Raw genomic sequence first — 85,732 nt, 5'->3', positions numbered from 1 at the left:
GCGGGGATAAGTTCAAAAGCAATGGGGAAAATGGAGAATAAATACAAGTTCAATAAAGGTTCAGAGTTACAGTCAAAAGAGTTCTCTAATGGTGTAGGCTTAGATTGGTATAGTACTCAGTACAGGATGTATGATCCTCAAATCGGAAGATGGCATGTAATTGATCCCAAGCCTACTATGTCTGAAAGTCCGTATTCTGCGATGGGAAGTAATCCGATTTCATTTAATGATCCTTTGGGTGATACTATTCGTGTGGATAATTCCATTACTGGAAATAAACTTTTAAATTCTTCATTTAATGCTTTTACAAGAACAAAAGAGGGGAGAAAGTATTTATCTAAATATGCATCTAAAAATCAAACTATAGGCGGCCAGACTTTTAAAAAAGATGGCAAATACAGCAAAAAGGGAATTGACTTGAATTATAACGCCAAGTCTTTCGATAAAGACAAAGGCGGTGAAACCACCAAGTCTATTGATGCAGGTGGCAGGGGACAGATTACTATTTCTGTAAATTCAAATTTTTACGAGAAAACAACGGATGGCTTAGTCAATGAAGCAGTAAGTAAAATTGGTACTTTATTCCATGAGTCATTTATTCATGGAAGCTTACATACAGCAGACTTTTTAGACAACAAAAAGTTTGATTACAGCAACATTAATTCGGATGTGAAAAATGCAGTTGGTGACTCGCGACATTATCATCATTATAAGGTATTAAAGGACTATGTTAATAAAGGGTATAATAGCGGCAATTTGTGGCCACTTAATGCATTTAACGGGATGAAAGAAATAAATGACAAACTCAAAGTATTTCCATCAGACCAAGCATTGTTAATTGATATGTGGAATTATGATGGTGGTATTGAATTGGATGAAAATGGCAATAAAAAAAAATAGTAATGAAGCAGTCAATTATTGCATTTATTTTATTTTGTTCCTGTAATACGAGCGAAAAAGTTTATGCACCTAATTTTGAACAGATTGACTTTACCTATGACAGTGGGTGGAAGGTGGCGTACTCAATGAAAATTTACAAGGACGGTTCAGTTTACATTGGAGACGGCAGATGGAATAAAAAATATTTTTCGGCAACATTGCCTATAGAGAGAGTGAAATCTATGGATAGTCTTTTTACGAAAATTCCTTTTAGCCAGTACGACTCTAATTATAAAGAGGAAATTGAAGATCAATCATCATATAAGGTTATTATAATAAAACCAGATAATGATACTGTATCGGTTTTTGTATACGGGAAAAATGCTCCTTTGTTATTGGAAAACTTTTTTCACGAATTAAAGAATATACGGGAAACACTACAATTAGAGGCAAAGGATACAACTATTTCTTTTTTAAGTTTGCGAAACTTTTACCTACCCCCAATAAAATAGTGAATGTGCCCAACATATGTTGACAGTTGTTTAATATTTCTCAGTTGCCTCCAGAGCCGGGATTTTTGTTCTAAATACATCATTTAGTGTTTTATTTGTAAAGTTGAAGAGGTGTAAATTTCCCCAAAGTTTGGTTCCCTTTGACGATTACTTTTGAATAACGATGATGGACAATCTAATTATTTATCAGGTAACTTTATCCCAACCAACCTATACTGCTTTTACGATGCGAGCCTTTGACCGGTTAAAAAATAGGAGTTATGGCAGGTAAAGCTGGGGACAATAATGGAGTTGGTAAAGCAGTACTTGTTTTTATGTATAGGAGCATTGGTTTTGCTGGAAATGGGCAACCGAAGGTCTAAAAGGGAATTTGCAAGAGTGCCGCGAAAAAGTAAAAAAGCTGGTTACAATGTCTGTCTATTACCACACTAATATATTATACAATGTATAAGGCGTATCATATTTATTCTTCAAATTATATTCTTGGAATAAGATTTTTAGCAATAAATCTGAGAACCCTATATTAAATGCATTCCTCGCAGTTAGTTTATTGTGTTACATCAACCTTGTAAGTTTTTCATTGTTAATAGAAGCGTTATTCAGGATTACCATTTTGAATTTTGAAAATTATCATGGCTGGTATTGGATTGGAATTATCTTGGGTGTTATGCTAATAAATTACTTTTTATTAATCTTTAATGGTAAGCATAATAAAATCATTCAATATTTTAAAAATAATAAATCTATAAAAAAAGATTATGCAGTAATTAGTTATATCATATGCACAGCCGTTCTTCTACTTGCCATCTTTGTTTTGGTTTGATTCCCAAAGATGAAGATTAGTATAGGATGTCCTCTTACTTCTTACATTTCATAGCTCCATTTGATCCAAGTAGAGCTTGCAAGCTTTTTAGGCTTCCCCAAAGTTCGGTCGGCAAAGTTTGAACAGACAACAAATTTGATGTCCTGTTTTTATTAATTTAAAGTTGAGTGAAAGACCACTATGCCCGTTCGTGCGTATTGGTTCGACAATCCTTCGAGGGTCCTTCGAGCATCCTTCGAGCAGGGTTCGGAAAGCCTTAGAAACGGCTGGCATGCCGGTATATTTTTATCCGAATACTAATTGAGTTTCCATGGCCCATGATAGACAATAATACATTCATGAGGCAGGGGTTTCCAAATCAAACTGGACAAACAGGCATATGGTATACACAAACGCCATATTTGATGCACGAAGGTGATTCAAGTACTTACTGAACGCAATTCCCAAATCTTACCTCTTACCTCTTACCTCTTACATCTTACATGTCATAGTTCCACTTGATCCAAGTGGCTCCCCATGTGAACCCTCCCCCAAATGCAGCAAGCACCAAATTATCTCCCTTCTTTAATTCTTTTTCCCATTCCCATAAGCATAGCGGAATGGTGCCAGCAGTGGTATTACCATAGCGCTGGATGTTCACCATCACTTTTTCTTTGGGAAGGTTCATCCTTTCTGCCGTGGCATCAATGATCCGCAGATTGGCCTGGTGGGGTACCAGCCACGCGATATCATCTCCCGTCAGGTTATTCCTTTCCAGTAACTCCGCACTTACATCGGCCATCCCCTTCACCGCAAACTTGAAAACGGTCTTACCTTCCTGGTAGGCAAAATGTTCTTTATTGGTAACGGTCTCTATTGTTGCCGGACGCGCAGAGCCTCCCGCCTTCATATTTAAATAATGCCTTCCGCTGCCGTCTGTCCGCAAAATACTATCCAGCACCCCGCTTCCATCAGTAGCCGGCTCCAGCAACACGGCCCCGGCACCATCACCAAAAATCACACAGGTGTTCCGGTCCGAATAATCTATTATGGCACTCATCTTATCGGCTCCCACTACTACCACTTTTTTATATCGCCCGCTCTCAATATAGGCAGCGCCGGAAGTGAGTGCAAAAAGAAATCCCGAGCAGGCCGCACTAAGATCATATCCCCATGCATTTACCGCCCCGATCTTATCACATACAATATTCGCAGTGGCCGGAAAAACCATATCGGGTGTAACGGTTGCCACTATCATACAGTCTATCTCAACAGGATCAATCCCCCTTTTTTTACAGAGCTCTAAAACCGCTGGAACAGCCATGTCAGAAGTGGCCTTGCCTTCCCCTTTTAGTATTCGCCTTTCAGAGATACCGGTACGGGTGCGGATCCATTCATCATTGGTGTCAACCATCTTTTCAAGATCAAAGTTGGTAAGCTTGTCTTCTGGAACATATCCGCCAACTGCAGTGATGGCGGCAGTGATTTTATTAGTCATGCGTTTAATTTCGAAAGCGCAGCGAAATTACGGCTAATAGTTTATTTTGCAGCCATGATCGCTTATCTGAGGGGGAAATTCACACTTATAACCCCAACAACTGTACATATTGATGTGCAGGGTGTGGGATATGAAGTTTTTATTACATTAAATACATTTGCGGCTATAGAGGCACTTGAATCCGGACAATTGTTTACGTATCTTCATATCAGGGAAGATGCGCATATTGTTTACGGTTTTCACACAGTGGCAGAAAAAGAGATGTTTCTCCAACTGCTGGGAGTAAATGGTGTAGGTGCAGCAACAGCCCGGATGATGTTGTCATCCATGCAACCCGAAGAGATCATTCGCGCCATCACCCAGGGCAATGCCCGGCAACTTGAATCGGTGAAAGGTATAGGGCGAAAAACCGCGGAAAGGATAGTGCTTGAATTGCGTGATAAGGTAACCCGGCAATCGCTTGAAGCAAATATTTCAAATGCAGCAGGCAATACTGCCGAACAGGATGCGTTAATTGCCTTGGTAGCATTGGGGATCGCGAGACCCGCAGCAGAAATGGCATTGAAAAAAGCGATCAACTCCGGATCTGGTTCTGATAAAGTAGAAGAAATAATTAAATCAGCACTTAAAAACCTCTAAGCCTATAGCTGCACGTTTACCTAACTAATTACCTGGGAAAAAAGACTGTGGGCAATTTATTTCATCAACTTTTCAGGTTGGCATTCCTTATCCTGCTGGCTGCTGGTGGTGCTGTGCTGCCATCTGAGGCTGTTGCCTGGCAACAACCCGATACCGCCCGCAAAGCAATTGCCGATACTTCCAAAAAACCTTTGGCCGATTCCGCCATCCTTCCCCTGCGTGATACTATCCGCGGGGTCGATACCCTAAAATATCCTCTCCGCGACAGAAGAAGCGAAGACCTCTCTTCTCCCAACAGAAACCCGTTTGACCTTAAGGATCCCTCTAATATAAAACGCAGCGTTGAATATGATCCGGTAACCCGTCAGTATTATTTTGTTGAAAAGATCGGCGATAAATATTACCGCTCACCTACCTACATGAGCTTCGAGGAATACCTCCGCTTCCGCGCCCGCGAACAGGAAGAGGAATATTTCCGCGACCGTGCCGATGTGCTGAGCCAGCTTAACCGTAAACGAATCAAGCCAAAACTTACCGCCCACGAAACTTTCTTTAACAGGATCTTCGGTACCGGTAAAGTGGATATCCGTCCACAGGGTAATGTGGATATCATCGCCGGCTACCAGGGACAGAATATCAAAAACCCAACGCTTCCCGAACGCGCCCGCCGCAACGGGGGATTTGATTTTGATATGAATGCCAATCTTAGTGTGTTGGGTAACGTTGGTAGCAAACTTAAACTGCCCATCACCTATAATACCCTCGCCAACTTCGACTTCGAAAACCAGCTTAAACTAGATTATACCGGCGATGCCGATGAAATCATCAAACGTATTGAAGCGGGTAATATCTCCTTCTCCACCAAGGGATCTTTGATTCCCGGCGCTCAATCGCTGTTCGGTATCAAAACCCAGTTGCAGTTTGGTAAACTTTTCATCACCACGGCACTGGCTAACCAGCGGGCACAACGCCAGTCGATGGGACTGCTGGGCGGCGCTGCCACCACAAACTTTGAATTCCGTGCCAACGACTATGAAGAGAACAGGCACTTCCTGCTTTCACAGTTCTTCCGCAAAAATTATAATAAGGCCATGGGTAGCCTTCCCGCGGTTAATTCACTGGTGAACATTCTTCGTATAGAGGTGTGGGTTACCAACCGCACCGGCGTTACCACCGAAACCCGTGATATCGTTGCGCTGGCCGACCTCGGTGAAAGAAATCCTTATAACTTCCCCGACCCCGGCGGTGTTGATAGTCTGCCTTCCAACACGGTGAATGGCCTCTACCGCACCATCACCAGCGACCCCACCAGCAGGTTCTCGGCCCAGATAACCAATAAACTTCAAAGTCTTGGTTTAAGACCCGTGCAGGATTTTGAAAAGACCTTTGCCCGCAAGCTGGGTCCCAATGATTATTACTATAACCCACAGGTGGGTTTCATCTCCCTCAACCAGCCCCTGCAACCCGATGAAGTTCTCGGCGTCGCTTTCCAATACAACTATAATGGAAGGATACTCCAGGTGGGTGAGTTTTCTCAGGATGTTCCGCCTGATACTACCGCCATCATCGCAGGTAACCCCAAGGTGCTCTTCCTGAAATTACTGAAGGCCACTTCGCAGCGTACCACATTGCCGATCTGGGACCTGATGATGAAAAACGTTTATGCCCTGCGTACCCGCGAGGGTGGCTATATCTCCAGCGTGCAGCCCACCGATTTCAAGCTGAACGTCTTGTATGAAGAGCCGAGCCTGGGTACCAAACGCTATATTCCCGAAGGTCCAAAAACAGGTATCCCGCTTATCACCATCCTCAATCTCGACCGGCTTAATAATAACCGCGACCCACAACCCGATGGGGTATTCGATTATATTGAAGGCTATACCATGATCTCCAACCAGGCCAGGGTGATTTTTCCCCTGCTGGAGCCTTTCGGCCGCGACCTCGACAGTATTGCTTTCCAGGGTGTAACGCAGGACATCCGCGACAAATATGTATTTACCCCGCTCTACGATACCATTAAGGAAATCGCCAAAACCTTCGCCAACCTCGACCGCTTTATCATCAGCGGTACAGCCAAAGGACAGGCAAGTTCAGATATATCACTCGGGGCTTTCAATGTGCCGCAGGGATCGGTACAGGTGTCGGCAGGCGGAAGAATGCTGGTGGAGGGGATTGATTTCCTTGTAGATTATAATCTTGGCTCCGTCAAGATCATCAACCAGGCCATCCTCAATTCTGGCATCCCGGTGAATGTGCAATATGAGAACAGTGCCACTTTTGGAATACAACAGCGAAACTACCTCGGTCTCCGATGGGATTATATGGCTAAAAATACCGCCAAGGAATCGTTGACCTTTGGCGGACAGATGGTGCGATTGGGAGAGAGGCCCTATTTCACCAAGATGAACTATAATGAGGATCCCATACGCAACACCATGTATGGACTCGATTTCAGTTATCGTTCCGATTTCCCCAAACTTACCCGACTACTTGATAAACTGCCGTTCTATTCCACCAAGGAAATGAGTAGTATCATGGCCTATGGTGAAGGCGCTATCCTGAAACCGGGGCACCCGCCACAGATCGGAAAGGGAGATGAGGGACTTATATACATTGATGACTTTGAGGGAACAAGAAATAGTATCGACCTACGTTTTCCGTTGATCAGTTGGTCGCTGGCTTCCACGCCCCAGGGCAATGGACTCTTCCCCGAAGGCTCCTATAATGATTCACTTCCTTATGGATACAATCGCGCCAAGCTGGCCTGGTATAATATTGAACCCAATCTGCAGGACCGTCGCGCTCCCAATAACCCGGTTGCCGGCTACCAGGATTATAAAGACCCTCGTATTCAGGCCATCCTCCAGCAGAAACTATTTCCTGCCAAAACACCCGACTATGGACTTGCGCAGCTGATCACTTTTGATATGGCCTATTACCCAACAGAAAGAGGCCCCTATAATTTCGATGCCCGGGCAGGAAGTGTTGCGGCCAATGGCAAACTCCTGAATCCCAGCCAGCGTTGGGGTGGTATCATGCGCGGCCTCGACCAGGTTGACTTTGAAACCGGCAACGTGGAATTCATTGAGTTCTGGATGCAGGATCCCTTCCTGGTGCAGCCCAATAGTACCGGCGGACAGCTTTATTTCAACCTCGGAAATATTTCAGAAGATGTTCTCCGCGATGGCCGTCGCTTCTTTGAAAATGGACTTCCCACGCCCAATATACAGGCAGCGGTAGATTCCTCTTCGCGATGGGGTAATGTTCCCAATAACCCGATACAGGTTACTACTGCTTTCAGTAATGATCCCGCCGACCGTCCCTTTCAGGATGTTGGTTTTGATGGGTTGAATGATGATTCGGAAAGAAGAAAATTCAGCGCATACCTGTCGCAGTTAGCAGCAGTTGCAGGCACCGGCTCACCGGCTTACCAATCTGCACTTACTGACCCATCGAGTGATAACTTCCGCAACTACCGCGATGCAGAATATGACCGCACCCGCGCGGATATCCTCACCCGTTATAAGAACATCAATAACTCGCACGGTAACTCACCCATTGCCGATAATAATTCAACCACTACAACGGCCTTCACGCTATACCCCGACCAGGAAGACCTTAACCGCGATAACACCCTCAACGAACTGGAAGAATACTTCCAATACAAGGTTGACCTCACGCCTGAAAGAATGACCATCGGGCAGAATTATATCACTGATATGAGAGCCTTCGATATTGATGGCGTCAATCATAAATGGTTTCTTTTTCGCATACCCGTAGCCGAGTATGAGCAGAAAGTGGGTAATATCCCCGACTTTAAATCGATCCGTTTCCTTCGTATGTTCATGACCGGTTTCCAGGATTCTGTTATTACACGTTTTGCCAAGCTGGAACTAGTTCGTAACCAATGGCGCCGCTTCTCCTTTGAGCTCGATACAACCGGTATCTACAAGCCTTTGGCAACAAGCAATCCAACTTCGTTTAATGTGCTGGCGGTGAATGTGGAAGAGAACAGCGGACGTGCGCCGGTGAATTACCTGATACCTCCCGGCATTGAAAGGGTTCAGCAGCTCAGTAATAACAACGTCAATATCCTGCAGAACGAGCAGGCCATGAGTATGCAGATCTGCAACCTGGCTGGTGGTGATGGCAGGGGCGTATTCAAAACCCTTAACCTCGACCTTCGCCAGTATGGTGAACTGAAAATGTTTGCGCATACCGAAAGCGTTGAAGGCTACCCCGAGATCCGCGATGGTGATCTCTCTGCCGTTATCAGGATCGGAAATGATTTTGTAGGCAACTATTATGAAGTGCGCATACCCCTGAAGGTTACTCCATTTGGAAGATATACCGATCAGCAGAATGATATCGTGTGGCCCCTCGATAATGAATTGAGATTATCACTGCAGCGGCTTATCGACCTCAAAATAAGGCGTAACAATGTATCACAGCCAAACCTTTACTATAAGGAAACAGACGATGATGGAAAGAGCTATGCCATCTTCGGAAACCCCAACCTCGGTGAGGTAAGAGGTATGTTTGTGGGCGTTGTGAACAATACTACCGGTGATGCCTGTACGGAAGTTTGGTTCAATGAACTCCGCCTTTCTTCAATTGATGAAAAAGGCGGCTGGGCTGCCACTGGAAGGGTGGATGTTAAACTCGCCGACCTTGGTACACTTTCTCTTTCCGGTGCTGCAAGAAGTATAGGTTTCGGAAACCTCGAGATGCGGGCCAATGAAAGGGCAAGGGAAAACTTCACACAGTTTGATGTTGCCACCAACCTCGAGCTGGGTAAACTCCTTCCCGCCAAAGCAGGTATTTCTATTCCGGTGTATGCAGGCTATTCACAAACCATTCTTACTCCGGAATACGATCCCTATGATCTCGATGTAAAACTTAAAGCAAAACTGGATGCGGCAACTTCTTCAGAGCGTGATTCTATCCGCGCTGAGTCAGTTGATATCACCACCACCAAAACGGTGAACTTCACCAACGTCCGTAAGATCAATACCAGTGGTAAAAAGCAAAAGATCTACAGCATCGAAAATTTTGATGTCAGCTACTCGTATACCAAGATGGAGCGCAATAATCCGCTCATCGAATCAGAAGAGCTGACAAGGCATAGGGGAGGACTCGGTTATAATTTCGTTGCTACGCCTAAGTATTGGGAGCCTTTCAAGAAAGGCATGAAGGCTACCACCAAATGGCTCGACCTGGTAAAGGATTTCAACCTTAACTATGCGCCATCCCTGTTGAGTTTCCGGGCCGATGTAAACCGTCAGTTCGGTGCCATCAGGCCTCGTAACGTTGGTGGTCCCAAAGGCATCATCCCCGAAACCTATGACAAGTACTTTACATTCGATCGATATTATAATCTGCGCTGGGATCTGTCGCGATCACTCAACATTGACTTCACGGCAGTGAACAGGGCAAGGGTAGACGAAGATTCGGGTCGCCTCGACCAGGCCGAGAGGCGAAGGATGTGGCGTTTGTTCTGGCAGGGGGGAAGGAATGTGATGTATGACCAGAGCGCTAATATCACTTATACACTTCCAACCACCAAGCTGCCGCTGGTAGACTGGACCACCATCCGGCTAGGATATGTGGCGCGCTATAACTGGCTGGCTTCCTCACTTGATCCGTTTGCCAAGAGCCTCGGAAATTTTGTTGGCAATGCACAGGAGAAAAATGTGACGGGAGAGTTTGACTTTACCCGGCTCTATGCCAAGAGCAGGTTCTTAAGGGCGCTCGATTGGGATGCACCACCGCCGCCTCCAAAAGCGCCGGAACAACCCAAGGCACCTGGTGATACTACATCAACCGGTAAAAGGGAAAGGGTGAAACGTGATCCCAACCAATTACCGCAACTGAATGGTTTTGTAAAAGTGATCGGAAGAATTATCACCTCCGTTAAAAGAGTGAGCGTGCAATATGGTGAGGTGGGAACTACCTCTATTGCCGGCTATACCGACAGTACCAAAATACTTGGAATGAATCCGGGCTCCAATGCGCCGGGATGGGGATTTGTTTTCGGCAAACAACCTGATACCTCTTTTATCAATGATTTTGCCCGAAGGGGATTAATCACCCGAAACCCATTGCTCAACAACCTTAACCGGCAGGATTTCAACCAGCGACTCAGCATCACGGCCCAGTTGATCCCATTGCGTGATCTCACCATTGATATCAGCCTCGATAAAACTTTCGGAAAGAATTATTCCGAGCTCTATAAGGATACCGTGGGCAATGGAAACTTCGTTCGCCTGAGTCCATATGTTTCAGGAACCTTCAGCGTTTCCTTTATTTCTTTCCAGACCCTGTTCGGAAAGTTTGAGCCCAACGAGATCACCAATACCTTCAGGACCTTCCAGGAAAACCGGATCATTCTCTCCAGGCGCAATGCTGAAAGAAACCCATACTGGAAAGACCTTCCGGATAACGAAAAGTTTTTGTCCGATGGTTATTACACTGGCTATAGCAGGTATGCCCAGGATGTGCTGATCCCGGCATTCATTGCTGCCTATACCAAAAAGGATCCGCTCGATGTTGCCCTGATTGACCAGGAGAATGGTGACATCCGCTCCAACCCATTCAGGAAGATCATCCCGAAACCAAACTGGCGATTGACTTATACCGGACTCACCAAAATTCCGGCCCTCGAGAAACGATTCTCGAGCGTAACCATCACACATGCCTATAGCAGTACCCTGGGGATGAACAGCTTCAACAACAACCTGCTTTTCCAGGATCCCCTGAGTTATAATATGCCTGGCTTTATAGATACGGCCACCGGAAACTTCTTCCCTTATTTCCTGGTTCCGAATATCTCTATCCAGGAGGCGTTTGCTCCATTTATAGATATCGACCTGCAGTTCACCAACCAGCTGACCGCCCGTTTTGAATACAAGAAGAGCCGTCAGTTGAGTCTTAGCCTGGTCGATTTCCAGTTGAGTGAGGCGAGATCGGAGGAGTTTACAATCGGGGTGGGATGGCGTAAACGCGGACTTAACCTGCCCTTCAAAGTGAAACTGCCTGGCATGAAAGAGTCCTCCAAGGAGTTGTCGAATGACCTTAACCTCCGCCTTGACCTGAGTTTGCGTGATGATGCAACTGCCAATAGCCGGCTCGACCAGGAGGCTGCCCTGCCCACGGCGGGACAGAAAGTAATAACTATTTCTCCCTCAATAGATTATGTGCTGAATAATAGGATCAATCTGAGGCTCTTCTTTGACCAGCGACGCACCGAGCCCAAGGTCTCAACCTCCGCGCCCATTACGACCACCCGCGCCGGATTGCAGATTCGGGTTTCCCTTGCTCAATAGTATGAGCCAATTAGTATTAATGGTTTGATAGGGAAGTAGGCCTTGATGCCTTCCCGGTGCCTTCCCGGTTAAACCTAAGTGCCTTTTATGTCGGAGGATGGCCGGAGGATCCGCGGATGATGTTGGGTGGATGATCTCTACCCATCTGCCGCTTGTCAGGACAGGCGTCTGATGGGTTTATTTCTTAACTCGCTATAAATGAGACGATTACTTTAGAAAATCCGCCGATAATTTCTAGAATTGTTGCTTTTTCAGGGTACCTGTCTGACGTCTTTCCTGACATATGTCAGACGGGTAAAAGGCTCATTTGATTCCATTAATTGGCTCAAAGCATGTAATAATGGGCTCATTGGTTCATCGATTGGCTCATCGTTTTCCGACCACCTGTGGATCGCCGGGAGCGCTGGTTCGCTTGAAGAGCATTACATATCCACAGAGATCCTTTTTGGTTTTGTGGACCTGCACCGGCTTGATCATATGGAACTCGGAAGTGCCGGGAACATAAGTGAAGTTGATAATATTTCCATCTACATCGCCCCATAAGTTCTTCCTGTAGATGACTTGTTTCTCAGTATAATCATACATCCTCACCTCGTAGAGGCGGGCGCCAGGATCACCAATAAATACAAAACTGTACCATTCCCTGGAGTTGAGTGGAACGATAATGGGCATTTCAAATGCACTTTCCATCTGCATCGATGCTTCCCTTAAAAGGCTGAAGCCATGCGACTTATAATATTCTTTGAGACTATCGATCTGGTGGGTGTAATTATTGGTGGCACAGGAACGCTGCCGGATAATATTATCCTCTTTCTGTGCAAGTGCCGGCGCAGCAAACAGACTTGTTGCAAGTGCCAGCACTGAAAAAAGGATATGGGATGATTTCATAACAATTTTATAGTCACAAGAATTGTTCCAGTAACTGTATTCTAAACGCAAAAGGAGAAACTTTATGTTTGCCCCTCTACTATTAAAGCCGATTTAGTTATTTTTTAAAAGTGAGGTATGAATTTGCCTGGGCTGTTGCCATGATCACCAGGTCATTAATACATACATGGGGTGGGAGACTGGCGCAATACCATGCCGTGTCCGCTATGTCCTCCGCCCTTAATGGTTCATAACCAGTATAAACGGCGGCAGCTTTTTCGGTATCACCTTTAAAGCGGACAATAGAGAATTCGGTGTCGGCTGCACCCGGATGAATGGCGGTAACTTTAATTCCCAGCCTCAGCAGATCAATCCGCATGGCTTTAGAAATGGCATCCACAGCATGCTTGGATGCGCAGTAAACATTTCCCTTTTCATATACTTCCTTCCCTGCAATGGATCCGATATTAATGATATGGGCATTAGCCGACTGTTTCAGATGCGGTAAAACTGCCCGGCTCACATAGAGCAATCCCTTCAGGTTGGTATCGATCATGGTTTCCCAGTCATCCATATCGGCCTCATCAAAATAATCGCGGCCCAATGCCAGTCCCGCATTATTGATGAGTAAATCAATCTTCGCAAATTCACCTGGGATACTATCCACAGCCTGCTTTACTTCATTTTTATTCCGCACATCAAAAACAAGTGGCAGGCATTTTACAGAATAGGTATCCCTGATCTGCTGGCAGAGGAAATCAAGTTTTTCTGCTCTTCTTCCCGTTACTATGAGATCATATCCACCTGCTGCAAACTTCTCGGCACAGGCCTTACCAAAGCCGGCAGTGGCGCCGGTTATCATCGCGATTTTTGACATACGCAATATTAAGCAGCATTCATGATTGAACAATAATCCGATGGAAGTTCGCTAGCGGATCAACACCATCGTACCCTTTTTGAAGATTGTTTTACCGGTAAAATCCGTACCCTGAACCATCCACACATAGGTGCCGGTTCCCTGAGCATTTCCATTGATATTTCCATCCCAGCCCCGGTTGGCTTCCCGGGTAGAGAATACCAGTTGCCCCCAGCGATTATACACCCGGAAATAATCAAACCTTGCTATACCCACCGGGCGTGGACGAAAGACAGTATTTGAACTGCCACCGGGAGTAAACGCATTCGGAACAAAAATATCAGGGTTGGTCCGGAACAAGGTTATATTAATGGTGTCATAAGAAAAGCAATCCTCCGGCGTGGAAACCCTGAGTACATAGGTCTGGTTCTGCGAAAGGTTTGCTATGGGATTGGGTATATTGGTGAAGTTGAGTCCCGTTGATGGTTCCCATACATAAATATCTGCACCGGTACCCTGCAACTGCAGCGGCTGCCCCACCACTATAGCTGTATCATTGCCCGCAAATGCCTGCACCAGCGGCCTTACGCCCACCACCACAGTATCGATTCCGGGTTTGGGGCATCCCTTGTTATCGGTTACCGTCAGCACATAGGATGTTGTAGTTAAAGGGAAGGCTATGGGACTTAAAGTTTCAGGTGCTATCAATGTATTTTGGGGGCTCCAGCTAAATGATGATCCATTGATGGTGGCATTCAACTGGATAGAATCTTCATAACAGATGATGATATCTTCTCCGGCAAATGCCCCCGGATAGGGCACGGTGCGGATATTGATATTCCCTGTTTTAGTACACTTTCCTATACTGGCTGTAACAGCATAGGTTGTTGTAGCGGTGGGTGTTGCAATAGGATTGGAAACAGTGGGATCATTCAGCGATTCTGCCGGAGTCCACTGGTATTTTAATCCATCCCCAAAAGCTTGTAGCGGTATTGGATCGGTGAGACAAATAGTTGTGTCGGCTGAAGCAGACAAGGTAACCTCATTCACTACCCGAACCCTTATTGAATCACGGGTGATACATCCATTGTCTTCCAGGTCAACAATATAAGTTGTTGTAGTTTTCGGGTATACCAATGGGTTAGCAATATTCCGGTTGGAAATATTTGTGGCGGGGCTCCAGGTAAACCGGGGAGCAAGGCTTCCGGGCGAATTGGCCTGCAGTTGTAAACTATCGATACTACAGATGAGCGTATCGCGGAAGGGAAGTTCAAGAGCGGGCTTGTCGAGCACATCCACCGTTCCGGTGAAGATCTTCTGGCATCCCTTATTGGTTTCAACCGTCAGCCTTACAGTTTTAACTCCAAGGGAATTATAAAGATAGCTGGGGTTCTGCAGGGTGGAAACATCGAGTGGAGTGGTTTCATCACCAAACTCCCATGACCATTTATTCACTGTTCCGTAGCGCGTATTTGATGTATCGCGGAAATTAAAAGGCGTAAAAAGACAGGCTCCCGTATAAGTGAATCCGGGGAAGAAACCCGGGTAAACTTTCGCGAGGGTAAATGCAGAATCAAGGCATTGCCCCCCTGGCAGCATCACCATCAGCTTAACCCTATAGGTTCCTGTATCAGCATAAAGGTGCCGAACATTTCCGAGGGCAGCTGTGGATGTGTCTGTCTTGGTTCCATCACCGAAATCCCATACATGGATGGATCCGGACGGATTTACCTGGCCATTCTGAAAGCTGACATTGAAATCATCGCAGAATTTATAATCGGGATTAAGTACGGCTTTCAGGGGATTACAATCCGATACTTTAAGGTGAATATCCTTACGATGTACATTAATGAGTTTTCCCCTCCTGTATTCACTGATACAAACCGTTACCACATACTGTCCAACTACATCGGGGGCAAGACCTGTAATGATTCCGGTAAACCGGTTAATACTTACCGATGATCCAAGTGGACTGGTGCCGGGATAATTAACCTGGTAGGGTAATCCCCGGTAAGGCGGAGGCGCTGCAGGGTTAGGGGCGGGACAAGTATAGCAATCTTCAGCCTGAGTTCTTCCCCCCCCATCATAAGCTGAGCATAACTGGTAGGTTAGTGAATCGCCGTCATTGACGTCCCTTGCAGAAAAATCAAATTCAAATCCGGAGCCAGCGCAGATGGCTACAGCATCATTTCCCGAGATCTCCGGACTGCTATTATGCTCATTGGCGGCAAGTGTATTGGTACCGGGAATTTCAGCAAGATAAGTTGCTCCTGTTGCGGCACTGTTTCCGGAGATATTTTCAATACCTGCGATTCTGCAGCATCGCTGGAAAGAAATTATATATCCATCCGGGTCATCCTGCAGATCGATGGTAGTGCGATAAAACCGAAGGTTATAACAGATATCGGTGGGTGGATTGGTAATACAGGGATTTGAATTGGGATCATAGCCAATCCTGCTTTCAGAAATAAAGGGTGCAATAAATGCTGCCCGTAGTTGTGAGTTATTGCTTTTGCGGAAAACAGTGAAAGGAGCCGACCCATCAAACTGTCCCTGGCTGTTCTGGAAGCAGTCGATAAATAATTTTAGCGTAACCTCATACCGGGAACTGTTAGGCGTGCTACCTGCACCGAGGTATTTATAGGTAAGTTCGCCGCCCCTGATATGGTTGGCTTGGGATACAGTACCCGCGGACAGTAAGATTATAAGTAGCAGCCAGAATGTTTTCATTAGATGCGATTATGCCCGCCCATATGCAAATCATTCATGAATTTTTGAATGGCAGCAGTGAACTTTTCGGTTTCCTCCAGCATACCCATATGGCCAGAATGCTGAAGTATATAAATATAAGACAATTCAGGAAGATGAACCTGTTGCATGGTATCGGCAAAAGGTACTGCCTGGTCCTCTTTCCCAACGATAAAAAGGACAGGAATAGTTGCCTTTTTCAATATTTCTGTTCTATCGGGTCTTGCTTTCATCGCTTCTAAAAACGCTGCCAGGCTCTCCGGAAGTATATAAGTGTTATCATTTATGATCTTATCTATGGTTTTTACCATAGTTTCCCTGTTAGCCGGGGCAAAGAGATTGACAGTAGCCGTTTGAAGAAAGGCTGCTGATCCATTTTCCCGGATAAAGTTGATGCTCTTGGTTCTTGCCTCCTTTTTGGCCTCAGGATCTGCAAAACCTGTTGAATGGAGCAGTCCAAATCCCATGAGCCGTTCCGGGTATTTTTCTGCAAAGGCAAGGGTAACATAACCACCCATAGAATGACCCAGCATTACGATAGACTCTATTTTTTCCTTCTCCAGAATTTCCAGGATCTCATCAGCCATTGATTCCATTGTCAAAGAAGATTGCATGGGCGACTGGCCGGTACCCGGAAGCTCAGGTATTATAAGCTGGTAATTATCTTTTAATGCTGTTATCTGCTTTTCCCAAATGCGACTGTCTTCACCAAAGCCATGTATAAGCATTAGCGGTTGTCCCTCGCCGGTAATAGTATAATGCATCATAGTGCTGGTTTTTTTCTTTTTTTCTTCAGGCTCATTAAGATCAACACAAGTACGCCTGCAACCATGAATTTTGAAATAAGATCACCAGTGCGCGAAAAAAAGCTCATCTCCCTCCGCAGGGTCACCACTTCCTTAATGGCAATGGCCTTATCCCAGGGTTGTTGTTGTAATATACGGCCATATGGATCAATAAAGGCACTGATTCCTGTATTTGCACTTCTTGCTATCCATCGCCGGTTTTCTATTGCCCGAAGTCTTGCATAGAGGAGGTGTTGCTTATGTCCGGATGTATTTCCCCACCAGCCATCATTGGTGATGATGCCAATTATATTGGCACCATTACGCATGAAGCCAGTCATGAAATCACCATAGATGCTTTCATAACAAATGGCAGGTGCAATGGCATATCCATTACCCACATGGCGGAGCACGGTTCTTTCTTCCTGCCTTGCATAGCCACCTGTTGTTCCACCAAATTGTTCCAGCAGTGGGCCAAGGAAATTCAGGAAGGGGGGAAGCAGTTCAACACCAGGTACCAGTTTTGATTTATGGTATCGGGATAGAATGCCGGATGAGTCGAGCAGCATGGCGCTATTGTAGGAATCATACCATAGTTCGGTATCGCGGATATGCCTTGAATATTTTGATTGCTCTCCGCTTCGATAAATCTTATATCCTTCCAATCCGCTTAATAAAACAAGCTTTGGATTTTTTCCCAGGAAATCCCATAGTGGTTTCAGTAAATAATTGTTTCGGATACTATCTTCTTCAATTCCATTGGGCAGGTTGATGGCGGTTTCGGGCCAGACAAGTAACCGGGTATTACTGTCAATTTGTGAAGCTGAAAGTTGCAGGAGTGTGGCCAGTTGTTCGTCCTGCGTGCCTGCCGTAAATTTTTTATAGGGATCGATATTCGGTTGAACCACTACAACATTATGGAGGGGTTCATTATGTTTACGTGCATCATCAGCCAGCCTTGCATCCTTTTTTTGACTGGATGTGCTCACCAGCACCGAAATGAGTATGGGTAAACCTATGCCCGCCAACAGCGTAATAGAAATTGCCCGGCGATTAATTATTTGCAGACTACCGGTTCTGTATAGCTGCTTAAACAAAAGCACATTTAACGATAATATCCAGAGTGAGCCACCGCTGGTTCCGGTGAATTCATACCATTGGATCCAGGAGGGTTGGGCAGCAAATACATTACCCAGTGTGAGCCAGGGCCAGCTAAGATCCCAGTTCAGGTGTACGTATTCAAAGGTCATCCAACAGGCTATAAAAGCCCAGTGGCCGTAGCGGCTACCAAATCTTTTATCTGCCCAGTAAAATGCCAGCCATGGAATACTCATGAGTACCGTATTCACAATAATGGCAGCTATAGAACCCGGACCGGTAGAATTCCAGATCCACCAGGTGGTGAGTGCATTCCAGGTCATCATTGATAATGCACACCAACCAACAAAAGCCCATTTTCGTGGCTGTTGATCAGCCAGCATGAACAGGGGTATGAACGCAATGAAAATTAAAAAAGTAGTTGGTAGGGGAGGCCATGCTGCAGCCAGTAATATTCCGGATGCCAATGATAAAATGAGGGGATGTATTTTTTTCAAGATCTATTAAAATGAATTGGAGAAATGTACGGAAAGGTTCTCAAAAATAACCCATCTGTTCATTTCTCCAAATCTCTCTCCATCCCTCCATCTCTCCAATTCCCTCCATCCCTCCATCCCTCCATCCCTCCATCCCTCCAAATCATTTCCTCGTATAGTTCGGCGCCTCCTTCGTAATATCTACATCATGCGCATGGCTTTCTTTCATTCCCGCATTGGTGATCTTGGTAAACTTCGCCTCAGCTTTGAGTGTTTCAATATCTTTTGCTCCGCAATAGCCCATTCCAGCCCTGAGTCCACCAACAAACTGCGCTACTACCTCGCGAAGGTTGCCCTTGAAAGCAACCCTTCCCTCAATACCTTCCGGTACCAGCTTTTTGATATCATCTTCCACATCCTGGAAATAACGGTCGCTTGATCCCTGCGACATGGCACCTATCGATCCCATTCCACGGTATTCCTTGAACTTGCGGCCTTCATAAATAATGGTATCACCCGGACTCTCTTCCACGCCTGCGAATACGCTTCCCATCATTACACAATCGGCCCCTGCGGCAAGTGCTTTAACCATGTCACCGGTATAACGTATACCGCCATCCGCAATTATGGGAATACCCAATGGCTTGAGTGCACTATAGGCTTCCATGATAGCCGTGAGCTGGGGAACGCCGGCGCCAGCCACAATACGTGTTGTACAAATAGAACCTGGTCCAATCCCGATCTTAACACAGTCAGCCCCAGCTTCTACCAACGCTCTTGCACCATCAGCGGTACCCACGTTTCCTGCTATAACCTGGAGACCCTTAAAATTCTTTTTTACATTCTTCACTGCTTCCATCACGCCCTTTGAATGACCATGCGCGCTGTCGAGTGTTACGATATCTACACCAACATGTTGAAGGGCAGCAACACGATCAAGCATGTCTTTTGTTATACCAATAGCAGCTCCGGCAAGTAACCTGCCGAATTCATCTTTATTGGCATTCGGAAAACTGGTGAGTTGAAGAATATCACGATAGGTGATGAGTCCGGCGAGTGTACCATCCTTTCGTACCACCGGAAGTTTTTCGATCTTATATTGTTGCAGAATTTTCTCTGCCTTCTTCATTGTAGTGCCTTCGGGAGCGGTTATCAGCTTTTCGCTGGTCATCACTTCACTTACCTTCTTCGATTTGGTATTCTCAAAACGGAGATCACGGTTGGTGAGGATACCAACCAGTTTATTGTTCTTATCTACTATGGGTATACCACCGATCTTGTTCTCTTTCATAAGGCGAAGGGCATCGCCAATGGTTGATTCGGCAAGTAATGTAACGGGGTCGAGGATCATTCCGCTCTCACTGCGTTTTACCTTACGAACCTGCTCCGCCTGCCTTTCAATGCTCATGTTTTTATGCAACATTCCAATACCGCCTTCGCGGGCCAGGGCAATTGCCAGGTTGGCTTCGGTAACGGTATCCATGGCTGCACTTAACATCGGGATGTTAAGACTTATGGTTTTTGTAAGTCGGCTTTGGATATTTACTTCACGGGGTAACACCTGCGAAAATGCAGGAACCAGTAACACATCATCGAAGGTGAGGCCTTCTCCAAAAAATTTATGGGATAAATCTATCTTACGGGTGGTGCTCTTTCTTGTTGCCATGTGCAAAGATATGGCAGCAGGTAAATTAGTGCCAAATTTTTGTATAACCTCCTCTAAACCATCCTGTATTGCTTACCCGGAAGGCTTTTGATGATGTTCCTGATTTCAAGATTAAGGATAGCACTTGCAGCTGCACCTGAATTCAGTCCACTCCGGAGATATAGTTCATCAATAGCAAGTTGTCCATGGATACCCAGCAGATTTACAATAGTTGCTTCAGCTGTATTTAATTCGCCAAAGAAGGAAAGCTGGTTGTTTTTCCGGTTAGGATCCTTTGGTATTTCCCATTGCATTTCTTCCAGCAGGTTATCTGCATCAAGAACGATGGTGGCACTTTTCCTGCGAAGCAACATATTGCAGCCTACATTTTTATGATCAGTTGTGCGGCCGGGAAATACAAACACCGGATGGTTATAACTTGCTGCAATGGATGCTGTGATCATACTACCTCCTTTAAGACCTGTTTCAACCACAACAATGGCATCGCATATACCTGCCACGATGCGGTTGCGGATAGGGAAGTTATGACGGTCGGGTTTGGTGCCAATTATGAATTCCGTTACCAGCGCGCCCTTACCTCTCAACATTTCCCTCGCCATGGAAGTATGCTCGCTGGGATAGATGGTATTCAGTCCATGTGCCAGCACACCAATGGTAGGAATATCATATTTAATGGCATTCCGATGTGCCAGTCCATCTATTCCATAGGCCATGCCGCTTACAATGGTGATATCCTTATCACGAAGATCTCGGATCAGTTTCTCCGTCACCTGCCTTCCATATTCACTATGGCTCCGGGTTCCGATAACCGCCACTTTTTTTGGAGCATTGAGAGAGATATTCCCCTTATAAAATAGCAGGGTAGGAGGATCATAGCAGTCTAAAAGTCTTTTCGGGTAGGCCTCATCGTTTAAGAAGATCATCGACAGCTTATACTGTTCCACATCATTCAGTATCTTCTCGCATGTCCTGAAATCGCGGAATCTACTCAACGATCTCGCAATGCCAGTTCCAACACCTTCTACCAATTCAAGGTCGGCAGCACTTGCTTTGAATACTTCAGTAGCTGATTTGAACTTTTCGATCAGCGCTTTAGCGATTACACAACCAACATGCGGCACCCGTGTAAGTGCCACCTGGTACAACCTCTCATCGTCCATTTCTTCTTTTCAATGAAAATAGACTTTGCGTGGGAGCTATACCAGCGTGAAATAACGGTATTTACATTACTGGGAAATTACCTTCAGTTCTGTTCGGCGGTTAAGTGCGCGTCCCTCTTCGGTATTGTTATCCGCTACAGGTACCGTTGCGCCAAAACCTTTGTGGGTAAGTCGTTTTGCATCTACTCCATTTTTTACCAGGAAATTCACCACAGAATGAGCCCTGTCATTCGACAGCTTCAAATTGTCCGCGGCCTTCCCAACATTGTCGGTATGTCCATTGAGCTGGATACTTAATGACGGATTTTCTTTTAACAACTGAACGATCCGTTCAAGCTCAACCTCGGAGTTGCTGCCCAGTGATGCACTATTGGTTTCAAAGAAAATATTCTTCAATACGATGGTTGCATTTGCAGTGATGGGTTTTAGTAGAATATCGATATTATAGGTGGAGTCGGGCGACTTCTGGCTTAATGAGAAATTCTCCGAATAGAATAAGTATCCCTTACGGTTAACATTAAACGCATAGTCGCGGCCAATAGGAAGGGTAATAAGATAATTGCCCGTTTCATCGGTTTGTACCTTGCTGATCATCTGTCGGGTAAGGATATCTGTTAGTTCAACAGCAGATGGCAGTCCATCTTTAGTTTTTTCATCCATAACCCTGCCTTTGATCCAGAGCGTTTTCACGGGCCGCACATCATTGCGCATGGTGAAAGTGTAGAGGTCGAGCCCCCCTTTGCTATCCGCACGGTCGCTTGCATAATAAGCCGTGCTACCATCGGCAGTAATTACAAGGCTGCCTTCGTTTTCTATGGTATTAATAGGGTAGCCAAGGTTGCGGGGAAGACTGAAACTTCCTTTCGGACCTTTACGCGCCATGAAAAGATCATCTCCACCATAGCCCTGCAATCCATTGGAGGTGAAATAAAGACTTTGATTATCGGCGTGGATAAAGGGGCAGCTCTCATCACCACTGGTGTTGATCTCTGGTCCAAGATTTTCGGGTTCACTCCACTTACCGTCAGTGCCGAGATGGGTCACCCAGATATCATTTCCCCCAAATCCACCCTGGCGCCTGCTGGCGAAGTAGAGATCCCTTTTATCGGGCGAGAGGCTGGGCGCTGAGTCCCAGAATTCTGAATTCACTTTACTTCCGAGGTTAAGGGGTTCACTCCATCCCTGGGGAGTTAGATAGGAAATATAGAGATCGCAACTTCCCAGTCCATCCGGAAAATTACATCCTGTAAACACCAGCCACTGGCCATCCTGCGAAATAGATTGTGCGCCTTCATTGAGGTTGGAATTGATCATACCGGTTAGTCCGCTACTCCGGTTCCATTTCCCACCTTCGATGCGGGTTTCATAGAAATCCTCATTATAATTATTAACGCGGCGGGTGAAGATCAGCTGGCTGTTATCGATGGTGAGGGTGGGATAATATTCTGACACGGCACTGTTCACACTATCGCCGAGGTTAATGGGAGTGAAATTGTAATTCGCTATATCCGGATTCTTTGCCTGTTCCAATGCAAAAAGGTAACAGCGCCGGCGGTAGGAGGAGGCCCGCTGACTACTTTCATTCAGATCGTTAACCATCATGAAGCTGTTCACGGCTTTCAGGGCATCTTTAAAGCGGCCCTTTCCGGCAAGATTGATGGAGTAGGGAAGGTTATAATCGCGGAAGTAGTTTGAATCAATTGATTTTGCCCTTTCATAATGCAGGATAGCATTATCATAGTCTTTCATTTCACCGTACATGCCGGCAATAGAAAGCCAGGCATCCGCAAATGATGGATCTATCTTAACGGCATCTTTAAGGAGTCTTATACCTTCCGGAAAATTATCATTCTCGGCCTGTTGCATCGCCTGCTGGTAAAGTTTAGCAGCCTTAGCATTTATCTTATCGGGATTGTATTGTTGTGCATTAAGCGGGAGGGTGCAGGTTATAGCAATGGCTATTGTAATAAAAATGGCTATTCGTTTCAGCATAGATTTTAAACTGGTGATACTACAACGAAAGTTAGGCCATTATATTAGAGGAAAATGTGAAAAAACTGCCTTCTCAGGGCACATTGATGTACTTATGGCTCTGGATGCTGAGTTCCCAACGGGGGTGCGCTTTGATATAATCAATGATCAGGGGCAGCATTTGTTCCTTTTTTCCCCATTCGGGCTGGAGGTAAAGTTTGCAGGCAGGCTTTACGTCGGCTGCCCATTTTTCTGCCCAATCAAAATCCGTTTTATTAAATACAACTACTTTAAGTTCATCGGCAGTCTGTACCACTTCAGGTAGGGGAAATTTAAATTTTTTGGGTGAAAGGCATATCCAGTCCCAGTTTCCACTGAGATCGCTACTTCCCGACGTTTCAATATTGGTCTCAAATCCAGCCTCCTGCAACGCACTTGTAAGGTTGTTCAGATTGTGTAATAATGGCTCACCACCGGTGATCACTGCAAGCCTGCCTGGGTAGGCCTTTGCATTTTCCACGATCTCTTCAACAGATTGTTTGGGATGAAGAGATTCATCCCAGCTTTCTTTCACATCGCACCAGCTGCAACCAACATCACAGCCACCGAGCCTGATAAAATAGGCTGCCCGGCCCTGGTGAAAACCTTCCCCCTGGAGGGTATAAAATGATTCCATTACCGGCAAACGCAACATCACTCAATTTTTAAATTTCTACTTCCTCAAATCTTACCTCTTACCTCTTAAATCTTACCTGTATTCAGTTTTTATCAACACAGGCCTTAAAAGTGTTCTTCATCAGGGCCGCAATGGTCATGGGACCAACCCCTCCCGGAACAGGCGTAATATAACTGCATTTTGGAGCTACCGTCGCAAATTCAACATCGCCTTTCAGGGCGAAGCCTGATTTCTTGGAGGCATCCGCCACACGGGTAATACCAACATCAATTACGATAGCACCTTCTTTCACCATATCGGCTTTTACAAATTCTGGTATGCCAAGGGCAGCTATAATTATATCGGCGCTTCTGCAAAGCTCAGCAAGATTCTTTGTATGCGAATGTGTAATAGTGACGGTGCAATTACCCGGATCAGCACTTTGGCTCAAAAGAATACTCATCGGCCGGCCAACTATATTGCTGCGACCAATAACTACGGCGTGCATGCCTTTGGTATTGATCTTATAATGTTGCATCATCAATATGATACCATACGGTGTAGCGGGAATGAATGTATCGAGCCCCTGTACCATCCGGCCAACATTCACCGGGTGAAATCCATCCACATCTTTCGAAGGAAGTATTGTATTGATCACTTTTTCGTCAGAAATATGCTTGGGAAGTGGTAATTGAACAAGTATCCCATCAATATCGGGGTCTTCGTTAAGTTCTTCAATAACGGATAAGAGCTTGTTCTCACTGATCTCGTCTTCCAGCCTGATAAGCGTTGATTTGTAGCCAATCTCCTGGCAGGCCTTCACTTTGGCGGCCACGTAGGTTTCGCTGGCACCATTGGATCCAACCAAAACAGCGGCCAGGTGGGGTATCTTTTTTCCTTCTGTTACCAGCTGTGCCACCTTGATTTTTAATTCGTCTTTGGTCGCTTTTGAAACCAGTTGTCCATCTAAAATTTGCATGGCGCAAAGGTAATGTGCGGTTTATTCAGGGAAAAATGGATTTTTTTTAATGTTGAAGACAGCATTCTGTTAAATTTATTGTCTAATAAATGGTACTATCAGCTCCACAAGCAAGGATTAGAACATTTCCCCTGAGTAAAGACAAATGGCCAATTCGTTTTACCACACTTCCTGAATCTCTTACCGTAGATACTTTTCTTATTGGGTTAATGTGACCCGCCACTTAAAAAATGATATATATGAGAAAAACATCCCTGATGTTTACACTATTGCTATTGGTGGCATTGGTGTATGGACAGGTCCGGCAAATTACCGGGCAAGTGAAAGATGCAAGCGGTAATCCCATACCATTTGCTTCGGTCAAGATAAAAGGTACTAACACAGGTATTGCGGCCGACCAGAATGGAAATTTTACAATTAGTGCGGAAAAAGGTAATGTATTGGAGATCACAGCTGCCAGTTACGAGCGTTTTGAGGTTACTGTAGCTGACCAGGATATTATATCGGTAACACTTGTATCGCAGGATAACCTGAGTGAAGTAGTTGTTACTGCGCTGGGAGTTCGGCGAGCCAAAAACACCCTTCCCTATGCGGCACAACAAATAAAAGGGGATGAAGTAAATAATACTCGTATCGCCAATGTTGCTGCTGCATTATCCGGCAAAGTTTCCGGGGTAGAGATCCGCCAGGGTAACGGTATAGGTGGTTCTACTAATGTTGTGATCCGTGGAACAAAATCACTTACCAATACCAACCAGGCACTTTTTGTAGTGGATGGTGTGCCTATTAATAACGCCACCGGTAACTCAACCAACCAGATGACTGGTAGGGGGGGCGTGGATTATGGAAATGCTGCAGCCGATATAAATCCGGATGATATTGAATCTATCAACATCCTGAAAGGGGCTGCCGCCTCAGCACTTTATGGCTCACGTGCAGCCAATGGCGTGATCATGATCACAACCAAAAAAAGCAGAAGAGGATTAGGAATAACCATTAACTCAGGGGTCACTTTCGGTTCAATAGATAAAGAGACATTTGCCAAGTACCAGAATCAATATGGAGCTGGTTATTCGGCAGCTTATGGCTCACCGGCCGAGAACCCGGGCTTCTTTTATTTTGATGTGGATGGGGATGGCCAGGATGACCTGGTTGTTCCTACCAGTGAAGATGCTTCCTACGGCGACAAATTTAATCCAGACCTGATGGTATTCCATTGGGATGCTTTCGACCCTACCTCCCCCTATTATAAAAAGCCCAAACCCTGGGTAGCAGCGCAAAACACACCTGAAACTTTCTTCGAGAAACCCATTTCCAACAACAACAGCATCATGCTTGATGGTGCCAATGATAAAGGAAATTTTAAGGTTGGTTATACAAGGAGCCAGGAGAAGGGTATACTGCCAAATAGTGAAGTAATAAAGAATATAATAAACTTCGGTGCAGGTTATGAAATAGCAAAGGGCCTGACTGCCACAACAAATGTGAACGTCTCAAAAGTTGAGGGCCTGGGAAGATATGGTACCGGTTATTCAGGAAAGAATGTAAACCAGAACTTCCGGCAGTGGTACCAAACGAATGTTGACAATATAGAACAAAAAGAAGCTTACTTCCGTACCCGAAAAAATATCACCTGGAACTGGCAGGATCCTTCAACTGCTGCAGGAACACGTCCCATTTATACTGACAACTTTTACTTCATGCGGTATGAAAGCTTTAATAATGACGAGCGTAACCGCGTATTCGGAAATATTTCGCTGAATTACCAGGCCACGGAATGGTTGAGTTTTCTGGGAAGAATCTCTACTGACATTTATGATGAGCTGAGGGAAGACAGAACAGCAGTGGGTAGTGTAGATGTACCAGGATACACTCGTGCTAACAGGCATTTCCAGGAAACCAATTATGATCTGATGGCAAATTTTAATAAGGATCTTAATGATGATTTTAACTTGCAGGCATTGCTTGGCACGAATATGAGGCGGTCGAGGTTTGAATCAATTATTGCATCAACAAATGGAGGGTTGGCGGTACCGGGATTATATTCCATCAGCAACTCATTAAATCCTGTGAATGCACCTACCGAATCATATCAGCCCGTTGCAGTAGACGGTTATTTTGGTGGGATCACTATCGGTTATCGGAATTTTCTGACACTTGATGGAACATATCGTTATGATCGCTCTTCTACTCTGCCTATCGGCAATAATGAATATGGATATTTCTCTGTTTCCGGAAGTTGGTTGTTTTCCGAAAATCTGAAAGATGTAAGCTGGCTATCTTATGGAAAACTTCGTGCAAACTATGCGGAAGTAGGTAATGATGCCCCATGGGGTGCTGTAGCCGATGTGTATAGTAAGCCAAACCCATTCGGAAATACAATCCTGTTTACACTGCCTGATTCAAAGAATAATAATGAACTGCTTCCTGAGAGAACCAATAGTAAGGAAATAGGACTTGAAATGGCTTTCTTCGGTAACCGCCTTGGCTTTGATGCGAGCTATTATATCACCAATACTATTAACCAGCTTATTCCGGTTGCTGTTTCCAATGCAAGTGGATATAGCAGCAAATGGCAGAATGCCGGTGATGTACAGAACAAGGGAATTGAATTATCTCTTTTTGGCACGCCTGTTAAAACAAGGGATTTCAGTTGGACTACAAATATTAACTGGACCAGAAACAGGAATGAAGTGACTGCCCTGTTTGGTGAAAGTAAAAACCTGCAGATAGCTACATTCCAGGGAGGTGTTTCAATAAATGCAACATTGAATGAGCCATATGGTGCAATCATGGGCCGAACATGGGTGTACCATGAAAATGGCGGAAAGCTTGTAAGGGATAATGGTCGTTATGCTCTTTCTTCATCAACCAATAATGTTATCGGTAATATGAACCCCGATTGGATAGGAGGAATTTACAACACTTTCAAATATAAAGATCTCTCGCTTGGATTTTTGATCGATGTTCGTCATGGTGGAGATCTTTTCTCACTTGATCTTTATTATGGACTTGCAACGGGTATCTATCCGGAAACAGTTGGTCTTAATGACTTAGGCAATCCATCCCGAAATTCTTTAGAAGATGGTGGTGGTATTATTGTTCCTGGAGTTACTGCCGATGGCAAAGCGAACACGCTCCGCGTACCGAATGATTATGGAACCTACGGATATGCATACAATCCGGCAGCAGCATTTATCTATGATGCCAGCTATGTTAAGTTAAGGGAGTTAAATCTAACATATTCACTACCACCTTCGCTGCTCGACAGGCTGGATCCTTTTAAGGGTATAGAGTTTTCCCTGATTGGAAGGAATCTCTGGATCATCCACAAGAATCTGCCTTATGCAGATCCCGAGGAAAATCTTTCTGCAGGAAATGCACAAGGATACCAGAGTGGAGCCTATCCAACCACAAGGCAAATTGGACTAAACCTTAAACTGAAATTCTAAAAGATGAATGTTATGAAAAATTATCTGATAATAACCGCAATAACATTAATGACGATGATCTCCTGTACAAAGGATATCTCCAGATTTAATGAAGAAAAGAAATTGCCGGCAGTAGTGCCCGCAGAAACCTTGTTTTCCAATGGTTTGGTAAACCTTACCACGGCACTCGCAACTCCGAATGTGAACCTGAATGTTTTCAGGTTTACTGTACAACATTGGGCTGCAACTACTTACCAGGACGAGCCTAATTACGACTTCTTTACAAGGAATATTCCCCAAGCGTGGTGGACAAGAATGTATCGTGATGTTCTGTCAGACCTTAAGGAGTCAAAGAAGATAATTACTGCTACTGAACCCGGTGTGGTTTCAGAAGCAACTCTAAAGAACCAGGCTGCTATTGTTGACCTGATGGAAGTTTATGTTTACTCCATACTGGTAAATACATTTGGTGACGTTCCATATTCTGAGTCAAATGATTTTAATAATCTTTTTCCGGCATATGATGATGCGAAGGAGATCTATGATGATCTATTTGTTAGGATAGATAATAGTATAGCATCCTTAAGTACGGAGGGTGAAGGTTTTAGTGCAAAAGCCGACCTCATCTATAAAGGAGATGTAAGCAGCTGGATCAAATTTGCCAACACCCTTAAAATGCGGCTGGCCATGACTGTTGCAGATGTTGATGATACTGCAAAACAAAAATTTGAAGAGGCTGAAGAGAATGGATTTACCAGTTCGGCAGATAATGCAGCCTTCCAGTTTCTGTCTGCATCTCCCAATACAAACCCCATTTGGGTTGACCTTGTACAAAGTGGGAGAGCAGATATGGTTGCCGGAAAACCTTTGCTCGATAAAATGGTTGAATTGAATGATCCAAGGTTAGAGGCTTTCTTTGATCCAAATAATGATGGAAAATATGTTGGCGGAATTATTGGGGAAAACAATGCTTATGCAACCGTTGCCCGGCCAAGTGAGTTAATAAAAGATCCTGCACTTCCTCATTTGTTGCTTGATTATGTTGAGGCTGAGTTTCTTAGGGCAGAAGCTGCTGCAAGAGGATGGGATGTTGCGGGTACTGCAGCTGAGCATTATGCAAATGCTATACGTGCTTCTATTATTTATTGGGGAGGTACTGAAGCGGAAGCCACAGCATACCTGGCACAACCATCAGTTGCGTATGCATCTGCACCAGGTGAGTGGAAAGCCAAAATTGGTTTGCAAAAATGGATAGCCCTTCACAACCGTCCATACATTGGTTGGGTGGAATTACGCAGGCTGGATTTCCCGCTTCTAAGTCCTCCTGCAGAACCTGAATCTGGTTTCCCGAACAGACTAACCTATCCAATCAATGAACAGACACTCAATCCCGATAGCTATGCTTCCGCTTCTTCAGCCATTGGAGGTGATGAAGTAGAGACAAAACTTTTCTGGGATATTTATTAATGTTTACCACCCTATTTTAAAGACCCCGCTTATTTACTGGCCTCGCATCTGCGGGGCCAGAATTGTTTTTATAACGGTCATGATTACCGTTAAAACACGCTTGACTACATAACTGAATCTTTGGATCTTGCCCTTGTATGAAGTGTGCGTGTGTGTGTATGTTGTTATGGCTGCTGTGTGCCGGTTTACAAGCCCAGGACCTTTTTGATAGATCCTCCGCTGCGGCTGGTGCATGGAGCCATAACTTTTTAAACCCGGAAGCCGCGTTGATAAATCCTGCCGCCTTAGCGGCTGAAGCGGATTTGGTTCTAAGGATTGTGACAACAAAACCCTATATGATACCCGGCTTGTCGGCCAGCAGGATCAGTGCACTTAGCAGTATAATGAAGAATATTTCAATTGCAGCAGGCATTAGCAATTTGGCAAATCCTGATTTCAGGGAGATGAAATTTTATTTGGCAAGCGGCAGGAAATTAGGTGAAGATTATTGTGTCGGTATTTCTTTAGATGTTTTAAACAGCAAAGCAAGAGGCTATGCCGGGTTGAAGAACTACCGGGCCTTGGCTTCAGTAGCCAGGAATGTGAATGCACTGCAAACAGCTATATCTGTTTTCTTTGAAAGCGATGAAACAAAAAGCAGCAACTTTTATCCTGGAGTTATTGCGGGTATAGGAAAAGAATGGGCCCCCTCATTTTATACTGACCTGGCACTAATTATATCAGAAAGAACACCTGTTGTAAATACTTCTCTGCAGTATATGGCCATGTCAAAACTACTGCTGGCAATCAGGGTGATCAGCAGTCCTATGCGTCTTGATTTTGAATCAGGTTGGATCTATCAAAAGCTTAGGCTGAGCGTGTTGGGAGCCTGGCACCCACAACTTGGCTGGTCACCCGGATTTGCACTTCAGTATTCACCCGCTATAAAGGAATTAAGATGATAAGGTTGATACTAAGTTGCATGCTCATATTATTTTCAACTATATCATTTACGCAAGAGGGAAGCGAGGCTGATCCACTTGCCCTTGAAGCAATGGCAGAGCTAACTGAATCGGATATAGAGAATAATGATTTGCAATTAGATCTTCAGCATCTGGTGGCGCATCCACTTTCCATAAACAGAATAGATGGACCATTACTTGCCGGGATATTTCGGTTAACCCCTCTCCAGGTAGCCTCTTTCCTCAATTACCGGGAGGTTTTTGGTTCTATCCGAAGTAAATATGAATTGCAGGCAATTCCCCACTGGTCGCCGGACCTTATCAGGCAAATTGGGAAATTCTTTCGTTTTTCGGATGAGGATGCAGGTGATGGGAACATTATTAATTTACTTAAACGTGGCGATCACCAGCTGCTTATGAGAACAAGTGGACTGGTAGAAAGGCTAAAGGGGACAACCCCAGACAGTATGGGTGTAAAAGTATACCCTGGTAGTCCGCAACGTATTTTCTTCAGGCACACATACCAATATAAGCAACACTTATGGTATGGCTTTACAGGTGATAAAGATGCCGGCGAAACCCTGATAACAAAAGGTTCTTCTCTTCCCGATTTTACCAGTTTCCATTTTTTTGTTCGCAGGAAAGGTTTAATTAAAACAATAGCAGTGGGAGATTACACCGTAAATATTGGGCAGGGATTGGTTCAGTGGCAAGGCCTTGCTTTTGGTAAAACAAGTGAGGCTATGGCTGTTTACCGGCAGGGGAATACACTACAGCCTTACCGATCAGGAGGCGAGTTTAATTTTCACAGAGGCAGTGCTCTTCAATTGCAAAAGAATCGATATGAGCTTACGGTTTTCGGTTCATTAAGAAAGCTTTCGGGAAGTCTCCTGGCTGATTCTGGTAACATAATTGGTTTTAGTAGCATCAATGAATCCGGATATCATCGCACCCCCGGAGAAAGGACAGGGAGAAAACAGATTTCGCAAATGACTTATGGAGCGCTCATCCAATACCTGGGAGCACGATTTCGGGGAGGCATCAGCATGATAAGATATAATTTTTCTTTCCCATTAATTCCCAGAGATGCGCCTTATAACCTATTCAAAATGAGGGGAACAAACTGGTGGAATGCAGGCATGCATTACAGCCTCAGCATCCGAAACTTATTTGTTTTCGGGGAAGCGGCAACCTGTAAAACCGGGCTTGCAATGATCCAGGGATTGGTAATAAACCTGAATCAAAAAGCTGATATGGCTATTGTTTACCGTAACCTTCATCCGGGCTATCAAAGCTTGTATGCGCGTACGTTTTCAGAAAATACAAATGTCAGCAATGAAGTAGGTACATATATGGGTCTAACCCTTCTGCCACACCCTTCCTGGAAGGTGCAGGCATATGTTGACTTTTACCGGTTTCCATGGCTTCGGTTCCGGGCCGATGCTCCGGGCAATGGTTCAGAATGGCTACTGCAGTTTACTTATACCAAAAGAAAAAAATGGGAGGGAATACTTCGGTTGCGGAGTAGTTCAAAGCAGGAAAATGAAACAGGCCGGGTCATCAATCAAATTGTGCCGAAGGTGAATAAAAATGCAAGGATACATTTTGAAAAGATAGTCAACACTCAATGGGTATTTGCCGCCAGGTTAGACAAGGTTTGGTTTGAAAAATCATCAAAACAGAACCAGGGCTTTGCCTTTTACGGGGATGCGCGATTTCAGCCTAAACCAAGTTCTCATGTTATTTCCGCAAGATTACATTATTTCAATACCGATGGTTATGATGCCCGTATTTATGCCTACGAGCGTGATCTGCTATATTCATTTTCTATTCCGGCCTTTTATGATAAGGGCTGGAGATATTACTTTCAGCTCCAGGGGAAGCTTCGCAGGGATATGATTCTGAAAGGTCTCAAAATTCAATGGTGGGTGCGTTGGGCTCAAACAATTTACAATAACAGGGAAACAGTGGGCTCAGGCTATGACGAGATCATAGGTAACCGGCGTTCTGAATGGAAATGCCAGTTAATGCTCAGTCGTTAACCAAACAAGAATGCTTTTTATTAGCTTTGGACATTAAATCGATTATATGGAGAACAGCAATAATAATCCTGCCAACCAACTGAACATTGAAATATCCGAAGAAGTAGCAGAAGGGGAATATGCAAATCTTGCCATCATTACACATTCTCACGCAGAATTTGTTATCGACTTTGTAAATGTAATGCCCGGTACTCCCAAGAGCAGGGTTAAATCCAGGATCATTCTCACTCCGCAGCATGCCAAAAGATTCATGAAGGCCCTTATAGAAAATATTGACCGTTTTGAAGATGTGAATGGTGAGATCAAAGACCTTGAAGAGGTTCAGATCCCAATGAATTTCGGGGGTCCAGCTGCACAGGCTTAGTGGTCATAAAAGACCCTCATCCGCAAAACTGAAATAGCCTTCAGTACTCACTATAATATGGTCCATGACCTTGATATCAAGGAGTTTTGCGGCTTCCCGAATTTTGTAGGTAAGTTCTTCATCGGCTTTGCTGGGCTTCAGGTTGCCCGAGGGATGGTTATGACTTAATATCAGTGCTACGGCTTCCTGTTCAATTGCTTTTTTCATAATTATCCGCGGGTCGGCCACTGTTCCGGTAATTCCCCCGGAGCTTATAATTTCTGAATGACGGATCTTATTGGCACGGTTGAGAAATAGTACCACAAAAACTTCATGTCGGTAGTCCTGGAATAGCTGTTGCAGGTAAAGCGCAACATCCCTGCTGCTGGTTATGATGGGGCAGTCGAGTGCCAGTGCAGCCTGCCTTCGCCGGCCAAGTTCCATGGCTGCAGTGATGATCACTGCCTTTGCTTCCCCGATTCCCTTTACTTTCATCAGGTCAAAAACAGATAATTTGCCCAGTTCCTGGAGGTTGTTTCTACACAACTGCATCAGGTCGCGGGCCAGGTCAAGGGCAGAACGATCGCGATTGCCATTATTCAGGAGAATGGCAAGCAATTCTGCATCGCTGAGTGATATGGGACTTTTACTAAGTAGTTTTTCCCTTGGTCTATCGTCTTTTGCCCATGATTTAATTGAGTAGTTCCGCTCTTGCATGAGGTAAGATTAATCAATAATTTTATGCCAGAAAACAGGGTTTTAACCCAATATCCAAACTGATCCTTTTGAAAAACTTTTAAAATCAATGTCCATGAACGCCCGTACATTCAACCTCTTAGGAGGCTTCCAATCGATGTTATTCTGCATTGGGATTTATGTGGTTGCGCTTTTCTTTTCCATCTTTATCTGTTCTGCTATTTTTAAGGCTGTAAGTAGCCGTAAAGTTGCTGATATTGGTGCTGTGAAAGGGATTCAGCCATCTGCCACTGCCCATGCCCTGGTAGCATCCAGGTAAAGCAGAAGATTAAAATAGTAGAAGGTTGTACCATTGGTATGACCTTTTTTGTTTTAAGGGACTTTCTTTTTCTGCCAATGTTTATCTTCGCCGCACCAACTCTACATCTATGACCGCAAAAATCTTCTCCGGTACCGGCTCCCAATACCTGGCAGAAAAGATCGCCAACAGCTATGGAATTCCGATGGGTAAGATCAATATCCAGAAATTCAGCGATGGAGAGATCCAGCCTGTATACCAGGAAAGTATCAGGGGAGATGTAGTATTCCTGGTGCAGAGCACATTTTCGCCCTCAGACAACCTCATGGAGTTATTGCTAATGATAGACGCTGCCCGCAGGGCATCGGCTTATAAGGTGATAGCTGTTATTCCATATTATGGTTATGCTCGGCAGGATAGAAAGGATAAACCCCGTGTTGCAATTGGTAGTAAGTTGATTGCCAATATGTTAACTGCTGCAGGCGCCGATAGGGTAATTACTATGGATCTACACGCCCCGCAGATCCAGGGATATTTCGACATACCTGTGGATCACCTCGACAGTTCTGTAATTTTTATACCATATATAGAGCAACTAAAACTGGAAAACCTTACCTTTGCGGCCCCTGACGTAGGAAGTGCCAATAGAATCAGGGAAATAGCAAGTTACTTCAATGCCGAAATGGTGATCTGTGACAAGCACAGAAAGCGGGCAAATGAGATAGCAAGCATGGTGGTGATAGGAGATGTTACTGATCGGAATGTGATATTGATAGATGATATCTGTGATACGGGGGGTACGCTCGCAAAAAGTGCCGGTTTGCTTATGGAGAAGGGCGCTACCACGGTAAGGGCAATGTGTACGCATCCAGTTCTGAGTGGTAAGGCGTATGAAAATATTGCCAACAGCGTGCTCGAAGAACTAGTGGTTTGTGATACCATTCCGTTGAAACAGGATGTAGAGAAGATAAAGGTGTTATCAGTGGCAGATCTTTTTGGAAAGGCATTGAGAAATGCATTTGAGCAGAGAAGTATTACCAGTCTTTTCATTCATTCGCAAAGGCGCGAGCAGGAAAAGATCAAGGAAGAACAATGAAATAAGCTTTTTTAAAAACAAACAATAATGAAAACAATTACAATCGAAGGACAACTCAGGACCGAAACCGGGAAAAAAGCCACCCGCCAACTTCGCTCTGAGGAGAAAGTGCCAGGTGTAATTTACGGCGGTGAGAAAGAAATTAATTTCGTAGCACCAGCAAAGGCCTTCAAGGCACTGGTATATACTGCAGAATTTCTACTTGCAGAAGTAAAGATCGATGGCAAGTCTTACAAATGTATCCTGAAGGATATGCAGTTTGACAAGGTTTCTGATCTGCTTACACATGTTGATCTTCAGGAGCTGGTTGAAGACAAAAAAGTTGTTGCCTCACTTCCCCTTCACCTAACAGGTTCCCCTGCTGGTGTAAAAGCTGGTGGTAAGCTGGTAACAAAGATCAAGGCATTGAAAGTGAAAACCCTTCCGAAATACCTGAAGGAAAGTATTGAACTCGATATCACCAACCTCGAACTGAATCAAAACATTCGTGTTGAAGATGTAAAAGCAGATAATATGGAGATCATGATATCTCCACGTATTCCCATTGCATCAATAGTTATGACACGTCAGCTTAAGCAGGAAGAAGCTGATAAAGAAAAAACTGCTAAGAAATAAACTGGCGATCAGTACAGAAAAATGAAAAAGTGAAAGTATTACCTTTCACTTTTTCATTTTTACAACTTTTGCAATCACCGTAGATTTGATTCCTGATGAACAAATACCTTATTGTAGGTCTTGGGAATATCGGAGATGAATATGCCCAGACCCGGCATAATATCGGTTATGACATTGTAGAATCCCTTGTGCAAAAGCATGGGGGCCAATTCAGGGCCGACCGACTTGCCGATGTTGCTGAAATAAAAATAAAGGGAAAACAGTTGCTGGTTATAAAGCCTACTACTTATATGAACCTGAGTGGTAAAGCTGTGAAATACTGGCGCGATAAGGAAAAGATCCCAAATGAAAATATCCTTGTACTGGTTGATGACCTGGCATTGCCACTTGACCGGCTGCGAATAAGGGGGAGTGGGAGCGATGGCGGTCATAACGGATTAAAGAGCATACAGGAATCTCTGGAAACAGTAGATTATCCGAAGCTTCGTTTTGGTATTGGAAGCAATTACCCCAAAGGGCGGCAGGCTGATTTTGTACTTGGCAAATGGAAAGGTGATGAATGGCCGCTGGTATTACTTAAGATCACAAAAAGTGTTGAACTGATAGAGCAGTTTGTAATGGCCGGACTTTCAACTGCAATGAATCAGTTTAACAATGTGCTATTCAAGTTATGATTATTGATTATGAATGGTTATTTTCGCAATCCACGGATACCCCGCAAGCAGTTCAATAGCCCTATGTAATGCCAGGACCATATGGTCATTATAATTCTATGATTGTTCAATCATTAAACCCTCTTGAATATGAAAATATTCTGCATAGGCCGTAACTATGTGGCACACGCCAAAGAACTGGGCAACGATGTGCCAGATGAGCCCGTAATTTTTATGAAACCTAAAAGTGCCCTGCTCCAGGCACATACCCCTTTTTATTATCCCGAATTTACCAATGAACTCCATTATGAAGCTGAACTGGTGCTTCGCATCAGTAAGAACGGTAAGTATATACAAGACCGTTATGCCAGCAAATATTACGATGCGGTTACCGTAGGTATAGATTTCACCGCACGTGATATCCAGAATGAGCTCAAAGAAAAGGGCCTCCCCTGGGAAAAGGCAAAAGCCTGGGATAATTCAGCAGTGATCGGTAAATGGGTTCCACTAACAGAAATTAAGGGTAAAAAAGAGATTCACTTTAGTCTTCAGAAAAATAAGGAAGTGGTTCAGGAAGGAAACTCATCCCTTATGATCTTTAATTTTGATACTATTGTAGCACAGATCTCTAATTATTTCTCGGTTAACATCGGTGACCTTATTTTTACCGGAACCCCTGCCGGCGTAGGCGAATGCGTGGTAGGAGATGAACTGGAAGGTTTTTTGGAAGGGAAGTCTATGTTCAATATAGAGATAAAATAAATTCAGGTACAAATATTATAAAACTGCCTCGGGGCAGTTTTATTTTTGCCCTCCCGGTAATACTAACGGTTGTTCGTTTATATTTGCCACCGATTGTTACAGTTATGAATGGAATTGAACTCGACCTGTTGAAGAAGACCTTTCGGCATATGAGTCTGGCCTATTATATGACTGAGACCTATGAACAGAACCGGTCAGTTTGTAAGTATGTGCATTCTACCTCCCGCGGGCATGAGGCCATTCAACTTGCCATGGCAGGTTTTCTGAAGAAAGGCGACTATGTGAGTCCATATTACCGCGATGAAAGCATGCTGCTGGGTTTAGGCTTTACACCTTACGAACTGATGCTTCAATTACTCGCCAGGGCCGATGATCCATTCACGGGAGGGAGGGAATACTATTCACATCCCAACTACCGCGATGGTCAAAAGCCAACTATCATTCATCAGAGCAGTGCCACCGGCATGCAGGTGATACCCACCACCGGTATAGCACAAGGGATTAAATACCTTGAGGAACATCTTCCCACGAAACTGATCCGAACTCCCGAAGGAAGTTTACCCATAGTGGTTTGTTCTCTTGGAGACGCCAGCATTACAGAAGGTGAAGTAAGTGAGGCCTTCCAGTTTGCCATTCTCAAACAACTTCCCATCATCTATCTGGTTCAGGACAATAGCTGGGGCATAAGTGCCACAGCAGAGGAAACCAGGGGAATGGATGCATATGACTATGCCGCTGGTTTTCCAGGGCTTGATCGCATAAGGGTTGATGGTAGTGATTTTGAGGAAAGCTATAATTCGCTGGCAGCTGTTGTAGAAACTGTACGTCAGGAAAGGAGACCCTTCCTGGTTCAGGCACTTGTTCCTCTTTTGGGCCATCATACAAGTGGTGTAAGAAAGGAGTTTTACCGCCAGCCGGCGGAGTTGGCTGGTCAGGCCATGCGTGATCCTTATCTGAAACTCCGTTCTTCACTGCTCGACAAAGGATTGGCAGAGGAGGAACTTAATAGTATCGCGGCAGAGGCGGAGCAGCAGGTAAGAATTGATTTTCAAAAGGCAGTGCAGGCTTCAGAACCTGATGCTGATACGGTTTCTGACCATGTATTTGTACCTGCAACGGTAACGGTTGAATCAGGAACCCGCGAACCAAAAGGCCGTGACCGTATCATGATGGTAGATGCAGCACTTTTCGCTATCCGGGAAATAATGGAGGATGATCCGACGGCCATTTTATATGGACAGGACGTAGGCAGGCGACTGGGTGGGGTCTTTCGTGAAGCAGCTACACTGGCGGAGCAGTTTGGCGATCACAGGGTTTTTAACACTGCGATCCAGGAAGCATATATTATTGGATCAACTGTAGGACTGAGTGCAGTGGGATTGAAGCCAATTGTGGAAGTTCAATTCGCAGATTATATTTATCCAGCCCTTAATCAATTGGTGACGGAGATCTCAAAATCATGCTATCTGAGTTGTGGCAAATTTCCTGTACAGGCCCTGATACGAGTGCCAGTAGGTGCATACGGTGGGGGAGGCCCATATCACAGCGGAAGTATTGAATCAACCCTTCTCACAATTAAAGGAATTAAGATTGTATATCCCTCCAATGCTGCGGATATGAAGGGATTGATGAAAGCTGCATTCCTTGATCCTAATCCTGTTATAATGCTGGAACATAAAGGCTTGTATTGGAGCAAGGTGCCTGGCACAGACGGTGCCCGCTGCATTGAGCCATCCGAAGACTATCTGCTTCCGCTTGGAAAAGCGGCAGTTGCATTAGAAGCATTCCGGACAAGAGTTGAAGAGGGTGATTCGGTTTGTATCATTACCTATGGCATGGGTGTACACTGGGCCAAAGCCGCTGCTGCTATATTCCCCGGACAGGTTGAAGTGGTAGACCTCCGCACACTGTTTCCACTTGATGAGGAATTGGTTTATGAAACAGTCCGAAAGCATGGAAAATGTATTGTGCTTACCGAAGAACAACAAAACAATTCCTTTGCCGAAGCCCTTGCAGGCCGGATCTCATTTAATTGTTTTCAGTGGCTGGATGCCCCTGTTGAAGTAATGGGTGCATTAAACCTGCCTGCCGTACCTATGAATACAATACTTGAAGCAGCTATGTTGCCCAGTGCCCCCAAACTCTCCCAGCGGATACGGATTATGCTTGAAAATTAGCCAGCTCCTAACCCTCCATCATTTATTAAATCCATTCCTCCTCACACATTACCCGGTTGGTGTATATTATGTTTTTGCTGCAAGTATTTGGTTGGAAATTTACCTCCGAAGTTTTTCGTAATTAAACCAAAACCAAACCTTATCGGATGAAAAACAAAATGCTTAAAGGCGCCCACCTTTCAGAACGAAAGTCGAGGGAGATCGTTAACCTGTTTTGTGAAGACCTGACCGCAACCCAGATTGCAGAGATCACAGGCGTTAGTCGCGTTACAATAAACGCATACCTCAAAATGATCCGGACGAAATTGGCGCACCACTGCGACAGTACATTTCCATCGCATCAATTACCGGAGAATTACCTTCTCTCTGGTCAGCAACCGGGAGATTTTCCTAAAACAACTTATTACGGGTTTACAAGATGGAATGGTCAGGTATATTCTGCAGGTCTGTCTGATCTTGACAGAGACAGTCTTATACAGTGGCAACAACCCGCCCATGCGGAGGCAGGACCCATGGCCACTATTCATGCAGTTGCTGATTTTTCAAACTGGCGGCTATACCGGCGGGATGCCGGTAATAATGGCAGGCATTTCAGCGATGAGATATCCGGCTTCTGGGGACTTACCCGAAACCGTCTGCTGAAATTTCGCGGACTTAACAGGAATACCCTTTACCTCCATATTAAGGAGTGTGAATACAGATATAACAACAGGCATGGCAATATAGAAATGAGTCTTTTACAAATGATCAACAAGACGCCACTGCAAACTTTGCAATTGCAATCCTGAACTTTTTATTTTCTCATGTGTGTGTAACGCGGGTAGTGTCTACTACCTGCTTTTTTTATGACAAAAATCATAGGAACATCATAGCAGGAATCATAATGTATGTGTGACATGCGCAATATTTTCGGGTAATTATTCAACCCCCAAAATAACAATAGTATGAAATTGACAAACTGGTGCATCGCTTCCTGTGCGATGCTGTTTTTCTTAACTGCCTGCAATAATAATGCAACAGAAACCAAGGCAACAGAATCCGCTGTTGAATCAGGTGCTATTATAGCCGGACAATCTGCCGTACAGGATGATGTATCACAAAAGGATATTGTCAAAGTTGCTATCGGAAGTGCAGATCATACCACGCTGGTTAAAGCTGTTCAAGCTGCTGGCCTGGTAGATGTTCTCTCCAATGCTGGCCCTTTTACAGTGTTTGCTCCAACTAATGCTGCTTTTGATAAACTTCCTGCTGGTACCGTTGAGGGATTGTTGAAAGCTGATAAGAAAGCTGACCTGGAAAATATTCTGCAGTATCATGTTTATGTTGGCGTAATCAAAACAGATTATATGTCTGATGGCCAGGTACTTGGTCAGGCCAATGGAGGTAAGATCAATATCAGTGTTAAAGATGGTAAGATAATGGTGAATGGAAAAGCAACAATTCTGGCATCAGTTCCTGCAAGTAATGGCATCATCCATGTGATTGATGAGGTTTTATTACCTCAATAAAAATCCTTTAAAAGGTTTGAAGTTTTCTTCAAACCTTTTTTATTTAATCGATATTGGCGGGATGGAGAATTTTTAATTCCATTACCGTTGCAATTGACTGCGCCCTCTGAATAATCAAATCTGTATTCGGGCCACTGAATAAGCTGTTTGCCGTATTGCTGAATATCATTAACCATTGCTCAAAATGTTCTTTTTTCAGTGGTGAAAGGTGATGCAGGTTTTTATGAATGGCCATAGGATTACCATTGTAAACACCGGTATAAAAAAGTATGTTCTCCCAGAAGTCATACATGGTAGGGAGGTGTTTCTCCCAGTTCACCTTTACTACATCATTAAAGAAATAATCAATCACAGGATCTTCCTTCACTATTTTATAAAAGCTGTTAATCAACAGTTCAATGTCTTTCCTGCCGGTGATATCTTTTTTCATAAGCTACTAAAGATCTTTGTTCTTGAATTTTCTGATGGCAATAAATGAAGGTATAACCATCCAGACCACCATAACCAGGGATGCAAATAATAACCCAAGATTGCTCCCGAAGAAATCTCTGAAAAGTGCTCCGGTAAAGCCCATCATTGCTGATATATCAAGTTGCAATAACAATAGAATTCGCCCCAGATCGATGGGATTGAGTGCACTGAGAGCAATCATTGCCGTCTCCATTGGATAGTCGGCAAACTGGAAGAGTATTAGTAATACCAGGCCATCATAGATAAAGGAAAAATAAAACCATAGCAGCAGTGCCAAACCAATGCCTTTTGCTTTATCACGGGTAATAACAGCCGATAATAATGCGAGTGAAGCAAATACAATACTAAGAGCCCCTGCGGTCATCAGTAATGTCATGCCCGTTGGTCCCGGGTCGTATAACAAGACAGGTATACCTAAACCCACAGTGGTGGCCAGGAGTAATGATCCGATTAGTCCAAGATATATCCCGAATAATAGTTTGGTTCTTTTTATGGGTTGAGCTACTAATAATTCAATGAATTCGCTTGAATTATACAGGTAAATGGTACAGAAAATAATGCTGATCAGGGGTACAATGATGAGGGTGATATTGAGAAGCCCCAACACTGCCTTGGAAGGATTATCTTCCAGCATGAAAAGGCTCAGTGATACGATGAAAAGCAGCGCCGTATATGCAATGATGATCCTGTTCTTGAGGATATCGATCAATATATATTTAATGATTTTTTTCATAGAATTATTTTACCTGTTCTCTCATGATCTTTGCAATCACCTTATTCAATTTTTCTTCTCCTGTGTCTTTTCGCAGATTTGCAACGGAACTATGCAGTTTTAGTGATCCATCCTGGAGGTAAATGATCTCCGTTACAAGATCATCAAGATCACTCAATACATGAGATGTAACCAGTGTGAGTTTTCCTCTTGACTTTTCTTTCATTATCTTTTCCTTTAGCACTTCGCTTGATATAGGATCAAGGCCAGCTGTTGGTTCATCAAGTATAAGAATGGCGGGATCGAAAATAAAAGCCAGGCATGCACTTACTTTCTGCCGGGTGCCGCCGGAAAGGGTCCTCATTTTCTTCTTATAAAGAGCGGGTAATCCGAATGCCTCAACCAACTCCATATCAAGCCCAGACTTCTTACCGCGGATATCCTTTACCATATCAATTACCTGCTCAATGGTCATATTATCAGGAAACCTGCTGATCTGGGGCATATAACCAATATGTTCGCGATATTGGCAATCGCGTGCAATGTTTTTTTCATTAACGGTTATAAATCCACTATCCGGAATAACCATTCCCAGCAGGCATTTAATGAAAGTAGTTTTCCCGGAACCATTAGGACCGATAAGGGCAATGGTTTGTGATTTATTGCAATTAACGGAAATGTCATTCAATACCCGAAGCTTTCCAAATTGCTTATTTACGTTTGTAGCGATAATCATAACGGTAATGGTTTCATCAATGGATATTCATCCTTAAGATTTTCGGGTGTGAGACCAGGCATTACTTTTTCTGCTTTTTCCAGCAGGCCAACCACCGGACTCCTGAACAGCATCATAGCCGTTGCATTTCTTTCCACGATCATGGCATATACACTTAAGGGCCTATAGGGAACATCGCCGATCTTATTGCGATTGAGATCGTACCCTTCATACTTGTCCCAGAAATTGCCATTAAAAGTATTCAGCACCAACGAACCATTGGTTGCTATATCAAAACTATTGCCGGAGAAATTATTCTTTTCAATGGTGTTATCATCACAACTTGCCTGGATCCTTATGGCATAGCCATTGTTGCTAAATCTGTTTCTTCTTATGAGTGTCCGGCTGCTTCCTTCCATATAAATGGCAACGGTATTTTTATAGTAGAGGTTGCCTTCTGCATGGCTATCAGAAATGTCTTTCAGTAGGATACCAAAAGAAGCACTTCCCCAGTTTTCACGGAATTCATTATTAAGCATAATGACGCGACGGCTGTGCATTACTGCTACTCCTGATCCATTATTGTTGAAGATATTATCCAGATAGGTGTCGTCATTGGAAAACATAAAGTGCAGCCCATATCTTATATTCTTATGGCTGTTATTTTTCATGATCAGCGTGTGCGTTACAAACTCAAAATAAATACCATCCCTGTGCCCGCTTATATTGTTATTGTAAATAACGAGGCTGTCGCTTTTCCAGCCATGGATTCCATTACCGCTTTCCAGTTCACTTATGCCATTACTACTGATTGTATTATTGGCTATATAAGCTTTTGATGCATGCTGGCAGTAGATTCCAAAAAAATTATTCAGCAGTTTGTTGTTACGGATACCTACACCACTTGCATTTATAATTCGAATAGCGGCAAGTTCATTCATGCTTGAGTAGCCTGAATTAATGATAGTAAATCCTTCTATTACCACATTGTGAGCTGTGATGGATATTACTTCATATTTCTTCTCGCCATCAAGTACTGGATTTCCAATGCCCATCAATACGATGGATTTGTCGATAACTATGCCCTTCTCTTTATATGTGCCGGCTAATACGCGAATCAGATCGCCGTCATGAGCCTGTTCAATGATAGCCTTGATAGATTGACCCGGTTGCACAGTAAAAGTTCTTGCATATGCTGATGGACAATTTAACAGCAGCATATAACCTATCGTGATGATAAGAAATTTAAACATTATGGTACAATTGTTTTCCATTCCACAGCCATAGATTTATTGTCTTTGATAAATGCATCTCTGTCCGCCACAGAGGCAAAAGCTGCAACATCCCCACCCATCGGACCACGTAGATTCCCGCCTTTTGCAAATGCAGCGGATGCAGGTGATAGTAATTTTCCTGATCCTGTAAAATCGCTGATATAAATTGATCCCTCATTAATCTCTGTACCGGGATTTGCTTTTTTATACTCCAGAAGGCAGGTAAGGTCATCAAAGAAAAATACCTTTCCTTTTGTAGTTACCAGTTCTGTTCCATATTTATTATCCATGATAGTCATCCTGCAATGATCGCAAGCTGCTTAACCAAATGGGATCTCTTTGGGGCCGGTTTGGCATGAGGACAATAGGAGCATGGGCAGAATCAATAATGCCGTGAATGCTCTCGGGGGAGATTTTTTTATAATATGACGAAGTTCGAGCCACATTCCAAAAATCAATGCGAGTCCTACGCCCACAAAAATCCATCCACCTGTATCCGGCATACTGTAGGCACCAAAGTTGAGCAGTTGTTTATATCCTATCAACGGAGGCTGGTAGCTTTGTCCGGGTACTTTTATTGCTGCTGTAGGATCCAGGTTATGACCGTAATTATGAAGCCAGATATAGAAGTCAGCCATTGCAACAACTCCAAAAGCAAGTATGAAACCAAACCAGGTATAAAAGAACCATTTGCGGTTTATGACGGCAGCCAGTATTCCGAAGAATGCAAGTGATCCTATTAGCCAGGGTAAAACAGTAAATTCAATGAAATCTTTTTCAGCGATATGTTTCATCCCTATATAATGATTCAATCCATTTATTATATCAATATCTCCGCCTAATTTGTTAGGGTAAATCTGAAGAAAAAGTCCCTCCGGATATTGCGGCGCCATCAGGTCAATACGCCACATTGGAAGGAAGATTACCGCCCCCAGGGCAATAGCCGCAACCACGCAGATTATTCGGGTTACTGGGTTTAGCTTATTGATCATGATCATACTATTAGTGAGATAAAAAAAGAGGTCTGCCGGTGGCGGCAGACCTTTGAGCTATGGCTTTATTTTTTGGTGCTGTCGCTGTTACTGTTGTTCCCTGGCGCTTTTGGGTCAGAGCTATTCTTACCTAAACTAAATGTTAGAGGAACATTACTTCCTTTTGGACTCACTCTCACATATCCCTGCATTTCCTGGTGCAATGCACTACAGAAATCTGTACAGTATATAGGCCAGATTCCAACTTTTTCAGGAACCCATTTCAAGGTTTGTGTTTCGCCCGGCATAATGAGTAGTTCTGCATTTTTTGCACCTTTCACAGCAAAACCATGTGGAACATCCCAGTCCTGCTCCAGGTTGGTAACGTGGAAATAAACCTCGTCGCCCACATATATTCCTTCAATATTATCGGGGGAGAAATGTGACCTTATAGCAGTTAGATAAATATGAACTTTATTGCCCTCCCGCACTACCTTAGATTCTTTCTCTCCTTTAGCTGCATAAGGGTGTTTGTTTTCTTCGATCTTAAAGATTTTAATTGAATTAGGTCGGATAACATCAGCATGGGCCGATTGCGCATAGTGAGGTTCACCAATAGTTGGGAAGTCATTGATAAGCTGCATCTTATCTCCGCTTATATCATATATCTGTGCTGCCTGTGCAAGTTCAGGGCCTGTTGGCAGGTAGCGGTCTTTGGTGATCTTATTGTAGGCTACTACATATTTTCCATTTGGCTTACGGGTGTCACCACCAGGAACGCTAAGGTGTCCGATTGAATAATAAGTTGGAACGCGATCCAATACTTTAAGATCTTTTACATTCCATTTCACTATCTCTGAAGAAACAAAGAATGAAGTATAGGCATTACCCCTTTCGTCAAACTCTGTATGCAATGGTCCAAGTCCGGGTTTCTGAACTTCACCATGCAGGGCAGATTCATACTTGATTACAGGTATACCATCGTATTCACCTTCGAAATCTTTTGCAGCAATTGCTTTCTGCATTTTACTAAATGAGAATACAGGAATCAGGGCAGCAAGTTTACCGCTTCCCACAATGTATTCACCAGTTGGATCAACGTCGCAACCATGGGGTGATTTAGGGCAGGGAATCATATAAACGATGTCCTTAAGCGCAACTGCATCAAGTGTCATCACTTCTGTAAGCATTTCATGTTTGCCACTATGTGTACTCTCATCCCATGTATTGCGGCTATAGCTAGCTTTCTGCTTAACGCCTTTGCCTGCTTTCAGATATTCTTCTGCTTTTTTCCAGTTCACTGCCATGATAAAATCTTTATCGCGCTGAGAAGCATTCACTTCTAGTAGTGTATTTGCCTGCTCACTGTTATAGCAGCTGAAGAAGAACCATCCATGGCTTGGTCCTTTACCCGCATGGCTTAGGTCAAAGTTTACACCTGGCAGAATTAACTGGAAGGCGATATCCATTTTACCACTTGTTTTATCAACACTGATGAAGGATACAGTACCCTTAAAATTCTGTTTGTAAGAACTGATGGGTACATCACCATTTGAATTGTCGAGTGGAACACTGAACCTCGTGCCAGCAATAACGTACTCAGTATTTTCAGTAATAAAAGGGGAGGAGTGGTTACCAGCACTGTTTGGAATCTCGATGATTTCTGCAGTACGGAATGTTTTCAGGTCGATGCGGGCAATACGTGGTGTATTGTTGGCATTACCGAAAACCCAGCGTCCATCTATCTCTCCATTGGTCTGGGAGAGTTCAGTATGGTGGAGGTCATCCCATGGAACGAAACCATGTGAGGTTGTAAGCATCGCTTTTGTTTCTTCACTATAACCCCATCCTTTTTCAGGATCAACAGAAAAAACGGGGATTACACGGAACAGACGGCCCGAAGGAAGACCATAAACACTAAGTTGACCACTGAAACCACCGGAAACGAAATTGTAAAATTCATCATACTTTCCAGGTGCTACAAAAGCTTTGGCGGCTGCATCACCACTAACAGCACTACCTGTGTTCTTCGGTTTACAAGCATTGAAACTAAAGGCTGCAAAACAGACCAGTAGTCCGATGCCTAATTTTGAAAGATTGTTCATTGTTGGGTTGTTTTTAGGCTTTATTATTTTATTCCATCATTCTGCCTCATGAATTCATATACATGACGGGCATCATCATCGCTTAAATTTTGATTGGGCATACGTACCAGACAAATCTCTAATTGTGCCTGAGCCTTAGGATCTGTATTCAGCATCTCATCAACGTTAGTGGTGAAATTCATGATCCAGGCTGCTGTATTTCTTTTTGTAACATCTTTCCAGCCCGGACCTACAAGCCTTTCATCTGTTAGCTTATGGCAGGAAGAACATTTAACTTCATAAACAGATTTCCCTTTCTCTGCCATGGCAGCATCTAATGTAGCTGGAATCTGTACGTCTTTGAATTTACCTACACCATCCGGAGACGCGGCTGCTTCCGGTTTTGAGTCTGTTGTTTCGGAATTTTCTGACTGCTGGTCTTCTTGCTGTGCACCACCGCAGGCAAATAAAAGCGCGGAAAATGCAGCGAGGAGGAGGAGCTTTTTCATAATTGCAATTTTTTTGTGAATGTTACAGACACAAGATTAGCACGAAGCGGAGAGCGTAAATATGATTAAGGTCATATTCTTTCAATAAAGGGTGCCAGTTGATGAAACTCATTGAGCATAATGATACAGGTCATCCGGACTGTTTACCTGAGTCATGTTCATTAGTATTGATTATCAATATTATTGCTTAAATTATAGTTGAATTTGTCACAAAAAAAACCTTATATGACGATTGCAAAACCAACCGTTGAAGAAGATATTCTTCTCAGCTGGGGCGCAGCTTATAAAAAAGTCAATAAAGGCGATATCATCTTTATGGAAGGTGGACAGTCCTGTTTTTATTACCAACTCGTAAAAGGGAGAGTTCGGTGGGTAAACATTAATGAAGATGGTCGGGAGTTTATCCAGGTTATGATAGAAGAAGGTGAAAGTTTTGGGGAGTTACCACTGTTTGATGAGATGCCATATGCGGCTACTGCAATTGCTGATGAAGACTCAATTGTCCTTCGTTTGTGCAAATCTCATTTTCACCAGATGGTCCGCTCCAGCTATGATATTCATTTTAATTTTACCCGCCTTTTAGTAGAAAGATTAAGATTTAAATTCCTTACGCTGAAAGAAATCGCTTATAATAATCCTGAACAACGCATTTCAAACCTTCTCAGATATTACAAACGTAATACTAGTATAGGCGATAAACTGGTTAAACTTCAATATACTCGTCAGCAGATAGCTGATATGACTGGTTTAAGGGTGGAAACAGTTATCCGAACCATCCGTAACCTCCATGAGAGGGGTGCCCTTAAAATTCAAAGGGGCAAAGTTTTCTTTTAAAAATGATTCAAATCATCTTCTGCAGTGGTGCGAATGTTTTGTTTTGTAAAAAAATAAGGAATGAATCCAATCGGCAAGAAATGGTGCAGGATAGCTTTGTTCAATCTTTTATTGGTAGCCACAGCAGGGGTGCTGCTTCGGCTTAAAATATTAACCCCTCTTACCTGGCTGAACCATAAATATATGCTTCATGCTCATTCCCATTTTGCATTTGCCGGATGGGTGAGTCTGTTTTTAATGGCAGCCATGATCGGTAATCTCCCGGAAAAATATTCTAAAGGTTATGAACGCATTCTCATAGCCTATACCATTACAGCCTATGGTATGCTCTTCAGTTTTCCTTTCCAGGGATATGGGGCAGTATCAATATTCTTTTCCACCCTGTCCGTATTAGTAAGCTGGTGGTTTGCCATAAGGCTATGGAAAAGTATATCTGATGAAAATATATGTCCGGTAATTGTGTCCAATACAAAATGGTCACTTGCTTTCCTTATTCTTTCGGCAGTCGGAACATTTTACCTGGCCTGGTTAATGGCCAATAAAGTGGATAATCCTTCCCTTTACTTTGGAGCAGTTTATTTTTATCTGCATTTTCAATATAACGGGTGGTTTTTCTTTTCCATTACTGCACTTTTTCTCAGCAGGGTTTCTCCAGCTTACAGGCAAAAGCTTAAAAGACCCCTACAGATTCTAGCCTTAGCCTGCATTCCGGCGTTTTTTCTTTCTGCTTTATGGATGCGTCTCCCTTCCTGGATGTATTATACAGCTGGAGCAGCTGCCATTGTTCAACTATTTGCATTTGGGCAACTTCTCCTTCTTTTAGTTCGCGATGCACGCAATCATATTGCTGATAAGGTAGTTCAAACCATCTGGGGATTGTCTTTGTTAGCTCTGGCTATAAAATTCCTGTTGCAATCACTTTCAGTATTTCCATCACTCAGTAAATATGCTTTCGCTTACCGTCCTGTGGTTATCGGATATCTCCATCTTGTATTACTTGGTTTTGTGTCGCTTTTTCAAATTGGATGGCTCATAAAACAGGGTTGCCTGCCTTCAGGTAATCAGAAAATACCTGCCTCAGTATGGGCATTCATTACAGGCTTTATACTTACGGAAGGTACACTGATGGCACAGGGAATCAGTTCAATGTTTTTTGTTGCCATCCCACACACCAATGAAATGTTACTGGTTGCTGCTCTCTTTCTGTTTGCAGGCATAGCGTGGATGAACCGGCAGGTATGGTGGAGAACAAATAATTCTTTATAAACCATGCGCCCTTTTTAGTTTACTCTCACCAAATCTTAATTTAATGCTGTCAATAGCCTGGTAAAGTCGGATCATTTCCTGTGTATCATCAAAAAGGCTTATCTGGTAATTTCCCGGTATCAGGTGTGTGAAACGGATGCCCAGAAGGCGCACCAGTAAACGCCTGTCATAGAGTTGCTCAAAAAGGGTTTTTGCAGTTTGAAGCAGAAGATGATCTGCACCTGTATAGGGGATACTGCTTTGTTTTGTTACCGTGTCGAAATTAGCATACCGCAATTTAACAGTAACAGATCCAGTCAATTTGCCCTGCTTTCTTAGTTCAAATGCTATACTCTCAGTCATGCGTACTAGTTGCGCATGAAGGAAATGAATATCTATAGTATCTGCCTGGAATGTCTGTTCTGTGGAAATGGATTTTTGCTCGCGGTAAGGCATAACCGGTGAATCATCTATGCCATTTGCCCTCCGCCATAGTTCGGTCCCGTTTTTTCCTAAAAGATTATGCATCATCAGGGAAGGGATCTCACTTAATGTTTTTACTGTTTCAACCCCCATCCCTTCCAGTAAAAGTGCTGTCTCCTTACCGATACCCGGAATCTTATTGATGGAAAGGGGGGCAAGGAAAAGTTTCTCATTCCCAAAAGGTATTTCCAGTTGACCATTTGGTTTTACTTCATTGGTAGCAACCTTGCTCACCAGTTTATTACTGGCCAGCGCATAAGAGATGGGTAAGCCACTGTCTTTTGCTATTGACTTTTTCAGATCGGCAGTGAATAAACTGCAGCTATGATATTTATCCATGCCACTCATATCAATATAAAATTCATCGATAGATGATTTCTCGAATACCGGTACTTTTTCAGCAATAATCTCCGTTACAAGCTTTGAATAACGGCTATAGTCTTCCATATCACCACTAATGATCATTGCTTGTGGACAGAGGCGCCTGGCAAGCTTCATCGGCATGGCACTATGAATCCCAAATCGCCTTGCCTCGTAACTGCAGGCTGCAACAACTCCACGATCACTGGAACCGCCAACAATTAGCGGTTTGCCTTTCAGTACCGGATTTTTCAGACATTCAACAGATACAAAAAAAGAATCAAGATCCAGATGGGCAATATGTCTTTCACTCTTGATCAGCATTTGATTTTCTTTTTCTGAGTCCCAGTTTCTGCATATGGTTTACTTCCAGATTAAAGACACCGAAATCCTCCACCACTTTTCCGGTGAGTTCATAGAATCCATGTCCCACTAAAGGGAATCGCTGCAGGCAATCAGGGAAATGTATCGTATCAATCCAATCCAGTTTCGAATCAATGAATGTTCCAAAACACATCGTCTCCCCTTTGATTGTACGGACGGGTTTATAGGTGATCAGGTATCCCAGCATACTTACCTGTTTGCCTTTATGCAAATGGATAATGCCGGCTGCTGTATACTGAGCAGGATCAGCATCTGCCATTGGAAAAGGATTGAGTAAAGGGAAATCCATTAATTCCATCTGGTCATACAATGTTTCAAGTGGGTAAGTAGGCAGGTGTGGTAAACTGAATTGGAGCGGAGCTTCCTGGAATAGTTTTGTTCCGGCAATTTGTTTTTGTTTCTGATGGCCCCGGAGCATGTTGGCTTCCCATAATAATTGTTTTTTTGTTTTACCGGTAAAGCGGAAGGCATCGATCCGAATAAGAATATTAAGGCTTTCTTTTCCGATACTTGTTCTGTCAATCAGGTCCTGCAAATGCAGATAGGGGCCATTCGTATTCCGTTCATGTATCAATTGTTCGGCTATGGATTGTTCCAGCGATTTGAGATGTATAAATCCCGTATATACATCATTGCCCCTGATATGGGTAAGCCAGTTGCTATTATTTATGCAGGGAGCATGAATATGGGCGCCTGTTTTATGCAGTTCATAGAAATATAGTTCCCTGCTGTAAAATCCTCCGAAATTATTGATCACCGCTACCATGAATTCTTTAGGATACCAAGTTTTCAAATAAAGGCTTTGGTAACTTTCAACAGCAAAGGATGCAGAGTGAGCCTTTGAAAAACTATATCCTCCAAAGCTTTCTATCTGCCGCCATACTTCTTTGCTGATAGTATCCGGATAGCCACGCTCAGTACAGTTTTCAAAGAACTTCTCACGGATCCGCATCATTTCTTTATTACCCCTGTACTTCCCACTCATGGCCCGTCGCAGGATATCAGCCTCTCCCATATCCAATCCGGCAAAATGATGGGCCACCTTTATAACGTCTTCCTGGAAAACCATTACACCATAGGTCTCCTCCAGTAATTCTTTCATGATGGGATGTATGTATTCAAAGCAATCTGGATTATGATACCTTTCAATATAGGCCTTCATCATACCGCTGCTCGATACACCAGGTCTTATGATTGAACTGGCGGCTACAAGGGTTATATAATCATCGCATTCCAGTTTCCTGAGTAACTGGCGCATGGCCGGACTCTCTATATAAAAGCATCCGATAGTATCTACGTTTCTTATCTGGCTTTTTACCTTAGGATCCTTTTTGAATTTTTCTATCTCATGGATATTAATACTTACCTGTTGGTTTTCCTGAACCAGCCGGAGGGTCTCTTTGATATGACCGAGCCCACGCTGACTAAGGATATCTAATTTGTATAATCCAACCTTTTCTGCAATGAACATGTCAATTTGTGTTGTAGGAAAACCCTTTGGAGGCATATACACAGCAGTGTACCGGTAAACAGATGCTTCGCTTATCAGCATGCCGCCGGGGTGTATACTCAGGTGGTTGGGAAAATTTACCAGGAGCTGCCCATAGAAAAGAATCAGTTGCTGTATAGAATCATCTGCCTTTCGGTTTGAAAAAGAATGCGACCTCGCGTAACCTTTCACTGCCAGTTGGTCTATCTCAGTTTTAGGAAGACCAAACACTTTTCCCAATTCCCTTACCAGTGCATTGTATTGAAAAGTTGTTACCATACCCAGCAGGGCAACTTGTTTTTTTCCGTAACGCTTAAATACATAATCGATCACATCATCTCTGTCGAGCCACGAAAAATCAATATCAAAATCGGGTGGAGAGGTTCGGTATGGATTAAGAAATCTTTCAAAATAAAGGTCCAGTTCAATTGGATCCACATCCGTTATCTGAAGGCAATATGCAACAATAGAATTGGCGCCACTGCCCCGACCAACATAATAATATCCCTTGCTCTGTGCGTAACGTATTATATCCCATGTAATAATGAAATATGCATTGAACCCCAGCTGGTCAATAATAGCAAGTTCTTTTTCTACTCTTTCCCTTGCTTTTTTATTACGCGTGCCATATCGACTAATACATCCGTCATAGGCAAGCTTAGCCAGGAAAATGCGATCATCATCTGCTGTTGCACTGAATGTTTTTTTGTTCTTGTCAGTATGCAATTCCATTTCAATATTACAGGCGTCACAGAGACGAAGGGTATTGCTAATGATAAAAGGATATTTTGAAAAAGCCGACATAAGATCTGCTGTGCTGATAAACATCTCCTGTATGCTGCCTTGTTGATGCACCTGCAATTTTGATAGCAGTACATTATTGTCAATTGCCCTTAATAAACGGTGAGCATTAAAATGCTTCTTACTCTGAAAACTTACCGGGTGCAGAACAACCAGCTTATGACTGAAAACTTTAAGAGGGAAACTAAATAATTTAGTAATATGATGCGGACTAATCCCAATATATTCATGAAGGCATAATTTTTCAGGTGGTTTTTGAGCAAGGGGGTAGATGATGAATAAGCCGGAGCTAACCCCCAGAAAAGGAGAATCTTCTGCGTCTTCCGGAAAGGGGAGACCTGTCTGAAGGTAATAGGACAGAAAGGCGTTTATGTTTTCAACCCCTTGGATATTGGATGCCAGTAATATATAACAGACCTTATTTTGATTTCTGATTTCTGCGCCCAGTATGGGTTTTATGTTATTGTTGATGCAAAAGTTATAGAAATCCCATGCATCAGCGCTGTTATTTATATTGGTGATAGCCATAGTGGTAATTCCCATTTCCACAGCGGTGTTTACTAATTCTTCCGTGGAAAATGTGCCATAACGAAGGCTGAAATATGTTTTGCAGTTGAGATACATCTGGCCCGTTTAGTTGGGCTGTAAAGGTACACTATATGCTAAATATATTAGTAAATAAACTTGGTATTATAAAGCAATATGACTTATGACCTCCATTGCTGGTATCTCCTGATGGCCGCCTCAACAGTGGGCAGAATATTTGCTTTCCCAATAAGAAAAACCAACCTTGATTGCCTTAATTCCTTCATAACCTGTTCACTGTGAACTTCCGCAAGAATCAGTTTTGTTCCCCTGCTGCTGGCCGACTTGTGAACATCTTTAAGAATATTAATACCTGTGGCATCTATGATAGGAACGTTTCGCATCCTGATGATCAATGCAAGGGGAGGATTCTCAATAACCCTGATTGCGTCTTTGAATTTATAGGCAGCACCAAAAAAAAGAGGACCGTTGATCTCAAATAATTCCACTCCCTTAGGCAACTGAAACGCGTCGGTTTTTGCCGTTTCATCACCATGGTTCAATTGAACAAAATCATTGGTAATAGATGCCACTGAACTGAACTGTGTCATTTTCCGCATGAATAGAAATGCTGCCAGTACCATTCCGATTTCTATTGCTACTGTTAGGTCAACCAACACCGTGAGCAGAAAGGTTGTGATCAATACAATCGCATCGCTTTTGGATCCCCGCGCAATTGATAAAAAGTTTTTCCATTCACTCATATTGTAAGCTACCGTTACAAGTATACCCGCAAGTGTAGCCATGGGTATCAATGCAGCCCACCTGCCAACGAAAAGAACAATGATCAATAGTGTAAGGGAGTGTATCATGCCGGCAACCGGAGTACGGCCGCCATTCTTGACATTTGTTGCTGTGCGTGCAATTGCTCCTGTGGCCGGTATCCCCCCGAAGAGTGCGGAAAGGATATTACCACCTCCCTGGGCAATGAGTTCAGTATTACTGCGATGGTTGCCACCCGTCATACCATCAGCAACAACCGCAGAAAGCAATGACTCAATTGCCCCCAGCAATGCAATGGTGAAAGCAGGACGTATCAGATTTTGAATAGTTGCCCACTCAATAAGAGGCAACCCCGGTGCAGGCAATGAAAATGAAATATTTCCAAAACGACTGCCAATTGTATCAGTCGGAAATGATAAAAAAGAAGTGGCTGCTGTTGTGATAATGATGGCTACGAGTGATCCGGGAATCTTGTAGGTTATCTTAGGCCAGTAAATTATTATAAGGATGGTGAGCATTGAAATAACAACAGCATAAATATTAATGGCTGAGAATGCTTTTGAGTAGGTCATCCATTTTGTAAGAAAATCTGCCGGCACAGCTCCCATCTCTAAACCGAAAAAGTCTTTGATCACTGATGAGAAAATAATAAGTGCTATACCTGTTGTGAAACCTGTGATCAGCGGATAGGGAATATATTTAATGAGGGTTCCCATTTTGGCGAAACCCATTATCAGTAAAATTAATCCAGCTATAAAAGTGGCAATGATTAGGCCGTTCACTCCATATTGTGCAACGATTCCATATACCACTACAATGAATGCTCCTGTGGGTCCGCCAATCTGTACCCTGCTTCCGCCGAGCAGCGAAATAATAAATCCGGCAACAATGGCCGTGATAATACCTTTTTCCGGTGATACTCCCGACGCAATGGCGAAGGCGATGGCCAGTGGAAGGGCAACTATGCCTACAATGATGCCTGCTGTTAGGTCTTTGCTGAATTGCTGCCTGTCGTATTGCTGCAATGTGTCCAGCAATTTCGGTCTGAACATAAAGTATAGATTATAATCGGAGATATTACCCGCGGGTTATTGTACCGGCAGAAGGGTCATCTTCATCAGGTTCACATATTCGCCAGCGGATCTTATATTACTGCATTCCTGTGGGTCAAGTGCTCTTTCATGTGTTTTGTCAAGTTCCTGCAAAAGCTTTTCTATGAATCGCATGGTAATATGACCATGTACGTTATGATATTGCAGGCTTTTTAGAGCTGCATCAATATATCTTCTGATTTCTTCCTCAGATCGGCTAAGAAGGATCTTGTTTATCAGGTTGCACCTGTACTCATTAAGATTCCTCGGCTTTGGCATTGTCAGGTTTTAAATTTTGATCCAACATTTCAGGTAGTCATTCACATCCGTATTCACTACATGAAAGTCGGGTGGTATTTCAGTTTCCAGACTGTGGTAGGTAACAAGCCTTGTTCCTTTGGGAACATTATACAATTGCTTGCAGAGGTAATGACTATAATATTCAAACAGTTCAACAGAGTGCTCTACATCCTTATCGATCTTCTCGGTACATGCAAGATTCTCATAGAACGAATTATAAAAATAAAAATGGTCATACTGCCGGAAGTTGATCTGGGTAAAATTAGCATTTATGAAACTTACATTATCCTGTCCGGTTTGCTTCAGGGCAGCATTGGCATAATCTACAAGATATGCTCTTTGTTCCACACCTGTAAACTGGAGTTTGGGTTGATAAAAAGCGGCGGCCAGGCAGAACTTTCCTGCACCGCTTCCGATATCAAGTATTTTTGCCCCGGGTTCTGTTGCCAGGAAACCACTTGCTTTCTTAGCGACCAGTAATGGTGTCCAATGTCTTCTTGCCATATCCCGGATAGCCTGGGGATAAAGTTCATGACAGGTGGCGTCTGACTGGAACCATTTATCTATTTCCCGATCTGTGGAAGATTGCAGGTACATTTGATAAAGTTAAGGCCTGCATTTTTTGCGAGGATTGATAATTATCACTTTTGAAATTAGTCAATGAGTATCAGGCATTTATTTCCGGTTCAAAGCTGGGATTTCCAGTCCGGATCTATCATTTCGAACCTTCCCCCAAAGGAATGGTCACTTCTCTCTGCACATATGGTTGAGGCTCAATACAATAAGGGGGATATTCTTTTCAGGGAGGGATTTTATCCCACTGGTATCTTCTTTATCCGTAAAGGGATGGCTAAGAAATACCGGATCAATAAGGAGGGGCAGGAACAAATCATTTATGTTGCCAGCCAGGGTGAACTGTTGGGATATCATGCTGTTTTGGCGGAGGATCGTTATCCTGATTCCTGTGCGCTTCTTGAAGATAGTGTAGTGGGATTTATTCCAAGGGAAGATTTCCTGAAAACGATTGATTATTCTCCCTTACTTAGCAAGCGTTTACTCAAAACTTTGAGTCATGAATTTGCTGTTCTTGCCAATAACATTACTTTCTTCAGTCAAAGTTCCGTTCGTGAAAGAACTGCCCTCCAACTTGTGGTATTGAGGGAAAAGTATAAAACAATGAATAATAAGAACGGACCGGTGGAAATATCTATGTCAAGGGAAAATCTTTCTAACCTGGTTGGTAGTGCCCGTGAAAATGTTGTGAGGGTATTGTCTGAATTTAAGGAAGCAGAACTTATTACCACCAATGGCAGAAAAATTGTTATCCTGGATGTTGCGGGATTAATTAAAATAGCAAATTTCCGTTGAGATCAAAAATTGGTTTAAAGTATTAAATATTGGGTAAATGGTTCCAGTCTTTGGAATAGGGTTTGATTAATTCTGTTGCAGCACGCGGTCCCCAACTGCTTTGTTCATAAAATTTGAGATCTTTTCCCTGTTGTTTTTTCCAGGTATCAAGAATAGGCATCACCAGTTTCCAGGCTGCTTCCACCTGGTCGCCCCGCATGAACAGGGTTGCATCTCCTTTTAATACATCAAGAATCAATGCCTCATAAGCCTCAGGTATTGCTTCTTCATGAGACTCTTTATAGGTAAAATCCATTTCTACTGGCTTAAGTTTCATTTGTAATCCCGGAACCTTGCTTTCAAAAAGAAGACTGATCTCAAGCTCAGGTTGGATACTTATCGTTAATCGGTTTGGTACTACATCACCCTTAAATATCTTATTCGGACTATCCTTGAATTGAATGATGATTACTGTGGATTGCCTTTGCATACCTTTTCCGGTTCTTAAGAAAAAGGGAACATTTTTCCAACGTGCGTTATCAATATATAACCTCGCTGCAACAAAGGTTTCAGTATAAGAACGGGAGGGTACATGTTCTTCTTTCCTGTAACCCTTGTACTGGCCACGTATAACATTTTTTGAAACTGCTGAAGGCGTGAAGGGCCGCACTTGTTTGATCACTGCAGTTTTGGCATTCCTGATGGTTTCCGCTTCATATTTAACAGGGCATTCCATTGCGGTTATACATAAGAGTTGTAACAGGTGATTTTGAACCATATCGCGCAATGCACCACTGCCATCATAATATCCTCCCCTGCTACCTACAGTAACTTTTTCCGCTACAGTGATCTCAACATGGTCAATATATTTATTATTCCATAGCGGCTCAAAAACATAATTGGCGAACCTGAAGGCCATGATATTCTGTACGGTTTCTTTTCCCAGGTAATGATCGATGCGGTAAAGCTGTTTCTCCGTGAACCGTTTGCGAAGGAATCTGTTGAGTTTCTTTGCTGTTTCCAGATCGGTTCCAAAAGGTTTCTCAATAATAATTCTATCTAAGTTATCCTGGTTTGCCAGTTTAAAACGATATAAAGAATCCGAGAGTATTTCTATAAAGCGGGGAGCCACGGCGTAGTAGAATATCCTGATACCCCGCTTTTTGTTTTGAAGGTCAACATTATCTAATACTCTCTTCAATTCCAGATAAGTATCCTCCTTCAGGAAATCACCGCTTATATAGGTGATCCTGCTTGTAAAAGTTTGCCATAAATTGATATCAGGCGGACCTGTCCTGGAAAATTCAACAACTCCTGATAGGAGTTCTTCCAGGAACACGTCCCGCTCAATAGATATATAATCAATACAAAAAATCCTGAATGTTTTGGGAAGGTGTTGGTTAATGAAAAGATGGTATAGAGCGGGAATTAGTTTACGTCGGGTCAGATCACCTTTTGCACCAAAAATTACGCAAACGGCCGAAGCTTCCTTTTTTGGGGTCATACCTGGCTTTTAACTGATCAATATATTCTATCTCGGCGATTATGCAAACGATTGACTTACAATTCATGCAATATTCCTGCCGTTTCATCCTGCTGCGGTTTAATGGAAGAGGAGTAGTTCCGGAATTTTGTACCAAGTATTTATCTATGGCTTATAAAGGAAACAGAATATATAATATCTACACTGGTCAGCATATTGTTTTTTTGCAAACAGCAGAGGAAACAAATGGAAGGCGCTAATACAAGGAGATCTTTGTGTGCGGATGAATGATAAATTTGAATATTATCCGGAAGGATCCATTGAAACAGTGGTTCATTGGGAAGTACATCCTGCATTGCGTACAGAATATTTCATGGAGAATGTTTTTGGAATGATCAATAATGCCCATACCAGTAGAAAAGGGACGGTGGGGTTTCTCCGGCGTATTGCTATACCCTCGCATTTTCGCAATGAGTTTCGCTTACAGAAACTTCCGCTTTCTGCCCTGAACCTGCTTTACCATCTCTGTTTACTGGTTCTTGGTGTTTTAAGAGTGCGCGGATCTTATAAGGAATTGGTGGATTAACACCAGCCTTCTGTCCCTTTATTGGGAAGCCTTGTCGTGCTGCTTTATGTTCTCTCGGGGTTTACTAAAAAGAATGGCCGAAACCTTTTTGATAACAGGTTTCGGCCTTGGTAGCGAGGAGCGGACTTGAACCGCCGACCTTCGGGTTATGAATCCGATGCTCTAACCAGCTGAGCTACCTCGCCAAACGGAGCGCAAAAATATAGAAACTGGTCTAAATGATGAAAAAAATCTCCTAATACCTGTCTGACATATGTCAGGACGGATGTCAGATGGTAGTGTATTCCTGTAGCGCTTTTTCCAGGCAGTCCATAGCTGCATGGATCTCTTCTACTTTTAATACATATGCCAGTCGAACCTGGTTTTTTCCCAATCCCGGTGTCCCATAAAATCCGGTCGCAGGCGCCAGCATAACGGTTTGACCATTCCAGGAAAAGCTCTCTAATAACCATTGGCAGAATTTGTCGGCATCATCAATGGGTAGCTGTGCGATTGCATAGAATGCACCGCCTGGGTTTGGACAAAAAACTCCTGTCATTGCGTTCAATCTTGAGACCAGCGCATCGCGCCTGCGCATGTATTCTGCTTTGGTTCCGTCAAAATAATGGGGAGGTAAATCAATGGCAGCTTCTGCAGCAATTTGTGCCAGTCCTGGCGGACTCAACCTCGCCTGGGCAAATTTCATAGCAGCATCAAGTAATTCCTGATTCCGTGTAACAAAGGCACCAATACGAGCCCCGCATGCACTATATCGTTTGGAGATCGTGTCCATTAACACGATATGATCATCCACTCCTTCCAGTCGCATGGCGCTGAAATGTTCTCCACTATAGCAGAACTCACGATAAGCCTCGTCGGCAAAAAGAAAAAGATTATGATTAAGGATAATTTGTTTTAGAATTTCGAGTTCTTCCCTGCTATATAAATAACCTGTTGGATTATTTGGATTACATACCATGATGGCTTTGGTACGAGGGCCGATTGCCTTTTCGAATTCTTCCATAGCAGGAAGGGCAAACCCGTTTTCAATAAAGGATGGGATAGGTTTTACAACCACGCCAGCGGCAACGGCGAAACCATTATAGTTAGCATAGAATGGCTCAGGAATGATGATCTCATCACCCGGATCAAGACAAGCCATAAAACCGAATAGTATTGCTTCAGACCCTCCCGTAGTGATTATGATCTGGTTATGATTCACTCTTATGCCCGCCGTTCTGTAATACTCTACCAACTTACGTCGATAGCTCTCATTGCCCGCACTATGACTGTATTCCAAAACCTTAAAATCTGCATGCCTCACAGCTTCCATCATTTCGGGAGGCGTTTCAATATCGGGCTGACCGATATTCAGATGATAAACTCGTATGCCTTTTTTCTTGGCAGTTTCCGCATAAGGAACAAGTTTGCGGATAGGAGATGGCGGCATTGCTGAACCGCGTTTGCTAATCACTAACATGGCGCAAAGATAAAGGGCCCACCTCAATCATTTCCATTCACGTTTCCGTTCTTATCAATTTCGCTCATGAGTTTTTCCCGCATTGCCTGCAGTTTCACTCTCTCCGTTTCGCTGATCACAGGGTATGCTGGGTCAATTTTATCAAACTCACGCGAAATGATCGCTGCCAGGCAAAGGCGGGTGAACCACTTATCATCTGCAGGCAAAACATACCAGGGTGCATTATCTTTTGAGGTTGCACCCAGCATGGCGCTATATGCATTCATATAATCTTCCCAATGTGCTCTTTCTTCAACATCGGCAGAAGCAAATTTCCAGTTCTTTTCCGGGTCATCAATTCTTTCCAGGAATCGCTTCTTTTGTTCTTTTTTAGAAACATGGAGAAAGAATTTAAGTACTATCGTGCCATTCTGCGTGAGGTTCTTTTCAAAACGGTTGATCTGTTTAAATCTTCTTTCCCAGAATTCATCATTGATATCTTCCACTGAATTAATACCGGGCAGATTCTCATTGAGAATATATTCAGGATGTACCCTTGTTACAAGTACGTTTTCATAATGTGAACGGTTGAAAATTCCTATTTCACCTCTCGGGGGAAGTACTTTATAATGCCTCCAGAGGAAGTCATGGTCAAGTTCGTCGCGGGAAGGCGTTTTGAAACTGTGCACTTTAACGCCCTGGGGGTTCAGGCCAGACATAACATGTTTAATTGCACTGTCTTTTCCGGCAGCATCCATTGCCTGCAAAACAATCAGAATACTATGGCGGTTATGGGCATATAATTTATCCTGCATTTTGGCCAGGTTTTCAATACCTGCCTGCAACAGTTCAGCGCCTTCCTCTTTGCTGAAAATTTTATGATCATAGTCCGTTTCGAAATCTTTTTTAAGGGAGACCTTTTGATTTGGTTTAACCATTAAGGAATCGAGGTATTGGAAAAAAGGTTTGATATCCATGATCATGATTTTATGCTCCAATGTAAATAAAATTGGCTTAATGGTGCCGTCACGATCCCGATACGGTGCCCTCAGTTGTGTTGATATCCTTCGGAACTTCTTATGATGCATATATGTTTACCCGGACTAGCTGCTATCTCATCTCTACCCGCCACCCTAGCAACAGCCATACTTCTGGTCCCCATCTGGTCCCCATCTGGTCCCTATTTTTTACCTCCTGAGTACGGATACATTTTCAAATCGGGGGGGCGCTCTTACCCATAATCAGTGGTATAAAATAGAGAGAGGCCGTCTCAATTTACTGAGACGGCCTCTTGAGTATCTGGTGGAAGAAATTATTTGCTCCCTTTTTTATCTTTTTCAGCTTCAAACTTTGCGTAGTCCTCCGCTTTCAAAACCTCACCGCTGATGCGGAGTTCAACAGGTTTGTCAACGCCCGCCACAGTTACAAACACAGTTTTGTCAAACGGACCAGGAGCAGCAGCATTGAAACCAGCTGTGATCTTGTTCGTTTTACCACCAGCTACAGGCTGCTGAGGCCAGGTTGGGGTGGTACAGCCACAACTCGCAGATGCCTTCTGAATAACTACCGGCTGAGATGATACATTGGTAAATTCAAAGTTGTAGTTAACAGGTACTCCTTGTTTGATCTTGCCAAAATTGTGTTTGGTCTGGGCAAACTTTACCAATTCTTCAGCACTCTTTGCCTGCGCGAAAATGGCCGCACTGATAATAACCGCAAAAAGAGTAAGCGCTATTTTTTTCATAATTGATCGATTTAATCTTTATTGTTTGTTTGTTTTAATAATTGTACAGATGTATTAACAGGTACTGAAGGCATAGGTTTACCTACTTCACCCTTAACATAGATGGTTTTTGTTTTCCCGGAGTTGTAAAAGATGGTCACAGATTTTTCAAAAGGCCCTTCCGAAGCCGCATTATAGCCAACCGTTATGCTGCTTTTTGCCCCGGGCGCTACCAGGTCTTTCGACCATACCGGAGTTGTACATCCACAACTAGCCGAAACATTTTCTATTTTAAGTGCTTCTTTGCCAGTATTGATAAATTCAAAAGTATAGGTTACAGGCCTGCCATGCCGTATAGATCCAAAATCATGAGAACTGGCAATGCTGATTACCTCCGGGGCCTTTGCGGCATCAGTTACCTGTCCATAGGAAACAGATAAACTCAGGGTCAGGGCTATCAGGAATGCAACTCTTTTCATTTACTCAGGTGTTCTGCCATAACAAATTTAATAATTGTGATTGACTTTGTCCAGTGACCAACCCAATTAATATTTTTTTGGCAAAACATTAAATATTTATTTCTAAGGAATTAATTAATAACAATTTATCTACCCGTTAGGTATCTATGAGGGAAAACCGACTAACGATTGTTCGCTTCCGGCCAATTTCTCTTAGTTTTGTTCGATGGAAAATCTCATGGAAAACGAATTGCTGGATTCTGAAAAGTTAAGCTTCGATCGCTTCCGCGATGAAGTACTCCGTGATTACCAAATGGCCTGTGAGAGCCGCGAAGCCAGCCTTATGGGCCGCAAGGAAGTTCTTACCGGCAAAGCCAAGTTTGGGATTTTTGGTGATGGTAAAGAAATAGCCCAGATAGCTACCGCTAAATTTTTCCGAAACGGAGATTGGCGGGCGGGATATTATCGCGACCAGACTTTTGTTTTCGCAAGTAAGCTTGCTACCATCGAACAGTTTTTTGCCCAGCTCTATGCTAATCCCGACGTTAACCTGGATCCCCATAGTGCGGGCAGGCAGATGAATTCCCACTTTTGTACGCCCAATACAAATGAGGAGGGCGACTGGGTGAATCTTTCCAGACAGAAAAACATTTCCAGTGATATAGCCCCCACGGCAGGGCAGATGCCGCGTGCGTTGGGGCTGGCATTTGCATCCAAGGTTTTCCGTAAAGTGGATTCATTGAAGGCTTTCCCGGAACTTTCAGACAACGGCAATGAAATTTGCTTTTGCACTATCGGCGATGCTTCCACATCGGAAGGGCATTTCTGGGAAGCTGTTAATGCTGCCGGGGTAATGCAGATTCCGCTTGCCATTTTCGTGTGGGATGACGGTTATGGAATTTCCGTACCAAAGAAATTACAAACTACAAAAGGCTCTATTTCTGAGGTACTGAAAGGCTTTCAACAGCGGGAAGGAACAAATGGAATTGATATTTATAAACTTAAGGGATGGGATTATGCGAGTATGATTGAGTTGATGGAACCTGCCATTCAGAAAATAAGGGACACACATATTCCGGCGATTTTTCATATTGAAGAGATCACCCAGCCTCAGGGCCATTCCACCTCGGGTAGCCATGAGCGCTATAAAAGTCCTGAGCGCCTTGAATGGGAGCGGTCCTTCGATTGCATCAAAAAATTTAAAGAATGGATACTCGAGAACACACTCAGTAGTGAGGAAGAGTTAAACGATATTGAATTAAAGGCAAAGGAATTTGTACGTGATTGCCGCAACAAGGCATGGTTAGCCTACCAGCAACCAATCCGTGAACAGGTGAACCGAACTACTGAACTGGCTGCTTCAGTTATTAAGCAACTGCCTGTACAGTCAACAGCAATGCAACAATTGGTTCAGAAACTCACTATGGAGAAAGAACCTACCAGAAGGGATATAATGCTGACACTGCACAGGCTTCTGGGCCTGGCGGGCAGGCATTCGGGTGCAAATGAGATGCAGGAATATTATAAGCAGCTTAAGAAAGAAAACGAAGCGCTCTACAGTACCTATTTGTACAATGAAGGTTCTAAAGGAACATTACATGTGGAGGCCCGCGCGGCAACCTATGTTGATGATGCGCCTCTGCTTAATGGTTATGAGATCCTGAACAGATATTTCGACAAGCTTTTCGCCACCAATCCAAAGGTGCTAGCATTTGGTGAAGATGTGGGTTATATAGGTGATGTGAACCAGGGTTTTGCCGGATTGCAGGCAAAGCATGGTGAATTTCGTATTTCAGATACAGGCATAAGAGAGCTCACAATAATGGGACAGGGAATTGGTGCTGCCCTCCGTGGACTCCGTCCCATAGCCGAGATACAATATGTAGATTACCTGTTGTATGGACTTCAACCATTGAGCGATGATGTTGCCACCACACATTATCGCACAGCCGGGAAAATGAGTTGCCCGCTTATTGTAAGAACCCGTGGTCACCGCCTGGAAGGTATCTGGCACAGCGGATCTCCGATGGGTATGATCATAAATTCACTTCGTGGCATGTGGGTATGCGTACCACGCAATATGGTACAGGCGGTTGGTATGTACAATACATTACTTAAAGGAAATGATCCGGGCATTGTTATCGAATGCTTGAATGGCTACCGGCTGAAAGAAAAACTTCCCGATGATCTTCTCGGTTATACAGTACCGCTAGGCATACCGGAAGTGGTAAGAAAAGGTACAGATATCACGATTGTGTCATATGGCTCCACACTCAGGATTGTTCAGGAGGCAGCAATTTTATTAGCTTCTTCGGGTATTCAATGTGAAGTAGTTGATGTGCAGACATTATTACCTTTCGATATCAATCACCTTATACTAGAATCGTTGAAAAAAACCAGCAGAATACTTTTTGTGGATGAAGATGTTCCCGGTGGCGCTGCTTCATACATGTACAATAAGGTAATGGAAGAGCAGGGTGGATATCGCTGGCTGGATGTTGCACCCCGTACTTTATCGGCAAAGGCTCATCGACCAGCGTATGCGAGTGATGGTGATTATTTCAGCAAACCCAATACAGAAGATGTTGTAGATATAGTTCTGGAAATGATGGCCGAATAGATCTTCACCATATGGAACTCAACTTCTTAACCATTATTGATCTGATTGGCACATTTGCATTTGCCTTATCAGGTGCATTTGCTGCAATGGAAAAAAAGCTTGATCCATTTGGTGTTATAATCATGGCCTTTGTTCCTGCAATTGGTGGTGGTTCGGTGAGGGATATTTTGATAGGTGATCTGCCGGTTGCCTGGCTTTCTAATAATATTACCATTGGGATAATCATCGCAGCGGCTGTATCGGCCATGTTTTTTGGATCATTGCTCAGGAAATTTGATCCCCTTCTCGAGGCTTTTGATGCCCTGGGACTTGGACTATTCACCATCGTTGGTATCGAGAAAGGTATTTTGCACGGGTACCCTCCTGGTATTTGTATTTCACTCGGAATATTTACGGGATGCTTTGGTGGAGTGCTTCGCGATGTTATTTTGAATAATGTTCCCCTGCTTTTTCACAAAGAGATTTATGCCTCCGCCTGCATTCTGGGCGGCATAAGTTATTACCTGCTTTCCTGGATCGGCATTGACCAGGCTCTGGTAAATATATTTTGTATAGCCATCATCTTCGCAATAAGGATGATGGCGATTCGATACCATTGGAGTCTACCGGCTATATACCTTGATCGCTCCAATCGATAAACCGTTCCTGGAGATTCGGCGAGGGAAGCCAGCAACTTTCCTTTTTTCCAAACCACCTGTACCTGTTTTTTGCAATCAGGTCGTAAACAAAATTCCGGAGGAAGGAGGGTACGTACAATAATATTTTCGTCCATCCCCAACCCCTTAAGCGGTATAGCGTTTTAAGCGCGGCGGTTGAACGGGTATAGATTTTCCCTTCTTCATAAAGGATAAATGAGCCCGGTAATTTATTCTCAACTGAATATTCCTGTAACAGTTTACGTCCATAAGATGATTGTAAGGATGCAAAGCGGAACCGTGCAGCCGGATCATTCCTGATCACAAACTGCACGGAACTGTTACAAAGGTTACAGACCCCATCATATAGTATAACGGGAGAATTATTTAATCGTACTCTGGTCAACGTGGTCAATTAATTTCCAGATATCACTCCTTACCATTTTCCGCACCTGGTCAACTCTTTCACTCATAATAATGTAGTTGGAATTGTTTGGTATATAATTGAATGCTTCTTCATATTTTGGATCAAGAAGTGATTTCAGATTTTCAAAGAAATTAGCTGTTACAAAATCGTTTTCAGAATTGGCAGTAAAAGGAAGAATCTTCTCATACAATCCCCAGTCAGTAAGCGCTCCTAATTTTATTCTTTCCTGGTGGATAGGATAAAAGATTTCTCTTTCGGTTTTTATATATTCCGCCGTTTTTCCTGGCAGGGGCTTCATGTAATCGATCTGTACATATTTGCTCACAGGTGTTTTTGGATCAATACCTGCACGATGTGCATATACTTCATATTTAACTATCGAGCGGAACTCAAGCAACTTGCTGTTATAGCTTTCCCAGTTCATTTCCCTGGCTCCTGAAATAGCTTTTGCATAACGATCTTTCATTGATACCGGGTTATCTACCAGATCATTGAATTTGGATGAAACCGTAACAACTACGTAATCATATTTGTTTTCCATTTCAGGCGACATCAGTACCTGGTAAAAATACCATCCCAGAAGATCGCCATTTCTGACTGATTGCTCTACAACACGATGGGCATGGCTCCTGACCAGATTTGTGTATGCCTCTGACTTGCCTGGATTTACTTTATAAAAGGTAACACCGATATACACCTGTTGCCCGGGAGTTTGGGAGTGACTCTGTATTGGCATTAATAATAACAGGATCATTGCCAGCATAACCCAGCAACAATTATTAAGGATGGGCCTTAAATATCTTAAGGTTAAATTATTTGTTTGCCGGTCGGTCTCTGCCTTGCAACAAACTTGATGGTCTTTTACTAGCATATACAAAGATTAAGGGTGATTGGAATCTTTGGTTGCCGGTGCGGAATTAGTGGGGCGGAAGCGGGTGCGGATAATGGCGGTTGCACATGCACGAAATACATATACAAGTTAGCGTTATTGTTGAATATGGACAATAAAAAAACCTGCCTCTGAAAGCAGGTTTATCAAGAAATGAAAAATAAATATATCAGACCAGGTTATGGAAAACTTTCTGAACGTCTTCATCCTGTTCCAGTTTGTCGACCAGTTTCAAAACATCCTGTGCCTGCTCTTCATTTAATTCAACCGTGTTCTGCGGGATCCATTCCACCTCTGCAGATACTGGAGTGAGTCCTTTATCTTCCAGTGCCTTTTGCATCAATCCGAAATCAGTGAAGGCGCAACGTACCACTAAAACATTCTCACCATTTTCGCCTGTACCGTCACCCAGTTCTTCAAGTCCGAAATCTATAAGTTCCAATTCCATATCCTCGGCATTCAACCCCTCGGGTTTCAATTTGAATACCCCCATTTTTTTGAACTGGAAACTCACACTTCCACTGTTTCCCAGCGCACCGTTCCCCTTATTGAAAATTGACTTCACATTGGCAACAGTACGAACATGATTGTCGGTTGCTGTTTCCACTAATATTGCCACACCATGGGGGCCATAACCCTCATATAGTATCTCCTCATAGTTTTCCATGTCCTTACCCTGGGCCCGCTTGATAGCGGCTTCCACACGGTCCTTTGGCATGTTCACTGCCTTCGCGTTCTGCATACAACGCCGGAGTGCAGGATTCACATCAGGATCAGGTCCGCCTGCTTTAACGGCAATAGCGATCTCTTTTCCAATCCGTGTGAATTGCTTGGCCATCCTGTCCCACCTGGCAAACATGGTGGCTTTACGTACTTCGAATATCCTGCCCATATATAGATTGTGGTTTGTAATTGGGTGGCAAATTTAGCTTTTCGGGGTGGTAACACAAAAAAAGCGTCCCGGCCTCAAAAGAGTGGGACGCTTTTCGGGCAAAAGCCTTAGGGATTATTCAAAATCTGATGCTTTGGGAAGTATTTCACCCGGATGGTGACCGGGTTCTTTGAGTTTGCTATTTCTCTTGCTATATGTAAAGTAAACAACCAATCCGAGTACCATCCAGATCATTGCAACTGTTAGTGTTTGTTTATCGAGTGCAAAGATCATTGCACTACATACCAGTACACCGAGGATGGGAACCAATGGAACCCATGGGGTTTTGAATGGCCGTTTGATATTTGGTTCTGATTTACGCAGGATCCAAACGCCGGCACTCACCAGTACAAAAGCGAAAAGGGTTCCGAAACTGGTAAGATCTCCGGCCACATGCCCTGGAACAAAGGCCGCAAAGGCACCAACAAAGATCAAAAGGATCCAGTTGGCTTTGTATGGTGTTTTATATTTTGGATGCAGGTCGCCAAAAACTTTTGGGATCAATCCATCACCACTCATGGTATAAAAGATACGGCTCTGGCCCATCAGCATCACAAGTATAACCGATGAGAAACCTGCAAGGATGGCAACCGTAACGGCGGTTGCAAGCCATCCATAACCGGTCATGTAAGTGGAGATGGCATAGGCTACAGATGCTTCGCGCCCTTTAACCGGGTCAACAAAGTCAGTCCATGGCGCAACACCCGTCAACACATGTCCGAATAAAATATATAATATGGTACAAACCGCGAGTGATCCAAGGATACCGATAGGCATATCACGCGCCGGGTTTTTAGCTTCCTGGGCGGCAGTACTTACTGCATCGAATCCAATGAAGGCGAAGAATACAATGGCTGCTCCTCCCAGTACACCTCCCCATCCATGCCTGAATACACCGGAATAATCTGCAATAGTTTTACCAGCCTGGTCTTTAAAGGCAGCAGTACCTTCCGGAATCATATAGGGCGTATGGTTGTCAGGATTAATAAAGCTCCATCCCACAACAATAAAAATTAAAACGATAGCAACTTTGATGAATACGATAATAGCATTCACCATGGCCGATTCCTGTGTACCCTTTATAAGAAGGAGTGTGAGTAAAACCAGGATCACCAGGGCAGGTGCATTTAATATGCCCTGGTGCAAAACGCCGGAGGCATCAGTAAAACTTTCGAAAGGCGAGTGGCTCCATTCATATGGTATTCGCCCCCCTAGCAAAGTATTGAGGTATTCGCTCCAGGCAATGGATACAGTAGCGGCACCAAGGGCATATTCCATGATGAGGGCCCAGCCTATTATCCATGCAACAAGTTCTCCCATGGTAACATATGAATATGCATAGGCACTTCCTGCAATAGGGATCATCGCTGCAAATTCAGCGTAGCAAAGTCCGGCAAAAGCACAACCGATCGCGGCTATGATAAAGGAGATGGTAACTGCGGGCCCCGCAGCTTGTCCGGCGGCAGCAGCAGTTCGTACAAACAAACCGGCGCCAATAATGGCGCCTATTCCAAGGGCTACCAGGTTAGTAGCTCCTAGTGTTCGTTTCAACCCTTTTTCCGAATCAGCCGTGGCCAGCAGTTGAGTAAGAGATTTTTTTCTGAATAAGCTCATACAGTTAGTGTGATTTGTTTTATTGAAGCTGTTAAGAAGGGCGTAAAATAAATAATTATTCAATTCGCAGCCGCTAAACTTTGACGGGATGGTGTTTTCAGAGGATTATTTTGGTGGGGTCAGGATTTTTTTGAATTTTCGGCCTTCTTTTCACACACCACAAAACGGATAATGGTAAAACAAAACAGGTTAACCCTCTATATATTGGTAGCTATGGTATTGGGAGTAATGGTGGGCTATATTGTACACCACAATGCCAGCCCCGGATTCCTGACAAGTTTTGCCGATAATATAAAAATACTGACCACCATCTTTTTACGGATGGTACAAATGATCATTGCACCACTTGTTTTCTCTACATTGGTTGTGGGGATCGCCAAGTTGGGAGACCTGAAAGCGGTAGGCCGGGTGGGAGGCAAAGCCTTGCTTTGGTTTATTACAGCTTCACTGGCCAGCCTGCTGATCGGAATGCTGCTGGTGAACTTTTTTGAGCCCGGTTCGGTTATTGACCTCAGCAATGCCGATACCTCAGGTGCGCAGGACCTGATAGGAAAGACCAAGGTATTCTCCATTACTAATTTTGTGGAACATGTATTTCCTAAAAGCGTAGTGGAGGCGATGGCCACCAATGAAATTTTGCAGTTGGTGGTATTCAGTATTTTCTTTGGTATAGCAGCAACTTCAATTGGCGATTATGCAAAGCCGGTGATAAAGGCGCTCGATGGGGTTGCCCATATCATCCTGAAAATGGTGAATTATGTTATGGCATTTGCTCCTCTTGGAGTTTTTGGTGCCATCGCAGCAGTTATAGCCATAAAGGGGCTGGAAGTGTTCCGGTTTTATGGTCTGTACCTTTTTTATTTCATGATTGGTATAATTGTACTTTGGGCCATATTATTACTTGTTGGGTTCATGATCCTTAAAAACCGTATGCCGGTTTTACTACGTCGGATCGCCCAGCCGCTACTCATAGCATTCAGTACAACATCCAGCGAAGCTGTTTTTCCAAAACTAACTGAAGAACTTGAGCGTTTTGGTTGTAAGGATAAGATAGTTGCTTTCATTCTTCCCCTTGGTTATAGTTTTAACCTCGATGGAAGTATGATGTATATGACTTTTGCCAGTTTAGCAATTGCCCAGGCATATGGCATACATTTGGACCTTGGCACACAAATTACTATGCTGCTGGTATTGATGCTCACCAGCAAAGGTATAGCAGGTGTTCCAAGGGCATCACTGGTGGTGGTAACCGCCACGCTTGCCATGTTCAATATTCCGCCGGAAGGTATCGCACTAATATTGCCGATTGATCATTTCTGCGATATGTTCCGCAGTATGACAAATGTTCTTGGAAATGCACTTGCAACTACTGCTGTAAGTAAATGGGAAGGAGAGTTAGAGTCTTAAACAGAAGAAGAATAGATATGATACAACATTTTAAAGGGTTTCTGCTGGTACTGATTGGCTTCATGTTGTTTATGCCGGTCATTGCGCAGCAGGATGTGCGTGTAAGATTTCTTAACCAGTATGAAGGTCCTGTTTCGGAGTTCACATTGGAAACAACGACTGGCATTAAGGATTATGTTGCTGATAAGGAAGGATATGCATCCGTTTCTTTGCAACCGGGTGAGAAGGCTGTTGTTAAGGCAGTAGATCATGATTCTACCAGCTTCACCATCGATCAGTTACCTGAGAATAAAACAGTGGTCGTCAAAAAACATTTCTCCTGGAAAGACCTTCTCAATCCAATGTTCTATATTATTTATGGTGGCTTGTGGATGTTGTTACTGATTGTATTTGCCGAAACGGGATTGTTCGCTGGCTTCTTTTTGCCAGGCGACAGCCTGCTTTTTGTTGCCGGCATTTATAGCAGTCCGCTCGCCAATGAAGCATGGAAAATAATAGGTATGGATGGCAGAGGTAATGAATGGCTCGACCTTCTTCTCCTGATCGGCCTTATCTCCTTTGGAGGTATTATAGGCAATACGGTTGGATTCTGGTTTGGACGAAAAATTGGTCCATCCATGTTCAGGTGGAAGGATAATCTGTTATTCAAAAAACATTACCTGGAAGAAGCCCATGAGTTCTATGATAAGCATGGTGGTGGTGCAATTGTATTTGCCCGTTTCCTTCCGGTAGTGCGCACTTTTGCACCTATTATTGCCGGTATAGTGGGCATGGATAAGAAGAAATTCGCTTTCTATAATATTGTCGGATGTTTGGCCTGGGTGGTTAGTATGATAATGGGGGGACATTTCCTTCAGCTTTGGGTCAAGAATCAATTCGGCTTTGAGTTAAAAGAACATCTTGAAGTGATCATAATTGTGATTGTTCTGGTCACAACAGCTCCCGTTGCCTGGAAAGTAATCAGTGGCAAAAGAAAGAAAATGGCAAAAGAGAAAGCTGAAAATTAATCCTGCATACCAATGAACCAAACTGCTGCCCGATCAGGTTCTGTTTTCAATGTGGCTGTAATCGTTGCAGCATTGGGTTACTTCGTGGATATCTATGACCTGCTGCTTTTCAGCATCATCAGGGTTCCCAGCCTGCAGGAACTTGGATTATCAGAAGACCAGATTCGGGATGATGGATTGTACATCATTAATATGCAGATGATGGGTCTTCTCATCGGTGGTATTCTATGGGGTGTGCTTGCTGATAAAAAAGGAAGACTTAGTGTATTGTTTGCGTCCATCATTTTATACTCGCTGGGAAATATTGCGAATGGCTTTGTTCAAAACGTTGATCAGTATGCATGGGTAAGACTTATATCGGGTATCGGACTGGCGGGAGAGCTCGGTGCAGGTATCACGCTGGTGAGTGAATTATTGCCCAAAGACCGGAGAGGTGTAGGCACATCACTAGTAGCCGGTATTGGATTGTCTGGCGCTGTGCTGGCTTATATCATGAAAGAAAATTTCCATTGGCGAACCTGCTATTTTATAGGAGGAGCACTTGGATTCATGTTATTATTTCTTCGGATCAAAGTTGCCGAATCCGGAATGTTCAAGGATGTTAGGGACAGTAAAGTCAGCAAGGGTAATTTCCTGATGTTCTTCAACAATGCAGTTCGGTTTAAAAAGTATATGCTAAGCATACTGATAGGTTTGCCAACCTGGTTTGTGATTGGGATACTGGTCAGCTTTTCAAAAGAATTCGGAAAGCAAATGGGAGTAGTGGGTGATATAGATCCGGGTAAATCTATCATGTATGCCTATGCGGCTATTTCTTTGGGTGATATTGCCGTGGGACTGGTAAGCCAGGTTCTAAAAAGCAGGAAGAAGGCACTCTTTATATTTTATGGTCTAACGATAATAGGAATGATCTGGTTCTTCAACCTGCAACAGGCTACAGTACAGGAATTATATTGGGCATGCGCATTGCTGGGATTTGGTACTGGCTTCTGGGCAATATTTGTTACAATGGCTGCTGAACAGTTTGGAACCAATCTCAGAGCTACTGCAGCTACAACTGTTCCTAATATGGTTAGGGGTTCCCTGAACCTGATTGCTTTATTATTTACAGGACTACAGGTAAGTTATAGTTATGTTCAAAGCGGTATCATTACGGCAGTTGTGATCATGGTTATCACATTTGTGGCAGCTGCATATACCCGTGAAACATTTGGCAAAGACCTTAATTATGTAGAAGAATAGTCTCCAAAAAAAGCCCTGCATGAAAGTCCTCATTATACGCTTTTCATCTATTGGTGACATAGTACTAACAACACCGGTTATACGCTGTGTAAAAAAGCAACTGGCAGGGGTTGAACTGCATTATCTCACCAAGAAAGCATTCCTACCGGTATTAATAGCTAATCCATATATTGATAAGCTTCATGTTCTCAACGATAATCTCGATAACACAATTGAGGAACTGAAAGCAGAGAAATTTGATCATATAATAGATCTCCATCACAATCTCAGGACCCTGAAGGTTAAGCGGGCACTAAAATGCAAAGCACATAGTTTCAATAAGCTCAATATCCAGAAATGGATGATGACTAACCTGAAGCTGAACCTCCTGCCCTCAATCCATATTGCTGATCGGTATTTAAAGACGGTGGAACATCTTGGAGTTAAAAATGATGGGGCCGGGTTGGATTATTACATTCCTGCTGATGAACAGATTTCCCAGAATGATATTCCTGCTTCCCATCAGCTCGGATATATAGCCATTGTAGTGGGTGCCGCACATTCCACCAAGAGATTACCGCTCGACAGGTTGAAAGAACTGGTGCAAATGATAGATCATCCTATTGTTTTACTGGGAGGAAAGGAAGATCGGATCATGGGTGAAGTATTGGCCGAAACTGACCCCGTTAAAATATACAATGCATGTGGTAAGTTTAGCCTCAATGAATCGGCCCATCTTGTGCAGCAGGCTAAATTACTGATCACGCATGATACCGGGCTGATGCATATTGGTGCTGCCTTCAATAAAAAGATCATTACTGTATGGGGTAATACAATCCCCCAATTTGGGATGTATCCCTACTTTGGAAATGCTGTCCGTAATGCAGCAGGAATGTATGATAGTTTTGAAGTAAAGGGACTAAGATGCCGTCCCTGCTCCAAGATCGGATATGAAAAATGCCCCAAAGGTCATTTCAACTGTATGATGAAAATTGACCTCGGGGGCATTAAAGCGGCAGCCCAGCGTATGCTTTCAGCTACCTGATTATTTGGCGAAATTACCGGTCCATTCACCGGCGCTGTCAAAATGATTGAAGCCTACCATTGAATCCTCACAATAAAATGTGCGGGTCCATTCATCCTGCAGATTGAAATAATTGAAGGTATTGGAACTGGTCTTAACCAGGTATCCTCGCCATACTCCTTTATCATCAAAATCGAGGATCACAAACTGGTTTGCTATTACCATGTATCCCGTTAGCTTACTGTCTTTGTCAAACATGTAATATCCGAGCCAGTTATTATTGCTCAGCGGATGAAGGCTGAACGTATACATCGGATTGATACTGTGGTTGTATAGCGGACTGAAATCTTTGTTGAACTTCGGATTTATAACCTTGTTTTTTTCAGGGTTAATACCCTCGTTCATAGCCGGATTAATATTCCAGTTGTGCTTTGGGTTAATACGAAAATTCTTTCCTGGGTTGATACGCGGGTTCGCGTATGGACTGATGGTTTGATTTACAAGAGGGTCTCTTTCTTTTGGAAGTTCGAGGTCTTGTGCGGTAGCGATCAATCCGGTGAGCAGCAATACTACGGTTAGTAAGGGCTTGTTCATACTCTTTTTGTTTGAATAGGTTTCAGAAATAAATGCCTTTGAGGCGTTTGGTAAAGCGGGCCGGAGGCCTTGAGGAGCTTTAAATAGGTATGGGACAAGCGTACTGAGTACAAATCTAATCGTTTCCTTTAGTCATCAAAATAGTTTGCCGGTTTTTTTCGATAAAAAGCACAAAAAAACCGGCGAATGCCGGTTTTTTACCATTACAGGCTTTTATTATAAGGTCTTTAATACATCATTCATAGTCCTTACGGCCTCAGCACTCTTTTGGAATAATGCCTTTTCTGCATCGTTAAGATCAAAATCAACAATTTTCTCCCATCCGTTTTTGCCAATTACGACTGGTACTCCCAGGCAAATATCTTTCTGTCCGTATTCACCATCAAGCTGTACGCAGCAGGTGAATAATTTTTTCTCATCACGAAGAATGCTTTCAACAAGTGCTGCTCCGGCTGCACCCGGGGCATACCAGGCAGATGTTCCTATAAGCTTGGTAAGCGTAGCGCCACCTACCATTGTATCAGCAATAACCTGCTGCTGCTCTTCTTCACTGAGGAATTTGGTTACCGGAATAGAATTCCAGGTAGCAAAGCGAATAAGCGGGATCATTGTTGTATCACCATGGCCACCCACAACAAGTGCATTCAGGTCGGCTGGTGAACAACCCAAACGCTGGCTGAGCTGGTATTTGAAGCGGGCGCTGTCAAGCGTACCACCCATGCCGATGATGCGGTTTTTTGGAATCCCCGATGATGTTATGGCAAGCTGTGTCATTGTATCCATCGGATTACTGATCACGATGATAATTGCCTCAGGAGAATATTTTAAAATGTTCTCACAAACGGTTTTCACAATACCTGCATTGGTGCCGATCAATTCTTCCCTTGTCATTCCTGGCTTACGTGGAATACCTGAAGTGATCACTACTACATCACTACCGGCAGTTTTGCTGTAATCATTGGTAGAGCCAATAATACGCGTATCAAATCCAAGCAGCGCGGCTGTCTGCATCATGTCCTGGGCCTTGCCTTCTGCAAGTCCTTCCTTGATATCAAGCAATACCAGCTCCTCGCAAAGTTCTTTGCGGGCAATGTTATCGGCACAGGTTGCGCCTACGGCTCCGGCACCTACTACAGTAACTTTCATTTGGAAAAATTTATATGTGATATGATTTATTTGCGCAGCAAAGGTAGGGGGGAAGCTTCAATTATTTTTATGAAAGGCACTACTGTTCCAATGTGGAAAGTATCCTGGCAACAGGGGTTGTATTTTCAAACGTTTCGATGAGTTTGCCTTTTCGGTCATATAAAGCAATGAAGGGAAGATTCGACAACCGGTAATAGGTGGGGAGGAAATATTTCTCATCACGGCCTATATATAGGTTCTTCCAGGTTTCAAGGCCATACTGCTTGTAAAACTCCTGAAGCTGCTCCATGGGTTGGTAGGTGGCCATCACCAGGTTATGTTTTTCAATATCTTTTTTTACATTGTTCATCTGGTTGAACTGTTCAATACAATGATGGCAATCAGGACTAAAAAATATCACTATGGTTGCTTTTCGTTTTGCCATATCATCCCTTTTTATCAGATTGTCATTCACTCCTTTTAATTCAAACGGAGGGAGAACCGGAAATCTTTTATAAGGCGGGGGAAGACTATCGTTAGCCTGGGCAACTGTATTGGGACTGTATAATAGAACTACTATAAAAAATGCCAGACATGACCATACCCTGAATTGGGTTGCTTTCAGAAAGTATACAGAGAGTTTCATGCCTTAAAAATAGCGAGGAGCAACCCTTTCCAACCCTCTTTTTATTTTATTTAACAAGAAATATTTGAAATGCTACGATTATTTCGTAGATTTACGAAAAGTTCGTAGAAATGGAAAGATTAACTGTTCAGGAGGAGGAGGCCATGCAGGCAGTATGGCTGACCGGTGAGGGAAATGTAAAATCATTTCTTGAGAAAATGGAAGAACCTCTACCTCCTTATACTACACTTGCATCTACTATCAAGAATCTGGAGAAAAAGGGATACCTGCAAAGCCGGCAGGTAGGTAATATGTATATGTACCGGCCAACAATAACCGAATCACAGTATAAACAGGGATACATGAATAATTTCATCCAGGATTATTTTGACAACTCTTACAAGGCCATGGTGAATTTTTTCGTTGAGCAGAAACAACTTAGTAAAGATGAGTTGCAGGAAATTCTGGAAATGATTGAAAGAAAAAAATAAACCAACCCCATAAGCCATCCCCATGCCGGCAATACTTGTTTATATCCTGAAGATGTCCATAAGCCTCGCGGCTGTCTATATCTTTTATTTCCTGCTTTTGCGACAGATGACGTTCTATCAATGGAACAGGTGGTACCTTCTGGTATATGCCCTGATGTGTTTCCTGTTGCCATTTATGGATATATACTGGTGGCTTGACAGTTCACCGCAGGATAGTAGTTTTCTTCAATATATGCCTGCTATTGGTGATTTCCCGGCTACTGAAACTGCATTACAGCAAAATCCCCTGTACAATTGGAAATGGTTGACAATATTGATTGGTGTGGGTGTGGGTGTTATGTTTGTGCGACTTATTATTCAATATGCATCGCTCCTAAGGATGCATTCACGGGCAAAGCTTTTTGTGGATGGCAATGTCAGATTGTATGAAGTAAAAGAGGCAATCGTTCCTTTCTCATTTGGCGCGGCTGTATATATTAATCCATCCCAGCATGAAGAGGTTGAACTGAAAGAGATCATTCGCCATGAAATGGTGCATGTGCGCCAGCATCATACTGTTGATGTGATATTATCTGAGTTGCTGGTGGTTTTATGCTGGTTCAATCCCTTTGCCTGGTTACTTAGAAAAGCTATTCGTCAGAACCTTGAATTTATTGCCGACAGGCAGGTACTGGTGAATGGCGTTGACCGTACACAATATCAATATCTTCTTTTAAAGGTGGTGGGGCAACGTCATTTCAGCATGGCCAGCCACCTTAATATTTCAGCATTAAAAAACAGGATTGCCATGATGAACAAGATCAGAACAGCCAGGTTACACCTGGTAAAATTTGCCTTTGCAGTTCCGGTAATAGCGGTATTATTACTGGCCTTCCGCAAACAGGAAGATAATAAGAAGGAAAACGAAGTTGTAGGAATGTCTGGGATGAATTTTATTCCGGGATATACTTTTAATGATGTAGTTCCCCAATTTGCTACAGATACTGTTCCTGAAAAAAGAAAGGTTTGGAAAAATGGACTTAATGAAAAGGGATACTATGTAACAATTGCCGACAACCATGGAGAGTGCATCGTTATTGTAAAAGACAATAATAAAAAGCTGATAAAGGCAGTGCAATTAACTGAGTGGAATGCCAGTAAGTCTTATGAAGCACAGTATGGTGAAATTCCACCACCGCCCCCACCTGCACCTGCTGCGCCCCCGGCTCCTCCGGCAGTAAAAGGACAGATAGCGCCACCGGCACCTCCCGCGCCTCCCGCGCCTCCCGCTCCACCTGCACTACCTGACCTACCGGATAATGTTAACATAGTTGTCCAGACCAACAAAATCAACCAGGAACCTATGGTCATAGCAGGTAACAGGAAAATGACCATGGCCATGCTTCGGCAGATTCCACCTTCTCAGATTGAATCTATGAATGTATTGAAAGGTAAAACAGCCACCGATAAATACGGCCAGCAAGGACAGTTTGGCGTAATTGAGGTAAGCCTTCGTGAGGGCGGTGATATTCCGGCCAACGTACTTTATATAGTGGATGGAAAAGAAGCAACACGCGAACAGGTTAATGCACTTTCTAATGATGAGATCAGGGATATGAAAGTATTAAAGGGAGATGCGGCAGTTGAGAAATACGGAGAGAAGGGACGCAACGGTGTTGTAGAGATATACAAACAAAAGGTGATACGTGTTGAATTATGGAATCCATTGAGCATGATAGATAAGAAAGACAACTGCTAGGGCCTGCCGTAAATAACGCTCCTGTTTCATTGCCCTTTTACCGAATTACAGTAATTTTGCCCCCTCAAATCTATTTTGCATTCAGAAAATTGTAATTCGTTATGGCAAATACATCGGACATCAGCCGGGGCCTTATCATTAAGCTTGATGGCAGCCTTTATAAAATCGTTGAATTCGGGGAAAACAAGACAGCACGTGCAGCCGCAAAGGTATGGGCTAAATTAAAGGGAGTTGATAATAACCGTTCCATTGAACAAACCTGGAACAGCGGTGATACTATTTACCCTATCCGCGTTGAAAGAAAGAATTTCCAGTTTCTTTATAAAGATGATTCAGGATATAATTTCATGGATAATGAAACTTTCGAACAAATCATTGCGCAGGAAACATTGGTAGATGCTCCACAGTTCCTTAAAGATGGCCAGGAAGTTTCTGTTCTGGTAAATACAGAAACGGATACTCCGATGAGTATTGAACTTCCTGACAAGATCGTTTTGAAAGTTACCTACAGCGAACCTGGAATGCGTGGAGATACAGCAACAAGAACTTTAAAACCTGCCACTGTAGAGACCGGAGCAACAGTTATGGTTCCTCTTTTTGTGAACGAAGGGGAATTAATCAGGGTCAATACCAAGACAGGAGATTATGTTGAAAGGGTAAAAGAATAATAAGATATACAGCCCCTCTTCGGAGGGGTTTTCTTTTAGGTAATCTTTTTCCCTATCTTAGCCGCCAAAATAATCACCAACGGTAAATTCAGTACAATGGATTTCAAACAAATTCAGGAGTTGATCCGACTGATCAACAAATCGAACATCGGTGAATTGAGTATTGAGGAGAAGGGGTTCAAGGTTACGATTAAGCAAAAACAAGACAACATTCAGCAGGTGATGGCTGCACCGGTTTATGCGCAGGCACCATCGGCACCTGTAGCGGCAGCTGCTGCTACACCTCAATCCGCATCATCATCATCGCCAGTAGCAGAGAAACCTAAGGCATCAGAAGCCACTCCCTCCAACCTGGTCACTATCAAAAGTCCGATGATCGGAACTTTCTACCGTAGACCTTCACCTGACAAACCACTTTTGGTTGAAGTGGGGGACGAAGTGTCTGAGGGTAAAGTTGTTTGCATCATTGAGGCAATGAAACTTTTTAATGAAATTGAAAGTGAAGTAAAAGGTAAGATCGTAAAGGTTCTTGCTGAAGATGCTTCGCCGGTTGAATATGACCAGCCGCTGTTCCTTGTTGAGCCTGCTTAAATCAATGGTTAAGTTCCACCAAACCAAAATGGAAGATGTTTAAAAAAGTATTAATCGCCAATCGTGGCGAGATTGCGCTTCGCGTGATCCGTACCTGTCGGGAGATGGGGATCAAAACGATAGCTGTTTATTCTACTGCTGATAAAGATAGTCTACATGTAAAATTTGCCGATGAGGCAGTTTGTCTCGGCCGCCCTCAAAGCGCTGATTCATATCTGAACATCCCTCACCTGATGGCAGCTGCAGAAATAACCAATGCTGATGCTATTCATCCGGGATATGGTTTCCTGGCAGAAAATGCTCGTTTTGCAGAGATATGCGGCGAGCATAATATCAAATTTATTGGTCCCACGCCCGACCAGATCAGGGCCATGGGTGATAAGATCACCGCCAAGGAAACTATGATCAAAGCCGGAGTTCCGGTTATACCTGGTAGTGAGGGCCTATTGGAGAGTCTTGACCAATCCTATACGGTAGCTGAAAATATGGGCTACCCGGTCATCATCAAAGCAACTGCAGGTGGTGGCGGTAAAGGTATGCGCGTAGTTTGGGCGAAAGAAGAGATGGAGCGGGCATATAATAATGCCAAAGCGGAGGCACTGGCCTCATTCAAGAATGATGGTATCTACATGGAGAAATTCGTGGAAGATCCCCGTCATATTGAAATTCAGGTTGCGGGTGACCGTTATGGTAAGGTATGCCACCTCAGTGAGCGTGATTGCTCTATCCAGCGCCGGCACCAGAAGCTGGTTGAAGAATCACCTTCGCCATTCATGACACCCGACCTTCGTTTTGCAATGGGAGAGGCAGCCAAGAAGGCAGCTGAGGCTATCAGCTATGAAGGCGTTGGTACAATCGAATTCCTGGTGGATAAGCACCGCAATTTTTATTTCATGGAAATGAATACCCGTATCCAGGTTGAACACTGCGTTACGGAAGAGGTGATAAATTTTGATCTTATCAAAGAACAGATCAAAATAGCAATGGGAGAGCCCATCAGCGGAAGGGATTATGAACCACAAATGCATGCCATCGAATGCCGGATAAACGCTGAAGATCCATATAATGATTTCCGTCCAAGTCCGGGTAAGATTACAACACTTCATACCCCCGGTGGTCATGGTGTGCGGGTAGATAGCCATGTATACGCAGGATATACCATTCCGCCTTACTATGATTCAATGATAGGAAAGCTCATTACGGTTGCACGAACAAGAGATGAAGCGATCAATACCATGTATCGTGCTTTGAGTGAATATGTGATTGAAGGCGTTAAGACAACTATTCCGTTTCACCTGCAACTGATGCAGAACGAAGATTTCAGAAGCGGAAATTTCACTACCAAGTTCTTAGAAACTTTCAAGATGAAATAGATCATGCGAATAATTAGAAGGCCGTCTCATTAGAGACGGCCTTTTTTATTATTTCCATAAACCTTCCAGCAACAACTCGTTGAAATTAACGAGTGATCTTAACTTCAGGTCAGCAGCTCCCCATTTGAGTTCATTATACTGATCGGTTGCAGGCACTACCACACATTTCATTTTGGCGGCCTTAGCTGCAATCATACCATTGAATGAATCTTCAAAGCAAACACTGTGAAATGATTTAACACCCAGTTGATATGCGCACTCTAGAAATACCTGTGGGTGAGGTTTGCCAAAAGGAAGTTCGCCAGCAGAAGTGATATTATCAAGATAGGGCCCAATGCCTAATTTCTCCACTACCATATTGATAAGGCGCATTGGAGAAGAGGATGCAAGCCCGATCCGAAAATCTTTCTGAAGAAAAAAATTAATGATATGCTCAACCCCTGGCATGGGAAGACCGGAAGCTTTTATTTTTTGCAAAGCTGCTTCTTCAATATTTTGAATGGCTGTTGTTGCATGTGCATGATCTACCCCGAAATAGTTGAACCAATGGTCTATCCATTCAATAGTTCTTAAGCCTGTACTGGAATGGTATTGTTCAGCACTCAGTCTGATACCGAAACCAGAAAGCGTTTCAATGCCTGCTTCCTGCCAGTAGGGCTCGGAATCTATCAGCAGACCATCCATATCCAAAATGACGGCTTTCTTTGACATCTGCAAATATACATTTGGAGCAACCAATATTCGATGGTATCTATCACCAAATATGTATATTGCGGCACAGTTTGTTAGTGAATCAACAACCCCTGCATGAGTGAACTGATCGATAGATTAAAACAAATAAGGCTGGTTCGTAAGCTTGTATATGCGGTGGTAGGAATTGTTTCCTATCCCGGACTTTGCTGGGTGAACAAGATAAAGATTACCGGAACCGAGAACATAGAAAATCTTCCCCGGAAGAACGTTTTGTTCGTCAGTAATCACCAGACCTATTTTGCGGATGTAATAACGTTCCTTCATATTTTCTGCGCTGTTAAATGGGGTAAACGTAATGAGCTGGGTATTCCATATTACCTCCTCAATCCATATACAAATGTGTATTATGTGGCCGCGGAAGAAACAATGAAAGGTTCCTGGGTCAGCAAATTTTTTATACTGGCCGGCGCACTAACAGTGAAGCGTACATGGAGACAGGGCGCCACGGAAGTAAGACGTGGTCTAGACCCATCCGATACAAGAAAAATAGAACGGGCACTAAGTAATAGTTGGGTTATCACTTTCCCACAGGGTACTACAAGACCATTTGCTCCAGGCAGAAAAGGTACGGCCTTGATTATAAAGAAAAATCGTCCCATCATAGTGCCTGTTGTGATCAACGGATTCTGGCGTGCTTTTAATAAGAAGGGACTGAGTTTTAAAAAGAAGGGCTCTTTACTTACAGTGAATTTTAAGGAGCCACTTCAGATCGATTATGATGCCTCACCCGATATGATCCTGGAACAGCTCATGGACTCAATTGAACAAAGCCGCAAATTCATGATGAAAGTGCCTCACCTTGCCGCTACTTTCCAGGATAAACCTGAAAGGATGAAATCCTGAAATGCTTTTATAAATTAAATAGAGCTTTTAACTCCGTTGCATCATGTGGTTTCATTTTGCCACCTAGTATAAGCCGCAGCTGCCTTCTTCTTAAAGCACCTTCATACAATTCCGTTTCTTCTTTTGATTCAGGTACTAATACCGGAACAGGCCTCGGCTTACGATTTGGATCGAGTGCAACAAAAGTATAATATGCCTCATTGCTTTTGTATTTATACTGGTGGGTGAAATCTTCGCCCCAAACCCTGAGATGAACTTCCATTGATGTGTTGAAGGCGCGGGTCACCTTTGCCTCAATGTTTACAACATTGCCAAGTTTTATAGGTGCCTCGAAGGAAATATTATCTACTGATGCGGTAACTACCGGTGCATTGCAATGCTTGCCGGCAGCAAGGGCTGCAGCTATATCCATCCAGTACATAAGTCTGCCCCCCATAAGATTGCCAAACAGGTTTGTGTCATTGGGTAAAACCAACTCCGTCATTACAACAAAACTTTCAGAAGGCTTTCTATGGTCCATATAGTTCATTTTTTGAAGGTGCAAGCTACATTGTTTTGGGCAATCACTCTTTACACCCTGATCATTTCAAGTGTTTCCAGAAAAGAAGGGTCAACATCTGCTCCAATGCCATTGCCATCCGGAAGTTCCACCATAAAACCATTATACTTCACTCCACCAGTTACCGGATCAGTTTTATGGCCCAGCAGGCAGGTATCCATATCATAAAAACAAACATTTTCTGATGCGGTTGCAAAATGTGCGAAGGCAGTTAATGCAACCCTGCTTTCAAGCATTCCACCCATCATGCAGGGTATTAAATTTTCTTCACAAACTTTATTTATAGCGATCGCTTCCAATATACCTCCGCTCTTGGCAAATTTGATGTTCACGTAACTGCAGGCATTGGCATTGATGAGTCGACCCGCATCATGATGATCATAAACACTTTCATCAGCCATAATAGGGATGGTACTCAGCTTCTTTAATTCCGGAAGCAAGGCGTCGTTCCAGGTTCGCATAGGCTGTTCACAGAATTGTACATCATATTCAGCCATGGCCACCAGCGCCCTGGTGGCAGCAGTTGGTTCCCATCCCTGGTTTGCATCTATGCGGAGTTGAATTGCTGGTCCGGCTACCTCACGGATGGCCCTCACTCTTTCAATATCCGTATCGGGATCCCTGCCAAGTTTGATCTTGATAATACGAACGCCACGATTAATAAAATCCGTTGCCTGCAATGCCATGTTTTGAGGATCACTGATTCCAATGGTGAGATCCGTTTCCATAAGCTTTAAAGATTTTCCACCCAACAATTGGTATAGTGGTTTGGAAGCGGCTTTGGCGGCAAGATCATATAAAGCCATATCAAAGGCGCTCTTTATGGTTGAATTGCCGGCAGTGAACCAATGCAGCTCTTCCATCCTTTCTTCTATCTGTAAAGCGTTCCGTCCTTTCCATAATGAAGCAAAATCTTTCGCCATCACAAAACAGGTGTTTTGTGTTTCTCCAACAATCATTGGGAATGCTGAACATTCTCCCACTCCATAGATTCCCTCATCAGTATGGATACGGATGAAAATGTTCTGCGCATGCTCCATTGTGCCGGTGGCAATGGTGAAAGGATGCATCGGAATACTGTAACGGTAGATATCGGTATGTGTAATCTTCATGCTAAGGAATGAATACACAAAATAAACCAATCCCATTAGTCTGAACAACAAAAGCGTCGGGTCATTGTTGATAGCTATAAATTTTACATGGAATCTTTAAAGGGAAAGAACGTACTACTTATCGGCGCAACCGGGGGTATTGGAGCACATACGGCCAGGTTACTTGCATCCAGCGGCGCAAACCTTTTTCTTACTGCAAGAAATGCGGATAAACTAAATGCGCTGGCATCAGATTGTAAACTCGCTGAAAAATATATTGCCGTTGCCGACCTCACCCGGATAAAGGAAGTTAATGCACTTCACCAACGTTTTTTTGATGTATTCGATCGTATCGATATTCTGGTGAATGCCTCAGGTATTGGAATTATCAAGACCATAGATAATCTTTCGGAAGAAGAGTTAAGAAGATCGCTTGACACTAATCTCATTGGACCGTTTCTGATATTACAATCTTTTCTCCCTGATTTTAAGAAC

General features: G+C 43.5%; 74 protein-coding genes, 1 tRNA gene and 1 pseudogene (1 of these 76 running past the window's edge). 35 read left to right on the top strand and 41 right to left on the bottom strand.

Annotated features, from left to right (window positions below; all coding sequences use genetic code 11):
• On the top strand, window positions 1-900 hold a 900-nt coding region (locus tag HY58_RS16365; RefSeq protein ID WP_216593822.1), incomplete at its 5' end, for an RHS repeat-associated core domain-containing protein.
• Between the two features lie 2 nt (window positions 901-902).
• Entirely contained in the window at window positions 903-1,391 is a 489-nt protein-coding gene (locus HY58_RS16360) for a hypothetical protein (protein WP_039134469.1), read from the top strand.
• Window positions 1,392-2,692: 1,301 nt separating this feature from the next.
• Here HY58_RS16360 and HY58_RS16350 read toward each other — a convergent pair.
• Window positions 2,693-3,691 carry a beta-ketoacyl-ACP synthase III gene (locus HY58_RS16350; protein ID WP_039134464.1) on the bottom strand — a complete coding sequence of 333 codons (999 nt, stop codon included), beginning with the start codon at window positions 3,689-3,691 and terminating at the stop codon, window positions 2,693-2,695.
• Between the two features lie 54 nt (window positions 3,692-3,745).
• On the opposite strand from HY58_RS16350, the gene ruvA reads away from it, so the two are divergent.
• Both ruvA and sprA read left to right on the top strand, forming a co-directional pair.
• Window positions 3,746-4,330, top strand: coding sequence for a Holliday junction branch migration protein RuvA (gene ruvA / locus HY58_RS16345; protein ID WP_039134461.1), 585 nt, complete (start codon window positions 3,746-3,748; stop codon window positions 4,328-4,330).
• A 77-nt stretch (window positions 4,331-4,407) separates the two neighbouring features.
• A complete protein-coding gene (gene sprA, locus HY58_RS16340; protein ID WP_052324226.1) occupies window positions 4,408-11,655 on the top strand; it encodes a cell surface protein SprA in 7,248 nt (2,415 codons plus the stop codon).
• Window positions 11,656-12,021: 366 nt separating this feature from the next.
• On the opposite strand, the gene HY58_RS16335 is transcribed toward sprA, so the two are convergent.
• The 10 genes from HY58_RS16335 to HY58_RS16290 all read right to left on the bottom strand — a co-directional run bounded on the left by HY58_RS16335 (window position 12,022) and on the right by HY58_RS16290 (window position 24,916).
• Window positions 12,022-12,543 carry a hypothetical protein gene (locus HY58_RS16335; protein WP_039134458.1) on the bottom strand — a complete coding sequence of 174 codons (522 nt, stop codon included), beginning with the start codon at window positions 12,541-12,543 and terminating at the stop codon, window positions 12,022-12,024.
• 97 nt (window positions 12,544-12,640) lie between these two features.
• A complete protein-coding gene (locus HY58_RS16330; protein WP_039134455.1) occupies window positions 12,641-13,399 on the bottom strand; it encodes an SDR family NAD(P)-dependent oxidoreductase in 759 nt (252 codons plus the stop codon).
• A gap of 51 nt (window positions 13,400-13,450) precedes the next feature.
• Window positions 13,451-16,108, bottom strand: a complete 2,658-nt coding sequence (locus HY58_RS16325) for a PKD domain-containing protein (protein ID WP_039134452.1) — start codon at window positions 16,106-16,108, stop codon at window positions 13,451-13,453.
• Window positions 16,108-16,893, bottom strand: a complete 786-nt coding sequence (locus HY58_RS16320; protein ID WP_039134450.1) for an alpha/beta fold hydrolase — start codon at window positions 16,891-16,893, stop codon at window positions 16,108-16,110. The genes HY58_RS16325 and HY58_RS16320 overlap by 1 nt, the downstream gene beginning before the upstream one ends.
• A complete protein-coding gene (lnt, locus tag HY58_RS16315; RefSeq protein ID WP_253271597.1) occupies window positions 16,890-18,506 on the bottom strand; it encodes an apolipoprotein N-acyltransferase in 1,617 nt (538 codons plus the stop codon). The genes HY58_RS16320 and lnt overlap by 4 nt, the downstream gene beginning before the upstream one ends.
• A gap of 142 nt (window positions 18,507-18,648) precedes the next feature.
• Window positions 18,649-20,151 carry an IMP dehydrogenase gene (gene guaB / locus HY58_RS16310; protein WP_052324224.1) on the bottom strand — a complete coding sequence of 501 codons (1,503 nt, stop codon included), beginning with the start codon at window positions 20,149-20,151 and terminating at the stop codon, window positions 18,649-18,651.
• A 53-nt stretch (window positions 20,152-20,204) separates the two neighbouring features.
• The gene (dprA, locus tag HY58_RS16305) at window positions 20,205-21,311 is read right to left on the bottom strand and encodes a DNA-processing protein DprA (protein ID WP_039134444.1); all 1,107 of its coding nucleotides are present in this window, start codon (window positions 21,309-21,311) and stop codon (window positions 20,205-20,207) included.
• 66 nt (window positions 21,312-21,377) lie between these two features.
• Window positions 21,378-23,303, bottom strand: a complete 1,926-nt coding sequence (locus tag HY58_RS16300) for an OmpA family protein (protein WP_039134441.1) — start codon at window positions 23,301-23,303, stop codon at window positions 21,378-21,380.
• Window positions 23,304-23,376: 73 nt separating this feature from the next.
• Window positions 23,377-23,976: a 7-carboxy-7-deazaguanine synthase QueE gene (locus HY58_RS16295; protein WP_253271596.1), complete on the bottom strand. Its 600-nt coding sequence runs from the start codon at window positions 23,974-23,976 to the stop codon at window positions 23,377-23,379.
• Between the two features lie 64 nt (window positions 23,977-24,040).
• Window positions 24,041-24,916: a bifunctional 5,10-methylenetetrahydrofolate dehydrogenase/5,10-methenyltetrahydrofolate cyclohydrolase gene (locus HY58_RS16290; protein WP_039134439.1), complete on the bottom strand. Its 876-nt coding sequence runs from the start codon at window positions 24,914-24,916 to the stop codon at window positions 24,041-24,043.
• 239 nt (window positions 24,917-25,155) lie between these two features.
• On the opposite strand from HY58_RS16290, the gene HY58_RS16285 reads away from it, so the two are divergent.
• The 5 genes from HY58_RS16285 to HY58_RS16265 all read left to right on the top strand — a co-directional run bounded on the left by HY58_RS16285 (window position 25,156) and on the right by HY58_RS16265 (window position 33,161).
• Entirely contained in the window at window positions 25,156-28,368 is a 3,213-nt protein-coding gene (locus HY58_RS16285; RefSeq protein WP_039134517.1) for a SusC/RagA family TonB-linked outer membrane protein, read from the top strand.
• A 12-nt stretch (window positions 28,369-28,380) separates the two neighbouring features.
• Complete coding sequence (locus HY58_RS16280; protein ID WP_039134515.1) at window positions 28,381-29,814, top strand: SusD/RagB family nutrient-binding outer membrane lipoprotein; 1,434 nt, start codon at window positions 28,381-28,383, stop codon at window positions 29,812-29,814.
• Window positions 29,815-30,149: 335 nt separating this feature from the next.
• Window positions 30,150-30,755, top strand: coding sequence for a hypothetical protein (locus HY58_RS16275; RefSeq protein ID WP_156123729.1), 606 nt, complete (start codon window positions 30,150-30,152; stop codon window positions 30,753-30,755).
• 20 nt (window positions 30,756-30,775) lie between these two features.
• Window positions 30,776-32,797: a hypothetical protein gene (locus HY58_RS16270; protein ID WP_156123728.1), complete on the top strand. Its 2,022-nt coding sequence runs from the start codon at window positions 30,776-30,778 to the stop codon at window positions 32,795-32,797.
• 46 nt (window positions 32,798-32,843) lie between these two features.
• Window positions 32,844-33,161, top strand: coding sequence for a DUF3467 domain-containing protein (locus HY58_RS16265; RefSeq protein WP_039134432.1), 318 nt, complete (start codon window positions 32,844-32,846; stop codon window positions 33,159-33,161).
• Window positions 33,162-33,164: 3 nt separating this feature from the next.
• On the opposite strand, the gene radC is transcribed toward HY58_RS16265, so the two are convergent.
• Complete coding sequence (radC, locus tag HY58_RS16260) at window positions 33,165-33,857, bottom strand: DNA repair protein RadC (RefSeq protein WP_039134429.1); 693 nt, start codon at window positions 33,855-33,857, stop codon at window positions 33,165-33,167.
• 94 nt (window positions 33,858-33,951) lie between these two features.
• Here radC and HY58_RS16255 point away from each other — a divergent pair, with 94 nt between their 5' ends.
• The 8 genes from HY58_RS16255 (at window position 33,952) to HY58_RS16220 (ending at window position 40,945) form a co-directional block, all read left to right on the top strand.
• The gene (locus HY58_RS16255) at window positions 33,952-34,155 is read left to right on the top strand and encodes a hypothetical protein (protein WP_156123727.1); all 204 of its coding nucleotides are present in this window, start codon (window positions 33,952-33,954) and stop codon (window positions 34,153-34,155) included.
• Window positions 34,156-34,264: 109 nt separating this feature from the next.
• On the top strand, window positions 34,265-35,230 hold the full coding sequence (locus HY58_RS16250; protein WP_039134424.1) for a ribose-phosphate pyrophosphokinase: 966 nt from the start codon (window positions 34,265-34,267) through the stop codon (window positions 35,228-35,230).
• Window positions 35,231-35,257: 27 nt separating this feature from the next.
• Window positions 35,258-35,845, top strand: coding sequence for a 50S ribosomal protein L25 (locus HY58_RS16245; protein ID WP_039134421.1), 588 nt, complete (start codon window positions 35,258-35,260; stop codon window positions 35,843-35,845).
• Between the two features lie 95 nt (window positions 35,846-35,940).
• A complete protein-coding gene (gene pth / locus HY58_RS16240) occupies window positions 35,941-36,519 on the top strand; it encodes an aminoacyl-tRNA hydrolase (RefSeq protein WP_039134418.1) in 579 nt (192 codons plus the stop codon).
• Between the two features lie 129 nt (window positions 36,520-36,648).
• Entirely contained in the window at window positions 36,649-37,260 is a 612-nt protein-coding gene (locus tag HY58_RS16235) for a fumarylacetoacetate hydrolase family protein (protein ID WP_039134414.1), read from the top strand.
• Between the two features lie 104 nt (window positions 37,261-37,364).
• Window positions 37,365-39,437: a thiamine pyrophosphate-dependent enzyme gene (locus tag HY58_RS16230; protein WP_039134411.1), complete on the top strand. Its 2,073-nt coding sequence runs from the start codon at window positions 37,365-37,367 to the stop codon at window positions 39,435-39,437.
• A 146-nt stretch (window positions 39,438-39,583) separates the two neighbouring features.
• Window positions 39,584-40,225: a hypothetical protein gene (locus HY58_RS16225; protein WP_039134408.1), complete on the top strand. Its 642-nt coding sequence runs from the start codon at window positions 39,584-39,586 to the stop codon at window positions 40,223-40,225.
• Window positions 40,226-40,381: 156 nt separating this feature from the next.
• The gene (locus HY58_RS16220; protein ID WP_039134405.1) at window positions 40,382-40,945 is read left to right on the top strand and encodes a fasciclin domain-containing protein; all 564 of its coding nucleotides are present in this window, start codon (window positions 40,382-40,384) and stop codon (window positions 40,943-40,945) included.
• Window positions 40,946-40,988: 43 nt separating this feature from the next.
• Here HY58_RS16220 and HY58_RS16215 read toward each other — a convergent pair whose 3' ends face one another.
• The 8 genes and pseudogenes from HY58_RS16215 to HY58_RS16180 form a co-directional block, all read right to left on the bottom strand.
• Window positions 40,989-41,375, bottom strand: a complete 387-nt coding sequence (locus HY58_RS16215; protein WP_039134402.1) for a group III truncated hemoglobin — start codon at window positions 41,373-41,375, stop codon at window positions 40,989-40,991.
• A gap of 6 nt (window positions 41,376-41,381) precedes the next feature.
• Window positions 41,382-42,149, bottom strand: a complete 768-nt coding sequence (locus HY58_RS16210; RefSeq protein ID WP_039134398.1) for an ABC transporter permease subunit — start codon at window positions 42,147-42,149, stop codon at window positions 41,382-41,384.
• A 4-nt stretch (window positions 42,150-42,153) separates the two neighbouring features.
• On the bottom strand, window positions 42,154-42,864 hold the full coding sequence (locus HY58_RS16205; RefSeq protein WP_039134396.1) for an ABC transporter ATP-binding protein: 711 nt from the start codon (window positions 42,862-42,864) through the stop codon (window positions 42,154-42,156).
• Window positions 42,861-44,096: a nitrous oxide reductase family maturation protein NosD gene (locus HY58_RS16200; protein WP_082022200.1), complete on the bottom strand. Its 1,236-nt coding sequence runs from the start codon at window positions 44,094-44,096 to the stop codon at window positions 42,861-42,863. Before HY58_RS16200 ends, HY58_RS16205 begins: the two co-directional genes overlap by 4 nt.
• A pseudogene (locus HY58_RS19900) lies at window positions 44,096-44,422 on the bottom strand (nitrous oxide reductase accessory protein NosL); the annotation flags it as partial. The gene HY58_RS16200 and the pseudogene HY58_RS19900, both read right to left, overlap by 1 nt.
• Before the next feature lie 15 nt (window positions 44,423-44,437).
• Entirely contained in the window at window positions 44,438-45,109 is a 672-nt protein-coding gene (locus HY58_RS19565) for a hypothetical protein (RefSeq protein WP_253271595.1), read from the bottom strand.
• A gap of 65 nt (window positions 45,110-45,174) precedes the next feature.
• The gene (nosZ, locus tag HY58_RS16185) at window positions 45,175-47,193 is read right to left on the bottom strand and encodes a Sec-dependent nitrous-oxide reductase (RefSeq protein ID WP_052324222.1); all 2,019 of its coding nucleotides are present in this window, start codon (window positions 47,191-47,193) and stop codon (window positions 45,175-45,177) included.
• A gap of 23 nt (window positions 47,194-47,216) precedes the next feature.
• The gene (locus HY58_RS16180; protein ID WP_039134390.1) at window positions 47,217-47,681 is read right to left on the bottom strand and encodes a c-type cytochrome; all 465 of its coding nucleotides are present in this window, start codon (window positions 47,679-47,681) and stop codon (window positions 47,217-47,219) included.
• A 225-nt stretch (window positions 47,682-47,906) separates the two neighbouring features.
• Here HY58_RS16180 and HY58_RS16175 point away from each other — a divergent pair, with 225 nt between their 5' ends.
• Together HY58_RS16175 and HY58_RS16170 are read left to right on the top strand one after the other, a co-directional pair.
• Window positions 47,907-48,515: a Crp/Fnr family transcriptional regulator gene (locus HY58_RS16175; RefSeq protein ID WP_039134387.1), complete on the top strand. Its 609-nt coding sequence runs from the start codon at window positions 47,907-47,909 to the stop codon at window positions 48,513-48,515.
• Between the two features lie 60 nt (window positions 48,516-48,575).
• Window positions 48,576-49,781, top strand: coding sequence for a hypothetical protein (locus tag HY58_RS16170; protein WP_039134384.1), 1,206 nt, complete (start codon window positions 48,576-48,578; stop codon window positions 49,779-49,781).
• On the opposite strand, the gene dinB is transcribed toward HY58_RS16170, so the two are convergent.
• The 5 genes from dinB to HY58_RS16145 all read right to left on the bottom strand — a co-directional run bounded on the left by dinB (window position 49,776) and on the right by HY58_RS16145 (window position 56,573).
• Window positions 49,776-50,927, bottom strand: a complete 1,152-nt coding sequence (dinB, locus tag HY58_RS16165; RefSeq protein WP_039134382.1) for a DNA polymerase IV — start codon at window positions 50,925-50,927, stop codon at window positions 49,776-49,778. The genes HY58_RS16170 and dinB overlap by 6 nt on opposite strands.
• Window positions 50,911-53,901: a DNA polymerase III subunit alpha gene (locus HY58_RS16160; protein ID WP_039134379.1), complete on the bottom strand. Its 2,991-nt coding sequence runs from the start codon at window positions 53,899-53,901 to the stop codon at window positions 50,911-50,913. Before HY58_RS16160 ends, dinB begins: the two co-directional genes overlap by 17 nt.
• Before the next feature lie 83 nt (window positions 53,902-53,984).
• Complete coding sequence (locus HY58_RS16155; protein ID WP_039134377.1) at window positions 53,985-55,637, bottom strand: SulP family inorganic anion transporter; 1,653 nt, start codon at window positions 55,635-55,637, stop codon at window positions 53,985-53,987.
• A 36-nt stretch (window positions 55,638-55,673) separates the two neighbouring features.
• Window positions 55,674-55,955 carry a hypothetical protein gene (locus tag HY58_RS16150; RefSeq protein WP_039134375.1) on the bottom strand — a complete coding sequence of 94 codons (282 nt, stop codon included), beginning with the start codon at window positions 55,953-55,955 and terminating at the stop codon, window positions 55,674-55,676.
• Between the two features lie 9 nt (window positions 55,956-55,964).
• Window positions 55,965-56,573, bottom strand: a complete 609-nt coding sequence (locus tag HY58_RS16145; RefSeq protein ID WP_039134372.1) for a class I SAM-dependent methyltransferase — start codon at window positions 56,571-56,573, stop codon at window positions 55,965-55,967.
• 63 nt (window positions 56,574-56,636) lie between these two features.
• Between HY58_RS16145 and HY58_RS16140 the strand changes: the two genes are divergently transcribed.
• The gene (locus tag HY58_RS16140; protein ID WP_039134369.1) at window positions 56,637-57,344 is read left to right on the top strand and encodes a Crp/Fnr family transcriptional regulator; all 708 of its coding nucleotides are present in this window, start codon (window positions 56,637-56,639) and stop codon (window positions 57,342-57,344) included.
• A 22-nt stretch (window positions 57,345-57,366) separates the two neighbouring features.
• Here HY58_RS16140 and zwf read toward each other — a convergent pair whose 3' ends face one another.
• Window positions 57,367-58,827 carry a glucose-6-phosphate dehydrogenase gene (zwf, locus tag HY58_RS16135; protein ID WP_039134367.1) on the bottom strand — a complete coding sequence of 487 codons (1,461 nt, stop codon included), beginning with the start codon at window positions 58,825-58,827 and terminating at the stop codon, window positions 57,367-57,369.
• Window positions 58,828-58,868: 41 nt separating this feature from the next.
• Between zwf and HY58_RS16130 the strand changes: the two genes are divergently transcribed.
• Together HY58_RS16130 and HY58_RS16125 are read left to right on the top strand one after the other, a co-directional pair.
• Window positions 58,869-59,066, top strand: coding sequence for a hypothetical protein (locus HY58_RS16130; RefSeq protein WP_039134366.1), 198 nt, complete (start codon window positions 58,869-58,871; stop codon window positions 59,064-59,066).
• Between the two features lie 23 nt (window positions 59,067-59,089).
• Complete coding sequence (locus tag HY58_RS16125) at window positions 59,090-59,392, top strand: hypothetical protein (RefSeq protein WP_039134363.1); 303 nt, start codon at window positions 59,090-59,092, stop codon at window positions 59,390-59,392.
• A gap of 108 nt (window positions 59,393-59,500) precedes the next feature.
• On the opposite strand, the gene HY58_RS16120 is transcribed toward HY58_RS16125, so the two are convergent.
• The 5 genes from HY58_RS16120 to HY58_RS20045 form a co-directional block, all read right to left on the bottom strand.
• Window positions 59,501-59,577, bottom strand: a tRNA-Met gene (locus tag HY58_RS16120).
• An 83-nt stretch (window positions 59,578-59,660) separates the two neighbouring features.
• Window positions 59,661-60,851 (bottom strand): pyridoxal phosphate-dependent aminotransferase, encoded by a 1,191-nt coding sequence (locus HY58_RS16115; protein ID WP_039134360.1) that lies wholly within the window; start codon window positions 60,849-60,851, stop codon window positions 59,661-59,663.
• Between the two features lie 23 nt (window positions 60,852-60,874).
• Window positions 60,875-61,807, bottom strand: a complete 933-nt coding sequence (locus HY58_RS16110; protein WP_156123726.1) for a polyphosphate kinase 2 family protein — start codon at window positions 61,805-61,807, stop codon at window positions 60,875-60,877.
• Between the two features lie 335 nt (window positions 61,808-62,142).
• Window positions 62,143-62,574: a DUF1573 domain-containing protein gene (locus HY58_RS16105; RefSeq protein WP_039134357.1), complete on the bottom strand. Its 432-nt coding sequence runs from the start codon at window positions 62,572-62,574 to the stop codon at window positions 62,143-62,145.
• Window positions 62,575-62,585: 11 nt separating this feature from the next.
• The gene (locus HY58_RS20045) at window positions 62,586-62,870 is read right to left on the bottom strand and encodes a DUF1573 domain-containing protein (RefSeq protein ID WP_371197919.1); all 285 of its coding nucleotides are present in this window, start codon (window positions 62,868-62,870) and stop codon (window positions 62,586-62,588) included.
• Window positions 62,871-63,249: 379 nt separating this feature from the next.
• Here HY58_RS20045 and HY58_RS16095 point away from each other — a divergent pair, with 379 nt between their 5' ends.
• Both HY58_RS16095 and HY58_RS16090 read left to right on the top strand, forming a co-directional pair.
• Window positions 63,250-65,631 (top strand): thiamine pyrophosphate-dependent enzyme, encoded by a 2,382-nt coding sequence (locus HY58_RS16095; protein ID WP_253271594.1) that lies wholly within the window; start codon window positions 63,250-63,252, stop codon window positions 65,629-65,631.
• Window positions 65,632-65,642: 11 nt separating this feature from the next.
• Entirely contained in the window at window positions 65,643-66,269 is a 627-nt protein-coding gene (locus HY58_RS16090) for a trimeric intracellular cation channel family protein (RefSeq protein ID WP_039134351.1), read from the top strand.
• Here HY58_RS16090 and HY58_RS16085 read toward each other — a convergent pair.
• The 4 genes from HY58_RS16085 to HY58_RS16070 all read right to left on the bottom strand — a co-directional run bounded on the left by HY58_RS16085 (window position 66,241) and on the right by HY58_RS16070 (window position 70,127).
• Window positions 66,241-66,672: a thiol-disulfide oxidoreductase DCC family protein gene (locus HY58_RS16085; RefSeq protein WP_039134348.1), complete on the bottom strand. Its 432-nt coding sequence runs from the start codon at window positions 66,670-66,672 to the stop codon at window positions 66,241-66,243. The genes HY58_RS16090 and HY58_RS16085 overlap by 29 nt on opposite strands.
• Window positions 66,650-67,456, bottom strand: coding sequence for a hypothetical protein (locus HY58_RS16080; RefSeq protein ID WP_039134346.1), 807 nt, complete (start codon window positions 67,454-67,456; stop codon window positions 66,650-66,652). The genes HY58_RS16085 and HY58_RS16080 overlap by 23 nt, the downstream gene beginning before the upstream one ends.
• 295 nt (window positions 67,457-67,751) lie before the next feature.
• A complete protein-coding gene (locus HY58_RS16075; RefSeq protein ID WP_039134344.1) occupies window positions 67,752-68,474 on the bottom strand; it encodes a YebC/PmpR family DNA-binding transcriptional regulator in 723 nt (240 codons plus the stop codon).
• Between the two features lie 114 nt (window positions 68,475-68,588).
• Window positions 68,589-70,127: an amino acid permease gene (locus HY58_RS16070; RefSeq protein ID WP_052324220.1), complete on the bottom strand. Its 1,539-nt coding sequence runs from the start codon at window positions 70,125-70,127 to the stop codon at window positions 68,589-68,591.
• A 171-nt stretch (window positions 70,128-70,298) separates the two neighbouring features.
• On the opposite strand from HY58_RS16070, the gene HY58_RS16065 reads away from it, so the two are divergent.
• The 4 genes from HY58_RS16065 to HY58_RS16050 are packed head-to-tail and all read left to right on the top strand — an operon-like array spanning window position 70,299 to window position 74,807.
• Window positions 70,299-71,534, top strand: a complete 1,236-nt coding sequence (locus HY58_RS16065; RefSeq protein ID WP_039134342.1) for a dicarboxylate/amino acid:cation symporter — start codon at window positions 70,299-70,301, stop codon at window positions 71,532-71,534.
• Between the two features lie 17 nt (window positions 71,535-71,551).
• On the top strand, window positions 71,552-72,541 hold the full coding sequence (locus HY58_RS16060) for a DedA family protein (RefSeq protein ID WP_253271593.1): 990 nt from the start codon (window positions 71,552-71,554) through the stop codon (window positions 72,539-72,541).
• Window positions 72,542-72,553: 12 nt separating this feature from the next.
• Window positions 72,554-73,783 carry an MFS transporter gene (locus tag HY58_RS16055; protein ID WP_039134340.1) on the top strand — a complete coding sequence of 410 codons (1,230 nt, stop codon included), beginning with the start codon at window positions 72,554-72,556 and terminating at the stop codon, window positions 73,781-73,783.
• A 19-nt stretch (window positions 73,784-73,802) separates the two neighbouring features.
• The gene (locus HY58_RS16050; protein ID WP_039134338.1) at window positions 73,803-74,807 is read left to right on the top strand and encodes a glycosyltransferase family 9 protein; all 1,005 of its coding nucleotides are present in this window, start codon (window positions 73,803-73,805) and stop codon (window positions 74,805-74,807) included.
• Here the strand turns inward: HY58_RS16050 and HY58_RS16045 are convergent, their stop codons facing one another.
• The 3 genes from HY58_RS16045 to HY58_RS16035 form a co-directional block, all read right to left on the bottom strand.
• Entirely contained in the window at window positions 74,808-75,380 is a 573-nt protein-coding gene (locus HY58_RS16045; RefSeq protein WP_052324219.1) for a hypothetical protein, read from the bottom strand.
• A gap of 216 nt (window positions 75,381-75,596) precedes the next feature.
• Window positions 75,597-76,526 (bottom strand): malate dehydrogenase, encoded by a 930-nt coding sequence (mdh, locus tag HY58_RS16040; protein WP_039134335.1) that lies wholly within the window; start codon window positions 76,524-76,526, stop codon window positions 75,597-75,599.
• 79 nt (window positions 76,527-76,605) lie between these two features.
• On the bottom strand, window positions 76,606-77,151 hold the full coding sequence (locus HY58_RS16035; protein ID WP_039134326.1) for a redoxin domain-containing protein: 546 nt from the start codon (window positions 77,149-77,151) through the stop codon (window positions 76,606-76,608).
• 110 nt (window positions 77,152-77,261) lie between these two features.
• On the opposite strand from HY58_RS16035, the gene HY58_RS16030 reads away from it, so the two are divergent.
• From HY58_RS16030 to accC, 5 genes are all read left to right on the top strand, one after another.
• Window positions 77,262-77,621 carry a BlaI/MecI/CopY family transcriptional regulator gene (locus HY58_RS16030; protein WP_039134324.1) on the top strand — a complete coding sequence of 120 codons (360 nt, stop codon included), beginning with the start codon at window positions 77,262-77,264 and terminating at the stop codon, window positions 77,619-77,621.
• Between the two features lie 22 nt (window positions 77,622-77,643).
• Window positions 77,644-79,359, top strand: coding sequence for a M56 family metallopeptidase (locus HY58_RS19045; RefSeq protein ID WP_082022199.1), 1,716 nt, complete (start codon window positions 77,644-77,646; stop codon window positions 79,357-79,359).
• 101 nt (window positions 79,360-79,460) lie between these two features.
• Window positions 79,461-80,027, top strand: a complete 567-nt coding sequence (gene efp / locus HY58_RS16020) for an elongation factor P (protein ID WP_039134321.1) — start codon at window positions 79,461-79,463, stop codon at window positions 80,025-80,027.
• Window positions 80,028-80,123: 96 nt separating this feature from the next.
• Window positions 80,124-80,618, top strand: coding sequence for an acetyl-CoA carboxylase biotin carboxyl carrier protein (gene accB / locus HY58_RS16015; RefSeq protein ID WP_039134318.1), 495 nt, complete (start codon window positions 80,124-80,126; stop codon window positions 80,616-80,618).
• A 35-nt stretch (window positions 80,619-80,653) separates the two neighbouring features.
• Entirely contained in the window at window positions 80,654-81,991 is a 1,338-nt protein-coding gene (gene accC / locus HY58_RS16010; RefSeq protein ID WP_039134316.1) for an acetyl-CoA carboxylase biotin carboxylase subunit, read from the top strand.
• 48 nt (window positions 81,992-82,039) lie between these two features.
• On the opposite strand, the gene hxpB is transcribed toward accC, so the two are convergent.
• Window positions 82,040-82,702, bottom strand: a complete 663-nt coding sequence (hxpB, locus tag HY58_RS16005) for a hexitol phosphatase HxpB (RefSeq protein ID WP_039134313.1) — start codon at window positions 82,700-82,702, stop codon at window positions 82,040-82,042.
• 96 nt (window positions 82,703-82,798) lie between these two features.
• On the opposite strand from hxpB, the gene HY58_RS16000 reads away from it, so the two are divergent.
• Window positions 82,799-83,587: a lysophospholipid acyltransferase family protein gene (locus HY58_RS16000; protein ID WP_052324217.1), complete on the top strand. Its 789-nt coding sequence runs from the start codon at window positions 82,799-82,801 to the stop codon at window positions 83,585-83,587.
• A gap of 7 nt (window positions 83,588-83,594) precedes the next feature.
• On the opposite strand, the gene HY58_RS15995 is transcribed toward HY58_RS16000, so the two are convergent.
• Window positions 83,595-84,107, bottom strand: coding sequence for an acyl-CoA thioesterase (locus HY58_RS15995; RefSeq protein WP_039134497.1), 513 nt, complete (start codon window positions 84,105-84,107; stop codon window positions 83,595-83,597).
• 50 nt (window positions 84,108-84,157) lie between these two features.
• Complete coding sequence (locus HY58_RS15990; protein ID WP_039134495.1) at window positions 84,158-85,258, bottom strand: mandelate racemase/muconate lactonizing enzyme family protein; 1,101 nt, start codon at window positions 85,256-85,258, stop codon at window positions 84,158-84,160.
• Window positions 85,259-85,345: 87 nt separating this feature from the next.
• Here HY58_RS15990 and HY58_RS15985 point away from each other — a divergent pair, with 87 nt between their 5' ends.
• Window positions 85,346-85,732, top strand: partial view of an SDR family oxidoreductase gene (locus tag HY58_RS15985; protein WP_039134310.1) — the 5' portion only. Its footprint extends 330 nt past the window's final position; only the first 387 of its 717 coding nucleotides appear in the window; the start codon lies at window positions 85,346-85,348; its stop codon lies beyond the right edge, outside the window.

The organism is Flavihumibacter sp. ZG627 (assembly GCF_000814325.1).
Lineage (GTDB): Bacteria > Bacteroidota > Bacteroidia > Chitinophagales > Chitinophagaceae > Flavihumibacter.
The sequence above is the reverse complement of the archived record's forward strand: the minus strand, read 5'-3'. Positions and strand labels throughout refer to the sequence as shown.

What these genes read in the sequence shown, in the direction of transcription:
- HY58_RS16360 (WP_039134469.1), top strand. Translation starts at nt 903, where the DNA reads ATGAAGCAGTCAATTATTGCATTTATTTTATTTTGTTCCTGTAATACG.
- HY58_RS16350 (WP_039134464.1), bottom strand. Translation starts at nt 3,691, where the DNA reads ATGACTAATAAAATCACTGCCGCCATCACTGCAGTTGGCGGATATGTT.
- ruvA (WP_039134461.1), top strand. Translation starts at nt 3,746, where the DNA reads ATGATCGCTTATCTGAGGGGGAAATTCACACTTATAACCCCAACAACT.
- HY58_RS16335 (WP_039134458.1), bottom strand. Translation starts at nt 12,543, where the DNA reads ATGAAATCATCCCATATCCTTTTTTCAGTGCTGGCACTTGCAACAAGT.
- HY58_RS16330 (WP_039134455.1), bottom strand. Translation starts at nt 13,399, where the DNA reads ATGTCAAAAATCGCGATGATAACCGGCGCCACTGCCGGCTTTGGTAAG.
- HY58_RS16325 (WP_039134452.1), bottom strand. Translation starts at nt 16,108, where the DNA reads ATGAAAACATTCTGGCTGCTACTTATAATCTTACTGTCCGCGGGTACT.
- HY58_RS16320 (WP_039134450.1), bottom strand. Translation starts at nt 16,893, where the DNA reads ATGATGCATTATACTATTACCGGCGAGGGACAACCGCTAATGCTTATA.
- guaB (WP_052324224.1), bottom strand. Translation starts at nt 20,151, where the DNA reads ATGGCAACAAGAAAGAGCACCACCCGTAAGATAGATTTATCCCATAAA.
- dprA (WP_039134444.1), bottom strand. Translation starts at nt 21,311, where the DNA reads ATGGACGATGAGAGGTTGTACCAGGTGGCACTTACACGGGTGCCGCAT.
- HY58_RS16300 (WP_039134441.1), bottom strand. Translation starts at nt 23,303, where the DNA reads ATGCTGAAACGAATAGCCATTTTTATTACAATAGCCATTGCTATAACC.
- HY58_RS16295 (WP_253271596.1), bottom strand. Translation starts at nt 23,976, where the DNA reads ATGTTGCGTTTGCCGGTAATGGAATCATTTTATACCCTCCAGGGGGAA.
- HY58_RS16290 (WP_039134439.1), bottom strand. Translation starts at nt 24,916, where the DNA reads ATGCAAATTTTAGATGGACAACTGGTTTCAAAAGCGACCAAAGACGAA.
- HY58_RS16285 (WP_039134517.1), top strand. Translation starts at nt 25,156, where the DNA reads ATGAGAAAAACATCCCTGATGTTTACACTATTGCTATTGGTGGCATTG.
- HY58_RS16280 (WP_039134515.1), top strand. Translation starts at nt 28,381, where the DNA reads ATGAAAAATTATCTGATAATAACCGCAATAACATTAATGACGATGATC.
- HY58_RS16275 (WP_156123729.1), top strand. Translation starts at nt 30,150, where the DNA reads ATGATACCCGGCTTGTCGGCCAGCAGGATCAGTGCACTTAGCAGTATA.
- HY58_RS16270 (WP_156123728.1), top strand. Translation starts at nt 30,776, where the DNA reads ATGCTCATATTATTTTCAACTATATCATTTACGCAAGAGGGAAGCGAG.
- HY58_RS16265 (WP_039134432.1), top strand. Translation starts at nt 32,844, where the DNA reads ATGGAGAACAGCAATAATAATCCTGCCAACCAACTGAACATTGAAATA.
- radC (WP_039134429.1), bottom strand. Translation starts at nt 33,857, where the DNA reads ATGCAAGAGCGGAACTACTCAATTAAATCATGGGCAAAAGACGATAGA.
- HY58_RS16255 (WP_156123727.1), top strand. Translation starts at nt 33,952, where the DNA reads ATGAACGCCCGTACATTCAACCTCTTAGGAGGCTTCCAATCGATGTTA.
- HY58_RS16250 (WP_039134424.1), top strand. Translation starts at nt 34,265, where the DNA reads ATGACCGCAAAAATCTTCTCCGGTACCGGCTCCCAATACCTGGCAGAA.
- HY58_RS16245 (WP_039134421.1), top strand. Translation starts at nt 35,258, where the DNA reads ATGAAAACAATTACAATCGAAGGACAACTCAGGACCGAAACCGGGAAA.
- pth (WP_039134418.1), top strand. Translation starts at nt 35,941, where the DNA reads ATGAACAAATACCTTATTGTAGGTCTTGGGAATATCGGAGATGAATAT.
- HY58_RS16235 (WP_039134414.1), top strand. Translation starts at nt 36,649, where the DNA reads ATGAAAATATTCTGCATAGGCCGTAACTATGTGGCACACGCCAAAGAA.
- HY58_RS16230 (WP_039134411.1), top strand. Translation starts at nt 37,365, where the DNA reads ATGAATGGAATTGAACTCGACCTGTTGAAGAAGACCTTTCGGCATATG.
- HY58_RS16225 (WP_039134408.1), top strand. Translation starts at nt 39,584, where the DNA reads ATGAAAAACAAAATGCTTAAAGGCGCCCACCTTTCAGAACGAAAGTCG.
- HY58_RS16220 (WP_039134405.1), top strand. Translation starts at nt 40,382, where the DNA reads ATGAAATTGACAAACTGGTGCATCGCTTCCTGTGCGATGCTGTTTTTC.
- HY58_RS16215 (WP_039134402.1), bottom strand. Translation starts at nt 41,375, where the DNA reads ATGAAAAAAGATATCACCGGCAGGAAAGACATTGAACTGTTGATTAAC.
- HY58_RS16210 (WP_039134398.1), bottom strand. Translation starts at nt 42,149, where the DNA reads ATGAAAAAAATCATTAAATATATATTGATCGATATCCTCAAGAACAGG.
- HY58_RS16205 (WP_039134396.1), bottom strand. Translation starts at nt 42,864, where the DNA reads ATGATTATCGCTACAAACGTAAATAAGCAATTTGGAAAGCTTCGGGTA.
- HY58_RS16200 (WP_082022200.1), bottom strand. Translation starts at nt 44,096, where the DNA reads ATGTTTAAATTTCTTATCATCACGATAGGTTATATGCTGCTGTTAAAT.
- HY58_RS19565 (WP_253271595.1), bottom strand. Translation starts at nt 45,109, where the DNA reads ATGATCAATAAGCTAAACCCAGTAACCCGAATAATCTGCGTGGTTGCG.
- nosZ (WP_052324222.1), bottom strand. Translation starts at nt 47,193, where the DNA reads ATGAACAATCTTTCAAAATTAGGCATCGGACTACTGGTCTGTTTTGCA.
- HY58_RS16180 (WP_039134390.1), bottom strand. Translation starts at nt 47,681, where the DNA reads ATGAAAAAGCTCCTCCTCCTCGCTGCATTTTCCGCGCTTTTATTTGCC.
- HY58_RS16175 (WP_039134387.1), top strand. Translation starts at nt 47,907, where the DNA reads ATGACGATTGCAAAACCAACCGTTGAAGAAGATATTCTTCTCAGCTGG.
- HY58_RS16170 (WP_039134384.1), top strand. Translation starts at nt 48,576, where the DNA reads ATGAATCCAATCGGCAAGAAATGGTGCAGGATAGCTTTGTTCAATCTT.
- dinB (WP_039134382.1), bottom strand. Translation starts at nt 50,927, where the DNA reads ATGCTGATCAAGAGTGAAAGACATATTGCCCATCTGGATCTTGATTCT.
- HY58_RS16160 (WP_039134379.1), bottom strand. Translation starts at nt 53,901, where the DNA reads ATGTATCTCAACTGCAAAACATATTTCAGCCTTCGTTATGGCACATTT.
- HY58_RS16155 (WP_039134377.1), bottom strand. Translation starts at nt 55,637, where the DNA reads ATGTTCAGACCGAAATTGCTGGACACATTGCAGCAATACGACAGGCAG.
- HY58_RS16150 (WP_039134375.1), bottom strand. Translation starts at nt 55,955, where the DNA reads ATGCCAAAGCCGAGGAATCTTAATGAGTACAGGTGCAACCTGATAAAC.
- HY58_RS16145 (WP_039134372.1), bottom strand. Translation starts at nt 56,573, where the DNA reads ATGTACCTGCAATCTTCCACAGATCGGGAAATAGATAAATGGTTCCAG.
- HY58_RS16140 (WP_039134369.1), top strand. Translation starts at nt 56,637, where the DNA reads ATGAGTATCAGGCATTTATTTCCGGTTCAAAGCTGGGATTTCCAGTCC.
- zwf (WP_039134367.1), bottom strand. Translation starts at nt 58,827, where the DNA reads ATGACCCCAAAAAAGGAAGCTTCGGCCGTTTGCGTAATTTTTGGTGCA.
- HY58_RS16130 (WP_039134366.1), top strand. Translation starts at nt 58,869, where the DNA reads ATGCAAACGATTGACTTACAATTCATGCAATATTCCTGCCGTTTCATC.
- HY58_RS16125 (WP_039134363.1), top strand. Translation starts at nt 59,090, where the DNA reads ATGAATGATAAATTTGAATATTATCCGGAAGGATCCATTGAAACAGTG.
- HY58_RS16115 (WP_039134360.1), bottom strand. Translation starts at nt 60,851, where the DNA reads ATGTTAGTGATTAGCAAACGCGGTTCAGCAATGCCGCCATCTCCTATC.
- HY58_RS16110 (WP_156123726.1), bottom strand. Translation starts at nt 61,807, where the DNA reads ATGGATATCAAACCTTTTTTCCAATACCTCGATTCCTTAATGGTTAAA.
- HY58_RS16105 (WP_039134357.1), bottom strand. Translation starts at nt 62,574, where the DNA reads ATGAAAAAAATAGCGCTTACTCTTTTTGCGGTTATTATCAGTGCGGCC.
- HY58_RS16095 (WP_253271594.1), top strand. Translation starts at nt 63,250, where the DNA reads ATGGAAAACGAATTGCTGGATTCTGAAAAGTTAAGCTTCGATCGCTTC.
- HY58_RS16090 (WP_039134351.1), top strand. Translation starts at nt 65,643, where the DNA reads ATGGAACTCAACTTCTTAACCATTATTGATCTGATTGGCACATTTGCA.
- HY58_RS16080 (WP_039134346.1), bottom strand. Translation starts at nt 67,456, where the DNA reads ATGCTGGCAATGATCCTGTTATTATTAATGCCAATACAGAGTCACTCC.
- HY58_RS16075 (WP_039134344.1), bottom strand. Translation starts at nt 68,474, where the DNA reads ATGGGCAGGATATTCGAAGTACGTAAAGCCACCATGTTTGCCAGGTGG.
- HY58_RS16070 (WP_052324220.1), bottom strand. Translation starts at nt 70,127, where the DNA reads ATGAGCTTATTCAGAAAAAAATCTCTTACTCAACTGCTGGCCACGGCT.
- HY58_RS16065 (WP_039134342.1), top strand. Translation starts at nt 70,299, where the DNA reads ATGGTAAAACAAAACAGGTTAACCCTCTATATATTGGTAGCTATGGTA.
- HY58_RS16060 (WP_253271593.1), top strand. Translation starts at nt 71,552, where the DNA reads ATGATACAACATTTTAAAGGGTTTCTGCTGGTACTGATTGGCTTCATG.
- HY58_RS16055 (WP_039134340.1), top strand. Translation starts at nt 72,554, where the DNA reads ATGAACCAAACTGCTGCCCGATCAGGTTCTGTTTTCAATGTGGCTGTA.
- HY58_RS16050 (WP_039134338.1), top strand. Translation starts at nt 73,803, where the DNA reads ATGAAAGTCCTCATTATACGCTTTTCATCTATTGGTGACATAGTACTA.
- HY58_RS16045 (WP_052324219.1), bottom strand. Translation starts at nt 75,380, where the DNA reads ATGAACAAGCCCTTACTAACCGTAGTATTGCTGCTCACCGGATTGATC.
- mdh (WP_039134335.1), bottom strand. Translation starts at nt 76,526, where the DNA reads ATGAAAGTTACTGTAGTAGGTGCCGGAGCCGTAGGCGCAACCTGTGCC.
- HY58_RS16035 (WP_039134326.1), bottom strand. Translation starts at nt 77,151, where the DNA reads ATGAAACTCTCTGTATACTTTCTGAAAGCAACCCAATTCAGGGTATGG.
- HY58_RS16030 (WP_039134324.1), top strand. Translation starts at nt 77,262, where the DNA reads ATGGAAAGATTAACTGTTCAGGAGGAGGAGGCCATGCAGGCAGTATGG.
- HY58_RS19045 (WP_082022199.1), top strand. Translation starts at nt 77,644, where the DNA reads ATGCCGGCAATACTTGTTTATATCCTGAAGATGTCCATAAGCCTCGCG.
- efp (WP_039134321.1), top strand. Translation starts at nt 79,461, where the DNA reads ATGGCAAATACATCGGACATCAGCCGGGGCCTTATCATTAAGCTTGAT.
- accB (WP_039134318.1), top strand. Translation starts at nt 80,124, where the DNA reads ATGGATTTCAAACAAATTCAGGAGTTGATCCGACTGATCAACAAATCG.
- accC (WP_039134316.1), top strand. Translation starts at nt 80,654, where the DNA reads ATGTTTAAAAAAGTATTAATCGCCAATCGTGGCGAGATTGCGCTTCGC.
- hxpB (WP_039134313.1), bottom strand. Translation starts at nt 82,702, where the DNA reads ATGTCAAAGAAAGCCGTCATTTTGGATATGGATGGTCTGCTGATAGAT.
- HY58_RS16000 (WP_052324217.1), top strand. Translation starts at nt 82,799, where the DNA reads ATGAGTGAACTGATCGATAGATTAAAACAAATAAGGCTGGTTCGTAAG.
- HY58_RS15995 (WP_039134497.1), bottom strand. Translation starts at nt 84,107, where the DNA reads ATGGACCATAGAAAGCCTTCTGAAAGTTTTGTTGTAATGACGGAGTTG.
- HY58_RS15990 (WP_039134495.1), bottom strand. Translation starts at nt 85,258, where the DNA reads ATGAAGATTACACATACCGATATCTACCGTTACAGTATTCCGATGCAT.